The sequence below is a fragment of the Pseudomonas baetica genome, assembly GCF_002813455.1.
In the GTDB taxonomy this organism is placed as follows: Bacteria; Pseudomonadota; Gammaproteobacteria; order Pseudomonadales; family Pseudomonadaceae; genus Aquipseudomonas; species Aquipseudomonas baetica.
On sequence record NZ_PHHE01000001.1, the window covers coordinates 6,760,002 to 6,875,344 of the forward strand.

The 115,343-nt window shown below is 58.0% G+C and carries 91 protein-coding genes and 5 pseudogenes (1 of these 96 only partly in view); 48 read left to right on the forward strand and 48 right to left on the reverse strand.

The genetic code is table 11. The features are described from left to right. Positions 1-64 precede the first annotated feature (64 nt). Positions 65-1,627: an alkyl hydroperoxide reductase subunit F gene (ahpF, locus tag ATI02_RS31375; protein WP_100848339.1), complete on the forward strand. Its 1,563-nt coding sequence runs from the start codon at positions 65-67 to the stop codon at positions 1,625-1,627. A gap of 85 nt (positions 1,628-1,712) precedes the next feature. Here ahpF and gloA read toward each other — a convergent pair whose 3' ends face one another. Next, on the reverse strand, positions 1,713-2,234 hold the full coding sequence (gloA, locus tag ATI02_RS31380; protein WP_095187242.1) for a lactoylglutathione lyase: 522 nt from the start codon (positions 2,232-2,234) through the stop codon (positions 1,713-1,715). Between the two features lie 140 nt (positions 2,235-2,374). Here gloA and ATI02_RS31385 point away from each other — a divergent pair, with 140 nt between their 5' ends. Beyond that, positions 2,375-2,893 (forward strand): DUF4946 domain-containing protein, encoded by a 519-nt coding sequence (locus ATI02_RS31385; RefSeq protein WP_100848340.1) that lies wholly within the window; start codon positions 2,375-2,377, stop codon positions 2,891-2,893. Positions 2,894-3,110: 217 nt separating this feature from the next. Here ATI02_RS31385 and ATI02_RS31390 read toward each other — a convergent pair whose 3' ends face one another. From ATI02_RS31390 to ATI02_RS31400, 3 genes are all read right to left on the reverse strand, one after another. Continuing rightward, entirely contained in the window at positions 3,111-3,476 is a 366-nt protein-coding gene (locus ATI02_RS31390) for a histone-like nucleoid-structuring protein, MvaT/MvaU family (protein WP_095187240.1), read from the reverse strand. 233 nt (positions 3,477-3,709) lie between these two features. Continuing rightward, positions 3,710-5,245: an EAL domain-containing protein gene (locus tag ATI02_RS31395; protein ID WP_100848341.1), complete on the reverse strand. Its 1,536-nt coding sequence runs from the start codon at positions 5,243-5,245 to the stop codon at positions 3,710-3,712. Between the two features lie 114 nt (positions 5,246-5,359). Then, positions 5,360-6,232, reverse strand: a complete 873-nt coding sequence (locus ATI02_RS31400; RefSeq protein WP_100848342.1) for a LysR family transcriptional regulator — start codon at positions 6,230-6,232, stop codon at positions 5,360-5,362. A 77-nt stretch (positions 6,233-6,309) separates the two neighbouring features. On the opposite strand from ATI02_RS31400, the gene ATI02_RS31405 reads away from it, so the two are divergent. Together ATI02_RS31405 and hppD are read left to right on the forward strand one after the other, a co-directional pair. Continuing rightward, positions 6,310-7,257 carry a DMT family transporter gene (locus ATI02_RS31405; protein WP_095187237.1) on the forward strand — a complete coding sequence of 316 codons (948 nt, stop codon included), beginning with the start codon at positions 6,310-6,312 and terminating at the stop codon, positions 7,255-7,257. A gap of 244 nt (positions 7,258-7,501) precedes the next feature. Further along, entirely contained in the window at positions 7,502-8,578 is a 1,077-nt protein-coding gene (gene hppD, locus ATI02_RS31410; RefSeq protein ID WP_100848343.1) for a 4-hydroxyphenylpyruvate dioxygenase, read from the forward strand. 113 nt (positions 8,579-8,691) lie between these two features. Here the strand turns inward: hppD and rarD are convergent, their stop codons facing one another. The 3 genes and pseudogenes from rarD to ATI02_RS31430 all read right to left on the reverse strand — a co-directional run bounded on the left by rarD (position 8,692) and on the right by ATI02_RS31430 (position 11,789). Next, positions 8,692-9,573, reverse strand: a complete 882-nt coding sequence (rarD, locus tag ATI02_RS31415) for an EamA family transporter RarD (protein ID WP_100848344.1) — start codon at positions 9,571-9,573, stop codon at positions 8,692-8,694. A gap of 234 nt (positions 9,574-9,807) precedes the next feature. Beyond that, positions 9,808-10,820: pseudogene (locus ATI02_RS31425) on the reverse strand (aldo/keto reductase). A 69-nt stretch (positions 10,821-10,889) separates the two neighbouring features. Then, positions 10,890-11,789: a LysR family transcriptional regulator gene (locus tag ATI02_RS31430; RefSeq protein ID WP_100848346.1), complete on the reverse strand. Its 900-nt coding sequence runs from the start codon at positions 11,787-11,789 to the stop codon at positions 10,890-10,892. Positions 11,790-11,887: 98 nt separating this feature from the next. Here ATI02_RS31430 and ATI02_RS31435 point away from each other — a divergent pair, with 98 nt between their 5' ends. Beyond that, positions 11,888-12,244, forward strand: coding sequence for a VOC family protein (locus tag ATI02_RS31435; RefSeq protein ID WP_100848347.1), 357 nt, complete (start codon positions 11,888-11,890; stop codon positions 12,242-12,244). A 77-nt stretch (positions 12,245-12,321) separates the two neighbouring features. Here ATI02_RS31435 and ATI02_RS31440 read toward each other — a convergent pair whose 3' ends face one another. After that, a complete protein-coding gene (locus ATI02_RS31440) occupies positions 12,322-13,632 on the reverse strand; it encodes an MFS transporter (RefSeq protein WP_095187232.1) in 1,311 nt (436 codons plus the stop codon). 171 nt (positions 13,633-13,803) lie between these two features. On the opposite strand from ATI02_RS31440, the gene ATI02_RS31445 reads away from it, so the two are divergent. From ATI02_RS31445 to ATI02_RS31455, 3 genes are all read left to right on the forward strand, one after another. Then, positions 13,804-14,922 (forward strand): sugar diacid recognition domain-containing protein, encoded by a 1,119-nt coding sequence (locus tag ATI02_RS31445; protein ID WP_095187231.1) that lies wholly within the window; start codon positions 13,804-13,806, stop codon positions 14,920-14,922. Positions 14,923-15,147: 225 nt separating this feature from the next. Further along, positions 15,148-16,287 carry a glycerate kinase gene (locus ATI02_RS31450; RefSeq protein ID WP_100848348.1) on the forward strand — a complete coding sequence of 380 codons (1,140 nt, stop codon included), beginning with the start codon at positions 15,148-15,150 and terminating at the stop codon, positions 16,285-16,287. A 227-nt stretch (positions 16,288-16,514) separates the two neighbouring features. Then, the gene (locus tag ATI02_RS31455) at positions 16,515-18,140 is read left to right on the forward strand and encodes a methyl-accepting chemotaxis protein (RefSeq protein WP_100848349.1); all 1,626 of its coding nucleotides are present in this window, start codon (positions 16,515-16,517) and stop codon (positions 18,138-18,140) included. Positions 18,141-18,204: 64 nt separating this feature from the next. On the opposite strand, the gene ATI02_RS31460 is transcribed toward ATI02_RS31455, so the two are convergent. Next, entirely contained in the window at positions 18,205-18,969 is a 765-nt protein-coding gene (locus ATI02_RS31460; RefSeq protein ID WP_100848350.1) for a hypothetical protein, read from the reverse strand. Positions 18,970-19,120: 151 nt separating this feature from the next. Between ATI02_RS31460 and ATI02_RS31465 the strand changes: the two genes are divergently transcribed. After that, positions 19,121-20,308, forward strand: coding sequence for a pyridoxal phosphate-dependent aminotransferase (locus ATI02_RS31465; protein WP_100848351.1), 1,188 nt, complete (start codon positions 19,121-19,123; stop codon positions 20,306-20,308). Positions 20,309-20,434: 126 nt separating this feature from the next. Here the strand turns inward: ATI02_RS31465 and ATI02_RS31470 are convergent, their stop codons facing one another. From ATI02_RS31470 to ATI02_RS31490, 5 genes are all read right to left on the reverse strand, one after another. Continuing rightward, positions 20,435-21,412, reverse strand: a complete 978-nt coding sequence (locus tag ATI02_RS31470; protein ID WP_100848352.1) for a 2-hydroxyacid dehydrogenase — start codon at positions 21,410-21,412, stop codon at positions 20,435-20,437. 13 nt (positions 21,413-21,425) lie between these two features. Next, positions 21,426-22,724, reverse strand: a complete 1,299-nt coding sequence (locus ATI02_RS31475; RefSeq protein WP_100848353.1) for an MFS transporter — start codon at positions 22,722-22,724, stop codon at positions 21,426-21,428. 55 nt (positions 22,725-22,779) lie between these two features. Next, positions 22,780-23,799 carry a sugar kinase gene (locus tag ATI02_RS31480; RefSeq protein WP_100848354.1) on the reverse strand — a complete coding sequence of 340 codons (1,020 nt, stop codon included), beginning with the start codon at positions 23,797-23,799 and terminating at the stop codon, positions 22,780-22,782. After that, positions 23,792-24,574, reverse strand: coding sequence for an IolE/MocC family protein (locus ATI02_RS31485; RefSeq protein ID WP_100848355.1), 783 nt, complete (start codon positions 24,572-24,574; stop codon positions 23,792-23,794). Before ATI02_RS31485 ends, ATI02_RS31480 begins: the two co-directional genes overlap by 8 nt. Before the next feature lie 159 nt (positions 24,575-24,733). Further along, positions 24,734-25,759: a LacI family DNA-binding transcriptional regulator gene (locus ATI02_RS31490; RefSeq protein ID WP_100848356.1), complete on the reverse strand. Its 1,026-nt coding sequence runs from the start codon at positions 25,757-25,759 to the stop codon at positions 24,734-24,736. A gap of 233 nt (positions 25,760-25,992) precedes the next feature. Between ATI02_RS31490 and ATI02_RS31495 the strand changes: the two genes are divergently transcribed. The 3 genes from ATI02_RS31495 to ATI02_RS31505 all read left to right on the forward strand — a co-directional run bounded on the left by ATI02_RS31495 (position 25,993) and on the right by ATI02_RS31505 (position 31,660). After that, positions 25,993-26,799, forward strand: a complete 807-nt coding sequence (locus ATI02_RS31495) for a hypothetical protein (protein WP_100848357.1) — start codon at positions 25,993-25,995, stop codon at positions 26,797-26,799. Positions 26,800-26,884: 85 nt separating this feature from the next. Next, complete coding sequence (locus ATI02_RS31500; protein WP_100848358.1) at positions 26,885-29,029, forward strand: hypothetical protein; 2,145 nt, start codon at positions 26,885-26,887, stop codon at positions 29,027-29,029. A 225-nt stretch (positions 29,030-29,254) separates the two neighbouring features. Next, positions 29,255-31,660 (forward strand): autotransporter outer membrane beta-barrel domain-containing protein, encoded by a 2,406-nt coding sequence (locus ATI02_RS31505; RefSeq protein WP_146166107.1) that lies wholly within the window; start codon positions 29,255-29,257, stop codon positions 31,658-31,660. Positions 31,661-31,723: 63 nt separating this feature from the next. On the opposite strand, the gene ATI02_RS31510 is transcribed toward ATI02_RS31505, so the two are convergent. From ATI02_RS31510 to ATI02_RS31525, 4 genes are all read right to left on the reverse strand, one after another. Beyond that, on the reverse strand, positions 31,724-32,191 hold the full coding sequence (locus ATI02_RS31510) for a hypothetical protein (protein WP_100848360.1): 468 nt from the start codon (positions 32,189-32,191) through the stop codon (positions 31,724-31,726). A 295-nt stretch (positions 32,192-32,486) separates the two neighbouring features. Beyond that, a complete protein-coding gene (locus ATI02_RS31515) occupies positions 32,487-33,128 on the reverse strand; it encodes a DUF1345 domain-containing protein (RefSeq protein ID WP_100848361.1) in 642 nt (213 codons plus the stop codon). Between the two features lie 174 nt (positions 33,129-33,302). Beyond that, the gene (locus tag ATI02_RS31520) at positions 33,303-36,401 is read right to left on the reverse strand and encodes a multidrug efflux RND transporter permease subunit (RefSeq protein ID WP_100848362.1); all 3,099 of its coding nucleotides are present in this window, start codon (positions 36,399-36,401) and stop codon (positions 33,303-33,305) included. Between the two features lie 15 nt (positions 36,402-36,416). Next, entirely contained in the window at positions 36,417-37,574 is a 1,158-nt protein-coding gene (locus tag ATI02_RS31525; protein ID WP_100848363.1) for an efflux RND transporter periplasmic adaptor subunit, read from the reverse strand. A 291-nt stretch (positions 37,575-37,865) separates the two neighbouring features. Between ATI02_RS31525 and ATI02_RS31530 the strand changes: the two genes are divergently transcribed. Further along, positions 37,866-38,567, forward strand: a complete 702-nt coding sequence (locus ATI02_RS31530; protein WP_095187215.1) for a response regulator — start codon at positions 37,866-37,868, stop codon at positions 38,565-38,567. Between the two features lie 4 nt (positions 38,568-38,571). Further along, a complete protein-coding gene (locus tag ATI02_RS31535; protein ID WP_100848364.1) occupies positions 38,572-39,873 on the forward strand; it encodes an ATP-binding protein in 1,302 nt (433 codons plus the stop codon). Positions 39,874-39,968: 95 nt separating this feature from the next. On the opposite strand, the gene pncA is transcribed toward ATI02_RS31535, so the two are convergent. From pncA to ATI02_RS31555, 4 genes and pseudogenes are all read right to left on the reverse strand, one after another. After that, positions 39,969-40,595 carry a bifunctional nicotinamidase/pyrazinamidase gene (gene pncA, locus ATI02_RS31540; protein WP_095187213.1) on the reverse strand — a complete coding sequence of 209 codons (627 nt, stop codon included), beginning with the start codon at positions 40,593-40,595 and terminating at the stop codon, positions 39,969-39,971. A gap of 52 nt (positions 40,596-40,647) precedes the next feature. After that, entirely contained in the window at positions 40,648-41,406 is a 759-nt protein-coding gene (locus tag ATI02_RS31545) for an anti-sigma factor family protein (protein ID WP_100848365.1), read from the reverse strand. Further along, the gene (locus ATI02_RS31550) at positions 41,403-41,879 is read right to left on the reverse strand and encodes an RNA polymerase sigma factor (RefSeq protein WP_238156241.1); all 477 of its coding nucleotides are present in this window, start codon (positions 41,877-41,879) and stop codon (positions 41,403-41,405) included. The genes ATI02_RS31545 and ATI02_RS31550 overlap by 4 nt, the downstream gene beginning before the upstream one ends. A gap of 69 nt (positions 41,880-41,948) precedes the next feature. After that, positions 41,949-42,474 (reverse strand): annotated as a pseudogene (locus tag ATI02_RS31555) (tetratricopeptide repeat protein). 278 nt (positions 42,475-42,752) lie between these two features. Between ATI02_RS31555 and ATI02_RS31560 the strand changes: the two are divergent. Both ATI02_RS31560 and nudC read left to right on the forward strand, forming a co-directional pair. Further along, the gene (locus ATI02_RS31560; protein ID WP_100848367.1) at positions 42,753-43,565 is read left to right on the forward strand and encodes a crotonase/enoyl-CoA hydratase family protein; all 813 of its coding nucleotides are present in this window, start codon (positions 42,753-42,755) and stop codon (positions 43,563-43,565) included. Between the two features lie 6 nt (positions 43,566-43,571). Then, positions 43,572-44,402: an NAD(+) diphosphatase gene (nudC, locus tag ATI02_RS31565; RefSeq protein ID WP_100848368.1), complete on the forward strand. Its 831-nt coding sequence runs from the start codon at positions 43,572-43,574 to the stop codon at positions 44,400-44,402. On the opposite strand, the gene ATI02_RS31570 is transcribed toward nudC, so the two are convergent. From ATI02_RS31570 to ATI02_RS31580, 3 genes are all read right to left on the reverse strand, one after another. Further along, positions 44,370-45,149 (reverse strand): TSUP family transporter, encoded by a 780-nt coding sequence (locus ATI02_RS31570; RefSeq protein WP_095187207.1) that lies wholly within the window; start codon positions 45,147-45,149, stop codon positions 44,370-44,372. The two genes, nudC and ATI02_RS31570, sit on opposite strands and share 33 nt — an antisense overlap. 477 nt (positions 45,150-45,626) lie before the next feature. Further along, positions 45,627-46,106, reverse strand: a complete 480-nt coding sequence (locus ATI02_RS31575; RefSeq protein WP_100848369.1) for a nuclear transport factor 2 family protein — start codon at positions 46,104-46,106, stop codon at positions 45,627-45,629. Positions 46,107-46,162: 56 nt separating this feature from the next. Continuing rightward, on the reverse strand, positions 46,163-46,726 hold the full coding sequence (locus ATI02_RS31580; RefSeq protein WP_095187205.1) for a TetR/AcrR family transcriptional regulator: 564 nt from the start codon (positions 46,724-46,726) through the stop codon (positions 46,163-46,165). 206 nt (positions 46,727-46,932) lie between these two features. Between ATI02_RS31580 and pssA the strand changes: the two genes are divergently transcribed. Then, on the forward strand, positions 46,933-48,276 hold the full coding sequence (pssA, locus tag ATI02_RS31585; RefSeq protein ID WP_095187204.1) for a CDP-diacylglycerol--serine O-phosphatidyltransferase: 1,344 nt from the start codon (positions 46,933-46,935) through the stop codon (positions 48,274-48,276). A gap of 122 nt (positions 48,277-48,398) precedes the next feature. Here pssA and efeO (ATI02_RS31590) read toward each other — a convergent pair whose 3' ends face one another. From efeO (ATI02_RS31590) to efeU, 4 genes are read right to left on the reverse strand one after another with little or no spacing between them, the layout of a single operon-like run. Further along, on the reverse strand, positions 48,399-49,223 hold the full coding sequence (gene efeO, locus ATI02_RS31590; RefSeq protein ID WP_095187203.1) for an iron uptake system protein EfeO: 825 nt from the start codon (positions 49,221-49,223) through the stop codon (positions 48,399-48,401). 27 nt (positions 49,224-49,250) lie between these two features. Beyond that, complete coding sequence (gene efeB / locus ATI02_RS31595) at positions 49,251-50,549, reverse strand: iron uptake transporter deferrochelatase/peroxidase subunit (RefSeq protein WP_100848370.1); 1,299 nt, start codon at positions 50,547-50,549, stop codon at positions 49,251-49,253. 17 nt (positions 50,550-50,566) lie between these two features. Continuing rightward, complete coding sequence (gene efeO, locus ATI02_RS31600; RefSeq protein WP_100848371.1) at positions 50,567-51,766, reverse strand: iron uptake system protein EfeO; 1,200 nt, start codon at positions 51,764-51,766, stop codon at positions 50,567-50,569. Positions 51,767-51,774: 8 nt separating this feature from the next. After that, entirely contained in the window at positions 51,775-52,620 is an 846-nt protein-coding gene (gene efeU, locus ATI02_RS31605; protein ID WP_100848372.1) for an iron uptake transporter permease EfeU, read from the reverse strand. 282 nt (positions 52,621-52,902) lie between these two features. On the opposite strand from efeU, the gene ATI02_RS31610 reads away from it, so the two are divergent. From ATI02_RS31610 to ATI02_RS31640, 6 genes are all read left to right on the forward strand, one after another. Beyond that, positions 52,903-53,919 (forward strand): AraC family transcriptional regulator, encoded by a 1,017-nt coding sequence (locus tag ATI02_RS31610; RefSeq protein WP_100848373.1) that lies wholly within the window; start codon positions 52,903-52,905, stop codon positions 53,917-53,919. A 304-nt stretch (positions 53,920-54,223) separates the two neighbouring features. Then, positions 54,224-55,888, forward strand: coding sequence for an AMP-binding protein (locus ATI02_RS31620; protein WP_100848375.1), 1,665 nt, complete (start codon positions 54,224-54,226; stop codon positions 55,886-55,888). 16 nt (positions 55,889-55,904) lie between these two features. Next, positions 55,905-56,666: an SDR family NAD(P)-dependent oxidoreductase gene (locus tag ATI02_RS31625; RefSeq protein ID WP_100848376.1), complete on the forward strand. Its 762-nt coding sequence runs from the start codon at positions 55,905-55,907 to the stop codon at positions 56,664-56,666. Between the two features lie 12 nt (positions 56,667-56,678). After that, a complete protein-coding gene (locus ATI02_RS31630; RefSeq protein WP_100848377.1) occupies positions 56,679-57,872 on the forward strand; it encodes an acetyl-CoA C-acyltransferase in 1,194 nt (397 codons plus the stop codon). A gap of 140 nt (positions 57,873-58,012) precedes the next feature. Next, the gene (locus tag ATI02_RS31635; RefSeq protein ID WP_100848378.1) at positions 58,013-59,140 is read left to right on the forward strand and encodes an acyl-CoA dehydrogenase; all 1,128 of its coding nucleotides are present in this window, start codon (positions 58,013-58,015) and stop codon (positions 59,138-59,140) included. A 15-nt stretch (positions 59,141-59,155) separates the two neighbouring features. Continuing rightward, positions 59,156-59,929: an enoyl-CoA hydratase gene (locus tag ATI02_RS31640; protein ID WP_095187194.1), complete on the forward strand. Its 774-nt coding sequence runs from the start codon at positions 59,156-59,158 to the stop codon at positions 59,927-59,929. A 154-nt stretch (positions 59,930-60,083) separates the two neighbouring features. Here the strand turns inward: ATI02_RS31640 and ATI02_RS31645 are convergent, their stop codons facing one another. From ATI02_RS31645 to ATI02_RS31665, 5 genes are all read right to left on the reverse strand, one after another. Then, complete coding sequence (locus ATI02_RS31645; RefSeq protein ID WP_100848379.1) at positions 60,084-61,235, reverse strand: acyl-CoA dehydrogenase family protein; 1,152 nt, start codon at positions 61,233-61,235, stop codon at positions 60,084-60,086. Positions 61,236-61,238: 3 nt separating this feature from the next. Next, entirely contained in the window at positions 61,239-62,345 is a 1,107-nt protein-coding gene (locus ATI02_RS31650) for an enoyl-CoA hydratase/isomerase family protein (protein WP_100848380.1), read from the reverse strand. 155 nt (positions 62,346-62,500) lie between these two features. Then, positions 62,501-63,187, reverse strand: coding sequence for an HPP family protein (locus ATI02_RS31655; protein ID WP_095187191.1), 687 nt, complete (start codon positions 63,185-63,187; stop codon positions 62,501-62,503). A 156-nt stretch (positions 63,188-63,343) separates the two neighbouring features. Beyond that, positions 63,344-64,522 (reverse strand): MFS transporter, encoded by a 1,179-nt coding sequence (locus ATI02_RS31660; RefSeq protein WP_100848381.1) that lies wholly within the window; start codon positions 64,520-64,522, stop codon positions 63,344-63,346. A 101-nt stretch (positions 64,523-64,623) separates the two neighbouring features. Beyond that, positions 64,624-65,679: a tetratricopeptide repeat protein gene (locus tag ATI02_RS31665; protein WP_095187189.1), complete on the reverse strand. Its 1,056-nt coding sequence runs from the start codon at positions 65,677-65,679 to the stop codon at positions 64,624-64,626. A 171-nt stretch (positions 65,680-65,850) separates the two neighbouring features. Here ATI02_RS31665 and ATI02_RS31670 point away from each other — a divergent pair, with 171 nt between their 5' ends. From ATI02_RS31670 to ATI02_RS31680, 3 genes are read left to right on the forward strand one after another with little or no spacing between them, the layout of a single operon-like run. Beyond that, on the forward strand, positions 65,851-67,986 hold the full coding sequence (locus ATI02_RS31670) for an FUSC family protein (RefSeq protein ID WP_100848382.1): 2,136 nt from the start codon (positions 65,851-65,853) through the stop codon (positions 67,984-67,986). Then, on the forward strand, positions 67,976-68,176 hold the full coding sequence (locus tag ATI02_RS31675; protein WP_095187187.1) for a DUF1656 domain-containing protein: 201 nt from the start codon (positions 67,976-67,978) through the stop codon (positions 68,174-68,176). The genes ATI02_RS31670 and ATI02_RS31675 overlap by 11 nt, the downstream gene beginning before the upstream one ends. A gap of 28 nt (positions 68,177-68,204) precedes the next feature. Further along, positions 68,205-69,146: an HlyD family secretion protein gene (locus ATI02_RS31680; protein ID WP_420875237.1), complete on the forward strand. Its 942-nt coding sequence runs from the start codon at positions 68,205-68,207 to the stop codon at positions 69,144-69,146. Positions 69,147-69,203: 57 nt separating this feature from the next. Here the strand turns inward: ATI02_RS31680 and ATI02_RS31685 are convergent, their stop codons facing one another. From ATI02_RS31685 to mexE, 3 genes are read right to left on the reverse strand one after another with little or no spacing between them, the layout of a single operon-like run. Beyond that, positions 69,204-70,625, reverse strand: coding sequence for an efflux transporter outer membrane subunit (locus ATI02_RS31685; protein ID WP_100848384.1), 1,422 nt, complete (start codon positions 70,623-70,625; stop codon positions 69,204-69,206). Next, positions 70,622-73,801, reverse strand: a complete 3,180-nt coding sequence (locus ATI02_RS31690) for an efflux RND transporter permease subunit (protein WP_100848385.1) — start codon at positions 73,799-73,801, stop codon at positions 70,622-70,624. Before ATI02_RS31690 ends, ATI02_RS31685 begins: the two co-directional genes overlap by 4 nt. 15 nt (positions 73,802-73,816) lie before the next feature. Further along, complete coding sequence (gene mexE, locus ATI02_RS31695; protein ID WP_100848386.1) at positions 73,817-75,070, reverse strand: multidrug efflux RND transporter periplasmic adaptor subunit MexE; 1,254 nt, start codon at positions 75,068-75,070, stop codon at positions 73,817-73,819. A 246-nt stretch (positions 75,071-75,316) separates the two neighbouring features. Here mexE and ATI02_RS31700 point away from each other — a divergent pair, with 246 nt between their 5' ends. The 5 genes from ATI02_RS31700 to ATI02_RS31720 all read left to right on the forward strand — a co-directional run bounded on the left by ATI02_RS31700 (position 75,317) and on the right by ATI02_RS31720 (position 83,618). Continuing rightward, positions 75,317-77,020 (forward strand): DUF262 domain-containing protein, encoded by a 1,704-nt coding sequence (locus ATI02_RS31700; protein WP_192886564.1) that lies wholly within the window; start codon positions 75,317-75,319, stop codon positions 77,018-77,020. Further along, positions 77,020-78,984: a DUF262 domain-containing protein gene (locus ATI02_RS31705; RefSeq protein WP_161555378.1), complete on the forward strand. Its 1,965-nt coding sequence runs from the start codon at positions 77,020-77,022 to the stop codon at positions 78,982-78,984. The genes ATI02_RS31700 and ATI02_RS31705 overlap by 1 nt, the downstream gene beginning before the upstream one ends. A 280-nt stretch (positions 78,985-79,264) precedes the next feature. Further along, positions 79,265-81,316, forward strand: a complete 2,052-nt coding sequence (locus ATI02_RS31710; protein ID WP_161555379.1) for an AAA family ATPase — start codon at positions 79,265-79,267, stop codon at positions 81,314-81,316. Next, the gene (locus tag ATI02_RS31715) at positions 81,309-82,160 is read left to right on the forward strand and encodes a hypothetical protein (protein WP_095187179.1); all 852 of its coding nucleotides are present in this window, start codon (positions 81,309-81,311) and stop codon (positions 82,158-82,160) included. The genes ATI02_RS31710 and ATI02_RS31715 overlap by 8 nt, the downstream gene beginning before the upstream one ends. 273 nt (positions 82,161-82,433) lie before the next feature. Then, positions 82,434-83,618: a sugar transporter gene (locus ATI02_RS31720; RefSeq protein ID WP_100848390.1), complete on the forward strand. Its 1,185-nt coding sequence runs from the start codon at positions 82,434-82,436 to the stop codon at positions 83,616-83,618. Positions 83,619-83,664: 46 nt separating this feature from the next. Here the strand turns inward: ATI02_RS31720 and ATI02_RS31725 are convergent, their stop codons facing one another. Next, positions 83,665-84,579: a LysR family transcriptional regulator gene (locus ATI02_RS31725; RefSeq protein ID WP_095187177.1), complete on the reverse strand. Its 915-nt coding sequence runs from the start codon at positions 84,577-84,579 to the stop codon at positions 83,665-83,667. Between the two features lie 270 nt (positions 84,580-84,849). Between ATI02_RS31725 and ATI02_RS31730 the strand changes: the two genes are divergently transcribed. From ATI02_RS31730 to pgm, 4 genes are all read left to right on the forward strand, one after another. Next, the gene (locus ATI02_RS31730) at positions 84,850-85,872 is read left to right on the forward strand and encodes a zinc-dependent alcohol dehydrogenase family protein (RefSeq protein WP_095187176.1); all 1,023 of its coding nucleotides are present in this window, start codon (positions 84,850-84,852) and stop codon (positions 85,870-85,872) included. Positions 85,873-86,420: 548 nt separating this feature from the next. Next, positions 86,421-87,881 (forward strand): hypothetical protein, encoded by a 1,461-nt coding sequence (locus tag ATI02_RS31735; protein WP_244196566.1) that lies wholly within the window; start codon positions 86,421-86,423, stop codon positions 87,879-87,881. Between the two features lie 49 nt (positions 87,882-87,930). Next, positions 87,931-89,331: an aminotransferase-like domain-containing protein gene (locus ATI02_RS31740; protein ID WP_100848391.1), complete on the forward strand. Its 1,401-nt coding sequence runs from the start codon at positions 87,931-87,933 to the stop codon at positions 89,329-89,331. Positions 89,332-89,437: 106 nt separating this feature from the next. Beyond that, the gene (gene pgm, locus ATI02_RS31745) at positions 89,438-91,084 is read left to right on the forward strand and encodes a phosphoglucomutase (alpha-D-glucose-1,6-bisphosphate-dependent) (RefSeq protein WP_100848392.1); all 1,647 of its coding nucleotides are present in this window, start codon (positions 89,438-89,440) and stop codon (positions 91,082-91,084) included. Between the two features lie 54 nt (positions 91,085-91,138). Here the strand turns inward: pgm and ATI02_RS31750 are convergent. Next, a protein-coding gene (locus ATI02_RS31750; protein WP_095190254.1) for an IS3 family transposase occupies positions 91,139-92,361 on the reverse strand; the annotation gives its coding sequence in 2 pieces (ribosomal slippage) (positions 91,139-92,010 and positions 92,010-92,361; 1,224 coding nt in all). Positions 92,362-92,528: 167 nt separating this feature from the next. Between ATI02_RS31750 and ATI02_RS31755 the strand changes: the two genes are divergently transcribed. Beyond that, a complete protein-coding gene (locus ATI02_RS31755) occupies positions 92,529-93,860 on the forward strand; it encodes an IS4 family transposase (RefSeq protein ID WP_100845361.1) in 1,332 nt (443 codons plus the stop codon). Positions 93,861-93,942: 82 nt separating this feature from the next. On the opposite strand, the gene ATI02_RS31760 is transcribed toward ATI02_RS31755, so the two are convergent. Next, complete coding sequence (locus ATI02_RS31760) at positions 93,943-95,229, reverse strand: carbohydrate porin (RefSeq protein ID WP_100848393.1); 1,287 nt, start codon at positions 95,227-95,229, stop codon at positions 93,943-93,945. A 104-nt stretch (positions 95,230-95,333) separates the two neighbouring features. Beyond that, on the reverse strand, positions 95,334-97,739 hold the full coding sequence (locus ATI02_RS31765) for a glucose/quinate/shikimate family membrane-bound PQQ-dependent dehydrogenase (RefSeq protein ID WP_100848394.1): 2,406 nt from the start codon (positions 97,737-97,739) through the stop codon (positions 95,334-95,336). Positions 97,740-98,093: 354 nt separating this feature from the next. On the opposite strand from ATI02_RS31765, the gene solA reads away from it, so the two are divergent. Continuing rightward, positions 98,094-99,272, forward strand: coding sequence for an N-methyl-L-tryptophan oxidase (gene solA / locus ATI02_RS31770; protein ID WP_100848395.1), 1,179 nt, complete (start codon positions 98,094-98,096; stop codon positions 99,270-99,272). A 63-nt stretch (positions 99,273-99,335) separates the two neighbouring features. Here solA and ATI02_RS31775 read toward each other — a convergent pair whose 3' ends face one another. The 4 genes from ATI02_RS31775 to ATI02_RS31790 all read right to left on the reverse strand — a co-directional run bounded on the left by ATI02_RS31775 (position 99,336) and on the right by ATI02_RS31790 (position 102,893). Then, a complete protein-coding gene (locus ATI02_RS31775) occupies positions 99,336-100,238 on the reverse strand; it encodes a bestrophin family protein (RefSeq protein WP_100848396.1) in 903 nt (300 codons plus the stop codon). Between the two features lie 159 nt (positions 100,239-100,397). Then, positions 100,398-101,039: a 3-oxoacid CoA-transferase subunit B gene (locus ATI02_RS31780; protein ID WP_100848397.1), complete on the reverse strand. Its 642-nt coding sequence runs from the start codon at positions 101,037-101,039 to the stop codon at positions 100,398-100,400. An 8-nt stretch (positions 101,040-101,047) separates the two neighbouring features. Then, positions 101,048-101,740 carry a 3-oxoacid CoA-transferase subunit A gene (locus ATI02_RS31785; RefSeq protein ID WP_100848398.1) on the reverse strand — a complete coding sequence of 231 codons (693 nt, stop codon included), beginning with the start codon at positions 101,738-101,740 and terminating at the stop codon, positions 101,048-101,050. Between the two features lie 256 nt (positions 101,741-101,996). Then, the gene (locus ATI02_RS31790) at positions 101,997-102,893 is read right to left on the reverse strand and encodes a LysR family transcriptional regulator (RefSeq protein ID WP_202864012.1); all 897 of its coding nucleotides are present in this window, start codon (positions 102,891-102,893) and stop codon (positions 101,997-101,999) included. Positions 102,894-102,992: 99 nt separating this feature from the next. Between ATI02_RS31790 and ATI02_RS31795 the strand changes: the two genes are divergently transcribed. From ATI02_RS31795 to ATI02_RS31810, 4 genes are read left to right on the forward strand one after another with little or no spacing between them, the layout of a single operon-like run. After that, positions 102,993-103,445 (forward strand): tautomerase family protein, encoded by a 453-nt coding sequence (locus tag ATI02_RS31795; RefSeq protein WP_202864013.1) that lies wholly within the window; start codon positions 102,993-102,995, stop codon positions 103,443-103,445. A gap of 59 nt (positions 103,446-103,504) precedes the next feature. Then, positions 103,505-104,491: an ABC transporter substrate-binding protein gene (locus tag ATI02_RS31800; RefSeq protein WP_095190794.1), complete on the forward strand. Its 987-nt coding sequence runs from the start codon at positions 103,505-103,507 to the stop codon at positions 104,489-104,491. After that, positions 104,491-105,303: an ABC transporter permease gene (locus ATI02_RS31805; RefSeq protein ID WP_202864014.1), complete on the forward strand. Its 813-nt coding sequence runs from the start codon at positions 104,491-104,493 to the stop codon at positions 105,301-105,303. Before ATI02_RS31800 ends, ATI02_RS31805 begins: the two co-directional genes overlap by 1 nt. A gap of 1 nt (position 105,304) precedes the next feature. Beyond that, positions 105,305-106,096, forward strand: a complete 792-nt coding sequence (locus ATI02_RS31810; protein WP_095190792.1) for an ABC transporter ATP-binding protein — start codon at positions 105,305-105,307, stop codon at positions 106,094-106,096. Positions 106,097-106,287: 191 nt separating this feature from the next. Here the strand turns inward: ATI02_RS31810 and ATI02_RS31815 are convergent, their stop codons facing one another. Then, positions 106,288-107,208, reverse strand: coding sequence for a LysR family transcriptional regulator (locus tag ATI02_RS31815; protein ID WP_095190791.1), 921 nt, complete (start codon positions 107,206-107,208; stop codon positions 106,288-106,290). A 225-nt stretch (positions 107,209-107,433) separates the two neighbouring features. Between ATI02_RS31815 and ATI02_RS31820 the strand changes: the two genes are divergently transcribed. The 3 genes from ATI02_RS31820 to ATI02_RS31830 all read left to right on the forward strand — a co-directional run bounded on the left by ATI02_RS31820 (position 107,434) and on the right by ATI02_RS31830 (position 110,889). Beyond that, complete coding sequence (locus ATI02_RS31820) at positions 107,434-108,474, forward strand: polysaccharide deacetylase family protein (RefSeq protein ID WP_100848400.1); 1,041 nt, start codon at positions 107,434-107,436, stop codon at positions 108,472-108,474. A gap of 276 nt (positions 108,475-108,750) precedes the next feature. Continuing rightward, entirely contained in the window at positions 108,751-109,569 is an 819-nt protein-coding gene (locus ATI02_RS31825; protein ID WP_170947303.1) for a DoxX family protein, read from the forward strand. Between the two features lie 222 nt (positions 109,570-109,791). Then, on the forward strand, positions 109,792-110,889 hold the full coding sequence (locus ATI02_RS31830) for an alkene reductase (RefSeq protein ID WP_371857643.1): 1,098 nt from the start codon (positions 109,792-109,794) through the stop codon (positions 110,887-110,889). A gap of 46 nt (positions 110,890-110,935) precedes the next feature. On the opposite strand, the gene ATI02_RS31835 is transcribed toward ATI02_RS31830, so the two are convergent. Beyond that, positions 110,936-111,820, reverse strand: coding sequence for a LysR family transcriptional regulator (locus ATI02_RS31835; protein ID WP_095190787.1), 885 nt, complete (start codon positions 111,818-111,820; stop codon positions 110,936-110,938). A gap of 98 nt (positions 111,821-111,918) precedes the next feature. Between ATI02_RS31835 and ATI02_RS31840 the strand changes: the two genes are divergently transcribed. The 3 genes and pseudogenes from ATI02_RS31840 to ATI02_RS31850 form a co-directional block, all read left to right on the forward strand. Next, a complete protein-coding gene (locus tag ATI02_RS31840) occupies positions 111,919-112,305 on the forward strand; it encodes a VOC family protein (RefSeq protein ID WP_095190786.1) in 387 nt (128 codons plus the stop codon). A gap of 30 nt (positions 112,306-112,335) precedes the next feature. After that, positions 112,336-113,517 carry an MFS transporter gene (locus ATI02_RS31845; RefSeq protein WP_095190785.1) on the forward strand — a complete coding sequence of 394 codons (1,182 nt, stop codon included), beginning with the start codon at positions 112,336-112,338 and terminating at the stop codon, positions 113,515-113,517. Positions 113,518-113,544: 27 nt separating this feature from the next. After that, positions 113,545-113,859: pseudogene (locus tag ATI02_RS31850) on the forward strand (IS21 family transposase); the annotation flags it as partial. Positions 113,860-113,949: 90 nt separating this feature from the next. On the opposite strand, the pseudogene ATI02_RS31855 reads toward ATI02_RS31850, so the two are convergent. Further along, positions 113,950-114,321, reverse strand: a pseudogene (locus ATI02_RS31855) (LysR substrate-binding domain-containing protein); the annotation flags it as partial. 578 nt (positions 114,322-114,899) lie between these two features. Between ATI02_RS31855 and ATI02_RS33170 the strand changes: the two are divergent. After that, positions 114,900-115,343 (forward strand): annotated as a pseudogene (locus ATI02_RS33170) (ATP-binding cassette domain-containing protein) (it continues 1,292 nt past the right edge of the window).

The window sequence follows — 115,343 nt, forward strand, 5'->3', positions numbered from 1 at the left end:
ATAGAAAAGCCCGGGCGAGATTCGCTCGGGCTTTTTTTCGCCTCAAATAAAGGAAATCGCCCGTATGTTGGACGCCAATCTTAAAGCCCAGTTGAAATCGTACCTGGAACGGGTCACCCAGCCGATCGAGATCGTTGCTTCTCTCGACGACGGTGCGAAATCCCGTGAAATGCTAGAACTGCTGAAAGACGTTGCCAGTCTTTCGAGCCAGATTACTCTGATCGACAGCGGTGACGATGCACGCAAACCATCGTTCTCGATCAATCGTCCGGGTGCGGAGATCAGTCTGCGCTTCGCCGGCATCCCGATGGGCCACGAATTCACTTCGCTGGTGCTGGCCCTGCTGCAAGTCGGCGGCCACCCTTCGAAGGCCAGTGTTGAAGTCATTGAGCAGATCCGTTCGCTCAAAGGCCAGTTCAGCTTCGAGACGTACTTCTCGCTGTCCTGCCAGAACTGCCCGGACGTGGTCCAGGCGCTGAACCTGATGGCCGTGCTCAATCCGAACATCCGCCACGTCGCTATCGACGGTGCGTTGTTCCAGGACGAAGTCAACGATCGCAAGATCATGGCTGTGCCGAGCATCTACTTGAATGGTGAGAACTTCGGTCAGGGCCGCATGGGCCTGGAAGAAATTCTCGCCAAACTCGACACTGGCGCCATCGAGCGTCAGGCCGAAAAAATCAGCGCTAAAGAAGCCTTCGACGTGCTGGTCGTCGGTGGTGGCCCGGCCGGTGCTTCGGCGGCTATCTATGCGGCGCGCAAAGGCATTCGCACCGGTGTCGCGGCTGAGCGTTTCGGCGGTCAGGTGCTGGATACCATGGCCATCGAGAACTTCATTTCCGTGCAGGAAACCGAAGGCCCGAAACTGGCCACGGCGCTGGAAGAACACGTCAAGCAATACGACGTCGACATCATGAACCTGCAACGCGCCGACAAGCTGATCCCGGGCAAGAACGGCGAGTTGCACGAAGTTCACTTCGCCAGCGGCGCCACCCTCAAAGCCAAGAGCGTGATTCTGGCGACCGGTGCGCGGTGGCGTGAAATGAATGTGCCGGGCGAGCAGGAATATCGCAACAAAGGCGTGGCGTACTGCCCGCACTGCGATGGCCCGCTGTTCAAAGGCAAACGCGTTGCGGTGATCGGCGGCGGCAACTCCGGCGTTGAAGCAGCCATCGATTTGGCCGGTATCGTGTCTCACGTCACGCTGCTGGAATTCGATGTGCAACTGCGTGCCGACGCTGTGTTGCAGCGCAAACTGCACAGCCTGCCGAACGTGACTGTGATCACCAGTGCGCAAACCACTGAAGTCACTGGCAATGGTGAGAAGGTCAACGGCTTGCGCTACAAGGATCGCAACACCGACGAGCTGCGTAGCGTCGAGCTGGAAGGGATTTTTGTGCAGATCGGCTTGCTGCCTAACACCGACTGGCTCAAAGGCACCATCGAGCTGTCGCCGCGGGGCGAGATCATCGTCGATAACCGTGGAGAGACGTCGATCCCGGGCATCTTCGCTGCCGGTGACGTGACCACTGTGCCGTACAAGCAGATCGTGATTGCGGTGGGCGAGGGCGCCAAGGCTTCGCTGAGTGCTTTCGATCACCTGATCCGGACTTCGGCGCCGGCGTAAGCCCCAAGCCTGAAATGAAAAAACCCATGAGCAATCATGGGTTTTTTTATGCCTGACACAGATCCAATTGTAGGAGTGCTATCAGTTACATCGGCGCCGGCTGGATGATCTCGACCCAGTAGCCATCCGGGTCCTTGATGAACGCCAGGCTCTTCATGCGGCCATCGGTCAGGCGCTTCTGGAAGTCGCAGCCCAGTTCTTCAAAACGCGCACACGCGGCAACGATGTCCGGCACCGAGATGCAGATGTGGCCGAAGCCGCGTGGGTCGGTGTTGCCATTGTGATAGGCAAAGTCAGCATCGTTTTCGGTGCCGTGGTTGTGAGTCAGCTCCAGAATGCCCGGGATCGACTTCATCCACTCGGTGCGGGCAGCAGCGTCGGCCGGGATCTGCGCTTTGTCGACCAGAGCGAGGAAATACAGGCTGAATTCGGCTTCCGGGAAGTCGCGCTTCTCAACCAGCGAGAAACCCAGCACGCGGGTGTAGAAATCCAGCGACTTGGTAATGTCCTTCACACGCAACATGGTGTGGTTGAACACGAAATTGCGGGTTGCGCTGTCTGGCGTGGCGGTAACGCCGGGGAAGGTGTTCAGTTCTTGCAGGCTCATGAGCCCTCCGTAACAAATGGGGCGAGTGAATGGACGTAATGATACGCATGCCTGCCGGCATCGCCAAATGAAAGGGCAGGCTTGCCCTGAACGCGGGCGGGGCTCAGACTTTACGGCTCAATTCGTGAGTGCGCCCGGCAATGATCCGACTGTTCAAATCCCTGTTGGTTTTCTTTGGTTTGCTTGTGCTCGGCGCATTCGCGTCTGCGGCTGAGCCGAGCATCACCTGGCCGGCAGGCTGGGAGGTCGAGGCATTAACCGATTCTGCACCGCAGGTTTCCCGGCAGCGAGCGGTGAAAAACGATGCCGAGGGTAATCAGGTCATGGTCATGGAGTTGACCATGACTCAAGTTGAAAGTGGTCATCAGGTCAATTTGCAAGGCGTGCTGTTGGAGATGCGCAAGTCGATCCAGAAGGACTTCTTCCGGGGTGGCTATCAAAGCGTCTGCAACAAGGTGCACCCGGCGTCGCTCGGTTCGTTGTCGGCGCTGGAGACCACTTGCACCATTACAGAGAACGGACGGCATGTGTTGTCACAAACGTTGGTCGCTGCGGTCGAGGCCGACAGGGCTTATGTACTTTCCTATGCTGGGCAGGCCGAGGCTTATAAGGCGAGCGCAGACGAAATAGTCGCGGTTAAAAACAGCCTGAAACTTTAGTCATCTGTTCGCTGCGTGGCGGGGTTAGATACTCCAAGGAATTAAGCATAAAGTTGAGTAATCGTTGCCGCTGCAACATCCGGGCGCAAAATGTTTAGCCAGGTGTCAACTGCGCGTTACAGGGAGATCCAAACTTGCTCTGCGAAATTCGATGCTTTTGTTAGATATTGTCAAAAAAAAGCCCCGCATAAAGCGGGGCTTGTTTGTTGCCGTGAAATTAACCACGCAACCAGGAGTCAACGGTGGCTGCACCGTATTGCTCCTTCCAGGCCTTCAGGCCGCGATGGTTGCCGCCCTTGGTTTCGATCAGTTCGCCAGTATGTGGGTTGTGATAAACCTTGACCACGCGAGCGCGGCGGGTTTTCGGGGCTGCAGAGATTTGCAGGCCGGATTTTGCCGGATTCGGATCGAGAATGGCGATGATGTCCTTCAAGCCTTTGCCGTAGCTTTTCATCAGCCCCTGGAGCTTTTCTTCGAATTCGATTTCTTTCTTGAGCCCGGCATCGTTCTTCAGCGATTCCAACTGCTTGAGCTGTTCCTGAAGGGCCTTTTCAGCTGCGCGAAATTCAGCGAGTCTGGACAATATCTTTACTCCAATAGTGTGTTTGGCTGATACCAACCGCAAACAAAAGCTATAAGCCAAGAGCCTTGAGGCGACTCGATGATAATGGCTCACCTGCAGGTTCTACGCAGGTAGAAAAATTGTAGTAGTTAATGCGCCAAGAGTAAATCCTGACTTTTTCTTCATGTAACTACGGTGGTCTTTTGTATCAATTTGGTGCGCCTTTGTGATGCGCAAGGCTCAATTGTATTTAGTTAATGGTGACTTAATGCATTGATGAAGTCGGCGCCAGGCATCGGTTTGCCGAACAGATAGCCTTGCAGGAAGTTGACGTGATGGGCAGTCAGATAATCGGCCTGCGCCTGAGTTTCTACACCTTCGGCAACAATACCCAGATCAAGCTTGGCCGACAGTTCGATAATCGTATCGAGAATGTGCCGTGACAGCGCGTCGATACCGATCATGGCGACGAAGCTTTGGTCGATCTTGAGAAAGTCGACATTGAATGTACGCAGGTATCCGAGACTCGAGTGGCCGGTGCCGAAGTCATCAACGGCAATCATCACGCCCAGCGCATGTAATTGTTCGAACAGCTGGAGCGTGATCTCGGTCGGCTCGATCAGCTCGCGCTCGGTCAACTCCAGCACCAGATTCACGCTGTCTGGCGCGAACGCGGCGAGAAACACGCGGCAGTCGTTGACCAGTTGCAGATCCTTGCAATGGCTTGCGGTGATGTTGATACCGATGTGAAACGGTTTGTCGAAGTTCGATGACAGCGGGCCAAGCAGGGTAGCGGTCTGCTGCATCAAGGCGCGGGTCATCGGCACGATCAAACCCGAATGCTCGGCGAACGGAATAAACAGATCCGGACGCACCAGGCCTTCCTTTGGGTGGTTCCAGCGCATCAACACTTCGGCCCCCGACCACTGTTTGCTGTCGCCATGCACCACTGGCTGGAAGTACGGAATGAATTCCCCGGCTTCCAGGGCGCGAAGCATTTCATGGCTCGGCGAAGTGGAGCGCATCTGCACGACATGACCGATTGCACCCGAGACCACACCAAAAAAGATCAGCAAGCTGAACAGGGGAGGATAAACCTCGGCCATGTAGCGCCAGATTTCCCCCTTCGGAAAACCGGCTGAAATACTGAACGCGTAGCGCGAAGAGTCGAGCATGCTTTGCGCTACCGGCAGCGCAGGCAGGTCGCCGTTGTGTACTTTTCCGTCAGCGGAGAGCCAGTTATCGCCCACTTGCAGCATCAGCAATGTTTGCCGGCCGATCAGGCGCAACATGTTGCTCAGGTGATAGCCGTCCAGTGTCGTCAGCGCGCTGCCGTGACCTTCGCTGAGCCGGTAAACCAGCAGCGCAGTATTCGGCGTGACCGGATTACCGTTCATCAACCACAACTTGCCCTGGTTGTAGTCACCGGGGTTAACGGCTTCCTTATAGTCACCAAACAATGAGCTGCAATAGAGATTGTCGTCCCACACCAGATTGGTCGAGCGCACGAAAGGGCGGCGAGTGACCTGTTCGCGCAACGCCAGTTTGACGCTTTCGCACGGTTGTCCGGCCAGCGGCAGCAGCTCGTGGGCGGCCTGAGCGGTGTTGTCGAGCATCAACTCGAATTGATGCAATGCCTCTTCGGCGGTCTGCTGTGAACTGTGCTCCAGCGTACGCTCGGCCTGCATGTAAAGAATCGCGACGCCCAGCAACACCGGGAGCAGGCCACTGAGCAGCGTTACCACGAGGCGGGCGCTGCGTTTGCGGCGGGGGCTGACGGTCAACGGCATGGGCGCATCCTGTCGCGAAAAGGTGGGGCTATCGAATGCGGGCCGGTCATCGGTTCGCCGCTGGAAACATTTCAACCAGAAGGGATGATAGATGGCAGATGACGCTCGCGCCGCTCATCGGTGATTCATGCGGGCGGCCAGTTCGATAAAGGCCAGCGCTGCCGGTGAGGCCTGGCGCCGGTCGAGCACAGCGAGACCGACCTGGCGATTCACGGTGGGTACCAACGGTATTGTTACGTAATTGCGCTGTTGTGTGTCCGGCAGTGAAGCTTCGGCTACCAGGGTGATCGCGTCGCCCCGACTGACCGTGTCGAGCGTGCTGAGCAATTGCGAGCACCGATAACGGATGTTCGGTTGCAGCTTCGCCGCGTTAAACAATCTTAAAACCAACTCTGAGGATCCGGCCTCGGTGAGAACGAATGGGTCAGCACAAAGTTCTTTCAGGCTCAGCGCGGGCCGCGCCGCCAAGGGGTGCGCGGTGGGGAGCAGGGCAACCATCTGGTCCTCGATCAAGGCAAAAGTATCGAATCGTTCTTCGGGCAACACCACGAAACCGATGTCGATCCGCCGTTCTTCCAGCCACTGAATGACTTGCCGATCGGGGCCCTCATTGATGTGCACTTCAATCCCGGGGTGGGCCTCGCGATAGCGTCGCAAAATGCTCGGCAGCAACCTGATTGACGAAGTCGGCCCGAATGAGCCAATACGCAAAGTGCCACGTTTCATGCCACGTGCGTCCGCCGCTTCCTGGCGCAGCGTGTTGGCCAGACCGAGCATCGCTCGGGCGCGCAGCAATAACTGCTCGCCGATATCACTGAGTTCCACCTGCGATTGATGCCGGCGCAGCAATTCAACGCCCAGTTCTTGCTCCAGCGACTTCATCGCGTGGGACACCGCCGATTGCGAAATGCCCAGGCGATGCGCGGCGAGGGTGAATCCACGCAGCTCGGCGACCAGCGAGAAGATCTCGAGTTGAGTGAGGGTCATGAGTTTTTGCTCATTTTACGATGACTGGACATGAGGCCAATGATACGTCATCTGTCAGCCACTCAGTTTGGAGCGTCATGCCTAATGCCGAGCAAGCCCACACACCCCCATCAGACATGCCGGTGTATCTGAGCCTCGCGGCCGTCACCATGGTGTGGGGGGGAACATTTGTCGCTGGCCGGTTTCTGGCCGGTAGTCTCAGTCCGATGTTTGCTGCAAGCCTTCGATTCCTGTTGGCCAGTGCCGCGCTGCTCGGTTTCTTGTGGCTCGCGCGGATCCCCTTGGCGCGGCCGACGCCACGGCAATGGTCGCAACTGACGCTGCTCGGGTTCTTCGGCATCTTCTTCTACAACGTGTGCTTCTTTTATGGCCTTCAGTACATCAACGCGTCGCGGGCCTCGTTGATTGTTGCGTTGAATCCTGCGGTGATTGGCCTCGCTTCATGGCTGCTGTTCAAAGAGCACCTTGGACGTATGAAGGTCGCGGGTATCACGATCTGCATTGCCGGCGCCGGTCTGGTCATTGTCAGCCGTCATCCGCAACTGATGACAGCGGCACCGGATGCGTGGATGGGGGACCTGTTGATTTTCGGTTGCGTATTGGGCTGGGGTGTTTATTCGCTGTTTTCCCGCCGCCTCAACCAGACACTTGGGCCGGTGCAGACCGTGACGTACTCGATCCTGATCGGCACGCTGATGCTGTGGACATTGGCAGCGGTTCGCGGTGAATTGAGCTGGACGGCGCTGGTCCAGCTGGGCGCGGCGCAATGGCTCAGTCTGGGCTATCTCGGTGTGCTCGGCTCGGCGCTGGCCTACATCGGCTATTACGATGGCATCCGCAAAATCGGCGCCACCCGATCCGGCGTTTTTATCGCCTTGAACCCATTGACCGCCGTGATCCTCGGCGCACTATTGCTCGGTGAGCAACTGACACTGGCCATGTGTCTGGGTGGCGCACTGATCCTCGCAGGCATTTACCTGTGTAACAAACCCCTTGCACCGGCGTTGAAAAAGCGGATTTTATAGAGAGGGCAGACAACCCTGTTTACGCTGTGTAGAATCGGGTTACGCATACAATAATAATCGTCTTCTGGCAGCAGAAGCCTCGCCCGCAAGAGCCTTGGGTCGACAATGAAGATATTCGGGTTTCAACTGATCTACGGTGACTTCCTCGCCCGCAGTGTGCGTGGCATCTCCTGTGCGCCACCCACGTCTCGGCATGACTGACAAATAACCCTGGTTAATTGATAAGAAATGATGAGGCGTCACCATGGCAGATTTATACGAAAACCCAATGGGCCTGATGGGCTTTGAGTTCATCGAGCTGGCATCGCCGGTCCCTGGCACCCTGGAGCCGATCTTCGAGATCATGGGCTTCACTAAAGTCGCGACCCACCGTTCCAAGAACGTGCACCTGTATCGTCAGGGCGCGATCAACCTGATTCTCAATAACGAACCGAACAGTGTGGCGTCGTACTTCGCGGCCGAGCACGGTCCGTCGGTATGCGGCATGGCGTTCCGCGTCAAGGATTCGCAAAAGGCCTACAAGCGCGCGCTGGAAATCGGCGCCCAGCCGATCCACATCGAAACCGGGCCGATGGAGCTTAACCTGCCGGCGATCAAAGGCATTGGTGGCGCGCCGCTGTACCTGATCGACCGTTTTGGCGAAGGCAGCTCGATCTATGACATCGACTTCGTGTTTATCGAAGGTGTTGATCGCAATCCGGTCGGTGCCGGCCTGAAAATCATCGACCACCTGACGCACAACGTGTACCGCGGTCGCATGGCTTACTGGGCGAACTTCTACGAGAAGCTGTTCAACTTCCGCGAAATCCGTTACTTCGACATCAAGGGTGAATACACCGGTCTGACCTCGAAAGCGATGACCGCTCCGGACGGCATGATCCGCATCCCGCTGAACGAAGAGTCGTCTAAAGGCGCCGGGCAGATCGAAGAGTTCCTGATGCAGTTCAATGGCGAGGGCATCCAGCACGTCGCGTTCCTCTCCGACGACCTGATCAAGACCTGGGATCACCTGAAAAAAATCGGCATGCGCTTCATGACCGCACCGCCGGAAACCTACTACGAAATGCTTGAAGGCCGCCTGCCGAATCACGGCGAGCCGGTTGACCAACTGCAATCGCGCGGCATTCTGCTCGACGGTTCGTCGGAGCAGGGCGACAAGCGCCTGCTGCTGCAGATCTTCTCGCAAACCCTGATGGGCCCAGTGTTCTTCGAATTCATCCAGCGTAAAGGCGACGATGGTTTCGGTGAAGGCAACTTCAAGGCACTGTTCGAGTCGATCGAGCGTGACCAGGTGCGTCGTGGTGTACTTGCCACCGAGTAATCCGCAATTGAAATAAAAAAATCCCGACCTGCTGCGATGCAGGGTCGGGATTTTTTTTGTTTCACTCAAACCCTGTGGGAGCGAGCTTGGTCCCACATTTGTTTGCGTTGGGCTTAAGGACGGCGCTGCCGCATCAGGTGTTTAAAGCCTTCAAACACCAGCACCACAACCGCCAGCCAGATCGGTATATACGTCAGCCATTCACCCGACTTGATACTCTCGCCGAGCAACAACGCCACACCGAGCAACAGCACCGGTTCAACGTAACTCAACAAACCAAACAGACTGAACGGCAGCAATCGGCTGGCAATGATGTACACCACCAGCGCCGATGCGCTGATCAGGCCGAGCAACGGAATCAGCCACAGCAAGCCCGGATACTGATCGAACACGCCAAAGCCTTGCTCGCCACCCTGCACAAACCAGTAAGCGACCGGCAGCATCAAGGTCATGTCGACCCACAAGCCACCAAGGTTGTCGGTTTTCAGGTATTTGCGCAGAACGAAATACAGCGGGTAGCCGACCACGACCACCACCGTTGCCCAGGAAAACCCGCCAACCTGATACAACTCGTTCAACACACCTAAACTTGCGAAGAACACGGCAATCTTTTGCAGGTACGACAGGCTGTCACCGTAGGCAATCCGTCCGGTCAGCACCATGGCCAGCGGCAGCAGGAAGTAGCCCAGCGAAACATCGAGGCTGTAGCCGTTGAGCGGAGCCCACATGAATAGCCACAGTTGCACGCCGAGCAGGGCCGCAGAGACGAGCAAGGCGCCGATCAGTTTCGGCTTCGCCGCCATCAGGCGGACCAGCTCCAGCACTCGCCGCCATTCCCCGGATACCAGCATGAACACGGTCATGCACGGCACGGTCAGCAGCATCCGCCAGCCAAAGATCTCCACGCCGCTCAACGGGGTGAGCAACGAGGTGTAGTAATACATGACGGCAAACAGCACCGAGGCCGAAACCGATAAAGCGATACCTTTAGACAAACTGTCCTCGCGGGTGGGTGATCAAACGGGGCGCGCAGGATACGTGGTTTTTGTGCTGAATATTGGCCGAGTGATCAATATTCCCCACATCCTGAAGATAAGCGCAAAACCTGTGGGAGCGAGCCTGCTCGCGAAAGCGGTGTGTCAGACAACGCAGATGTTGAATGTGCCGGCCTCTTCGCGAGCAGGCACGCTCCCACAATGGATTTGTATTGCTCCCGCAATCTGCTTACTTCAAGCCTGACGCGGTTTACGGCCGACACAAAATGGCTCACATCATTGAACCCCGGCGTCGACGCATGTCCCGGTGTTACCAGCGAATCGATAAACGCCTCATCCTCGGCCGTGATCTTCACCGCCTGCGCCTTGGTGTACGCATCCCATTGGGCTTCAGTGCGCGGCCCGACAATCGCCGAGGTCACCGCGCTGTTGTTCAACACCCAGGCAATCGCAAACTCGATAATGCCAACACCACGCCCTTCGGTGTATTGCTGAATCTGCTGGGCAATACGCAGCGACTCAACACGCCATTCGGTCTCCAGAATGCGTTTGTCCTGACGTCCGGCGCGGCTGTTGGCGTCCGGCGTCACGTCTGGCGCGTATTTGCCGCTGAGCACGCCACGGGCCAATGGGCTGTAAGGCACAACGCCCAGACCATAAGTCTGTGCAGCGCTGAGCTGTTCGGTCTCGGCCTGGCGGTTGACGATGTTGTACAGCGGCTGGCTGATCACCGGCCGATCAACGCCGAGTTTATCGGCGATGCGAATCACCTCGGCAATCCGCCAGCCGCGATAATTCGACAAGCCCCAATAACGAATCTTGCCCTGACGGATCAGGTCGCCAATCGCCGAAACCGAGACTTCCAGCGGCGTGTTGTGGTCTTCGCGGTGCAGGTAATAAATGTCGAGGTAATCAGTGCCGAGCCGGGTCAGGCTGGCATCGAGTCCGTTGAAGATGTGTTTACGGCTTAAACCGCTACGGTTCGGCACACCGTCCACCGGGCCGAAACCGACCTTGGTCGCCAGCACCCATTCATGGCGGTTGCCGGCAATCGCTTCGCCGACGATCTCTTCGGAGCGGCCATTGGTGTAGACGTCAGCGGTGTCGATGAAGTTGATGCCCTGATCCCAGGCCTTGTCGATGATGCGCAGCGATTCCTCGGTGCTGGTCTGCTCGCCAAACATCATCGTGCCAAGGGTGAGGGTGGAGACCTGCAACCCCGAATGGCCCAGTGTTCGATAGCTCATGCCGAAATCCTTTTTGTCGGTGGGAGAACGCTAATCAAATACCAGATGCTTGCAATGCGGCAAAGTGAATTATCGGTTCAACCCACGGCAGCGTTCCTGCAAAAACAGCTGCAAGACTTTAACCCGTTCTGACACCTGCATTCGATGCGGGCAAAGCAGATTGAACGGCGCGCTCTCGCCTTGCCAGTCATCGAGCAGTGTCACCAGCCGTCCGGCGCGCACGTCTTCGGCGACATCCAGCCAGGCCTTGTAGGCGATGCCATGCCCGGCCAGCGCCCAGCGGCGGGCGACTTCGCCGTCGTCGCTGAGGTAGTCGCCGCGCACTTCGACTTCCAGCGTTTCGTCGTCGCGACTGAAGCGCCAAGTGTTGTAAGGCCGGCCGTTACGCAGATAGAGCAGGGCGCTGTGCTGGCTCAATTGGCGGGGATCTTGCGGCGTACCGTGGTGCGCAAGATAGTCGGGACTGGCGCAGGCAACGCGACGATGCGCAGGCAGAATCGGCAATGCCACCAGCGTCGAATCGCTCGGCACCCCGAAGCGCAGCGCGATGTCCACGGTTTCGCGAAACAGATCGGCATGCCGGTCGTTGAGCAGCAGCTGCAACTGAATACGCGGATGCTCGCGCTTGAAATCGTCCAGCCACGGCAGCAGCACATTGCGTCCGAAGTCCGAGGGCGCCGCCAGTTGTAAAGCACCGTTGAGGCCTTCGGTCTGTTGCTGCAAGGCCTGTTCACCCTCGGCCAGGGTGCCGAGCGCCAGACGCACGCTTGCAAGATAACGCCGGCCTTCTTCGGTCAGGCGCATGCTGCGGGTGGAGCGGGCGAGCAAGCGGATACCGAGGCGGGTTTCCAGGCGTTTCAAGGCGATGCTGCAAGCCGCAGGGGTCAGATCCAGATCCCGGGCGGCGGCGGAAATGCTCCCGGAATCGGCCACGCGGACGAAGATTTCCAGATCGAGAATCGAGCTCATTAGTAAAAATCCTTTAAAGATCTTTGCGTTTTAGCCGGATTTTTCCGTGATTGGCAAGCGTGGATACTGCAATCAATGAATAAGCGCAGGAGAGGAACATGACCTGGTCATTCGATCATCTGGCCTTCAACACCGCTGACGGCCAGACCTTGCAGGATAATTTCACGGCATTGCTCGGCCTTGCACCGGGGCGTCGTCCGCCATTCCCGTTTCCGGGTCGCTGGCTGTATCAGGATGCGCACGCCGTGGTGCATGTGATCGAGCAGTCGACGTTCGCCGACACCGCACTGAGCCACATCGCGTTTCGCACCGATGAGCCGGCAGAAAGGGTGTTGCAGCGGGTGCGAGAAAGTGGCTTGCCGTACCAGTTGGCGCAAGTGCCTGAGGATGGGATCTGGCAGATTTTTGTACAGATGCCGGGCGGGTTGGTGATTGAGCTGGATGCTCGCGCTTGACAGCAAAAAGATCCACGCCCGCGCCAGCCCCCGATCCCTTGGAGCTGCCGCAGGCTGCGATCTTTTGATCTTTTAAATCAAGCCCGCAACGTCCGCGTCATGCGCAACGCCAGCAAGCTGCCGGCAACAATCACACCCGCCAGCAGATACAACGCGGCATCGGTCGAGCCGGTGCTGTCCTTGACCCAACCCACCAGATAAGGGCTAAGGAACCCGGCCATTTGCCCCATCGAGTTGATCAGCGCCAAACCACCGGCAGCGGCGCCGGCGCTCAACATGGCCGTTGGCACCGGCCAGAACATCGGCAGCCCGGTCAGCGCGCCCATGGTGGCAATGGTCAAACCGAGAATCGCAATTGCCGGATTGGCTGCGAAATTCACCGCGATCACCAGTCCGATCGCGCCCATCAGCATTGGCACCACCAGATGCCAGCGGCGCTCTTTGCGCAGATCCGCCGAACGCCCGACCACCAGCATGAATACCGCTGCCAGCAGATACGGAATCGCACTCAACCAGCCGATCACCAGGTTGTCACTGAAACCGAGGTTCTTGATGATCGACGGCAGCCAGAAATTGATCGCGTACACGCCGCTCTGGATACAGAAGTAGATCAAGCCAAACGCCCAGATCGCCGGGTTCTTGAACACCGCGAGCAATGAGTCGGAGGTGGTCTTTGGCTTGTTCGCCAGGTCCTCGGCCTGATCCGCTTCGAGCACGGCACGCTCATGCGCAGTCAGCCATTTGGCATTGGCGAAGCTGTCGCTCAACAGGAAGTAGGCGAGCACCCCGAGGATCACGGTCGGAATGCCTTGCAGCAGAAACATCCACTGCCAACCGGCCAAACCGCCCTGGCCTGCGGCGAAGTGATTGAGAATCCAGCCCGAGAACGGGCTGCCGAGCAAGCCGGAGACCGGGATCGCCGACATGAACAGCGCCATGATCCGGCCACGGCGGAAGGTCGGGAACCACTGCGAAAGGTACAGCACGACGCCGGGGAAGAACCCGGCTTCCGCCGCACCGGTAAACAGACGCAGGGTATAAAACTCGGTCGGCGTGGTGACGAACAGCAGGCAGGTCGACAGCGTGCCCCAGGTGATCATCATCACGGCAATCCAGCGCCGTGGACCAAATTTGGTCAGTGCCAGGTTGCTCGGCACGCCGCACAGCACGTAGCCGATGAAGAAGATACCGGCGCCAAGGCCATAAACGGTTTCGCTGAATTTCAGTGCGTCGAGCATCTGCAGTTTGGCGAATCCAACGTTGACCCGGTCGAGGTAGTTGAACAGGTAGCAGATGAAGATGAAGGGGATTAAACGCAGGGTGATGCGTTTATAAACGGCGTTTTTATCGTCGTCGATGGTCTGGGTAGCTGCGGCGCTCTGCGACATAGCGGCTCTCTCTTTATTATGATTTTTTGCGATGCAAAGGGTAACGTTGATCGCCCTGAGAGTCTCGACCACCCTTGGCCGGATTGTCTTTGTGCCTGAGCACAGGGTTTGTCGCCAAGCCCTGTGCGCGTGAACAACCGCCCGTGCCTGTTTATAAGGATTTGCTCCGTTATGTTCGAACTCGACCACGACCTCGCTCAGGACATCGTCGACCGGGCCATGGCCATTTTGCCGTACAACGTCAACGTCATGGACAGCCAGGGCCTGATCCTCGGCAGCGGTGAAGCGGAGCGGATCAATACCCGGCATGAAGGCGCGCAACTGGTGCTGGCCAACGGTCGGGTGGTGGAGATTGACGCGCCGACTGCCATGCATCTGAAGGGTGTGCAGCCAGGAATCAACCTGCCGCTGATGCTCGACCAACGCTTGATCGGCGTGCTTGGCATCACCGGCGAGCCCGAGCAACTGCGCACTTACGCCGAGCTGGTGCGCATGACGGCAGAGATGTTGGTCGGCCAGCGCAATCAGCAGGCCGAGCAGCAATGGCGGCGGCAACGCTGCGATGACTTGCTGGCATTGCTGCTGAGTGAGGCCGGGGATTCGCCACGGTTGCTCGATGAGGCACAGCAACTGGGGCTCAAACCACAATTGACGCGGGTGCCGTATCTGTTTGAACTGGGTCTGGAACACGGGCCGGGGCAAACCGTCGATGCGCTGAGTGCCTGGCTGATGTCGCGCTATCCAGACAGCTGGTGCGTGAGTTCGGCGAAGTCGTCACTGTTGTGGTGCCGCCCGGCGAGCCAGCACATTGAACATGATCGTTTGCTGGAGAAACTCGACGGTCTGGGCTGGAACATTCTGCGCATCGCCGTGGGCGGGCAAGCGGAGGGGTTGAGCGGTTTGCGCCGGTGTTATCGACGGGTCGCGGATCTGCTCGCCTATGGCCGCGAAGTCTTGCCGCATTCCAGGTTGCTCAACCTCAATCGCTACCGATTACCCGTCATGCTCTGGCGCCATCGCAACGATGACGCGCTCGATGAACTCCTCAAGCCACTGCGCAAAGTAATCGCCAAGGACGGCAACGGTCAGTTGCTCGCGACGCTGCGCAGCTGGTGTGAACACGATGGACAGAGCCAGGCGTGTGCCGACGCGCTGGGGATTCATCGCAACAGCCTGCGCTATCGGATGGAACGGATTGCCGAGATCAGTGGGGTCGATCCGTTAAGGCTGGAAGGGATGTTGGCGCTGTACCTTGGCGTGCAACTGCTGCCGCAGACTGATCCGAGTTAATCGGCTGATGCCACTGACGCCTTCGCGAGCAAGCCCGCTCCCACAGGTGGAGTGCATTCCCATTGTGGGAGTGGGCTTGCTCGCGAAGAGGCCGGTGTATCCAACACACATTTCCGGGGGTTTTGTAGAAATGAACAATAACCCCCCGCGCCAATTGTGCAGCGGACAGGCGTCAAGGCGCATGCCGACTGGCAGCATGAGGGGCATTGGAACTGGAGAATTCGCATGAAGATCGTCATTGCCCCCGATTCGTTCAAGGACAGCCTGAGTGCCCAAGGCGTCGCCGAGGCCATTGCCCTGGGCCTTTCGCAAGTGTGGCCGCACGCCACGCTGATCAAATGCCCGATGGCTGACGGCGGCGAAGGCACGGTCGAATCGATTCTCGCCGCGTGCGAAGGCGAGTTGCGCCGTAACCGTGTGCGTGGCCCGTTGGGCACGCCGGTTGACGCCGCATGGGGCTGGTTGCCGCACAACCACACCGCAATCATCGAAATGGCCGAGGCCAGTGGTTTGCAGCTGGTGCCGCCGGGGCAGCGCGATGCCTGCATCAGCAGCACGTTCGGCACGGGCGAACTGATTCGTGCGGCGCTGGACGCCGGCGCACAACGGGTAATTCTGGCGATTGGCGGCAGCGCGACCAATGATGGTGGTGCCGGAGCCATGCAGGCACTGGGTGTGAAATTGCTGGATGGGCAAAACCAGTCGTTGGTGCCCGGTGGTCTGGCATTGGCACAACTGGCGCACCTGGACTTGAGCGACCTGGACCCGCGTCTGGCGCACGTGCGTTTCGATATCGCCGCCGACGTGAACAATCCGCTGTGCGGCCCGCACGGTGCTTCGGCAATTTTCGGCCCGCAGAAAGGGGCATCGCCGGCGCAAGTGCAACAACTCGATCAGGCTCTGGGGCATTTCGCCCAGTTGAGTGCGCAAGCGTTGGGCAAAGACGTTCGCGACGAACCCGGCAGCGGTGCTGCAGGTGGTTTGGGGTTTGCCGCCAAGGCATTTCTCGGTGCGCAATTTCAAGCTGGGGTCGAGGTAGTCGCCGAGTTAGTCGGGCTGGCCGAAGCGGTCAAAGGCGCGGATCTGGTGATCACCGGGGAAGGGCGCTTCGACGCGCAGACGTTGCGTGGCAAAACTCCGTTCGGCGTGGCGCGGATTGCCAGACAACACGACGTGCCGGTGATCGTCATTGCCGGGACGCTGGGAGAGGGCTATCAGGAACTCTACAACCACGGTATCGATGCGGCGTTTGCCGTCACCAGTGGCCCCATGACGCTGGAGCAGGCCTGCGCTGAAGCACCACGATTGCTGCGTGAACGCGCTACCGATATCGCCCGCGTGTGGCAACTCGCCGCAAAACCCTGAGACGTCCGCACTGTAGGAGCTGTCGACATCGGCGGTCAGCTGTTTCATTGCTGTAACGCCCTGAAAAATATTTCATCTTTACCCTCATCCTTTCTAAAGCCGGGCCGATACAGCCAATAGGCGCGCACAAAAATCCTCAAAAACAGTGACGCCGCACTGTAGCCCGCCCTCCGGGCCAGTGATCAGGGCATGGACGCTCGTAGCTTCTATCTTTCGAGAGCCCAACCATGTCCTTACGTAACCTGAATATCGCGCCCCGTGCCTTCCTTGGTTTTGCGTTTATTGCCTTGTTGGTGATCGTGCTCGGTGTGTTTGCCGTCAACCGCATGTCGATCATCCGCCAGGCTTCCATCGACATGGAGTCGAACCAGATTCCCGGCGTGGCTCAACTCAGCGCGGTGACGGAAAACGTTCTGCGTCTGCGAATCTTGTCCTACCGCACACTGGTCAATCGCGAACCCTCCGACTTGCAGGATACTGCGGGGCTCATTGGCGCGGTGCTCGACAAGTTGCGCGCAGCTCAAGCCAGCTATGCTGCGCTGCCGACCGGTGGTGAGGAACGAGCGCTCTACCAGACCTTCGTATCGACGCTGGATAACTACTTGCAAGCGCAAAAACAGATGATGGACCTGTCGCGTCACGACAAACTCGAAGACATGCGCACTCTGATGAACACGCGGATCAAGGACGGTACCGACCAGATGGGCGAGCAGTTGAATAGACTGATCGCCATCAACGCTGCCGATGCGAAAACTGCATCGCTTCAGGCGGGCGATAATTACGACAGCGCCATCACCGGCATCGTCATCGTCGCGGTGGTTGCCGCGCTCGCCACCGTGTTGCTGGCGCTGTTGTTGACGCGCAGCATCGTCACCCCGCTGAACCGTGCCGTTGAGGCGGCGCAAACCATCGCCGATGGCAACCTGACCAAGCTTATCGAAGTCGACGGCAAGGACGAACCGGCGCGCCTGCTCACCGCCCTTGCCGCGATGCAGACCAACCTGCGCAAAACCATCGAACAGATCGCCGGTTCCGCCACGCAACTGGGCGCCGCCGCCGAGGAGCTCAGCGCCGTCACCGAAGAAGCCTCCCGTGGCCTGCAACAGCAGAACAATGAAATCGAACAGGCGGCCACCGCCGTCAACGAGATGACCGCCGCAGTGGAGGAGGTGGCGCGTAACGCCGTGTCGACTTCCGAAGCCTCGAACCAGTCGACCCACGCCGCCCGTGAAGGTCGCGATCAAGTGGTGAAAACCGTCGACGCGATCCAGACCATGACCCACGACGTGCAGAACACCGCGCAAATGATCGAAGGCCTCGCCGCGCAAGGTCGCGACATCGGCAAAGTGCTCGACGTGATCCGGGCGATTGCCGAACAGACCAACCTGCTGGCACTCAACGCCGCCATTGAAGCCGCTCGCGCAGGTGAAGCCGGACGTGGTTTCGCCGTGGTCGCGGACGAAGTACGCGCACTGGCCCATCGCACTGCGCAGTCGACGCAAGAGATCGAGAAAATGGTTGCCGGCATTCAGAACGGCACCGGCGAAGCGGTTTCCTCGATGCAGCAAAGCAACCAGCGCACTCAGTCCACCCTGGAAATGGCCCGCGCTGCGGGCGTTGCACTGGAGCAGATCACCCAGTCGATCCACCAGATCAACGAACGCAACCTGGTGATCGCCAGTGCTTCGGAAGAGCAGGCGCAGGTCTCGCGTGAAGTCGACCGCAACCTGGTCAACATCCGTGACCTGGCCACGCAATCGGCTGACGGCGCCAACCAGACCAGCGCCGCGACCCACGAACTGTCGCGTCTGGCGGTGAATTTGAATACCATGGTGGCGCGTTTTGTGATTTGAGCACTGCGCGCTATTGGAGGGCCGGCGTTATCCGGCCCTCCAATGGCATTGCGACGCTCATGGGTTATGGCGTTTCGGTATCCAGATCGATGCGTATGAATTTCCCTACCGACATATCGGAGGCTCCGCCCGCACGGCTGAAGATTCTGTAGTGCATTAAATAAACGCCATTTTCCACGCCACGGAACAGCGCTCCAGGCACAGCGAGCATGCTGATATGGGCGTTGATATCAATCAGCGTCCCAGCTGTAAATCCAGCTCCAGCCACGGGGTAAGGATTTGGCGGTCCGAAGTATACGACCACGTAATCCCCTGCCTGGCTTTGCGGGTAACGGGGAATTCCCAACTGTACAACGTCACAGTGCCTTTTCAGGTAATCAGTGGTCACGCCGTTTTCCAGCAGTTTGTCATCGATAACCGGAATGGGCAGCTTCAATCCTTTTGCCGGAATTCGCCTATCGACCGTAAACGTCACAGCCTCGGATTCATGAACCTTGCCGTTGTAGGTTTGTACCCTGAATAAAACATGGTACTGGTCATCAGCGAAACCCGGATTGCTCACTTCCAGCGTGAGCGGGAATGTGATCGGCCCTTCGAGCGTTTGTTTACTGACCTGTTCGAACTCGCCGTCTGCTTTGGCCAGCATGAGGGAAATACTGTCGTACTGACCAACTGTCGCTGAGTCGAGCCAGGGATCAGTCACTCGAACGCGCACATGACGCTCAGCCATCATGTACGACAGCAGATTTTTCTCTGGGTAAACCGGATCTTCTTTCACTCCGTAATTGGGCATCGCATCAACGATTTTCAGCGGCGAGAGTTTTTCCATTTGTCAAGCCTCCTTTGGGTTCAGAGTCAACATTAGGCCGAAGCATTTTTTTTCCCGCTACTGTCAAACTTGACAGTTCGCTTTTCGCGCTGGCGTGTTATGTGATTTGAGATAGGGTGAAGGCTGGAGACCGCGCAACCAGGAGGCGTACATGCGCTATTCAGCCTTGACCCAACGAATCGCCGGCGAGGGAGCTGCGGCCTGGCAGATTCATGACCGAGCGCTGGAACTGCGCGCCGAGGGTGTCGATATTTTGCTGCTGAGCGTCGGCGATCCGGATTTCGATACACCGTTGCCGATCGTCCACGGTGCCATCGACAGCCTGCTGGCCGGCGATACGCATTATTCCGAGGTGCGCGGCCGGTTGGCGCTGCGCAAGTTGATCGCCCAGCGTCATCACCGACGCAGCGGGCAAACGGTCGATGCCGATCAGGTGATCGTCATGCCCGGTGCGCAATGCGCGGTGTATTCGGTGGCGCAATGCTTGCTCGATCCGGGCGACGAGGTGATCGTCGCTGAGCCGATGTACGTGACCTATGAAGGCGTGTTCGGTGCTTGCGGCGCGACCGTAGTGCCGGTGCCGGTGCGTCCGGAAAACGGTTTTCGCGTCGATCCTGCGGATGTTGCCGGGCGAATCACGCCGAAAACCCGTGCCATGCTGCTCAACAGTCCGAACAATCCCAGCGGTGCGAGCCTGTCACTGCTCATCTGGCAGGAACTGGCGGCGCTGTGCATTCGCCACGACTTGTGGCTGATCAGCGACGAGGTTTACAGCGAACTTCTTTATGAAGGGCAACACATCAGCCCGGCGAGCCTGCCGGGCATGGCCGACCGCACGGCGACGATCAACAGCCTGTCGAAATCCCACGCGATGACCGGGTGGCGTGTCGGCTGGATGATCGGGCCGAAATCGTTGGCCGAACATCTGGTCAATCTGTCATTGAGCATGCTGTTCGGTTTGCCGGATTTCGTGCAGAAAGCCGCGCAAGTGGCGCTGGAAACCGATCTGCCGGAAGTGACGCAGATGCGCGAGGAATATCGTCTGCGTCGGGATCTGGTGTGCGAACGCTTGCGCGGCTGCCCGGGGTTGCAGCCGATTTGCCCGGATGGCGGGATGTTCGTGATGGTCGATGTGCGCCAGACCGGGCTCGGCGCGCAGGCGTTTGCCGAGCGTTTGCTTGAGGGGTATGGCGTGTCAGTGCTGGCCGGTGAAGCCTTCGGGCCGAGTGCGGCAGGGCATATCCGCATCGGGCTGGTGGTGGATCGGGTGAAACTGGCAGATGCCTGTGCGCGGATTGCGCTGTGTGCGGTGCAGCTGTTACAGGCGCGCAGTGCCTGACATTTAGGGTTGCCAGTACCGGCCTCTTCGCGAGCAGGCTCGCTCCCACATTGGTTTTGTGAACACTGAAGATCCAGTGTGGGAGCGAGCCTGCTCGCGAAGGCGGCATTACGGTCACTGATTAATTCAGCCCTGCCAAGTCGATGGATTCACCAGATTCACAGGCCTCTCCCCACCCAAAGCCCCCAACAGATTCTCCACCGCACACCGCGCCATCGCTTCGCGCGTCTCATGCGTCGCCGAACCCATGTGCGGCGTCGCCACCACATTGTTGAGCTGCAACAACGGTGAATCATGCTGCAACGGCTCACGTTCGAACACATCCAGCCCCGCCGCGCGAATCCGGTTGTGCCGCAGCGCCTCGATCATCGCCGCTTCATCGACAACCTTGCCACGCGAGATATTGATAAAGATGCTCTCCGGGCGCATCAACGCAAACTGTTCGGCGCCGATCAGTTTTTCGGTCTGCGCGGTCAGCGGCAAAGTCAGGCAGATGAAATCGGCCTGCTGCAACAGCACTTCCAGGCTGCGGTACTGCGCGTTGAAGCGCTCTTCAACAGCCGGCTTACGCGACTGACTGTGGTAAATCACCGGCATGCCAAAGCCGAAGTGCCCACGCTGAGCCAGCGCCTCACCGATGCGCCCCATGCCGATAATCCCCAATGTCTTGCCATGCACATCGGTGCCGAAATGCGCCGGGCCGATGTTGCGATGCCACTGACCGCTGCGCACCATATTGGCCAGTTCCACCACCCGCCGGGCAGCGGCGAGGATCAAGGCAAAACCAGTGTCGGCCGTGGTTTCGGTGAGTACATCCGGTGTGTTGGTCAGCAGGATCTTGCGCCGGGTCAGGTAGTCGATGTCGTAGTTGTCGACGCCCACCGAGACGCTGGCAATCGCCTCCAGTTGCGGCGCCAGATCCAGCAGCGCGGCGTCGAGTTTCAGGCTGGCACCGAGCAAACCGTGGGCGCGGGGCAAGGCGTCGCGCAGTTGCATCAGACCGTCAGCGTCGAGGCGTTCAATCAGCGTCACGTCAAACTGTTGTTGCAGGCGCGCCATCAGCGCGGGCGAGAGTTTCTTGTACAGAACGACCTGTTTTTTCATGGCAAAAATCTCTTCAGGAGTGAGCCGGCACGGGACGCGTGGCCACGGCTTTGGCGACGACGCGATCGCTGGCGCCGGGCTTGAGGAAAATCGTCAGCACCACCGACAGCATCAGCGCGCCGCTCATCAGCAGGTATGAAGCACCGGGCGAACCGGTGGAACTGTTCAGGTAACCGACCAGATATGAGCCACCGAACGAACCAAGTGCGCCCATGCTGTTGATCAGCGCCATCGCACCACCGGCGACATTGGCCGGGAGAATCTCCGGCACGATCGCGAAGAACGGCCCGTAAGGCGCGTACATGCAGGCGCCGGCAATCACCAGCAGCGTGTACGACCACCAGAAATGTTCCGCGCCAAGCGCGTAGGAGCCGTAAAACGCAATCGAGGCGATCAGCAGCGGCGGCCAGACGAAGCGTTTGCGTTTTTGCAGTTTGTCCGAGCCCCATGAGACGGCGAGCATGCCGATCACCGCTGCCAGATACGGCAACGCCGACAGCCAGCCGGCCTCGATCATGTCCATTTGCGCGCCGGCCTTGAGGATCGACGGCAGCCACAGCACAAAGCCGTAGACGCCGATGCTCCAGCAGAAAAACTGCAACGCCAGGATGATCACCTTCGGCGAACGGAACGCCTCGGCGTAGTTCTTCACCGCTTTGATGCCGACCTGTTCGGCGGCCAGGGCGCTTTCCAGATCCTGCTTTTCATGGTCGGTCAGCCATTTGGCCTGGGCCGGACGATCATCGGCCAGACGCCACCAGATAAACGCCCACAGCACCGCCGGCAAACCTTCGATGATGAACATCCAGCGCCAGCTGAAATGCTGCACCAGGTACCCGGAAACCACCGACATCCACAGCATCGTGACCGGATTGCCGAGGATCAGAAAGGTGTTGGCTCGTGAGCGTTCGGCACGGGTGAACCAATGGCACAGGTACACCAGCATTGCCGGCATGACGGCGGCTTCGACCACGCCGAGCATGAACCGGATGACGATCAGCCAATAGGCGTTGGAGACCACGCCAGTCAACGTGGCGAGGCCGCCCCAGAGGATCAGACTGACGAAAATCAGTTTCTTCACGCTGTGCTTTTGCGCGTAGATCGCACCGGGTACCTGGAAGAAAAAGTAGCCGAGGAAGAACAGCGCGCCGAGCAATGAAGACAGGCCCGGGGTGATCATCAGGTCTTCGGCCATGCCGGACGCGGCGGCGAAACCGTAATTGGCGCGATCGAGATACGCCAGGCTGTAGGTGATGAACACGATCGGCATGATGTACCACCAGCGGCGGGCGGCGAGGGTTGCGGTTTTCATGGTGTTGCTCCTGAGCTTGTTGTTTTTGTCGCAGCAGGTTCAAATTTTTCGCTGACTAGGCTGGCCTCTTCGCGAGCAGGCTCGCTCCCACAAGGGAACGCATTTCAAACGTGGGAGCGAGCCTGCTCGCGAAGGCAGACTCAAATTCAACCGATAACTCCAGGCGGGTCGGCAACCCCTCCATATCTCCACGACTCTGCACCGCACGACTGCCAATCCAGTTCGCCCGCTGCACCGCCCCGGCAAAACTCTGGTGTTCCAGCAGGGCACTGATCATCCCCACCGCAAAGCCGTCCCCGGCACCCACCGTGTCGACAACATTGGCCACTGGCACCCCGGCGACAAAGCCCTGATCCAGATGCGTGCGGTAATAAGCCCCCTCTGGGCCAAGTTTGATCGCCACCGCTTCGGCACCTTGGTCCAGATAAAACGCGGCAATGTCCGCCGGATCGTCAAAACCGGTGAGCAAACGACCTTCGCTCAAACCCGGCAGCACCCAATGGGCGAGCGCGGCGAGGCGGTTGATCTCGCTGATCATCTCGCGCTCGCTGGCCCACAGGCTCGGGCGCAGGTTGGGGTCGAACGACACGCTGCGCCCGGCGTTGCGCATGCGTGTCATCAGTTCGAAAGACATCTCCCGGGCCGATGCAGACAGAGCCGGCGGGATGCCGGTGGCGTGCAGATGCCGGGCGCTCAGCACACTGGCGCTGATCGACTGCGGCGACAGATGACTGGCCGCCGAACCGCGCCGGAAATACTCGACTTGCGGGTCGCTGCCATCCTCAGTGCGGGACTTGAACTGAAAACCGGTCGGATGATTGTCATCGACGGCGACATGGCTGCAATCCAGCCCTTCCCTGGCCAGGCTCCGTATCACAAAACGTCCCAGCGAATCGTCGCCAACGCGGCTCAGCCACGCGACATTGAAACCCAGGCGTGACAGGCCGATCGCCACATTGCTGTCCGCTCCGGCAATGCGCTTGTGAAATTGCTCGACCGTCGCCAGATCACCGGTTTGCTCGGCCACCAGCATCGCCATGGTTTCGCCGAACGACAGAATATCGATCTCAGACATGAGCAGGCTCCAGACGGGATTGGCCGAGGCGGGCGAGGGCGGCGACGTGCTCGGTGGTCAATTGCACGAGGTCATCGCCCTGCAACGGATATTCGGCGGCGCGCATGACGCCTTGGGCCATGTGCCGCAGCAGTTGTTCCCACAGATGCAGGTCACCCACCGCAGGCGGTACCGCGACCAGTTTGCCGTCGCCGCGACGGGCCACGGCTTTGCAATGCACGTAACCGACATGCCGACCGAGCAGGCGCGCGGCGTTGGTCGCGCACTGGTCCTGCCACTGCCAGTTGCCGATGTCGAAGGTCATCTTGATGGGCAGGTTGTGTTGTTCAACGGCGGTGAAGAAGCGCTGAAATGGTTCGATGCGGCCACCGTGCAGGGTCTGGTCGTTTTCCACCAGCAACTGCACCGGGCTGTTATTGAGTCGTTGCTGCAAAACCGACAAATCGCAGTTGTCGGTGAAGTAGCCAAGCGAGACTTTCAGCCACTTCGAACCAAACGCCTCGGCGTGTTGCAGTGCGGTAATCAACTCCGGGTTCGGATGAGACTGCCCGGCGAGCCACAGCTCGGTGGGCGACGAATAGATACTCTGCAGCCCCTGCGCGAGAGTGGCGGCGCACAATTGCGCGGGCACTTCGCGGGTCAGCAACTCTTCGCGCCACTCGATGCGATCGGCACCGGCAGCGGCCAGTACATCGATGAAAAAGTCTTGCCCGCGCTGACGCACAAGCTCGGCGCCGTAGCTGGACAGGCTGATGGAAACGGCAGGTTTATTCATTGTTGTACACCTCTGAAACCGGTTTCATTTTTGTTCAAATTTTTTAGATGTTTCCAGGTTGTCTTTCCGGGCCCCATCGCTGGCAAGCCAGCTTCCACAGGTTTTGTGTGTGCCGCGGACAATGTGGGAGCTGGCTTGCCAGCGATGGGGCCAGACAAGTCACCGCAAAATCCCGAGGGTCGAACCCCGCTCAACCAGCACCGGGGCAAAATCCAGCTGGCGCGGCGCCTCGACATCCCCGCGCAACCGCTTGAGCAAGCACTCAAACGCCCGCGCACCGATCTCGGCGGTCGGCTGGGCGAGGGCGGTGATCCCGCTGCCCACCAACGGATACCAGTCCAGGTCATCCAGGGCGATCAGCCCGATATCCTCGAACAGTCGACAGCCAATCTGGCGCAACGCAGTTGTCGCCGCCAGTGCCGCCACACCATTGGCGCAAAACAGCGCTTTCGGGCCATTACCAGGTGTGTTTAAAAAGGTTTGCAGTTGCGCGCTCAGGTCATCGCCAGTTTCCATCACCGCCCCGGTCAGCTCCGAGCGCTGCGCAATCTGCGCCTGAAAACTGCTGACCCGTTCGATCCGCGAACTGGTGCCGTCATAGGGTTCAGTCACCAGCACCAGATCCAGGTACCCACGCTGCCCCAGGTGTGTGAGCGCCATTTCGACAGCCTGCGGGTTGTTCAGCCCGACCATGTCGCTGTCGAGCCCGTCGACCTTGCGATCTACCAGCACCATCGGCATCTCGCGGCGTAACTCGTGCAACTCGTCACGGTGATGGCCGAGGGTGTTCACGATCAGCCCTTCGATGTGGTACGAGCGCAACAGGGCCAAGTGCTGGCGTTCCTGCTCGTCATCACGGTCGGTGTTGCATACCACCAGGCTGTAGCCGTGCGCACGGCAGGCGGTTTCCACCCCGTACATCACGGCAATCGAATATGGGTTGCGGATATCGGCCACCAGCATGCCGATCAGGCGCGTGCGCCCGCGTTTAAGACCACGGGCCATCTGGTTCGGGCGGTAGCCAAGTTCGCTGATGGCCTGCTCGATGCGCAGGGCAATGGCATCGGAGAGCAGGGCGCGGTCATCGCCGATAAAACGCGACACGCTGGCCTTGGACACGCCGGCGCGTTCGGCGACGTCGAGCATGGTGATGCGGCTGCGCTGGGCGGTGGAGAAGTCGTTCATCAAAGTAGCTTTCTTGTTTTTGGATAAGATTTCGGAATGGAGTGAAACCGGTTTCAGATAACACTAAACCCTCCATCTCCGTCAAGGCGCGATGAGCGCCGACAGACGTACCCAACGCGTGAATTTCCGACCAGCGGTCGTTTCCCCTGTCAGATCTGACAGTAGGCGGATCTCATTTTGAAGCGCCTAATAAAGTCATTCTGTTGCAAACCAAATCAAGTCAGGTACGTCGAATGGCCGATCAAAAAACAACAAATGTAGCGGGGCGTAGAGGCACCGACTCCATTGGTGTATTTGATTACGACTCGCCGATAGTTATTGAGGTCGATGCGAATGGAGTCATTCTTCCAGTTGCCCATCAAAATGGCTTGACTGTAATCGTACCGAGATGGCCTTTCCCGGCTCCCGTCGGGTCAGCGAATCTTCTTAATATCTATTTGAATGAGGACGAGGTTTTTCAGCAAAACTATCCAAGCCCACTAACCGAGCCAGATTATCGGCCGATCATTGCGCCCGAGTTCTTTGCAGTTGATGGAACGTACCGTTTGCATTACGAGACCATCACAGACGGGAATATCGCTTACTCAGGCGACAGAGTTCTTAGCGTTAGACGCACACCACCTGTTGTATTGATTAAGCCGGTTTTCCCGAGTGCGAATCTATGGGGTTATTTGAACTGCAAGTCGACTCCCAAGTTATGGGAGGTAGTGATCGTGCGCATTCCAGTACCCAAGCTAGTTGATTGGATCGAGAACGACGAGTTGCGTTTGGAGTGGGCCGGGTATGCAAGTTTGAATGGTTCTGGTCCGGCGTTATTTATCCACGAACTGAAGAAGGTATTGACCCCTCAGGAGGTGGTAGCCGGGTATGATTTTTGGATAGACGATTATGTGCAATATGTAAAGCCGTTGGAAAAAAATGCTTCGGCGTTGGCGATTTATTCGATATACCGCAACGGTGTGCTAATTGCGAAGTCATCTCCAGGGTTGGTAAAGGTCGACAGGTTAGAGCCTGGAGAAGAATATAGCTGTGGCCCTTGAAAGGTTTTGCTGTTGTTTTTGAAATTTGCTGGATTGCGTTGTTTTTTTTTGCTGGCATCGTTAATAAACGGAAGGAACTGTTAACATGACAATTGATATGAAGCTAAACGCTGTACAAAAGGTCGCGGAGGACTCCCGGACAGAAATCAGACAAAAACAATTAAATATCGGCGTTATGGCCGATTCGCCAAAACCTGTCATTGTGGGTGTGGCAGATGGTGAATTAGTACCCGTTGGGATATTGAAAAGCGCCGCGGCACAGGCGGGTACTACAACAGTTGCACGCCAGCCTGATCTTCCCATTAGGGTTACTGTTTTCGCTTGGGAAAACCCGAATGACAGGGATCGGGTAATGCTCATGGGTTGTCCCGTAAGCCCTGGAGACGACCCGAATGTTCCTGAATCATGGCCGTGGGAATTGTTGGTGGATGAAGCCGCGCCCCCCGTCAACAACCGACCAAAGCAATGGGATGTCACAGTACCCCCAGGTAGATTGAGGGACATTCCCACGGCAGGTTCTGCCTCACCCACCGTATGGAAGATCGAGTGCAGGGGGTCCTTTGACGGTAACGTACAGTATTCTGAAATGGCCACTTATTCGTTGGATACTTACGCTCCTTTCCACAACAAGGGCGATGTCCGAGTCATGGCGCCCACTCGACTGGACTTTCCACTGCCAGCGACCGCTAGAATTGATTCGGAGTATCTGGAAACCATTCGAACTACCGGGATGGAATTCACATTGCCGGTCACAGACACCAGATGGGATCTTAAGAATACAGATAAGGTTTACCTTTATTTGAGCTCCACGTTAAGGCCTACACGCCAGCTTACCCCGACATTGATTGTTAATCCTGTGCCGACGGATGGCAAAGTGTCTATCCCGATGTCGGAGATCGCTAAACTGGCAAACGGTACCGTGTGGCTGATCATGGCCTATGAAGATGCGGCGGGTAACCGCAGCGCTGATATGCTCGCCCACAGTCGAGTCGTCGAATTTGTCCCGCTTCCTATTCTCGCTGCTCCGATCATTGACGCTGCCAACACTGCCGGCGATAACACCATTGACCTTGCCGATGTAAGGTTCTACGAACCTTTAGGGGTGCCGATTAGAGTTCAGCGTCCTCCAAATACGCAAGACACCGACAAGGCTAGTGTGTTTTTCGAGAGTTTTGAAACGATACCCCTTGATCCTCCGGTGCAAGAATTTGGAACTAAATCCGAGTTGATCTTCAGGATTAAATGGATTGATTTGAAAACGATTTACGCCTCTCTTGCTGGAGGAGATCCTGATGTTCGTGAAGTTGGCACGCGCGTCTTTTGGACCTGGATGCGTGGTATCACTCCGAGAGACTCCACGGCGGCAACCCCCGATCTGGATTTCTCCTACCCAGGTGAGGAAAACCCGGATGAGCCTGATGAAATCAATAAATCGCTGGCGAGAGTGCAACTCCGTGGGGTCGACAATATTCTAAATACATTGAACCCTGCTGATCTGCTAACAGATCCGAAGGTCATTATTCCATTACCGAAGACCAAGCCATTGGGAGACGACGTTGTTTGTAGTTGGTATTACGACGGGCGTCTTGTCGAAGAATTTTCAGCGGAAGGATTGACGCAATACGAATCTACTATGCCCGCCCAGAGAGTGGTTGATGGCGGCCCGGGGAACAAGCTCACCTATTGGAGATTTTCATATATCGGCGGGCTCAACTCGCAACGGAGTCTGGATGAAACGGTGACGGTGACCACTGTTTCGAAAGAAGTGCCTGAGCCGGTCATTGACAGGTTGTTCGACAACAACAGTATTATCAACTGTCCAACCCTTGGATTCGTTCGAGGCGTCAGGCCACCTCTGCCGTTTCTGACTTTCAGGGTCGCGGCGAATCCTGTTCTGGCGGGTTTGCAAAGCATCACCGCCCATTGGGTCGGGACTACTGATGCAGCCGGAGCACTGCCAATCGCTGGTACCGATCAAGATGTGTCTATTCCTGTAACCGGAACCGAGGCCACGACGGGCATTACGGGTCAGATCGCGGAATATCTGACCAAGATTTTGCCTATCCAGACGCGTCCGGACCCTTTCCCTGTCCCCGCGCCGCCGATTACTTATGCATCACTTAAGTACACGGCGGTATGGACCGATGGCACTCGAGCAACATCGAATGCAACGGTGAAGATTATTTCTCTGGTCAATGGGAACCGTGAGTTCTGTCATGAAGTGAGATGACTAGAGGGAGAGTCAAGAAAATCGGGTCTGATTAAACGGGGGGCATGAGAAATGCCTTCCCGTTTAGTTTTTCAACGTCGCAGATTTTCCTTTCAGCAGTTAAGGATTAGTCCTACAGAAAAGCGAGAATTTGGTCTGTAGTCTTCCGGCCATTCTGGGGGAGGAAACTTTAATGGGAACCCCCCCAAGTTATCCTTGTTGATTTATTTTTGGGTGGTAATTCTTATGCCTTTGCATTGTTTTGACAAAAAGCTGATGGCGGGTCGTGCAGGAAAATTTTGGTTTCTCGCTTTTTCCGTATTGTCCACATCGATGGCTCATGCTCGCGCCATCGTCACCGATGAAACGATCAATAATGGTGCGCCAGTGGAGGACTTTATTATTGGTCGCGGTGCTACGTTGACTTTGAATAATGCTGAGACATTGAATGTTTCTTCGAGTGCATCAAAGCTGGTTGTTAATACGGGTGTTTTGCAAGACATTCGAGCAACTAACGGCTCGACAGTGACACTTGATCGTGCCACTGTCACGGCGCGTGCAAATCAGCCGGCTGTCACCATTACCAACTCAACCGCTGTCATCACAAACAGCACAATTACCAGTGATACCACCGGGTTGCAGGTTGGACGTATCGTTAACGCACCTCGTGAGACAGTGGTGTCCCTGACTGGAACTACGGTTACCGGCGGCACAGAAGCAGCGGTCGTCAGTGCGCAAACTACACTCAACCTGGCCCGCTCTGATCTGGTTTCCAATAGCGCCAATGGTTACGGTTTACGCTTGGCCAGCGGAGATGTCTTCGCACAAGGCGGCAGCATCGTCGGTGGGATGAATGGCATCTTGTTGAGCGGTGATAATTTTATCGATCGTGCCAATACCCTGGTGCTGGATGGCACACGCGTGTCGGGTGGCAGCGGAGCCGCTATTGCGGTCGACAGTGCAGGGCGTTCGATTGCCACTAACGTACACGTTCGCAATGGTGCCAGTCTGGTTAGCGGCAATGGCAATTTAATAGAGGTTGGCAACGGGGGGCGCGTCAACCTCACTGTTGATAACAGCGAGCTGACTGGCAACGTCGAAGTTGCAAGCGGCGCATCTGCCAATATTACGTTGCAGAATGATAGTTCATTGGCCGGTAATCTTCACAATGCGGCAGCAGTTAATGTGAATAACCGAAGTTTTCTCAAGGGGGACATTGTTAATGATCTGCCTGGCGGTGCTTCTGTAGTTATCGATACTGCGTCTGTAGTCCAGGGGAATATTTACAACTCCACGAGTGTCGATGTGAATAACGGAGCTCAGTGGAAAATGACCGGAAATAACCTGGTCAGTAAACTGCACCTTAATGGCGGTACTGTTGATTTGACTAGCGGCGATGCGTTTAATCGTGTTGATATCGTCAATCTGTCGGGCGCTGGTGTTTTTGCGATGAGAGCAGATCTTGCCGCTGATAAAAGTGATTTTTTGAATGTTTCCGGTACGGCTACCGGGCGCCATCAGTTATTGATAGCCGCCAGTGCCAACGATCCAGCCTCAGGTAACCCTTTGAAAATCGGCAACATTGCGACTGGCGATGCCGCTTTCTCTTTGCTAAATGGTTCTGTGGATGCGGGTGCATTCACTTATAAACTGTTAAAGGAAGGGGAGGAGTTGTACCTTGCTCCGAACAAAGAGACGGTCAGCACAGGTACCAATGCGGCCCTGGCAATTGCTGCAACCACGCCGACGATTCTCCATGCAGAAATGACTACCTTGAATAGTCGACACGGTGATCGACGTTTGAATGGCGCTGAGCCGAGTGTCAGCGCCCAGTCTACAGGGCAATCACAAGCCGGGATCTGGATCAGAACCTATGGCAATCAATACAATGTTGCCAATGCCTATGGTGACGGTTATTCGCAAAGCCAGACAGGTGTATCGGTGGGAGCAGACGCACCTTTACCGATAGGAGATGGCCAATGGCAGGCGGGTGGCTTTGTCGGCTATAGCGAAACCAAGATGGATCTGAAACGAGGTAGCAATGCGACTATCAACAGCAGATATCTTGGGGGCTATTTGACTTGGTACGATGCGGCGAGGGGTTTTTACGTTGATACGGTCACCAAAATCAACCAGTTCGACAACAGTGCCAAAGTCACAATGAGTGATGGAACGCGAACCAAAGGTGACTATGAAAATCTGGCACTCAGTGGTTCGGTCGAGGTTGGCAAACATATCGCTTTTGAAAATGGCGTGTTCCTCGAACCCTTTACCCAAGTCGCGGCTGCCATCGCTCAGGGCAAAGACTACACGCTTGATAATGGCTTGCGCGTCAGTAATGATCACACCCGCTCACTGGTCGGTAAGGTCGGCACTACCATCGGCAGTGAAATGGCTTTTGCCAATGGTGGGAAACTGCAACCCCGATTAAAAGTCGCACTTTCACAAGAGTTTATAAGAAATAACAAGATCACTGTGAATGACACTCAATTTAATGACGATCTGTCGGCTACTGCTGTGGAATTGGGCGCAGGAATAAACTGGACGCCGACGAAAAAAGCCTGGCAGATATACAGTGAGTTCAATACAAGTACGAGTAAAACCGTGAGCCAGGATTACAGCATTAGCGCTGGACTTAGTTATAACTTTTAATGCTTGTATAAGAGCTATAAAATAAAAAGGAAGCCGGGCTTCCTTTTTATCGTTCGCTACTTCTCAAATGATTGCGGTGTCGTAACTTAATTGACCGGAAATTTTGAATGAGCCGCCGTCGGTGTCTTCAACGGTTATATCAAAATTTCCATCAATCTGGTTTATTTCATCACCTTTGCGTATAAAGGCCAAAAATACTGTGCCTTGGAAGGCAGAATGTATACAAGGCTCGGCATCAGCCGTGTCGATGTAGTCAATTTTGAGTCCCTTGGTTGCTGCGGGAATGAAAAAAGTTCCACCTTCAGTCTCTTCAGGGAAAATCAGGGTAATCGTCTTCGTGTCGATTCGGGTTTCATCTATTCTAACAATGTGCTCGGCTGTGAATACCCATTGTTTGCCACCCAATTCCGGGTAGTCTTCCCGTTTCAGATTGAAGTAATTGGCGTTAAAGCTTTCTACGGTGTTATTGCGCAAGATTTTTGCAGTGAATGAGTTTGTGGCTTGGATGGTTGCATTTAGCGGCGCATTCATGAATGTTCTCCGAATTTAGTTAGGTACCTATCCATAAGCCAGATCCAGCTTAATGCATGGATGTCACATATAAACGTGTGTGCACAACTTTGTATACTGTCAGAGTTGACAGGTGTACAGACGGGTAAATTTATGCTTCTGCAGAGCATGTAGATGTTTTATATGCAATGCGGTTTTTATACTTTAAAGAGTGGTGCCCTGATTTTCCATCCATGAAAACCTATCAAATCGTCATTCGCTGGTTTGTTTGGCGATCTAATGGCAGGCGGTAATCCTGAAAAGTTTCGCGCCGCCGTCAGCCAAACAGCCCCGCCGCGATATTGATCGAAAATCCTAGAATCGCCGTGTTGAAAACAAACCCGATCAGCGACTGTGCCAATACGATTTTGCGGATGCCCCTCGTCGCCACGCCAACATCAGCCGTTTGCACCGCCACGCCGATGGTGAACGAGAAGTACAAGAAGTCCCAATAGTTGGGCGTGGTCAGCCCTTCGGCAAAGCGCAACGCCGGTTCCTTGCCATCCCACGTGTAATACAGCCTTGCGTAATGCACGCAGAAAATCACCCCGATCAACAACCATGAGCCGATGACGGTCAGCGCGGTGAAGCCGTAGTGCATGAGTTTGCGTGTGGTATCCAGATCCTTACTGCCGGCCAGTTCGAAAGTGATGGTCGCTAGACTGGTCAGCGCGGCAATGCACACTACAAACAGCACCAGGCCGGCGTTTTCGTCCTCGACTTCGGCAATGCGTTTGACGTCCGGCGCCTTGGATCGCGCAGTGAGCCAGAGCATCAGGATCAGGTAGGTCCAGACGCCGGCGTTCCAGCCGATGAGGATTTTGCTGACGATGGACTCGGCCGGGACCAACAAGCCAGTGGCCAGGCCAAACAGGGCAGCGGCAGAGAGGCGAGGGTGGGTGCGGGCGAGGAGGCGCATGGGGACTCACATCAGTGATCGATCCCTGCACCATAGCGCACGCCACCGGGCTTTTGTAGGAGCTGCCGCAGGCTCGGGTCGCGATCGGACGATCTTTTGATCTTGTTTTTTAAAAGCAAAGTCAAAAGATCGTCCGATCGCGGCCCGAGCCTGCGGCAGCTCCTACAGTTTGGATCAGTGGGGTTTGGTGAATTTCTTTACGAGCTTCATGACGACGACGAAGAACACGGGGACGAAGATAACTGCCAACGTCGCGGTGATCATTCCGCCGATCACTCCGGTGCCGATCGCTTGCTGGCTCGCCGAGCTGGCGCCGGTGGCGATGGCCAGTGGCACCACGCCAAGGATAAACGCCAGCGACGTCATCACGATCGGGCGCAGACGCAGGCGTGCGGCTTGCAGGGTGGCGTCGATCAAATCGTGGCCTTCGTCGTACAGGCTCTTGGCGAACTCGATGATCAGGATCGCGTTCTTCGCCGACAGGCCGATGATGGTGATGAGCCCGACCTTGAAGAACACGTCGTTGGGCATGCCGCGCAGAGTCACCGCCAATACCGCACCGAGAACGCCCAACGGCACCACCAGCAACACCGAAGTTGGAATCGACCAACTCTCGTACAACGCCGCCAGACACAGGAACACGATCAGCAGCGACAGGCCGAGCAGAATCGGCGCCTGACTGCCGGACAAACGCTCCTGCAGCGACAGGCCGGTCCATTCCTGGCCCAGACCTTTGGGCCCTTGAGCCACTAGCCGTTCGATCTCCGCCATCGCTTCACCGGTGCTGTGGCCGGGCTTCGGCTCGCCGGAAATCGAAACCGCCGGATAGCCGTTGTATCGCGTCAACTGCGCCGGGCCCTGGATCCATCTGGCTTGTACGAACGCTGACAGTGGGACCATTTTTCCGGCATTGTTGCGCACATGCATTTTCAGCAAGTCATCGACCTGGCTGCGCTGATCACCTTCGGCTTGCACCACCACGCGCTGCATCCGGCCCTGATTGGGGAAGTCGTTGATGTAGGCGGAGCCCACCGCCGTGGACAGCACGTTACCGATGTCGGCAAACGATACACCCAGGGCATTGGCTTGCTTGCGGTCCACTTCCAGCTGTACCTGCGGTGCTTCGGCCAGTGCGCTTTCACGCACGTTCATCAGCACCGGACTTTTCTCGGCGGCCGCCAGCAACTCGGTACGCGCCTGCATCAATGTCGCGTGACCCAGGCCACCACGGTCCTGCAAACGGAATTCGAAACCGCTGGAAGTACCAAGCCCATCCACGGGTGGTGGCAGAACCGAGAACGCCATGGCGTCCTTGATCTGGCTCAGGGCGATATTCGCGCGGTCGGCAATCGAACTGGCCGAGTCATCGCTGCCGCGTTGCGACCAATCCTTCAGCGTCGAAAACGCCAACGCTGCGTTCTGGCCGCTACCGGAGAAGCTGAAGCCGAGAATCACCACGCTGTCGCTGATACCCGGCTCACCGGCGTTATGCGCTTCAAGCTGCTCGGCCACTTGCACCGTACGGTTCTTGGTGGCGCCAGGCGGCAGTTGAATATCGGTGATGGTGTAACCCTGATCTTCGACCGGCAGGAACGAAGAGGGCAGGCGCATGAAACAAACGCCCAGGCCGACCAGCAGCACGACGTAGATCAGCAGGTAGCGTCCGGTGCGCTTCAATGCAAAACCGACCCAACGCTGATAGCGATCGGTCAGTCGCTCGAAGCGGCGGTTGAACCAGCCGAAGAACCCGCTTTTTTCGTGATGTTCGCCTTTGGCAATCGGTTTGAGCAGTGTCGCGCACAAGGCCGGGGTCAAGGTCAGGGCGAGGAATGCCGAGAACAGGATCGACGTCGCCATCGACAGCGAGAACTGCTGATAGATCACTCCGACCGAACCCTGCATGAACGCCATCGGGATGAACACCGCCACCAGCACCAGCGTGATACCGATGATCGCGCCGGTGATCTGCGTCATCGCCTTGCGTGTGGCGTCCTTGGGCGAAAGCCCTTCGGTGGCCATGATCCTTTCGACGTTCTCCACCACGACGATGGCGTCGTCGACCAGAATGCCGATAGCCAGCACCATGCCGAACATGGTCAGCACGTTGATCGAGAACCCCAGCGCGAGCATGGTGGCAAGGGTGCCCATCAACGCGACCGGGACCACCAGCGTCGGGATCAGCGTGTAGCGAATGTTTTGCAGGAACAGGAACATCACCGCAAACACCAGCAGCATCGCTTCGCCGAGGGTGTAAATCACTTTGGTGATCGAGACCTTGACGAACGGCGAAGTGTCGTACGGAATCTTGTATTCCACGCCCGCCGGGAAGTAGCGCGACAGTTCGTCCATCTTCGCCCGGATCAGGGTGGCGGTCGCGAGGGCGTTGGCCCCCGGTGCCAGTTGCACGCCGACGGCGGTGGACGGTTTGCCGTTGAGGCGCGTGCCGAACTGGTACTCCTGGCTGCCGATCTCGACCCGCGCTACATCGCCGATACGCACGGTGGAGCCGTCCGGGTTGGCCTTGAGCACGATGTCGGCGAATTCCTGCGGCGTCGATAACTGGCCCTTGACCAGAATGGTCGCGGTGATTTCCTGGGTCGAAGGGTTTGGCAGGTCGCCGATGCTGCCGGCGGGGACCTGGGCGTTCTGGGCGATGATGGCCGCGTTGACATCGGCCGGGCTCAGGTTGAAACCGATCAGCTTCTGCGGGTCGATCCAGATGCGCATGGCTCGTTCGGCGCCATACAACTGAGCCTTGCCGACACCGTCCAGGCGCTTGATCTCGTTCATCACGTTGCGCGCCAGGTAATCGCTGAGCGCCACGTCGTCGAGGTTGCCGTCGCTGGATGTCAGGGTGATCAGTAACAGAAAACCGGCGGAGACTTTCTCCACCTGCAAACCCTGCTGGTTGACAGCTTGCGGCAAGCGCGACTCGACCACTTTCAGGCGGTTTTGCACATCGACCTGCGCCAGTTCCGGGTTGGTGCCCGGCTGGAACGTGGCTTTGATCGTGGCATTGCCCAGGCTGCTCTGCGATTCGAAATACAGCAGGTGATCGGCGCCGTTGAGCTCTTCCTCGATCAGGCTGACCACGCTTTCATCGACGGTCTGCGCCGAAGCGCCCGGATACACGGCATAGATTTCGATCTGCGGCGGTGCAACGTCGGGGTACTGCGCCACCGGCAACTGCGGGATGGCCAGCGCGCCGGCCAACAGGATGAACAGGGCGACGACCCAGGCGAACACCGGGCGGTCGATAAAAAACTGCGGCATATAAAAGCGTCCTGCTTACTGACCAGAGGTCTGGGCAAGTGGAAGAGGGGTGTCGTCGATTTGCACTTTCTCGCCGGGGCGCGCGTGTTGCAGGCCTTCGATGACAATGCGGTCGCCGGGTTTAAGGCCGCCGGTGACGATCCAGCGATTGTTCTGTACCGCGCCCAGTTGCACGGGTTGCTCGGCCACGCGCATTTGTTCGTCGACGGTCAGCACCTGGGCGATACCGGCACTGTCACGCTGCACAGCGCGCTGCGGCACGGTGATGCCGTTCTGGATCGTGGCCTGTTCGAGGCGCACGCGGATAAAGCTGCCCGGCAGCAGGTCGAGGTCTGGATTGGGGAATTCGCTGCGCAGAATGATCTGGCCAGTGCCCGGATCGACGGTGATGTCGCTGAACAGCAGCTTGCCGGGCAGCGGATAAAGGCTGCCGTCATCCTGAATCAATGTGGCTTTGGCCTGATCCTGACCGACTTGCTGCAACTGCCCCGAGCGAAACGCGCGGCGCAGCTCATTGAGTTCACGGGTCGACTGGGTCAGGTCGGCGTAAATCGGGTTGAGCTGCTGAATCAGCGCCAGTGGCGTGGTTTCGTTCTGCCCCACCAGTGCACCTTCGGTGACCAGCGCCCGGCCGATGCGCCCGGAGATCGGCGCGGTGACGGTGGCATAACCGAGGTTGAGTTTCGCGCGTTCCACCGCGGCCTTGTTGGCGGCGACATCGGCGGCGGTCTGCCGGGCGTTGGCGCGGGCGTTGTCGTAGTCCTGAGCGCTGATGGCCTTGTCATCGATCAATTGCGCGTAGCGCTGTTCCTGCAGTCTGGCCTGGAAGGCGTTGGCCTCGGCTTTGCGCAGGGCGGCTTCGGCACTGTCGAGGTCAGCCTTGAACGGTGCCGGGTCGATACGGAACAACACATCGCCCTTTTTCACGTCACTGCCTTCGCGGTACGTGCGTTGCAACACTACGCCGGCGACCCGGGCGCGTACCTCGGCAATGCGCGGCGCGGCGATGCGCCCGCTGAGTTCGCTGCTGATCGACAGGGGGCGGGCTTCCAGGGTTTCGATGCGCACGGTAGCCGGTGGTGCCTGTTCCTCGGCGTTCGAGGACGAATCACAGGCGCTCAGCGTCAGCGCTGCGGCGATGAGGCCGAGCCCGGCCAGCAGATTTTTGAACATGTACCACCCCCAATATTGATGCCCGCATCCTACGGGCAGTCGCCGAGAGTAGCGGTGAAGCTTTGTAGGCGCTGTGTGAAATTGTGTAAGGGTTTTACTCAGAGACGGGTGAGGGCGTATATCCTTCAGCCCTTGAAATTTATTGCGACAGATAAACCGCTATCGCGGGCAAGCCCGCTCCCACAGTGGTTGGTGGTGTTCACAAAATCCGTGTTCACATCCAATCCCGGTGGGAGCGGGCTTGCCCGCGATGAGGCCCGACCCGTCGCCACAGCACTTTCTGGATCACCCATGCCCAACATCCTTCTGGTCGAAGACGACACCGCCCTCGCCGAACTGATTTCCAGCTACCTTGAGCGCAATGGTTATTCCGTCAACGTGATTGGCCGTGGCGACCACGTGCGCGAGCGGGCGCGAGTCAGCCCGCCGGATCTGGTGATTCTCGATCTGATGCTGCCGGGCCTCGACGGTCTGCAAGTCTGTCGCCTGCTGCGCGCCGACTCGGCGACGCTGCCGATCCTGATGCTCACTGCCCGCGATGACAGCCACGATCAAGTGCTGGGCCTGGAGATGGGCGCCGACGATTACGTCACCAAACCCTGCGAGCCGCGGGTGTTGCTGGCCCGGGTGCGGACCCTCTTACGGCGCAGCAGCCTGGGTGAACCACTGACCGTCAATGACCGCATCGTCATGGGCAATCTGTGCATCGATCTGTCCGAGCGCACCGTGACCTGGCGTGAGCAACCGGTTGAGCTATCCAGTGGCGAATACAATTTGCTGGTGGTGCTGGCCCGGCATGCCGGTGAAGTGCTGAGCCGCGATCAGATTCTGCAGCGCCTGCGCGGTATCGAGTTCAATGGCACCGACCGCTCGGTGGACGTGGCGATCTCCAAGTTGCGGCGCAAGTTCGACGACCACGCCGGCGAAGCACGCAAGATCAAAACCGTGTGGGGCAAGGGTTATCTGTTCAGCCGTTCCGAGTGGGAATGCTGAGTCGATGTTCAGAATCCTTTTTCGCCTGTACCTGGTCACGATTGTTTCCTACAGCGCGGCCATTTACCTGGTGCCGGACCTGGTGGTCATGGCGTTCAGGGATCGCTTCATTACCTATAACCTCGATTACTCGCGCGGCCTGCAATCGCTGATCACCCGGCAGTTTCATGCCGCGCCGCGAGAGCAATGGCCAGCATTGGCGGAGTCGATGGACAAGGACTTCCAGCCGCTGCACATCGTCCTGGCGCGGATTGACGATGCCGAGTTCACCCCGGCCGAACAACAGCGGCTGCGGCGCGGCGAAAATGTCGTGCGTATCGGCGACTGGGGTTGGCGAACGCTGGCGGTGGCACCGCTGAACGATGACATGGCCGTGCAAATGGTCGTGCCACCGGACCCGATGGACGTCAATTTGTTGTACTGGAGCATCAACGTGCTGATCGGCGCGACCATGCTCGCCTGCCTGCTGCTATGGATCCGTCCGCACTGGCGCGATCTGGAACGCCTCAAAGGGACTGCCGAACGCTTTGGCAAAGGCCATTTGAGCGAACGCACGAAAATCGCCCCGAGCTCGAACATCGGCAGTCTGGCCAATGTCTTCGACACCATGGCGGGTGACATCGAGAGCCTGTTGAATCAACAGCGCGACCTGCTCAATGCGGTTTCGCACGAACTGCGCACGCCGCTGACACGTCTGGATTTTGGCCTGGCTCTGGCCTTGTCCGACGACCTGCCGGCGGCCAGTCGCGAGCGTTTGCAGGGCCTGGTCGCGCACATTCGCGAGCTCGATGAACTGGTGCTGGAGCTGCTGTCGTACAGCCGCTTGCAGAACCCGGCGCAACTGCCGGAGCAAGTCGACGTCTCGCTGGACGAGTTCATCGACAGCATTCTGGGTAGCGTTGATGAAGAGCTGGAGTCGCCGGATATCGTCATCGACGTGTTGCTGCACGGCCAACTCGAACGCTTTGCACTGGACCCACGCCTGACCGCCCGCGCGATTCAGAACCTGCTGCGCAATGCCATGCGCTATTGCGAAAAACGCATTCAGATTGGTGTGCAGGTCAATGCCGACGGCTGTGAAATCTGGGTCGACGATGATGGCATCGGCATTCCTGATGATGAACGCGAGCGGATCTTCGAACCGTTTTATCGGCTGGATCGCAGCCGTGACCGGGCTACGGGTGGTTTTGGCTTGGGGTTGGCGATCAGTCGACGGGCGCTGGAGGCACAGGGTGGGACGTTGACGGTTGAAGCGTCGCCGCTGGGGGGCGCACGTTTCAGGCTGTGGTTGCCGACCGCCGCCTGAGAATCCAACCCTTGCAGGCGCTGCGGCACGTTGTGATCTTAAAATCAGGATCAAAAATTCGCAGCGTGCCGCAGCTCCTGCGCAAGGAGGCTGCTTCAGATCAGTTCGGAAGATTGAATCAAACCGACGCCGGCCCCTTGCATTCGATCAATTGCTGCGGCCCACGAGCCGTCGAGATCAATCGCCCGGCACGCATCCAGCACGACGAATGCATTGAATCCCGCCGCCCGCGCGTCCAGCGCCGAGTACATCACGCAGAAATCCAGCGCCAGGCCCACCATGTAAACCGTGTCGATGCCACGCTCGCTCAGATAACCGGCCAGCCCGGTGGTGGTCTGGCGGTCGGCTTCGAGGAAGGCCGAATAGCTGTCGATGTCCGGGTTGCAACCCTTGCGGATGACCAGTTGCGCGTGGGGCAGGTCCAGTTCGGGGTGAAATTCGGCGCCGGCGGTGGCTTGCACGCAGTGGTCGGGCCAGAGTATCTGCTCGCCGTAGGGCAGTTGAATGAAGTCGTAGGGTTGCCGGCCGGGATGGCTGGAGGCGAACGAGGCATGACCTTTCGGGTGCCAGTCCTGGGCAATGACGACCTGTTTGAACTGGCGGGCGAGGCGGTTGATCAATGGCACAATCAAGTCGCCCTCAGGCACCGGCAATTGGCCGCCGGGGATGAAGTCGTTTTGAACATCGATGACCAGTAATGCAGCGCGGGACGAAATAGGCATCGCAGGCAAACCTCCTTGGAAAAGTCACATGGCCAGAATAGAGGCGTTTTTTTCATGCGGTTAAACGACTTCTCAACAATTTCGCTTTGGCTTCCAGCTCCACGGCGGCGTCATGCCCGATCAGCATCCATGCATGTTCGCGTTCGGTCCAATACACCACGTTCATCTCATGGCGCTGCTCATGGGTCAACGGCCGACTGCCACTGTTGGAACGGGTCACGCACAGCGCCAATGGCCCATGTCTGGCATCCAGGTAAACAATCTGCGCGATCGGCACGCCGTCGTACTCGAGCATCTGTGCGCGTTTGAGTTCGGCACCGGGCAGTTTCAGACCGGCAGGTGACAGGTTTAACCCCAGGCGTGCATCGATGGTGCGCAGTTGGGCCCGATGGGCAGCCTCGTCGGTGGGCAAATGCTCAAGCGTCTGCGGTACATAGAGCGCCATGTAATCGCCGACCAGAGCGCGCCAGTTATGTGCTTGCTGCGCCTGCCAGCGGAGGAACAAACGGTCGGCCAGCACGCCGCCGGCCACCAGCGCTGCCGCTGCGCCGCCGATGAACCAGCGTCGGCTCAGGCCCGGACGCTCGGGTGAAGGCACCGCATCGAGGCGCGCTTGCAGGCGATCAAGCGGTGCTTGTTGTGCCAGTTCGTCATAGGCCTTGCGGAACGGCAGGCTGCTGCGGCGCAGCCACTGCACGCGCAGGCTGAGTAGCGGATCGTCGGCGATGGCGCTGTCGATCTGCTGGCGTTGCTCCACGGCCAGTTCGTCGTCCAGATACGCAACCAGTTGTTCGTCCGAAGGCGTGTTCATGGACGGTCACCTCCGGTGGTTTTCGGGACGGCTTGCAAGGGGGGATATTCGGCAAGTTTCAGGCGCGCCGTGGCCAGACGACTCATCACCGTGCCGATCGGCACTTGCAGGATTTCGGCGACTTCGCGGTAGGACAGGCCTTCGACATAAGCCAGGTACACGGTTTCGCGCTGGGTTTCAGGCAGCGCGTCGACCCTGCGAATCACCTGCGCAGCCATGACATGCGTCTGCGCAGCATATTCACCGTCGAACATCAGTGGGCCGTCGGCATCGACCTGGCCCGAGCCGTGACGCACCCGACGCGCACGTACCTCGTTGAGCCAGATCGAATGCAAAATACTCAACAGCCAGCGGTCAATGCGCGTGCCGGCGATGTATTGAGCTGAACGTTCCAGCGCACGCACGCACGTCGCCTGCACCAGATCCTCGGCCACGTGCCGATTGCGCGATAGCAGCAGACCGTAGCGCCACAAACGCGCCAGGTGCTGTGCCAGTTCTGCTCTGAATGCCTGCTCGCTAACGATGATGGCCTCCGTTGATGGTCAGGTTTTCGATGAATCGTTGATGGCTTCGGCCAGGTCCTGGTATTCCTCGCAGGCGGTGCCGCAAATCGATTTGATTTTCAGCAACTGTTCCTGCGCCAGGTCGACGCGGCCTTTGATCACATAGGCCTCGCCGAGGTATTTACGCACTTGCGCGTACTGCGGATCGAGTTTCACCGATTGCAGGTAATAGCCGATGCCCTCGTCGGCACGCCCCAGTTTGCGCGTGGCATAACCGCGATAATTGAGGGCCTTGGCGGTGTTCGGCTGGTGCAGCGTGTCGAGCAGGGCCAGCGCTTCTTCGTAGCGACCGGCCTTGGCCAAGCGGTAGGCGTAGTCGGTGCGGTCGGCATCGGGCAACTGACTGCTGGTTTGCAGCACGCATTTTTGCGATTTGCTGTCCCAGACCTGGCCCTTCGGGTTTCTGCACCGGCGCGTCTTCATCGCCATTGGCGAAGGCCAGGTGACTGGACATGGCGACCACCAGCAACAACGGGGCGGCGAACATAACGGAACGGGTAGTCATGGGCAAGGCTCCAGAGTGAATGTCGCGTATCAGTCCCAATCACGCCACGGCAACATGCAGCGCTTTGTATTGCTAACACCACAGACTGAACATTTATTCATTGCTCTTTTCAGAGACTGCTCAAGGTAAGCGTAAATTCCACGGCGATGCCGGTGATCGTCCGCCGCCTCTCTCCCCAATCACGCAACTTTAAGTCAGTCCTGCTTTTGGCCGAACCACCGCCGTGCTGCCTTGTTATAGTTCGGGCCTCATTTCAAGCCCGGTAAAGGATCACTGCCATGTCCCAATACACTGCCTTCAGCGTCGAACTGGTCGACAACATCGCTCATGTGCAGATCAATCGCCCGGAAAAGATCAACTCGATGAACGCCGCGTTCTGGAGCGAGATCGTCGAGATTTTCCAGTGGATCGACGACACCGATGCGGTGCGGGTGGTGGTACTGAGCGGCAACGGTAAACACTTTTCCTCCGGCATCGACCTGATGATGCTCGCCGGCGTGGCCAATGAGCTGGGCAAGGATGTCGGCCGCAACGCGTGCCTGCTGCGCAAAAAGATCCTGACCCTGCAAGCCTCGTTCAACGCCGTCGACCATTGCCGCAAACCGGTCATCGCCGCCATTCAGGGTTACTGCCTGGGCGGCGCTATCGACCTGATCGCGGCCTGTGACATGCGCTATGCCGCCGAAGACGCGCAGTTCTCGATCAAGGAAATCGATATCGGCATGGCCGCCGATGTTGGCACTTTGCAACGGTTGCCACGGATCATCGGTGACGGCATGCTGCGTGAACTGGCTTACACCGGTCGCACCTTCGGCGCTGAAGAAGCGCGCAGCATCGGCCTGGTCAATCGTGTCTACAGCGACAAGGACGCACTGCTCGAAGGCGTGCTGGACATTGCTCGCGACATCGCCTCGAAGTCGCCGATTGCGGTCACCGGTACCAAGGAAATGATCAGCTACATGCGCGACCATCGCATCGACGACGGCCTCGAATATGTTGCCACCTGGAACGCCGCCATGTTGCAATCCACCGACTTGCGCGTGGCCATGGCCGCCCATATGAGCAAACAGAAACCCGAATTTCTGGATTGAGAAACCATGACATCTCGCTGGACCACTGCAGTACTGGACACCGATCAACCCGGCCGCTGGGCCGTGGCGCGCAGCCCCGAAGGCTTTCTGTTCGATGACAACGGCGCGCTGTTCCCGCGCGAATGGCTCAAGCGCCAGGACTTGTCAGTCCTGGCCGAGCACGGCATCGGCCATCTTGATGGTGAACCGGTGTACCTGCTGGAGTTGCGCAGTTCCAGCGACGTGCCGGGCTGCAACTGGAAAGGCTTGCGGGCGTTCATGCTCGATGGCGATCAGACGATCTACAAAGTGCTGGGTTACGCCGCGCAGATTGGCACCTGGGCTCGCGAGCACCGCTTCTGCGGTAATTGCGGCCAGGCCATGACGCAGGTGCCGCGCGAGCGGGCGATGTATTGCCAGCCGTGCGACATGCGCAGTTATCCGCGCATTTCGCCGAGCATGATCGTGCTGATTACCCGTGGCGACGAAATCTTGCTGGCGCGCTCACCGCGCTTCGTCACTGGCGTCTATAGCACGCTGGCCGGGTTCGCCGAGCCGGGCGAGTCGGCGGAGGATTGCCTGATTCGTGAAGTGCGCGAGGAAGTGCAGATCGAGGTGAAGAACATTCAGTACCTGGGCAGCCAGTGCTGGCCGTTCCCGCATTCGATGATGCTGGGCTTCCATGCCGAATACGCCGGCGGCGAGATTGTCTGTCAGGAAGACGAGATCGAAGACGCCCAGTGGTTCAACGTGCACGATCTGCCGCCGTTGCCGGCGGCAAAATCGATTGCCCGTTACCTGATCGACGTCTACGTGGCGCGGCGCTTAGGCCACGCTGAACCAGTGTTGCCAGGCTAGGCGCACGGTCAGCCCCAGCACCACAGTGATGAACACCGGGCGTATGAACTTGGCGCCGCCGCTGATTGCGGTGCGCGCCCCGAAGAATGCGCCGACCATTACCGACAGGCCCATGCTCAGGCCGATGATCCAGTCCACTTGCCCGGAAAACACGAACACCGACAGCGCCGCAATGTTGCTGACGAAGTTCATGCTGCGCGCCACGCCGCTGGCCTTGACCAGATCGATCGGGTAGAGCAGCAGGCTGCTGACGGTCCAGAACGCGCCCGTGCCGGGGCCGGCCACGCCGTCGTAGAAACCGAGGCTGAAGCCTTGGGTCGATTGCCATTTCTTTTTGATCGGAGCGTCGCTGTCCAACGGCGCTTTTGGCGTGCCACCGAACAGCAGGTACAGGCCACAGGCGAAGACGATCACCGGGAGCATTTTGTTCAGCCATTCTGCTGGTAGATAGTGCGCGACGATGGCACCGGTGAGTGCGCCGACCAGCGTGCCGACGATCGCGTGAACCCACTGCCGGGGATGGAACAGCTTGCGCCGGTAGAAGGTGAAACTGGCGGTCGCCGAGCCGAAGGTCGAACTGAGTTTGTTGGTGCCCAGCACCAGATGCGGCGGCAGGCCGGCCGTCAGCAGGGCCGGGGTGGTCAACAGACCGCCACCGCCAGCGATGGCGTCGATGAAACCGGCAACGAACGCTACAAGGGCCAGAATGGCCAGGGTGGTGAGGTCAACGCTGAGTTCGAAAGGCATGGAATCGGCTTATTCGGCAGGGCGCAGAACATGAGCTGCGGGGAGGGCGGTCATGTTACTCATTTCCAAGTGTTGCGGCGACCCGTCTGATGCCATCGCTGGCAAGCCCGCTCCCACAAGGCGTTGCAGTGAACGCAGATGTTGCGATCAGTACGAAAACCTGTGGGCGCTGGCTTGCCAGCGATGGGGCCCGCTCAGGCACCAACAATCAACTGTTGCCCCCCCCCCAACACCCAGCCGACAAAACACCCTCCAGCAAAGCACCCTGATTACCCTGAAAATCAATAAAACCGGGCCTTGCCCGTGATACCGAAGAAGAGGCAAGCGCGTGTTGCCGCTCGTTTGCGAACTTGAGGCTGAAACACTATCCACTGTGGGAGCGGGCTTGCTCGCGAAAGTGGTGTGACAGTGACATAAAGGTTAGCTGACACGACGCCTTCGCGAGCAAGCCCGCTCCCACAATAGGATCTGTGTTGGCTACAAGCCCAGGTCAGACAGGCTTGGGTGATCATCCGGACGCCGGCCCAGCGGCCAGTGGAACTTGCGTTCGCTTTCCTTGATTGGCATATCGTTGATGCACGCATAGCGCTGGAACATCAGGCCGTTTTCGTCGAACTCCCAGTTTTCGTTGCCGTAGGAACGGAACCAGTTGCCTGAATCGTCATGCCATTCATAGGCGTAACGCACGGCAATGCGTGTGTCGGAATACGCCCAGAGTTCCTTGATCAAACGGTAATCCAGCTCCTTGGCCCATTTACGGGTCAGAAAGGCTTTGGCTTCTTCGCGGTTACTGGCGAATTCGGCGCGGTTGCGCCACTGGGTGTCGAGGGTGTAAGCCAGCGACACCCTTTCCGGGTCGCGAGAGTTCCAGCCGTCTTCGGCCAAGCGAACTTTCTCGATCGCCGATTCACGGTTGAAGGGTGGTAATGGCGGACGTGCCTGGGCTGCAGCAGACATGTTCAGTCTCCCGATAAAATTCAACATTTAAACAACGGGTCAGGCTTATTAGGGCGTTACAGGTCCAATAACTTACGCGCCATGCATTGCGCATTATCAGCGGCACTGTGGTCACCCATCACAAGCGCTACGGTAATGGCACCATCAATCAGAATCAGCAACTGTTTGGCCAGCAGTTGCGGGTCCTCGGCGCCATGTTCGGTACTCAGCTCGCACACGTAGTCGAGCAGTTTCTGTTTGTGGTCTTTGGCGACCTGGCGCACCGGGTCCTGTGGATCGCCGGTTTCGCCGCTGGTGTTGATGAAGGCACAGCCACGGAAACCCTCCGAAGCGAACCAGCCCTTGAGTACGGTAAACAGGTTGAGCAGGCGATCGGCCGGGGTTTCGGCCTGATCGACGGCGTTGCGGTACCAGTGCATCCAGCGGATGTCGCGGCGTTGCAGGGCGGCGGCGACCAGTTGGTCTTTATCCGCAAAATAACGGTAAATGCTTTTTCTCGAGACGCCGGCGGTTTTCACCAGGAGATCCATACTGGTGGCAGCGATGCCACTTTTGTAGATCAGTTTTTCGGTGACATCGAGGATGATGTCGCGTGTGTCGTTGCTAGTGATTTCGTTCATGGGTGAAAAAGTAGAACGATTGTTCTCCTTGGTCAAGCATTGATTTCGAAATGGCTTTCGCGAGCAGGCTCGCTCCCACAGGAAAACGCATTTCAAATGTGGGAGCGGGCTTGCTCGCGAAGGGGGCTTTACAGACACTAACAAGACCCGAAGGATGCGATGGTGTAAGCTCTCGGGTTCTTCGGATTCGACCCATTGCGAGCCCTATGCCGTTGCTTTTCAAACGTTCTCTGCTGCCCAAACTGCGCAGCTTTCCGCTGACCGCCGAGGCCGTGACCATTCTGTCCGGCGCCGCCGAGTTCCGTCGTAGCCTGCTGGAGAAAATCGCCACGGCGACCCAGCGCATCTACATCGTTGCGCTCTATTTGCAGCAAGACGAAGCCGGTCAGGAAATTCTCGATGCCTTGCACGCCGCCAAACTCAAGCGTCCCGAGCTTGAAATCGCTGTGGTGGTCGACTGGTTGCGTGCCCAGCGCGGTCTGATCGGCGCCGGCAAGCAGCCGGGCAACTCGGCGTGGTATCAGGAAATGACCCGCACTCACGAGAGCGAAGTGCCGGTGTACGGCGTACCGGTGCAGACCCGTGAATTGTTCGGCGTTCTGCATTTGAAGGGATTCGTGATCGACAATTGCGTGGTCTACAGCGGCGCGAGCCTGAACAACGTCTATCTGCACAAGTTCGACAAATACCGGTTCGACCGCTATCACGTGCTGCACAGCCCTGAGCTGGCGGACTCGATGCATCACCTGGTCAAGCATGGTCTGATCGAATCGAAAGCGGTGCACCGCCTCGATCTGCCTAATCTGCCGACCACGCGCAGCCTGCGTAACGACATCGGCGATCTGCGCAGCCGTCTCAAATACGCGACCTATGACACCAGCGCCGGCACCACCGCCCGAGAAGGTTTGTCGGTCAGCCCATTATTGGGTGTGGGCAAGAACAACCCGTTGAACCGGGCAATTCTTGAATTGATCGCCAGTGCGCAAACGCAGCTGACCATCTGCACGCCGTACTTCAACCTGCCGCTGGGGGTGATCCGCGAGATCAACCGCGCCCTGGCCCGTGGGGTGAAGATCGACATCGTGGTCGGCGACAAGACCGCCAACGACTTCTACATCCCGCCGAGTGAGCCGTTCAAGGTGATCGCCGCGCTGCCGTACTTGTACGAGATCAGTCTGCGCCGTTTCGCCAAGCGGCATCAGCGCAACATCGACAGCGGTCAGTTGAACCTGCATCTGTGGCGTGATGGCGACAACACCTATCACCTCAAGGGCATGTGGGTCGATCAGCGCTATACCTTGCTGACCGGCAACAACCTCAATCCACGGGCGTTCCGTCTCGATCTGGAAAACGCACTGTTGATTGATGACCCGAAGGGAGAATGGCTGGAACCTCGGGCCAAGGAGCTGGAGGAGATCTTCCGCCATACCCTGCGGATCGACAGTTTCAACAGCCTGGAGACGCTGCCGGAATACCCGAGCGGGGTGGCGAAGTTTCTCAAGCGCGTGAGTCGGGTGCGGATCGAGCGGTTGCTGTACCGAATTCTCTAAATCAGAATTATGTATTGCGGCTGATAAGGCCTTCGCGAGCAAGCCCGCTCCCACAGTTGGAATGCATTTCCATGTGGGAGCGGGCTTGCTCGCGAAGGGGCCCGCCTGGATGCTACACAGTCTTAGTTCAGCCCCAACTTGCCACGCAACGTGGACAAGTCTTCCGCCAACGTATTCACCGGCCCAACCAGCGCCTTGCGGTCGTTATCCTTGACCTTGTCATACGTTTCAAAGCCACCGTCCTTGGTCTTGTACTTGGCCAAAACCTTGTTCACCGTGGCGAAGTTTTTGTCGACCTTCGCTACAAACGCCTTGTCCTGCTGCTCGATCTGCGGGCGGAACAAATCAACGATTTTCTTCGCGCCGTCGATGTTGCCCTGGAAGTCGTAGAGGTCGGTGTGGCTGTAGCGATCTTCCTCGCCGGAGATCTTGGTCGCGGCGACTTCTTCCAGCAGCGCAGCAGCGCCGCCCACCACTTTCTCCGGCGGGAAGGTCAGGCCGGAGACGCGGGTTTGCAGGTCTTTGACGTCTTTGTTCAAGCCATCTGCCAGTGCGTCCAGGCCTTGGGTACTCTTTTCCGAGAACAGCGAATATTCGATGCGGTGAAAACCGGTGAAGTCTTCAGCTTTCACGCCTTTTTCGTGGTCGTCGACACGGGAGTCGATGGACGCATCGAGATCACTGAACAGCTCGGCAATCGGCTCGATCGACTCGTAAAAGACGCGGGTCGGCGCGTAGAGCTTTTGCGCGGTGGCCAGATCGCCTTTCTTCACCGCGTCGGTGAACTGCTGGGTGTGGCTGGCCAGTTCATCGAGCTGTTCGGTGACATAGATCTTGTAGTCCGACACCGGCCCGACCAGATCCAGCGGCGCGGTCGCAGCGAATGCCGACAGCGGGGTATTGAGCAAGCCAAGGGTCAGCAGTAACGCGAGTGGCGTCTTTTTCATAGGGGTGGCTCCAGAGTCGGGATTGTTTTATGCCGTTGTTTTCGGTGGTGTGGCGTTGAGCAGCGAGCGACCGATGAAGTCCTTGTCGCCCGTGACCCCCGGAAGGGTGAAGAAGTAACCACCGCCGACCGGTTTGAGGTATTCCTCAAGCGGTTCGCCGTTGAGGCGGTTCTGCACGGTGATGAAGCCTTTTTCCAGGTCGGCCTGGTAACAGATGAACAGCAGGCCCATGTCGAGCTGGCCGTTCTTGTTGACGCCGTTGGAGTAGTTGAACGGCCGACGCAGGATCAGGTTGGCCTGGCTCGCGGCAGTACGCGGATTGGCCAGGCGGATGTGTGCATCGAGTTTGGTCAGCTTGCCTTCAGGGTCTTTGCTGTAATCCGGCACTTCGCTTTCGTGACTGCCACCCATCGGTGCGCCGGTAGTTTTGACCCGGCCGAGGATGCTTTCCTGCTCTTGCAGTGGCGTGCGATCCCAGCGCTCGACGAAGTTGCGGATGATCCGCACCGCTTGATAACTGCCGTGCGCGGCCCAGGCCGGTTCGTCGCTGCCCGGTTGTACCCAGACCAGACGATCCATGGCCTTGGCGTCGTTGGAATCCGGGTTTGCCGAACCATCACGGAAACCGAGGAAGTTGCGCGCCGACTGCGCCGGCACACCGGGTTTTGTCGGGGCCTGCGGCGGTACGCTGCCTTCCTGTTTCCAACGCACCAACAGCAAGTCCGGCAGGTTTTTCACGATGTCGCGCAGGGCATGAATGTTGGTGTCGGCGGTGTTGGAGCAGAACTGCAAACTCAGGTCGCCGTGGCAGCAATCGGCATCCAGCGCATCGTTGGGGAAACCGACCATACGGATCAGGCGCTTGGGTTTGGCATCGGCCAGACCGAAACGCTCATCGAACAACGACTCGCCCACCGATACGGTGATGGTCAGGTTGTCCGGGGTGACCAGCGGGCCGAGGATGCCGGAGTCCGGCGGCGGCAGCTTCGGATCGATCTGTGCGACCGGACCACCCTTCATCAGGAACGCGATGCGCTCGTTGAGCGTGCGGAACAGCCGCTCCAGGTCTTCGCGATCACTGGCCAGTACGTCGAACGACACCAGCATGCCCGACGCCGGGCGCGGGGTGACGATGCCGGTTTGATGCACGCCGTGGAAGTCGTGGCGGTCTTCGGTTTTGTCGCTGCTTGGCGCTTCGGTGACTTGCGCCTTTGCGGCGGCCATGGCCGGGCAGCTCAGGGCTGATCCGGCCAGTGCCATACCGGCAGCACCCATGCCCATCAGCACGCGGCGACGTTGCAAGTTGAGTTGTTCTGAATCGTTCATCGGTACTCGTCTTCTGCTTACAGGCCGGAGAGGCCGAGGGCTGGGTCGATTCCATCAAGCGCATTCGCCAGGGCCTGGGCCTTGTCGGCGATCTGCTTGCGTTGTTCGCCGCTGACGCTGTCGTAGCTGGCGTAGCCGTCCTTGACCTTGAAGCTGTTCAGTCGGGTGTCGAAGTCTGCCAACGCCTGATCGATTGACGGCAACAGCTCGGCGGCGGATTTGCTCAGCATCGGTCTGAGCAGATCGACAACTTTGTGCGCGGTTTGCAGGTTGGCGGCGAAACCGTTGAGGTCGCTGTGGCTGTAGCGTTCTTCTTCACCGCTGGCAGCGCGGACGTCGGCGAGGGTGTTGAGGTTGCGCACGACGATGTTGACCAGTTGCTCCGGAGGCAGCGATTGGGCGAGCAATTGCTGTTTAAGTGTGGTGACGTCGGTCAGCAGGCGCTGAGACGCGGGCGCGAGATCGTCGAGTTTGCGTTGCTGGAACAGCGCGTATTCGATCCGGTGGAAGCCGACAAAGGCTGGATCCTGCTCGCGTTTTTCGAAGTAATCGGCGCGGGCATTGATGCTGTTATCCAGTTCAGCCAGACGCTGCGCCGCCGGGGCCAGACGCTGATAGGCCGCACGCGCCGGCAGGTACGCCGCCTGCGCCTGGCTCAAGTCGCCGCTGGCGATCGCCAGATCAAGCGCGGTCACGGCTTTGATCAGCACGCTGCCCTGGCTGGCCAGGTACACACGGAACTCCGACAACGGCCCGACGAAGGCGACCATCGACGGTTTGGCCTTGGCTGCAGCGTCGGAGGCCGCCGTCGGTGTCACGTGCAAAGTGCCGCGCGGATTACTCAGCAGGCCGCACGTGATCGCATAGTCGCCGGGTTGCAGGTTGGCGTTGATCACCTGGCTCAGGCCCGGCGCAATATTCTCGCGCTCTTCGACCACCAGCACACCATCGAGGATTTCCCATTCCACCGCGCGCTCGGAACGGTTGACGATGCGGAAACTGGCGCGGCCAGCGGGTACGGTCAGTGCATTGGGCTCGCAACTGCCCGGATGAATGTTGACCACCACTTCGTCGCGGTTGTGCTGACGTTTGGCCGCGGCCAGTTGCGAGGCGTAGTAGAACAGGCCACCGGCGGCGATCATCACGACCACCGAGCCGGCCACCGCCCAGCGCAAGGCGCGGGGAGGCGAGGCCTGAGGGGTATTAGGCTTTGACATGGGTGCCCTTATTGGCTGGAAACGGAATTCGATTGCGCGGCGGGTTTGGCCACTGGCGCCGGGAGGAAAAACATCACCAGTGCCACCACCAGGTAGATCAGATACGCGCCGAGGGTGCTGACGGTTGGCGCATCCTGGTAACCGAACATGCCGGCCAGCACCGAGCCTAGCGGGCCATCCATCGGCAGCGTCGCGCTGACGTCGAACAGCACGGTTTGCAGGTGATTCCACAGCCCGGCTTCATGCAGTGCCTGCACCGAGTTGGCGAGAATCCCGGCAGCCACGACCAGAATGAACAGCCCGGTCCACTTGAAAAAGGCCGAAAGGTTCAGGCGCATGCTGCCGGTGTAGATCAGGAAGCCGACGACGATGGCCAGAATCAGGCCGAGCAGGGCACCGATCGGCGCACCCGGGCCTTCGCTTTGCTGAAACACTGCGAGCAGGAAGAACACCGTTTCCAGGCCTTCGCGAGCAACGGCGAAGAACACCATGGCGATCAGCGCGATAACCTGGTGTCTGGAAGAGGTCAGGGCTTCGTCCAGCGAGGCGTGTAGCGAATGCTTGATCGAGCGTGCGACCTTGCGCATCCAGAACACCATCGAGCTGAGAATCCCCACGGCCACCAGCCCGACGATACCTTCGAACAGTTCCTGCTGTTTTTGCGGGAACTCGGCACTGACCAGTTCCAGACCGCCACCGACCAGCAGCGCCAGTGCTGCGGCGAGAAATACACCGATCCACACGGCTGGCATCCATTGGCCTCGGCCGGTCTGTTGCAGGTAGCTGGCGATAATGCCAACGATCAGCGCGGCTTCAATGCCTTCGCGCAGCATGATCAGAAAGGGAACGAGCATTCGGCATCCAGTAGGTCATTTGCAGAGTTACAAGTTGTAACATAATGAAAGTCATTCTCACATGACAATCATTGACATAAACCTGAACGCAAGCTGAACAACCTGTTTTTTGCCCCGCACAGATACCTGTGGGAGCGAGCCTGCTCGCGAAGGCGGCGTATCAGGTGACATCTCTTTGCCTGTGCCACTGTTTTCGCGAGCAGGCTCGCTCCCACAAGGGAACTGTGTCGGGTTTGGGGTAAGATGCCTGCCACTCAAAAACAACAGGAATCACCGAGTTCCATGTCGGAAAAAGACACCATCGCCGTGCAACTGGTGCGTGAAGCGCTGCTGCAAAGTTGTGCCCCGGGCGTGGCAATGGAAGAAGTCTTGGGTAAGGTCGGGATTGATCCGGCGTTGTTGCAAACCGAGGACGCCCGCGTACCGGCGTCGCAGTACGCCAAACTCTGGCGTTTGCTGGCCCGACGCAGCGATGACGAGTTTTTCGGCATGGACCCGCGCAAGCTCAAGTCGGGCAGCCTTGAGTTCCTCTGCCGCAGTGCCATGGCGCAACCGACGCTGGCGACGGGTTTGAGCACTGGCCTGAGCTTCCTGTCATTGATGCTCGAACGCCTGCCGGCGCAACTGGTGCGCCAGCAAAGTCTGGCGGAAATCGTCCTGCTGGAGGACGACTCCGAACCTCGACGCGCCTTTACCTATTTTACGTACTGGATGATCGTCCACGGCGTCGCCTGTTGGCTGGCGGGGCGGCGGATTCCGATTCTGGCCATTGAGTTGCGCTGTCCGGAACCGGACTTCACCGATGATTACCGGGTGATGTTCTCGGAAAACCTGCGGTTCGACCGACCGCGCACGCGGATGATCTTCGCCGCCGATGTGCTGGATCTGCCGATCAAGCGCACTGCCGAGGAATTGAAACGCTTTCTGGCCCATGCGCCGGCCAACATTCTGGTCAAGTACCGCGACCCGCAAAGCCTTGCCAGCCGGATCAAACAGGATTTGCGTCAGTTACCCGCGGAGCAGTGGCCGGAAACGGAGGCGCTGGCGCAGCAACTGTGCATGTCGGCCTCGACGTTGCGCCGACGTTTGGCGGAGGAAGGGCAGACGTATCAAGGGCTCAAGGACAGTGTGCGCAAGGAATTGGCAATTATCTGGCTGGCGGAGCCTTCGATCAGTTTCGTCGAGATTGCCAGTCGGCTGGGATTTGCCGATGCCAGTTCGTTCTATAAGGCGTTCCGCAAATGGTCAGGGTCCAATCCCGGCCACTATCGGACGCTGATTTTGAATGAGGTTGTCTGAACTGACGCCTTCGCGAGCAAGCCCGCTCCCACATTTTGGAATGCATTCCCCCTGTGATGATCGTTCCCACGCTCCGCGTGGGAATGCCTCTAGGGACGCTCCGCGTTCCGGTTCTGAAGTGGACGCAGAGCGTCCGCGGCTGCATTCCCACGCAGAGCGTGGGAACGATCGGTGTGGCAGAGCTTGGCCAAACCAGTCAGCCACTTTGATGGCTTTGACCATTGCCCCAAACCCCGCTCAGCGCGACTATCCCTCTGTTGTTTACGGTTCCCCAACCTAATAAAAACACAGAGGGATTCTGGCAATGCGCGATTACTTGTCTGCCACCGCACAGTTCAACTATCAGCACACCGTGGATGCCGCACTCAGCGGTACGCTTGAAGCGCTCAACGCCTGCGTCGAATGTTGCGACCGCCATGCATTGCCGGGGCGCATCGCGCTGTTCTGGGAAGGGCGCGATGGCGCCAGTGCCTCGTACACCTTCAATGAATTGCAGGACAAAACCGCGCGTTTCGCCAATTTCCTCCTCGCTCAGGGCGTGCAGAAGGGCGACAAGGTCGCCGGCCTGCTGCCGCGCAACATCGAATTGCTCATCACCGTGTTCGCCACCTGGCGCATCGGCGCGGTGTATCAACCGCTGTTCACCGCGTTCGGCCCCAAGGCACTCGAACATCGCCTGAACAGTTCCGGCGCCAAAGTGGTGGTGACCGACGCGGTCAACCGGCCCAAACTTGCTGAGGTCGCCAACTGCCCGACACTGGTCACCGTCGGCGGCGCCAAGGGCCAGGGCATTGTCCGGGGCGATTTCAGTTTCTGGGCCGAACTGGCCAATTATTCCAATGCCTGCGAACCGGTGCTGCTGACCGGCGAAGACCCGTTCCTGCTGATGTTCACCTCGGGCACCACCGGTCCGTCGAAAGCGCTGTCGGTGCCGCTCAAAGCCATCGTCGCGTTCCAGAGCTACACCCGCGATGCCGTTGATCTACGCCCGCAAGATGCTTTCTGGAATGTCGCCGATCCGGGCTGGGCCTACGGCATCTATTTCGGCGTGACCGGCCCGTTGTCGATGGGCCACCCGATCACCTTCTACGATGGCCCGTTTACCCTCGAAAGCACCTGCCGGGTGATCAACAAATATGGCATCACCAACCTCACCGGTTCGCCGACTGCTTACCGTCTGCTGATTGCCGGCGGTGACGAGTTCGCCAAATCGATCAAGGGCAAGCTGCGCATCGTCAGCAGCGCCGGCGAGCCGCTGAACCCGGAAGTGATCCGCTGGTTCGCCGACAACCTCGATGTGGTCATTCACGACCATTACGGCCAGACCGAACTGGGCATGGTTCTGTGCAACCACCACGGCATCGACCACCCGGTTCACATCGGCGCCGCCGGTTTCGCTTCGCCGGGCCATCGCATCGTCGTACTCGATGACCAATACAACGAACTCGGTGTCGGCCAGCCCGGCATCCTCGCCATCGACCGGCCGAAGTCGCCGATGTGCTGGTTCGGTGGTTACGAAGGCGCGCCGACCAAAGCCTTCGTCGGCGACTATTACCTGAGCGGCGACACTGTGGAATGGAACCCGGACGGCAGCATCAGCTTCGTCGGCCGCAGCGACGATGTGATCACCACATCCGGCTATCGCGTCGGCCCGTTCGACGTCGAAAGCGCGCTGATTGAGCACCCGGCCGTGGTCGAGGCGGCAGTGGTCGGCAAACCGGACCCGGAACGCACCGAACTGGTCAAAGCCTTCGTCGTGCTCAGCGCGCAGTACCGCGCTTCGCCGGAACTGGCCGAAGAACTGCGCCAGCACGTGCGCAAGCGTCTCGCCGCGCATTCTTACCCGCGTGAAATCGAATTTGTCAGCGAATTGCCCAAAACCCCAAGTGGCAAATTGCAGCGCTTTATCTTGCGCAACCAGGAAATCGCCAAGGCTCAAGAGGCCGCGGCGCATAACGTTTCAGCGTGAACCCAAGGAAACCGTCATGCAGATCGAGAACAAGGTTTTTATCGTCACCGGCGGCGCCTCCGGCCTCGGTGCGGCCACCGCTGAATTGCTGGCGAATGCCGGCGCCAAAGTGATGCTGGTGGACATGAACGCCGAAGCGGTGGCCGCTCAGGCCCAGCGTCTGGGCGCGCAAAGCGTCGTCGCCGACATCAGCAACGAAGCCGCCGCCGAAGCCGCTGTGCAAGCGACTGTCCAGGCGTTCGGTAGCCTCAACGGTCTGGTCAACTGCGCCGGCATCGTCCGTGGCGAAAAAATCCTCGGCAAAAACGGCCCGCACGCACTGGCCAGTTTTGCTCAGGTGATCAACGTCAACCTCATTGGCAGCTTCAACATGCTGCGTCTGGCCGCTGCGGCCATCGCCGAAAGCGAAGCCAATGCCGACGGCGAGCGCGGCGTGATCATCAACACCGCCTCGGTGGCGGCGTTCGACGGTCAGATTGGCCAGGCAGCCTACTCGGCGTCGAAAGGTGCCATCGCCAGCCTGACCCTGCCGGCCGCCCGTGAGCTGGCACGTTTCGGCATCCGCGTAATGACCATCGCCCCGGGCATTTTCGAAACCCCGATGATGGCCGGCATGACCCCGGAAGTGCGCGACTCGCTGGCGGCCGGCGTACCGTTCCCGCCGCGCCTGGGCAAGCCTGCCGAATACGCTGCGCTGGTTCGGCATATCATCGAAAACAGCATGCTCAACGGTGAGGTGATCCGTCTCGACGGTGCCTTGCGCATGGCCGCCAAGTAAGGAGGATTTGTCATGACTATTTCCAACGATCCGATTGTCATCGTCAGCGCCGTTCGCACGCCGATGGGCGGCTTTCAGGGCGAACTGAAAAGCCTCACCGCGCCTCAGCTTGGCGCTGCCGCCATCAAAGCGGCGGTTGAACGCGCCGGTGTTGCCAGCGATTCGGTTGATGAAGTGCTGTTCGGTTGTGTACTACCCGCTGGCCTTGGTCAGGCGCCGGCACGGCAAGCGGCCCTGGGCGCCGGTCTGGATAAATCGACGCGCTGCACCACGGTCAACAAGATGTGCGGCTCGGGCATGGAAACCACCATTCTGGCCCACGACATGCTGATCGCCGGCAGCGCCGACGTGGTGATCGCCGGTGGTATGGAAAGCATGTCCAACTCACCGTATCTGCTGGATCGTGCCCGCGCCGGCTATCGCATGGGCCACGGCCGTGTGCTCGATTCGATGTTCCTCGACGGCCTCGAAGACGCCTACGACAAGGGTCGGCTGATGGGCACTTTCGCCGAAGATTGCGCCGAAACCAACCATTTCAGCCGCGAAGCGCAGGACGCGTTTGCCATCGCCTCGACCACCCGCGCTCAGCAGGCGATCAAGGACGGTAGCTTCAAGGACGAAATCGTCCCGCTGACCGTGACCGTCGGTAAAGAGCAGGTACTGATCAGCCATGATGAACAGCCGCCGAAAGCCAAACTGGACAAGATTGCCTCGCTGAAACCGGCGTTCCGCGAAGGTGGCACGGTGACGGCGGCGAACTCCAGTTCGATCTCCGACGGCGCAGCGGCGCTGGTGCTGATGCGTCAGTCGCAGGCGCAAAAACTCGGTCTGAAACCACTGGCGGTGATCCATGGCCACGCCGCGTTTGCAGATACCCCGGGCCTGTTCCCGGTGGCGCCAATTGGTGCGATCAAGAAGCTGATCAAGAAAACCGGTTGGTCGCTGGGCGACGTTGATCTGTTCGAGGTTAACGAAGCGTTTGCTGTGGTCGGTATGGCGGCGATGACTCACCTGGAAATTCCTCACGACAAGCTCAATGTGCACGGCGGCGCTTGTGCCTTGGGCCATCCGATCGGCGCCTCGGGCGCAAGGATTGTGGTGACACTGCTCTCGGCCCTGCGCCAAAGAAAGATGAAACGCGGGATTGCGGCGATCTGCATTGGCGGCGGTGAGGCAACGGCCATGGCCGTGGAATGCCTCTACTGAACACGCTCTGATCCCTGTGGGAGGGGGCTTGCTCCCGAAGAGGCCGTGTCAGTCACATTACTTCTGAATGACACACCGCTTTCGGGAGCAAGCCCCCTCCCATAGAGGATTGTGTTGTAACCCGGATTTAAGGATTCACCATGATTCCCAACGAAGACCAAACCCAGATCCGCGACATGGCCCGGCAGTTTGCCGAGGAACGCCTGAAGCCGTTCGCCGCCGAGTGGGATCGCGAGCACCGCTTCCCGAAAGAGGCCATCGGCGAGATGGCCGAGCTGGGCTTCTTCGGCATGCTCGTGCCGGAGCAGTGGGGCGGGTGTGACACCGGCTACCTGGCCTACGCCATGGCCCTGGAAGAAATTGCCGCTGGCGACGGCGCTTGCTCGACGATCATGAGCGTGCATAACTCGGTAGGTTGCGTGCCGATCCTCAAGTTCGGCAATGACGACCAACGTGAGCGCTTTCTCAAGCCGCTGGCCAGCGGCGCGATGCTCGGCGCGTTTGCCCTCACCGAACCACAAGCCGGTTCCGATGCCAGCAGCCTGAAAACCCGCGCACGTCTTGAAGGCGATCACTACGTGCTCAATGGCTGCAAACAGTTCATCACCTCCGGGCAAAACGCCGGGATCGTGATCGTATTTGCCGTGACCGACCCGAGTGCCGGCAAACGCGGGATCAGCGCGTTTATCGTGCCGACCGATTCGCCGGGTTACAAAGTCGCTCGCGTCGAAGACAAACTCGGCCAGCACGCCTCGGACACCTGCCAGATCCTCTTCGAAGACGTCAAAGTCCCGGTGGCCAACCGATTGGGCGAGGAGGGCGAAGGTTACAAGATTGCACTGGCCAACCTCGAAGGCGGGCGCGTCGGCATCGCCTCGCAAGCGGTGGGCATGGCCCGCGCCGCGTTTGAAGCGGCGCGTGACTACGCCCGCGAGCGCGACACCTTTGGCAAGCCGATCATTGAGCACCAGGCTGTGGCTTTTCGTTTGGCCGACATGGCCACGCAAATCGCCGTCGCCCGGCAGATGGTGCATTACGCAGCGGCCCTGCGTGACAGCGGCCAACCGGCGTTGGTCGAGGCTTCCATGGCCAAGCTGTTTGCCTCGGAAATGGCCGAGAAGGTCTGCTCGATGGCGTTGCAGACCCTTGGCGGTTACGGTTACCTCAACGACTTCCCGCTGGAGCGCATCTACCGCGACGTGCGTGTCTGCCAGATCTATGAAGGCACCAGTGATATTCAGCGCATGGTTATTTCGCGCAATCTTTGAGAAGGAATTTTGTTCATGACTTACGAAACGATTCTGCTGGAAACCCACGGCCGTGTTGGCCTGATCACCCTCAACCGGCCGCAGGCGCTGAACGCCCTGAATGCGCAACTGGTCAGCGAAGTGAACGCCGCGCTTGATGGTCTGGAGGCCGATGCGAATATCGGTTGCATCGTCATCACCGGTTCAAAAAAAGCCTTCGCTGCCGGTGCCGACATCAAGGAAATGGCCGACCTGACTTACCCGCAGATCTACATGGATGATCTGTTCAGCGACAGCGATCGTGTGGCCAACCGCCGTAAGCCGATCATCGCTGCAGTCAACGGCTTCGCCCTGGGGGGCGGCTGTGAGCTGGCGTTGATGTGCGACTTCATTCTGGCCGGCGACAACGCCAAATTCGGCCAGCCGGAAATCAACCTCGGCGTCTTGCCGGGCATGGGCGGCACCCAGCGCCTGACCCGTGCGGTGGGCAAGGCCAAGGCCATGGAAATGTGCCTGAGCGGGCGCTTGATTGATGCGGTGGAAGCCGAACGTTGTGGCATCGTCGCGCGGATCGTGCCGAGTGATGAATTGCTCGATGAAGCGCTGAAGGTGGCCGCAGTAATCGCCAGCAAGTCGCTGCCGATTGCGATGATGGTCAAGGAAAGTGTGAACCGTGCGTTTGAGGTCAATTTGACGGAAGGCGTGCGCTTCGAGCGCCGGGTGTTCCATGCGGCGTTTGCCACGCAGGATCAGAAGGAAGGCATGGCGGCGTTTGTGGCCAAGCGTGCGCCGGAGTTTACCGGTAAGTGATGCGTCGCCCCGGCTGACGCCTTCGCGAGCAGGCTCGCTCCCACATTGGTTCTGCGTTGTACGCAAATCTCCTGTGGGAGCGAGCCTGCTCGCGAAGCTTTTGAGGCCAGATCAAAAGATCATAGCCTCGTTCCACTCGACAGCTCCTTCAGGGTTAGAGTTGGTAGTTTTTCAGTTCGCGGGCAATCACCATCCGCTGAATCTCGCTCGACCCTTCATAGATCTGGGTAATCCGCGCATCGCGGTAGTATTTCTCGACCGGATAGTCCTCCAGATACCCATACCCGCCATGAATCTGAATCGCTGACGAACAGACCTTTTCGGCCATTTCCGAGGCGAACAATTTGGCCTGCGAAGCCTCCGACAAACACGGCTTGCCCGCCGTGCGCAGCCGCGCCGCATGCAGAATCATCAGCCGCGCCGCGTTCAATTGCATGTGCATGTCGGCCAGCAGATTGGCGATGCTCTGATGTTCGTTGATCGGCTTGCAGAACTGCACCCGATCACGGGAATACGCCAGCGCCGCTTCAAACGCCGCACGGGCGATGCCCAACGCTTGCGCGGCAATGCCGATGCGTCCGCCTTCAAGGTTGGACAGGGCAATGGCCAAGCCTTTGCCGCGTTCACCCAGCAGGTTGGCCTCGGGAATGCTGCAGTTGTTCAGCGTCACCGCGCAGGTGTCGGAGGCGCGGATGCCCATCTTGTGTTCGGTGCGATCAACGATGAAACCTGGGGTGTTGGTCGGCACCAGAAACGCGGAAATGCCTTTCTTGCCCAGATCCGGATCGGTCACCGCAAACACGATCGCCAGTTTCGCTCGTTTGCCGTTGCTGACAAATTGCTTGGCGCCGTTGATCACCCATTGGCCGTCACGCAGTTCGGCGCGGGTGCGCAGGTTGTGTGCTTCGGAGCCGGCCTGGGGTTCGGTCAGGCAAAAGCAACCGATGGTTTGGCCGCTGGCCAGATCCGCCAGCCAGGTTTGTTTCTGTGCTTCACTGCCGTAGTTGAGCACCGGGCCGCAGCCAACGGAGTTGTGGATGCTCATGAACGCACCGGTCGCACCATCACCGGCGGAAATCTCTTCCACCGCCAGCGCATAGGCTACGTAGTCGACGTAAGTGCCGCCCCATTCTTCAGGGACGACCATGCCCAGCAGACCCAGTTCACCCATCTTTGACACCAGGGCGTCATCGATCCACCCGGCCTTTTCCCAGGCTTGCGCATGGGGCGCGATTTCGCCACGGGCAAAGTCCCGGGCCATGTCGCGGATCATCACTTGCTCTTCAGTCAGTTCGAGATCGTGCATGGCTCAGCTCCCGCTCTCATCAAACCCGTGGAAGAAACTCGCGACGTGGCTTGCGTCCAGTGCAGCAAGGGTGGGCGGGTTCCAGCGAGGTGTCTTGTCTTTGTCGATCAGCAGGGCGCGCACGCCTTCGATCAAATCGCCACGGGCGAACCATTGGAGATCCAGGTGCAGCTCCAGAGCGAAGCAATGTTCCAGGCTCAGATGCCGGCCACGACGGAGCATTTCCAGGGTCACGGCCATGGCTAATGGCGAACGGGTTTGCAGCAGGTCAGCGGTGCTGGTCGCCCATAGGTGGCTGTCGGCAACGGTCACCTCGCGCAGTTGTTCGACCATGCTCGGCACGTCCGGCAGCGCGAAGAAATGGTCGATGGCCGGGCGCAAGGCTTGGAGCGGCGCATCGGGCAGCGTTTGTACCGCGTGTTTGGCCAGCAGGTTTTGCAAGGTCTTGAGCGGCGTGTCCTGCCATTCCATCTGGTCGAGTTTTTCATCGAGCAGTGCCAACTTACTGCTGTCCAGATACCAGTCAGCCAGTCCGCAATACAGCGCATCGGCGGCGCGAATCTGCACACCGCTGACGCCCAGATAAATCCCCAGCTCACCGGGAATGCGCGGCAGGAAATAGCTGCCGCCGACGTCCGGGAAATAACCGATGGCCACTTCCGGCATCGCCAGACGGCTTTTCTCGGTGACCACGCGCAGATCGGCGCCTTGCACCAGCCCCATGCCGCCGCCGAGGACAAAGCCGTCCATCAAGGCCAGCACCGGTTTGCGGTAGTGGTGAATCGTCAGGTCGAGGGCGTATTCCTCGACGAAAAAATCTTCGTGCAGCGTGTCGCCGCTCTTGTAACTGTCGTAGAGCGAACGAATGTCGCCGCCAGCGCAAAAGGCTTTTTCACCGGCACCGCGCAGCACCACTGCGTGGACATGGGTGTCGGTAGCCCAGGCGTCGAGCTGCTGTTGCAGCAGGCGAACCATGTCGAGGGTAATGGCGTTGAGGCCGGTGGGGCGGTTGAGGGTCAGGTGACCGATGTGGTTGCGAACCTCGGCCAGCACTTCGTGTTGCGTGGCATCCATGGACTGAGTCCCCGGGGATGAAGCCTGAGCAGTCATCACTAACTCCCTGCTTTTATTGTCTTTATTCGAGAAGCTCGCGCGCGAGCGTTAGCCGATCGTAGCAGTGCAAATTTGCCGTGTACAACCGGGATATTCGCAGGGGGAGTTTGCGTTTTTACCTTGGTCGAAAATGTGTGCGCTCCTACACGGGTTCAGGTGAAGGTTTGGGTAATGCTGCGCCGTTTTGCGTGCCGTTCGCTGGCGTGGATCAGTTGTTCGAGGTCTTCGGGAGTGACGTCGATGAAGGCTTCCATGTCGGCCAGGGCCCGTTTCAGGTCTTCGGCGGTGATAGCCTGAGTGTCGACCGGGGCAACCGCCGGCGCAGGTTCGGCGGGACGTTTTGGATAGCGAATGCGCGTCAGGTTGTTGTAGGCCAGCGCGCTGGCAAGCATGCACGCGGCGCCGAGCATCACCGGCGCCATGGCTTGCCAGTCCAGGGCGATGGTTGCGGGGTCGGCGAGAACCAACGTCAATGCCAAAGCTCCCGCCGGCGGGTGCAGACAACGCAGCCAGCACATCAGGATCAAGGCCATGCCCGCCGCCAGACAGGCGCTGCCGAGGGTTCGGCCGAGCACATGGGCGACCAGCAACGCCATGACGCCGGCACACAGATAACCACCGAGAATCGACCATGGCTGGGCGAGGGCGCCGGAGGACACGGCAAACAGCAACACTGCCGATGCACCCAGCGGCCCGATCAGGTGATAAGCCACCTCGTGACCAAACACCTGAGCGCACAGCCACACACTGAACAACGTGCCCAATGCCATGCCGATTGCGGCGCGGCTCCATTCGGTGGGGCGAGTGTTGATGGCGGCGGGCAACCAGCGAGCGAGCATGTAAAAACGATCCTGTAAAAAATGGCGGGCAAAAAAAAGGACTTGTCCGGCAATCCGGAAAGCCCTCGAAACGTTCCAACTATTGGGGGAGGAACGCGCACAGTGTGCCGATCTATCTCGATGCTGACAAATTCATATTAATGCAGTTTGAGTGCATTATTTTTGAATTGAAGCAACCCTTCGTCCGCTGACGAAACACAAGTACCCGCCTAATGCGGCGAGCGCACTCAGGGCATAAAACATGCTCGGCGCCGGTGTGTGCATCAGTAGAAACCCACACATCACCGGGCTCGCTGCACCGCCCAGCGCCGCCAGGTTCTGCGCGCCGTAATAACTGCCACGCAGTTCCTCCGGGGCGAGGGTGTCAACGAAAAGGAAATCCGCCGGGTAAATGATCATCTCGCCGAGGGTGAAGATAAACATCGCCACACACCAGCCAATCAGGCTGTCGGCGAAGCTGAAGCCGATCAGCCCGACGATGAACAGCGCCGTGCCCCCGGCAATCCAGTGTCGCAGGTGCTCGCGCTTGAGCAAGCGGCCGATCTGGTACTGCAGCAAAATCACCGTGATCGCGTTGCAGGCAAGCAGCGCGGCCATGGTGTCCAGTGTTTGTTGCTGGGTGTGCGTCACTAGCAGGTATTGCGACAGGTACAAAGTGAAGCGTCCGTGCACCAGTGTGCTGAGCAGGCAACCGAGGACGAACAGGATCATCGTGCGGTCGTTTTTCAGGATGATCAGCGTCTTCAGAAAGCTTTGCGGTTGGCCGACCGTGCTTATCGGGCGCACCTCTCTGGTAGCGCCGAGCAGCAGGAAAATGCTGCCGATGGCAATCGCCCCGGCGACGATAAAAGGGGCTGACGGTTGCACCCCGGCAATCACCACGCCAATCATCGGGCCGACGGCGTAACCGATGTTGGTCAGCGTGTAATTCAGGGAAAACGCCTTGACCCGTTGGCCCAATGGCAGATTTTCGCTGAGGATCGCCTTGGAGCAGATCAGGAACAGCGCCGACGCGGTTTCGCTGATGATCAGCACCAGCGTGACCAGGTACAGGTCCTGCGCGAAGGTCAGGAGGATCAGACCGATGCCGCTCGACAGCATGGTCAGAATCAGCAACCGGCGTTTATCCAGCTTATCGATGATGTAGCCACCATACAGCGACAGCAGCGTCGCGTTGAACACCGCAACGCCCAACAACAGGCCGACATCCTGTGGGTCAAGTCCGAGTTTGTTGCTGAGGAACAAGGTCAGCAGCGGGCTGATCAGGGCGCGGCTGATGACGACGGTCAGCGAGCTGATCATCAACCGGCGAATGAGGCGCGAATAGGTGGCCACGAAGAGGTCAATGTCCTTATTTCAAAATGCGCGAGCGGGCGTGGTCAGTGTCACGGCGCGCAACAGTCTGCTACGCGCGAATTCAACGGCCACTGATACAGTCAGAGCCCTTGTTGCAAAGCCGGATCATCAGGATTCATCTGCTCCAGCTGGGCCAACAGAATCTGCACGTTCTGCAATTGCCCGCTTTCCTTCCAATAGTTGATCAGCAACACCCGCGCCTTGCGATCGGCGGGATGGCGCTGAACGATCTCCTGCAATTGCTTCTGCGCCGCTTCCAGCTCTTCGGCGCCGTGCAGGGTGGTGGCAAGGTCGTAGCGGTAATCCTTGTTGTCCGGCTCCAGCTCCACGGCTTTGGACAAACCGAGCAGGGCATATTCGCGTTGCCCGTGATGCAGCAGCCACAAACCCAGAGCATGTTGCAGATAAGCAGAGTCTGGCTGCGCTTTAAGCTGTTGCGCGAGCAACTGTCGGGCGGCATCGCTCTGACCCTGGCGATCAAGCACATCGATCTGCATCACCAGCGCCGGCAAGTTGCCGGGTTCCAGACGCAGGGTATTGTCCAGCGCAGTCTGCGCCTCTTTGAGTTCGGCGTTATGCAGATGCAGACGGGCCAATTGCGCGTAGGTGGCGGCGCTTTCGGGTTCGCCTTTAAGCGCCTGTTCCCAGCCATCGATCGCTTGCTGCAACGGTGCGAAATACAGGCCCAGCTCATCTGGCGTCAGGCCGAGTAATGCGTTGATCGCGGCGAAGCGCACGGTTTGCTCTTCGTCGTCGAGCAACGGCCCGAGCAACAGGCTGCGTTGCCCGCCCGGTACCAATCCGACAATGCTTTTGATGGCTGCCAGGCGCACTTCGGGGGCTTCGTTGAGCAGGTCGGCGTCGGCCAGTTTCAGGGCTTGCGGGCTCGGATAATTAAGCAGTTCGGCATGCAGCCAGATCCGCCGTTTGACCGACAGGTCGGGACGGCCCAATTGCTGATACAACTGACGCGCCGCGCCCGGTTGTCCGGCACGAGCGGCGGCCAGCGCTTCGCTGTAGCCGTGTTTGATCGCCTCGGGCACCACGGGCGCGGTGCTGCGCAGGGACAACCAGCCGATGAGTATGACGAGTACGAGGCCAAGGCTGATAAACAGATAGCGGCGCGATTGAGGCATGCAGATTTCCGGAAGCTTTCGTACTGGAGCAGAGCAGCAAGCTTCGGTCAGCTCGGGCCGTGAGTCAAACCCTGTGCATGCGAAACGCCCTACAAACTGCGTCGACTCTGTGAACCTCCATGCGTCGATGCAGTGTCTACGCTTGGTGAAGTTGTTTCGACGAGTGCGCCCATGCAAGCCCTGTTGATTTATTTCAAGGCAGTGACTCATCCCGGTCAGGCCATCCTGCTGTTTGCCCTGCGTACCATTGTGGCGGGGTTGCTGACCCTGTACCTGGCGTTTGTGTTCGATCTTGATCAGCCCAAGTGGTCGATCATGGCCGTCGTCATTGTCAGTCAGCCGCTCGCAGGGATGGCACTGGCGCGCAGTTTTGGTCAGGTGATCGGCACTACCCTGGGCGCGGCGGTAGCGGTATTGATCATGTCGATATTTCCCCAGGCACCTTTGCCGTTCATTACCACGCTGGCACTGTGGCTGGCGCTGTGCACGGCCGGCGGTACGTTGCTGCGCTACACCAGCTCTCAAGCGTTTGTGCTCAGCGGGTATACGGCGGTGGTAGTGGCATTACTGGCAGTTCCCGATCAGGACGGCACGTTTCTGCTGGCCGTCACCCGTGTTACCGAAACCTTGCTGGCCGTGGCGTGTGTCTGCGTGGTCAGCCTGCTTACGGCGCGCCCGCAAGCCGTTGCCACGGGTTACTTCGCCAAAGTCGATCAGGTGATCAAACTGGCAGCCAGCCATGCCGCTGCGGTGCTGCGCACGGAGGAAAGTGAAGACGATTTCCAGCGTCGACAAATGCGCTTGCTCGCTGAAATCAGTGCTCTGGAGGGTTTACGTCGGCATTTGTACTTCGATGCGCCACGTTTGCGCAGCGCCAATAACCTGGTGCTGTTGTTGGGTAATCAACTGATGCTGCTGACCTCGCGCCTGACCGCCTTACGGCATCAGCGTGAACTGCTGACTGAGCGCTGGGAGGGCGATCTGCCGCTGGACATCCAGCGTCTGCGGGCCGAGGAACTGGCACTGTTCGACCAGTTGGCGGAGCAGGGCAGGTCGCTGCCTGCGGCGTCGCGCCATCAATTTTTCACGCTGCAGCAGCAGTTCGAGGCGCTGGCTTACGAGGCCGAGCAACTGACCGAAGACATGAGCGCCACCCTGCGTTCACTGGCCTGGGCGTTGCGCTGGGAACAGGCGCGGCTGTTACAGCAATTCGAACAGATTCTGGAATTGAGCGAGGCCATACAGGAAGGGCGCGAGGCCAGTTGCCTTTACCGAGGGCAGTCCAATCCTTTGCATCTGGATTTCACGCTGGCCTCGATGAACGCAATCCGCGCCTTTACCGCGTTGCTGGTTGCCGGCTTGATCTGGATCGAAACCGCTTGGGACGGTGCACGGGGCGGCATGATTTTGGTGGGGATTCTCTGTTCGCTCATGGCGACCTTCCCGCGACCGTTGATGGCCGCGCAGAGTTACGCTCGCGGGTTGGGGCTGGCCCTCGTGGTATCGGCGTTCTATCAGTTCATGCTGGTGCCGGCGATCAGTGATTTCGAGCTATTGGCCTTGCTTCTTGCACCGTTGCTCTATGTGATCGCGGTCGGCATCGCGAGCCCGGCTACAGCGGGAATCGGCATGGGGCTGGGGTTGTCGAGTTTTCTCCTGCTCGGCCCGCAGAATGTCGGCACTGGACAGAACACCGCGATTCAATGGTTCGAGTTCGCCGGTGCGTATGTCAGCGCGGCGATGCTGGCGCTGATGGTCTATGCGTGGATTTTTCCGTTCCGGCCGGCATGGCGCATTCGTCGTCTCTATAACGAAGCGCGGGAGCAGGTCTACCAACTGACCAAGGCGCCGGCCACCGATGAACAACAATTTGCCTTCGAAAGCCGCATGGTCGATCGCCTGACCAGCATGCTGGGCTTGCTGCCTGCCGTGGATGACCGCCCCACGCAGCAACTGTATGAAGTCAGTCTGGCCTGCGTGGCACTGGGTGTGGCAATGCACCAGCTCAGGCAACAGGCGCAGAACAATGCGCTGTTGACGGACGCTTACAGTCAACGCTTGTCCTCGGCGTTACGCAGGACCGGACGCCTTGTGGCAGGGCGTCAGGGCGCGCAACTGGCGCCGGTGCTCGCGGCCCTTAATACACTGGGCGATGAGCTGGATGATCTGCACGTCGCCAGCCATGAACATCTATGGGCGGTGTTTCGCATGCGTGTGGCCCTGCTGATTGTCGTGTCATTCCTCGAACGCCACGGCGAACACCTGCAACACAATACCCCCGTAGGAGAACCGGCCCTTGCCCATTGATTTCGAGATTGGTGGCGTTTATCTGCCGCCCATTGCCCAGGCCTTGCTGCTGGCCATACCGATTTTCATGCTGTTGGACGGGTGCTTGCGGCGCTTGGGTGTATTGCGTCTGGTCTGGCACGAAGCGCTGTTCGAAGGCGCGCTGTATGCCTGCGTCTGTGCCGCGCTGATTTTGTTGATGGGAGCCTGATGCCTTGAAAGTGTTAATCGCTCGATCGATGACCCTGGCAGTGGTGCTGCTGGCCCTCGTGCTCGGCTGGTTTGCCTGGGAGCATTACACCCGTGCACCGTGGACTCGAGACGCTCGGATCAGGGCGGATGTGGTGACGCTGTCGGCGGATGTTTCGGGGCGCATCGTCAGCCTCGCGGTGCAGGACAACCAGCATGTCGACAAGGGCCAGTTGCTGATGGAGATCGACCCGGCGCGCTACCAATTGGCGGTAGAGCATTCGCGGCGCTCGGTTGAGGTGGCGAAGGCGACGCTGGGGCAGTCGCAAGCCGCGATCGTTGCCAGTGAAGCTCTGCTTAAGCAGCGCCAGAGCGAAGAGCGGCGCCGGCGTACGCTCAAGCAGGGGTTTGCGATCTCCGGCGAAGAATGGGAGAAATCCAGTACCGACGTGGCTGTGGCTCAGGCGGATCTGTTGCGCAATCAAGCCAACCTCGGACTGGCCGAGGCCAATGTGCAATTGGCGATTGCCGCACTGACCCAGGCTGAACTGGATCTGCAGCGTACCCGCGTCGAATCCCCGGTCAGTGGCTACGTGACCAATCTGCTGACACGCCAGGGCGATTACGCCGTGGCCGGTGGCGCCTTGTTGGCACTGGTGGACAGCGATTCGTTCTACGTCAGTGGCTATTTTGAAGAAACCAAGTTGCCGCGCATCGAGGAGGGCGATCGAGTGCGCATTCAATTGATGAGCGGGGAAACCTTCGGCGGCACGGTACAGAGCATCGCCTTCGCTATTGCTGACCGGGAGAACGCACAGGGCAGTCGACTGCTGGCGAACATCAACCCGAGCTACACCTGGGTGAAACTGGCGCAGCGGGTGCCGGTGCGGATCGAGATTGACAAGGACTACGCCGGCAAAAACCGCCTGCGCGCCGGTACAACCGCCACCGTCAGTGTTCTGGAGGCACAAAAAAGCCCCGCGACCGAATGATACGCGGGGCAAAAAATTGGTTGGTTGCGGCCAACCAAAGGAGCTCTTTAACAACCTTTACTGACTGGCGACCTGCTCCGGTTGCCAGCCACCACCCAGGGCCTTGTAGATTGCGACAACGCCGCGATACAGATCGACTTCGGCCTGGGCCTGACTGTCTTCGGCGTTCAACCGTTCACGCTGCGCGTCGAGCAATACGAGGAAGTCCGTGGTGCCTTCGCGATAGCGAATCTCGGCCAGATCGGCAGCCTTGCGGCTCGATTCACTCTGACGGATCAGCGAGATCAACCGTTGCTGCCGTTTGCCGTAGTCGCTGAAGGCGTTTTCCGACTCTTCCAGTGCCAGCAGCACTTGTTGCTCGTAGGTCGCCAGCGCGCCCTCGGCGTCCGCATCGGCACCGCGCAAACGCGCCCGCACGCTGCCAAGGTCGAACGCCGCCCAGGTGATGCTCGGGCCCAGTGCCCAGGCATTGGCTGCCGATGAACCGATCTGCGAACCACGTCCGGCGGTCCAGCCCAGAAAACCACTGAGACTGACCCGAGGGAACAGGTCCGCTTTGGCCACACCAATACGTGCCGTGGCAGAGGCCAGTTGGCGTTCGGCACTGAGGATGTCCGGCCGACGTTGCAACAGTTCGCCCGGATTACCGATAGGCAGAGCCTTGGCAATCGCCGGCAAGTCTTTAGGACTCAGGTCCACCGTCAGCTTGTCCGGGCGTTCACCCAGCAGGGTGGCGATGCGGTTTTTCTGCCGAACCTGCTCTGCCTGCAATTGCGGCACGCTGGCTTCAACCGACGCCAGGCGCGCGTCGGCACGTTCGACATCGAGCTGATCGCCAACGCCGGCATCACGCAGGCTGATGGTGATCTTGCGCGACTCCTGCTGGTTGTTCAGGTTGGCCACGGCGATCTTCTCGCGCAGTTGCGCACCACGCAGTTGACCGTAAGCGTCCACCAGTTCGGCAATCATGGTGACTTGCAGTTGGTAAAGATCAGCTTCGGCGGCCTGCTGGTCGGCGTCGCTGGCTTCCAGATTGCGCTGGATACGGCCAAACAAGTCCAGTTCCCAGGCCATGTCCAGACCCAGGTCATAGCGTTCGCTATTGACCCGGTTGGTGGTCTGGCCGGGGATCTGGCCCTTGGCCAGATCACTGCTGGCGCGGCTGGTGATGGTCGGCATCGCATCGTTGCTGGCGTCGTCGCGGATGGCGCGGGCGGCTTTCCAGCGGGCGAACGCAACACGCAGTTCACGGTTGCCTTGCAGCGATTGCGTCACCAACTGGCTGAGGGTCGGATCATCAAATTGCTGCCACCAGATGCCTTCGAACTTCGACCGGTCAAAGTTCTTCTGTCCGTTGGCACCGTCGGTGGCGGTCGTGATGTTGGCCGCCTCCGTCGCTGGGGTCTTGTAGTCGGGGCCGACGGCGCAGGCACTCAGGGCCAGCACCAGCAGACTCGGCAGGAAGACTTTCAGACTCATTGTTGCGCCTCCAGTTTCAGGGCTTTTGCCGCTTTGCGGGCTTCACCGCGTTCGACAAAGTTACGGATCAGTACGTAGAACACTGGCGTCAACAGCAGACCGAAGAAGGTCACCCCGAGCATCCCGGAGAACACCGCCACACCCATGGCGTGACGCATCTCGGCACCGGCACCGCTGGAGAACACCAGTGGCACCACACCCATGATGAACGCGAAGGAGGTCATCAGGATCGGCCGCAGACGCAGACGGCAGGCTTCCAGCACCGCAGCGAGCGGGTCGAGGCCTTCTTCCTGTTTATCCTTGGCGAATTCGACGATCAGAATCGCGTTCTTACACGCAAGCCCCACCAGTACGATCAAACCGATCTGGGTGAAGATGTTGTTGTCACCGCCCGAGATGATCACTCCGGTGATGGCCGACAGCAGGGTCATCGGTACGATCAGGATTACCGCCAGTGGCAGGCTCCAGCTTTCGTATTGAGCAGCGAGTACCAGGAACGCCAGCAGTACGCACAGAGGGAACACGAACAGCGCGGTGTTGCCGGACAGAATCTGCTGGTACGTCAGGTCGGTCCACTCGTAGGTCATGCCGTTCGGAAGTTCTTCCTTGAGCAGTTTCTCGATGGCTTTTTCCGCCTGGCCGGAGCTGTAGCCGGGGGCTGCTGCACCGTTGATTTCTGCGGTGATAAAACCGTTGTAGTGCATGACGCGATCGGGGCCCGAGGTGTCGCTGACCTTGATGAAGGTCGCCAGCGGGATCATTTCGCCTTTGTTGTTGCGCACTTTCAGCTGGCCGATCTGGTCGGATTCGAGGCGGAACTGTTGCTCGGCCTGAACGTTGACCTGATAGGTACGGCCGAAACGGTTGAAGTCGTTGGCATACAGCGAACCCAGATAGATCTGCAGGGTGTCGAAGATGTCACTGACGGCCACGCCATGGGTCTTGGCTTTTTCCCGGTCGATAGCGGCATCGACCTGCGGCACGTTCACGGTGTAGCTGGTGAACAGGCCGGCCAGTTCCGGTACGTTGTGGCTTTTGTTGATGATGTTCATGGTTTCTTTGTACAGCTCGTCGTAGCCCAGGTTGCCCCGGTCTTCGATTTGCAGACGGAAACCACCAATGGTGCCCAGCCCTTGTACCGGCGGGGGCGGGAAGATCGCCATGTACGCTTCTTGAATGTTCGCGTACTGGCCGTTCAGGGCGCCGGCAATCGCACCGGCGGACATGCTCGGATCTTTACGTTCGTCGAACGGTTTCAGGGTCACGAACACGATGCCGGCGTTCGGGCTGTTGGTGAAGCCGTTAATCGACAGGCCCGGGAACGCGACGGCACTTTCCACGCCTGGTTGTTTCAGGGCGAGGTCGGACATGCGCTTGATCACATCTTCGGTGCGATCCAGGCTCGAAGCGTCCGGCAATTGCGCGAAGGCCACCAGGTATTGCTTGTCCTGGCCGGGGACGAAACCGGTCGGGGTGCTGGAGAAACCGAAGAAGGTCAGTACCATCAGCCCTGCATACAGCAGCAGAGCAATGCCGCTGCTGCGGATAACCCGGCGCACGGTGCCGACGTAGCCATGGCTGGCCCGATCAAAGAAGCGGTTGAACGGACGGAACAACCAGCCACCGAAGAGCTTGTCGAGCACCTTGGAGAAGCGGTCTTTTGGCGCGTCATGGCTTCTCAGCAACACAGCGGCCAGTGCTGGCGACAGAGTCAGCGAGTTGAACGCCGAGATCACCGTCGAGATGGCAATCGTCAGTGCGAACTGCTTGTAGAACTGGCCGGTGAGACCGGAAATGAATGCCGCCGGAATAAATACCGCACACAGCACCAGTGCCGTGGCAACGATCGGGCCGGTCACTTCACGCATGGCGCGCTTGGTGGCTTCGACCGGTGTCAAACCGAGTTCGATGTTCCGTTCGACGTTCTCCACCACCACGATGGCGTCGTCCACCACAATACCGATGGCCAACACCAGGCCGAACAGTGACAAGGCGTTGAGCGAGAAGCCGAACAGGTGCATGACTGCAAACGTACCGATCAACGATACCGGCACCGCCACCAATGGAATGATCGAGGCACGCCAGGTCTGCAGGAACAGGATCACCACCAGCACCACGAGGATCAAGGCTTCGAAGAGGGTGTGAACCACTGCCTCGATCGAGCCGCGTACAAAGATCGTCGGGTCATAGACGATGCTGTAGTCCATGCCTTGCGGGAAGCCTTTCTTCAACTCGTCCATCTTCGCCCGGACTTCGTTCGAGATGTCGATGGCGTTGGAGCCTGGACGCTGGAAGATCGGGATCGCTACAGCGGGCTGGTTGTTCAGTAACGAGCGCAGGGCGTATTGACTGGAGCCCAGTTCAACGCGAGCAATGTCTTTGAGGCGAGTGATTTCACCGTTGTCGCCTGCGCGAATGATGATGTTCTCGAACTCTTCCTCGGTAACCAGACGCCCCTGAGTGTTGACCGACAGCTGGAAGCTCTGGGCATTCGGGGCAGGGGGCGCACCGAGTTGGCCGGCAGCGACTTGACGGTTCTGTTCACGAATCGCGGTGACCACATCAGTGGCGGTCAGGTTGCGCGAAGCGGTCTTGTTCGGGTCGAGCCAGACACGCAGCGAGTAGTCGCCCATGCCGAACAGCTGCACGTCACCGACACCGCCCAGACGAGCGAGCTCATCCTTGATGTTGAGGATCGCGTAGTTGGACAAGTACAGCATGTCGTAGCGCTTGTCCGGCGAGGTCAAGTGCACAACCATGGTCAGGTCGGGAGAAGCCTTGTCGACAGTGATACCGATGCGCGTCACTTCTTCTGGAAGCTTCGGCTCGGTACGGGTCACCCGGTTTTGCACCTGCACCTGCGCGTTGTCCAGGTCAGTGCCCAGCGCGAAGGTGATGGTCAGGGTGATCTTGCCGTCAGCGGTGGATTGCGAGGACATGTACAGCATGTTCTCGACGCCGGTGATGGCTTGCTCCAGCGGAGCGGCCACGGTTTCACCGATGACTTTAGGGTTGGCACCCGGGAAGTTGGCTCGTACCACCACGGTCGGTGGCACGACTTCCGGGTATTCACTGATCGGCAGCTGGAACAGCGAGATTGCACCGGCGATCAGGATCAGCAGCGACAGCACCGCTGCGAAGATCGGCCGTGAAATGAAGAATTGGGAAAAATTCATCGGAGTTGTCGTCCCTTAACCGCGTGGGGGCGTAGCAGCCAGCTTCACAACCGCACCGGACGCACCTTTGGCGGGGGCGACTTTGGGCAGGTTGCTGGCTTCCAGCGCTTGACGTTGTTGAGCGAGAGCCGCGATGGTTTGTTCGCTGGCCATCGGCACCACTTCAGGGGTGACCGGTGAGCCAGGACGAACCCGTTGCAGACCCTTGACGATGATCGTGTCGTCCTTGTTCAGGCCGGTGCGCACGATGCGCAGGCCTTCGATCTTCGGACCGAGTTCGACGGGGCGATAAGCGGTTTTGTTGTCTGCGTCCATCACCAGCACGAACTTCTTGCCCAAGTCGGTACCGACGGCTTCGTCATTGATCAGCATGGCGTTGTAGGTGCCGCTGCCGACCAGTTTCAGCCGTGCGTACAGACCCGGTGTGTAGGTGCCATCGCTGTTGTCGAACACCGCGCGACCACGGATGGTGCCGGTTTTCGGGTTGACCTGGTTGTCGACGAAGTTCATCTGGCCCAGGTGCGTGTTACCGTCTTCATTGGACAGCCCCATGTACACCGGGGTTGTAGCGCCGCGCTGACCCTGACGAGCGAGCTGGGTATATTTGAGGAATACACGTTCGTCAGCGTCGAAGTAGGCGTAGACCTTGTCAGTGGAGACCACGCTGGTGAGCGCGGTGGTGTCGGCGGTCACCAGGTTGCCGGCGGTGATTTCCGCGCGGCTGACACGGCCGCTGATCGGCGAAGTGACGCGGGTGAAGCTCAGATTCAGTTTGGCCAGATCCAGTTGCGCTTGCAGGGCGCCCACGGCGGCGCGGGCTTCCTGTGCGGCGCTAGTGCGCGAGTCGGCCAGTTCGGCGGAAATGGCGTTGCTGGCACGCAGACGTTCGCCACGACCGGCTTCGTTTTCACTGCGAGTGGCGTTGGCGCGCGATTGTGCGACCAGGGCTTCGAGGCGGCGCACCTCAGCCTGGAACGGACGCGGATCGATCTGGAACAGCAGGTCACCTTTCTTCACCAGCGCGCCTTCAGTGAAGGCCACCTGGTCGATCTGACCGGAGACCCGAGGACGGATTTCAACGGTTTCCGGCGCTTCGAGGCGCCCGGTAAATTCGTCCCACTCGTTGACCGGTTGTTCGAGCACTTTGGCCACGCTGACTTTCGCAGCGGGCAGGGTGGCGGCAGTCTCCGGAGTCTTGCCGCAGGCGCTCATCACCAGTACGGCCAACAGGGCCAACGGGAAGCGCAAATGTTTGAGTGACTGTTCCATGGATGCATCCGCCAATGTATTGAAGATGGGCGGATGATGCTCGGCAGGGGTGGTATGGCACGAATCGAATGAAGCAAAGGTAACTATCATTCGGAATGATATAAGACCGATGCCAGCCCTCTAGAATGCGCCTTTCGTTAGGGTGCTATCAATATCCTTAATGAAAGTTTCATGCGTGAGGGCCTGTCGTCACGTGGCGCACCCATAAGAGCGCGCGCCACTTCCAGAACGAATCAGAAGTTGTACTTGACGCTCGTCATGATATTGCGCGGTGCGCCGAAAACGCCGTACAGACCGGACTGGCTGAATGACTCGCGATCAAACACATCGTTCAGGATTGCGGCTATTGCGAGAGAAAACAGGGTTGATTTGTGGCAACATGCCATTATTGTTGGCTGCTATTTCTCCTCAATGTCTTCGAGGTCGTCAAGCGTCTCGCTGCGGTTATCCAATACTCTGATTCATTACAAGGACCGTTATATGAACCAAGCCGTGAACGAACGGCAGTTTGCCCATCTGTCGCTGGACGTGGAGGGCATAACCGTTGCTTCCACGAACCTGGAAAACGTATTCAACGCCAGGAAGATTCTGTCCAGCGACGGCAGCTGTATATTCGGCAACCTGCGTTTGCCTGAATATCAACGACCCTATCGCTGGAGCGAAGAACAGCTCGGACGGTTGCTGGATGATTTACGGGATTTCTTCGGCACCGATGCACCGGGCCACGATTTCTACCTCGGCAGCCTCATCCTGCACCAGCAGGGTGGCGACGGCCGTGAGCGGGGCACTCTGAATATCATCGACGGCCAACAGCGCATCACCAGTCTGGCGTTGCTGCATTGCCTGCAGAAAGGTGACAAGGGTGCACCAGCGTTGGAATTCAACTCGCCAGAAAGCTACCGGCGTATCCAGCACAATCTTCGTTGGCTAAAGCAGCAGACGTTGCCGCGGATTGACTTTTCACGCATCAACGTAACGCTGGTCGTCACGCGTCGAGAAGACGATGCCTATCGCTTTTTCGAGACTCAGAACACTTCCGGTGTTCGTCTGGGCGGCGCGGACATCATCAAGGCTTATCATTTGCGCAGCGTGACGGCGGCCACGCAGAATGATTTCGCGCGGACCTGGGAGCGCCTCGGCGATCTCAAGCCACTGGTAGCAACGTTGATGAAATCCCGGCATTGGCAAAGCTTGCGCTGGCGAGATGTTGCCAGTGATCGTGACCCGCTGCTCGAACGCAAGCAGATCGTCACGGAGCTCGCCGAGCGAACGCTGGCCAATACCCCCGACATTGCCTATCGGCCCTTGCAGGTGCACCGCGACGCCTGGGGCAAGGACATGCATAGCGTTCAGCCGGGGTACGCCATGCGACAACCCTTGGGTTGCGGGGTTAACACGATGCATTACGTCGCCTATTTCCATGGTCTGCGCCAAGCCTTGCTCGATGTCGGTGATGCGCCGCTCAAGGGCTCGTTCGCCTACTACTACAAACGTTTGTCCAGGGACGCGTGCGGCAGCATATTCCTGAGCAGGGCATACGAATGCGCTGTGCTGATGTACGCCAGCCAGTTCGGTACCGCCCGGTTGCTCGAAGTCAGCCTGTGGATGTTCCGGGTGATCTTTTCGCTGCGCCTGATCAACGACGTGAGCGTGCGGGAAAGCGGGGTTCAGGCGCACATCAGGGACAATCCATTGATGGACTGGATCGCCAGCAGCCATAGCGAAGATGAGCTATTGGATTATTTGCGCCGCTATAAATACAAGCCAACCGGCAAGGGACTCGATAAACACAGTATCAAGAAGCGCTTCGTAGAATCGGTTTCCGTCACGCTTCACTTGAATCTGCCGTGGCCCGATCCGACCCATGTTGCCGCTGAATACGATGCCGAGCTGTGTGCCGCCATCAAACGCGTCAGCCTTGCTGACATTGCCCGTCAAGGAGGCAAATGATGAGTGCTCAAGTCCAGTCCTGTGTACAGACGGCCGCGACGCTGTGCGAGCAAGGTATATCGCTGACTATTCCCTGCTATCAACGTCCGTATGTCTGGCCCAGCAGCGACGTCAATGACCTGCTGGAGCAGATCATCCTGGCGAGCGAGCGTGATGGCGACGATCAACCCGCGCAAGCGCATTACTTTTTCGGCACGGTGCTGACCAGCGAAGTGCTCCCAGGCTCCAATTCTGATGCTGCCATCGTCTATGAAATCATCGATGGCCAACAACGAATGACGACATTGATGGTGCTGGCGCTTGCTCTCTGTTCGTTGCTGCCATCGTCACCGCTGCGCGCACTGGTGGTCCTGGGCAAGGCGCCGAGACTTACCTTCAATATTCGTGAAGAAGTCCAGGCCCGGTTGAGTGCATGGGCGGATTTGACGGCGGAGCCTGAGCCGGATGAAAAGGAGGCTGCCAATCCCTACCTCATACACCTGAGCGCTGCCCGAAAAGTAGCCTGCGACCGATTCAAGCGGTTGCAGGCCGAGGGGGGCGAGCAAGCCCTTGAGCGCGTCGGGGAGTACTTGTTCAACCGCGTGACCTGGGTCAACAATGTCATGCCCGCGGGCATGGACCTGAACAAGCTGTTCGCGACGCTGAACACCAGCGGCCTCCAGCTTGAACAGACAGATATCCTCAAAGCTCGGTTGATGAAGAGCATCAAGCAGAACCGTGCCACGTACGAAGGCATCTGGCAGGCCTGCGAAGACATGGGAAATTACTTCGAGAAAAACCTGCGCGACGTCTTCGCGGGCACCCGTTGGGGGGCCTTGAGGTTCACCGATCTTGCGGATCACTCCATCGAGCATTTTTCGCTGGAGCGCCCTGCAGACGGCTACCCGAAAGGCCGCACGATCAGCGAAATACTTTCGATGAAGGTGCAGGACGAGGCGGTTGAAGAGCCCCGCGAGAAGGATGAGGCACGTTATCAGTCAGTGATCAGCTTTGGTTTGTTGTTGATGCATGCCTATCGAATCTATCGGCACTCTCAGAACAGGTCTGATATCGGCTCCAGGCTCAACGACAGCAACCTCAATGAGTGTTTCGCAAGCTTTGTCGAAACCGCCACTGCGGGGCACGCCAAGGCGTTCATGGAATGCCTCTGGAATGTGCGCTTTCAGTTCGACCGCTGGGTCGTCAAGTGGGTGCGTCTGGGTGAAGAAGATGAACGCACCTTGCGCCTGAGCACCATCAACAATCGAAGCAAAGGCAATGGTCCCGATTGGCGCACACCCACTCAGGATGCCTGCGACTTGAGCCAACTGCAGAGCATGCGTTACCTCACCGGTGAGCGCAGTGCCCAGTATTGGCTGACACCGTTTCTGGGCAGGCTGGTCGACTCGCCTGATATGAAGGAACATCAAGTACTGGCAATGCTCGAACAGATCGATAACCAGCTCTCGCTCACCGAAATGACCCAGAAGGAAGCGAGCTATCGGCTGTTGTCCAGCGACACCGCCGAGCCTGTGTCCATCGCAACGACCGTGGCTTATCTCAAGGAAGCCAATGGCACCAGTTTCGAGCACTACTGGTTCCAGAAACTGGAATACATTCTGTGGCGCGAACGCCGCGCGTTCAAATGGCTTGACCTTGAAAAGTTGCTCCAGTACAGGATTACCTCGAAGAACTCGGTCGAGCATGTGCATCCGCAAAACGAAGAGTTCCGCAAGACATTGCCTGACGAGCTGCTACACGGATTCGGCAATCTGGTTCTGCTCAGCCCGGGTGAAAACTCCTCGTATAGCAACCTGGCGGTCATCAAGAAACAAGCGGCTTTCCGCGCCAAACCGAAGTACGACTCGTTGAAGCTTGCGCACATGTTTCATGTGCTGGGCAAGGGCGACAAATGGGGCCATGAGCAGATCGACAAGCATGCGAAAGCGATGCTGTTGCTCATCGAGGCACACTACGACAGATAATCGTCAGACCATGACGAGTTGCATTCATTTCGCGTCAGTTTCGACGCGAAATGAATGCTGCGGACACGACGACCGATTGTTAATCGGGGGCATTGGTATGACACCTGCGCCCGGTTTCTCCGGAAATAAATCTGTCCCGTTTACCTGTCCCGTTTACCCTTGGATTGATGCAGTGATTGCCCAGGTAATTGGTGGATGAACCTGTGCTATAACGCGATTTGTGCTTCAAAGACGAGACTTTCAGCTTCCTGTCCTCCCTCCTTTTATGATCGGGTTTTCGATGATTATTGTTGATCGACATAGCGTGCCGCCGCCCCCGGATTTGCTTGATTACCATCGCCGTGAAATAGAGCGGTTGAGGCCGATTTTTGAGGCGGCGGATGGCGAGTATTCACAAAAAGCCATTGATTTCCGGATGCCACGAGCCCTGCAGGAGCAGGTGCGTAAAACGCTCATCAAACTGTTTAGAGGCAAATGCGCATTTTGCGAACGTGACGCTAAGGAAATGGAGCGTTTTCGCCCCCGTTGGCGTGCCGCTCGAGCTGATGGCAGCATCGACCTGCAACACTATTGGTGGTTGGCAAATGACTGGGAAAACCTATACCTGTGCTGTCCTAGATGTAATGCCAGGAAGATGAACCTGTTTCCTGTGTTGGGGCCGGTTGCTTCTCCCCTAGGCGATAGGCAGTCCCTGATAGACGAACAACCACTGTTGTTAGACCCGTGTCAGGACAATCCACAAGAACATCTGAAGTTTCTCAGCGACGGCCAGGTAATCGCCCTCACCGAACGGGGGGCGGCAACGATCAAGGTATTTCAGCTAAATGAAGAGGGCCTGGTAAAGGCCCGTCTCACGCGCGCTTCGCGGATCATCGAAAGATGTGAGACGTTGTTGTCACTGGAATATCTGCCGCGAATCGACGAGACGGCGATTGCTCGTTTCTTTTCTCCCAATATGCCGCTCTCCGCCATCACACCCGCCGTACTCGAGGCGTTTTTCTCATCAGGATCTGCGGTGCCTGTGATGCCTCCAGAACCACCGGTAGCACCGCCAGAGGCGATGAAAGCAATACCCGATGCCATCTGGCTTGAGGCCATTGAAATCCACAACTTCAAGGTGATCAGTGACCTCAAGATAGAATTTCCTCCATTGCAGAGTAACGGTGAACACACTATCCAGCCCTGGCTTATGGTGCTTGGTGAGAATGGCGTCGGAAAGAGCAGCCTGCTCCAGGCCATCGCTTTGACCATGAGGCCTGCAAAGGAGCTTGAGGAAGAGGACGCAAGCACTTGGCTGCGCAAGGGTAGGGGGATTAAAGATGGCTTTGTTCGCCTGACGTTTTCGGACGGCAGTCAGCGAGAGTTGACCTTCAAAAAAAACAGCAAGAAGTTTGGCATCACAGGTGACGTGCCAGATTTGCCGGTTCTGGCCTATGGTTCCACTCGGCTGCTGCCCGATGCCGATGCTGCCGCACCTGTCGCGCCGCGCCGTGTTAGTGTCCTGAACTTGTTCAACCATATCCACCCGCTTGTTCAGGTTGAACGGTATCTCTGCAGCAAGAAGATCAGCGAGGCGCAATTCACGCTGTTGGCCACCAGTCTGAAGGATCTATTGCCGGTCAGTTCGGATGCCTCGCTCATTCGCAAGCGGCGACACATAGAAAGCAAAATCGACGGCAGTGCGGTGTCGCTGAGTGAGTTGAGTGACGGGTACAAGTCCGTCCTGGCTTTGGCGATGGACATTATGTTCCATTTGACCAGCAGCTCATTTGACATGGAGTCTGCACAAGGCGTGGTCATGATTGATGAACTTGAACTTCATCTTCATCCGCGCTGGAAAATTCAGCTCGTCGACCGCTTGCGTCAGTTGTTCCCTCGCGTGCGCTTTATTGTCAGCACCCACGATCCGTTGTGTGTTCAGGGTTTGAAAAATGGCGAGTTGTGGGTCATGGCCAAGCACCCCGAAGACAAGCGCTTCATTTTCGAGCCGATCGATGTCCCGCCCGGTACCCGGGCAGATGAGATCCTCACCGGCCCGTGGTTCGGCCTTCAATCGACGATTGATACAGAAACGTTGATGCTCATGTCTGAGCACAGCGTGCTCTTGCAGAAGAATGAGCCAGAGTCGAAACGCCTCGCTGAACTGGAAGCCACGCTTCGTCAGCGCATGGTTTCGTTCGGGAGTACGCGTGCCCAGCGTGCGGCACTGGCGGCTGCTGCAGTGCTCGATGTCGGTATGTCGGAATCTCAGGCGAATCAGTTGATCAGGCATCGTCTGAAAAACATCCAGAAAGGCGATTCGGATCAGCGACAGGGGCGCGAAGATGCTTAAGCTCGTACGTCCACCGATAGCCGCGAATTTCGGAACGAAGACCCAATCAACAAAAAAGGCCGTCGCCAAGGCAGTGGCGAATGGGGCGGCTGTCACTTTCTCGAACCTGTGGTCGAGTTACAAAAGAGATTTCAGCCAGGCGCAGTACGGCAGATGCGGATACTGCGAAGGCCAGGTATTAGGCCTTCAATATGGTGACGTCGAGCATATCCAGCCGAAAGCAGAGGTTCATACACTGGTAGACGAGCCAGAGGACTGGGGCAAAGAGGTTCCCTGGAGCTCGTCGGTGGAGGGACGCAAGAGAAAAAGTAACGTCATCAAGCCAGGGTATTGGTGGCTAGCTTATAGTTGGGACAATTATTTACTCAGCTGTCAGATCTGCAATCAGCAGTGGAAGGCTAATTTCTATCCGGTTAAAGGCGTGCACAAGGTATCCCCCACGCAAACCTGCACACCGTTACTGCTGTCACCGTTTGATAAGCATTTTCAGGCGCAGATGCACTTCACCTATGGCCGGCTGGGTGAAATCCGCGCGCTCACTGATGAAGGCAAGGCGACGATTGCCACCTGTGGGTTGGACCGCCCCAGCCTTCGACTGGCGCGCTATAAAATCGCGCGGGCTACCCATGAGCATCTTGATGAGATTGCACGCGATGTCACTGAACGAGATGTCCTGCGAGTGCTGGAGTACATTGCCCACGACGGTGCTGAGTACAGCCCCTACTGCGGAATGGTGAGGGTGATTTTCTTTCAGCGTACAGAGATGCAATGGGATGATTTGTACGATTTGATCGCCCGTCTGAAGGTGAGTGGCCATGCTGATCGTTCATTGTGCGACTGCTGATATTGGGTCGCAGGTCACTGCTTTTAGTCGGCATTCTCTTCAAGGTTTTTCGGTCAGACTTTGACTGAACCAGAACAACAGCCAAGGGACGCGGCAAATACATCGAGCGCTTCGCCCCTACTGGGCAAGTCACCATTTTTTTATAGTAGAGTCGCCATCGAACCACCTGTCGTCTGGAGCTTTTCGGCAATTGGTGTACAAAAAACGACAGATGGGCACAGATTGCGTGCGGACAAGTACGCGCAATCGTTGACAGAGTAATACGACTTTTAAATGAGCAATCCTACCGCTACAACCAATGGCAGTTGGTACCCGGTCATTGCGCTGGCACTGGCCGCGTTTGTGTTCAACACCACCGAGTTTGTGCCTGTCGGCCTGTTGAGTTCGATCGGCAACAGCTTCGACATGTCGTCGGCTCAGGTCGGATTGATGCTGACCATCTATGCGTGGGTGGTGTCGCTGACGTCGCTGCCGATCATGTTGCTGACGCGTAACGTCGAGCGGCGCAAGCTGTTGATCGTGCTGTTCGGGATGTTCATCGTCAGTCACATCATGTCGAGTCTGGCGACAAGCTTCGCCATCTTGCTGGTGAGCCGGATCGGTGTGGCGCTATCCCATGCGCTGTTCTGGTCGATCACGGCCTCGCTGGCAGTGCGCCTGGCGCCACCGGGCAAACAGGTTCAGGCCTTGGGCTTGCTGGCAACCGGTACTTCTCTGGCGATGGTACTGGGCATTCCCCTCGGTCGGTTATTGGGCGAGGCCATGGGCTGGCGTACAACGTTCATCGTGATCGCAGGCTTGGCGGCGACGCTGGTGTTGTGTCTGGCGAAGGTTCTGCCGTTGCTGCCCAGCCAGAACTCCGGCTCGCTCAAAAGTCTACCTGTGTTGTTGAAACGGCCTGCGCTGGTGGCGATCTATATCCTGACAGCTCTGGTCGTGACGTCACAGTTCACGGCCTACAGCTACATCGAGCCCTTCGTCCTGACCGTGGCGGGCATGAGCGGCGATGTGGTGACGCTGCTTCTGTTGTTATTCGGCGGCGCCGGCATTTTCGGCTCGCTGCTGTTCAGCTACCTGCACAGTCATAACCCGCAGCGCTTTCTGATTGTCTGCGTGTCGTTGCTCATCCTGTGTCTGGCTTTGCTGTTGCCTTTGAGCGGTCAGGTGTCGTACCTGGGCGTGGTGAGTGTGTTCTGGGGGATGGCAATCATGGGGTTCGGGCTGGCGCTGCAATCGAAAGTGCTGGTGCTGGCGCCGGACGCCACCGACGTGGCGATGGCGCTATTTTCCGGGATCTACAACATCGGCATCGGCGGCGGAGCACTGGTGGGTAGCTGGGTAGGCATTCAGTTCGGCTTCGCTTACATCGGAGTCGTTGGCGGGATGCTGGCGGCGGCGGCACTGTCGTTTTACTGCCTGTCGATTTATCGCAGCACTCGGCCCGGGGCTTCGGTTTGAGCCTACGGGCTATTCGATGAGTGGAAGGGCTGACACGTCAGCCCGATCAAAGACTGTCCGGATCCCCAAAAAACATCTGAATTCGCGACCGTAACCAACGCTCACCCGGATCATTATCCTGCGAGCCACGCCACGCCATGTGCAGCTCAAACGTGCGCGTGGGCAGCGGCGGATCTTCCGCCCGGACCCCGCCAGCCGCCGTTAACGCTTCCGCCGTGTAATCCGGCACGGTTGCAACGATGTCGGTGCCGGCGAGCAACGTGCTCAAGCCGTTAAACTGCGGCACAGCCAACACCACGTGCCGTTTGCGCCCGAGTTTTTCCAGTTCCTCATCGATAAAGCCACTGAGGTCGCCGGCGAACGACACCAGCGCATGCGGGCGGGCGCAGTAGTCGTCGAGGCTGAGCGGGCCTGGCACGGTGTCGGCGCGCAGCAGCTTTGGCGCACTGCGGCGCAAGACCTTGCGCTTGGCGTTGGCCGGCAGATCGGTGGTGTAGCTGACGCCAATCGAGATTTCGCCGGAGGCCAGAAGGCCTGGCATCAGGATGTAATTGACCCGACGTACGACCAGCACAATGCCTGGCGACTCAGCGCGCAGGCGTTTGAGCAGCATCGGCAGCAGGGCGAATTCGACATCGTCGGACAAACCGATGCGGAACACCGAGGTGCTGGTGGCTGGGTCGAATTCCGCCGCACGGCTGACGGCGGTGGAAATCGAGTCGAGGGCAGGCGAGAGCAGGGCGAAGATTTCCACCGCGCGGGCGGACGGTTCCATGCTGCGCCCGGTGCGTACGAACAGAGGATCATCGAACAGGCTGCGCAGACGCGAGAGCGCCGCACTGATCGCCGGCTGGCCGAGGAACAATTTCTCGGCGGCACGGGTCACACTGCGTTCGTGCATCAATGTTTCGAATACGATCAACAGGTTCAGGTCGACACGACGCAGGTCATTACGATTCATCTGGAGTCCTGGCAGAGTCATCAAGCTTGACGAGGGCGACCATATGATAACAATGGCCGGCATGAATCTTACGGGGAAAGGCTGGTACTCTGCACCGGAAAATTCAGCTTTACTGCGACGGTGGCAGCAGTTTTTTCAAGGATTGTCCCGATACCGCCCATACCGCGGAATCAATGACAGGCATGTCGACTATTAATAGCCACTGATAGTCTTGGGTCAAAAGCCCAGATAGAGTTCAGGGCATTAGAGGTTACTTTGACGAGGTTTGCGATGTCCCGCACGATCCGTTTTCACAAGTTTGGTCCGGCCGAGGTGCTCAAATGCGAAGAGCATGCGGCCGCTCAGCCAGGTCCTGGCGAAGTGCAGGTGCGTGTCGAAGCCATCGGCATCAGCTGGTATGACATTCTCTGGCGTCAGAACCTGGCCTCGTCCCAGGCACGTCTGCCATCGGGCCTTGGCCATGAAATGGCGGGTGTGGTCACAGCGGTCGGCGACGGCGTCGATGATCTGTCGGTTGGCGACAAGGTTGCCAGTTTTCCTGCCGAGAGCCCGAACGACTATCCGGTTTATGGCGAGCAGATCGTTCTGCCACGTACCGCGTTGACCCGTTATCCGGACGTCCTGAGCCCGATCGAAGCCAGCGTGCATTACACGCCGTTGCTGATTGCCTATTTTGCCTATGCCGATCTGGCGCGGGTCAAACCCGGGCAATTTGCCTTGGTGACAGACGCCAGCCATTGCGCCGGCCCATCGTTTGTTCAGTTGGGCAAGGCATTGGGTGTCCGGGTGATTGCCGCGACCAAAACCGCCGACGAGCGCGAGTATCTTCTGTCTCTGGGGGCTGAGAAGGTCATCGTCACGGAGGAGGAGGATCTGCTGATGCGGATCAACAAGATCACCGATAACCGTGGCGTCGATGTCGTCTTCGACGGCCTTGGCGGTCCACAGATGTCGCTGCTCGGTGACGTCCTCGCCCCACGCGGAAGTCTGGTGTTGTACGGTCTGCAAGGTGGTAATCAGACGCCGTTCCCGGCCTGCGCAGCGTTTCAGAAGAACATTCAGTTCTTTGTGCACTGCATCGGCAATTTCACCGGCAAGCCGGAACTGGGCATTACTCAGGATCACGTCGCGCTGCAACGAGCCCTGCGTGATATCAACCAGTTGACCGCCGATCGTGTGTTGCTACCGCTCAAGACCCGGGTCTTCCCGTTCAACGAGTTTGTCGAGGCGCACCGCTACATGGATGAATGTCCGTGTCGCGAACGGGTTGCGCTGCAAGTCGAACTGGCCTGATCCTGAATTTACAGAGTCCGTGGTCTCACGGACTCTCCTGTCTGCCTTTCCAAAAACGAGTGCTCTCTGGGTAAATTGCCCGGGGCCGGTCAGCAACTGAACCGGTTTTTGCCCTCGTTCTGTATCTTCCAATCGCCCACCAAGCCCTGATAATTGAATGATTACTTTCATCTCAAGGAATGAGCTATGGCTGTGCATTCTATTTGTTGTGTTCGATATAAATCGGTCGTTAATTCGGGTGGCGATAACTTCTGTTTAAGTGTTGTAGGCATGTTCCGAAACTGCGTCTCTTTTTTTTGTACTCACTTGGCGTCGGACTGTGTCGGAAGTTTCCTAGGAGCATTTATTTGCTCGAAAAAACTCAGTAAAGACAAGGCCTTGCGTGGCAGTCTGTGGGTGTCTGAGAGCGCGTGACAGCTTAAGTGTTTCAAATAACTACGCATTTGTAAGTGTTAGCATTCGAGCGTCTATCTATTACTAATGAATTTTTGCGTAACTGCTGTCTCGGGTTACGTAATATGAACATTTCGATACCGGGTGAAGTACCGATGAGCACAATCCATGACCAGGCAATGAACTATGTCTACCAGCAAGTACTACAAAGGCTGATGAGTTTTTTCTCTCGCGCCGAGCGCACGGCATTGCAGTTATTGATTCATCGACTGGTGGTGGCGGCTGGCGGAATGGAGCGCATCGGTGATTTCAAAGTGATGGTGGTCCAGTCCGGCTCACGAGACTGCTGTTACACCCTTGCGCTGCTGCGCGCCGCACAGTTGACCATTGCCGGACGGGCGCCGGCGACATTCCAGCTGCGGGTGGCGACATTGCGCTGGAATGGCACCGAGGTTTCGGCTCTGCAAAATCTGCATCGCAGTTACAGCGCATTGTTTTTGTATGACGATCCGCGGGTCGAATTGCTGATGGTCGATCATCGCGAAGTCTTGCCGTTCGATCACGAGGTGCCGGTCAGCGAGGCGGCTCGCGAGGCGAACCGACTCAACCTGATGATGATCGGGCACCGTCGTAATCGCACGGAGAAGCTGGAGTTGTGGGACGACCTCTACCTGGCGACCGCCGAATTCTATGGTCAGGTTGCTCGCTGGAATAACGGCGTCGACGCGATGATCAGCAGCGAGCCTGCGCGGCGGCAGAAGCAGTTCCTTGACGGCCTGGATCGTGCGCTGCAAAAAGCCGGCATCGGCGGGTTGCCACCCAACTCAGGCTCATTCGAAGAGTTGTTCCCTTTGCTTGACGGACTGGGAGGCGACCTCTATCGAGAGCTCTACAGCGAGACCGAACTGACACCCTGGCGCCCCGAAGGTACGTTCGAAGCCTGTCGACGTACCTGTTTTGTCGATATTCATGACATGGTGGTCGGCAACCTGGTGGAGCATTGGCCGCTACTCAGTGACTTCCTCGGGTTTCAGGCCAGTGAGCTGATCTGCCAACAGAGCGCAAGCCATTCTGCCGACCCGTTGGTAATCGCCCATCTGGAAGGGATGCAGGCGAATTTCATCGAGGGTCGCACCTATGAGGCAGGCGTTGGCGATTACCTTCAGCGCAACCTGGTGTTGATGCAAGACAAACAGATACCCGCGCCGATTTGTGAGCAGTGGCTGGCGACCTTCGACAATCCTGCCGACCTCGAACAGCGGCGTAATCAAGCAGCAGCGGCGTTGCAGAACACCTTCGAACTGAATGAAACCCAGTTGATCTGTCTGTTGTTCGGCCCCTTTATCGACAGCGGTGCCGGGCTTGAACATTTCCTGCGCAGTTGCCATCCGGGCATGCTGGTGGCGCTGCCAGAACTGCACCGGGCGATGCAGGGGCTGCACGCTCCGGAACAAGTGCTGAAGTGGATGACCGATGTCAGTGGCCTGCCGGTACGGTTGATTGTTCAGCTTTATTCGATGGGGCCCTTCAAGTTGCGGGTAACGGCCAATGCTGCCGAGCAGGGCAACACGCCCCGTAAAAGCACGGTCCCGGGCGACCGCTCGGCGGAAGGTTGATCGTGAGCTTGCACTCGGCAAACGCCGCAATCATTGCAGGTGTGGCCGGATGAAAATCTTGCGCGACACCGATTTCGCCTATCAGGCGGTTTATCGCTATCTGACCCAACTGATCAGCGAGCCGGGAAGCCGTGGAACAGTGCGATTGCCGTCTCTGCGGCAACTGGCCGATCGACTTGGCGTTTCGATATCGACCATTCAATACGCTTACTCATTGCTGGAGAAGGAAGGGCGGGTGTATTCGGTTGCAAAGTCGGGGTATTACGCCCAGGCAACGGCGCTACCGATGACACCCGGCAGCGGCAAGGATCTGCTCGAAACGCTGTGTGTGCATGCCAGGCATCCGGACATGCGAGTGTTGAGCGCAGATGATCCGGCATCAGTACAGCCATTGGACAGCCCACTGCTGATGCTTGAGCGAGAATTGCTACGTCAGTATCCGCGACAACCGCATGCACCGGTGCAACCTTGCGGTGAGCTCGAATTGCGTACGGCACTTGCCGCCCGTTACACAACCTCGGCCACACGCTGCTGGCATGCGGACGATGTTTATATCGGTGCGGATTTACGCGGTGTGCTGGAAATACTGATTGGCGTGCTCGACCTGCGTCGCGCAACCGTGATAGTCGAGTCGCCTTGTGACTGGATGATCCTGCGGCTGCTGGAAGCGAATGAAGTGAGGGTTATTGAATGGCCCTTGCAGGAGGATGGGACGCTCGATCCGCACCAGTTGGAGACCTTGTTAAAAAACGAGGACGTACGTCTGATCCTGTTGTCCTCAGTGCTGAACATGCCTCACGGCAGCCGGATTTGCGAGGATAACCGCGGTGTTATCGCAAATCTGCTCGGGCAGCAGGGCACGTGGGTGCTGGAAAATGACTGCTACAGCGAGCTGGACGAGCAGACTGACGGTCAGCGTTTGCGAAACCTGCTCGATCCCGATCGGCTGCTGGTGTTTTCCAGTCTGGAAAAGGTCATCGGCGCCGAAGCGCCTTATGGCTTTGTACTCTCGCGCATGTGGCGTAACGAGTTGCATCGACACTTCCTGTTGCGCGCGTTCCGCTTGTCGACGATCCGCCAGAAAGCCATTGCCCGGCTCTACAGCGGCGGGCGCATCGACCACCATCTGCAGGTCTTGCGTCATTTGCTCAGGGACCGTCGCACGCAGTTGATCCGCCTGTTACGCGAGCGACTGGGCGAAACATTGCAGATCGTCGAACCACAAGGCGGAGCGACGGTGTGGCTGCGCTCATCGCGAGCCGTGGACATGAGTGAAGTTTTTCAGCGTCTGCTCAAGCAGCAAGTGGTGATTGCCCCGGGTGAACTGTTCAGTCTGCAGCGATTGCATGCACACCATTTACGCCTGAGCCCAGTGGGCCATGGCGATCATGAGCTTGCCTGTGTGGTCGGGCTGCTGGGTGATGCCCTGCGCCTGGCGCCCGAGGCCTGATGTTAAAAAACATCTGCAGACTGCCGGATACATCCCATCGCACTGCGGTCAAACTGCCAGTAAACTGCGCGGTATTTCCTGAACCACTCTATATCAGAGGTTTTGCATGACACTCAGTCCTTTTGCGGGTAAACCGGCACCGGCAGAATTGTTGGTCGACATCCCGCGACTGGTAACGGCCTATTACACCGGCCAACCTGATGCATCGGTTTCCACCCAGCGAGTCGCCTTCGGCACATCCGGGCACCGTGGCAGCTCCTTCGATTTGAGTTTCAATGAGTGGCATGTTCTGGCCATCAGTCAGGCTATCTGCCTCTACCGTGAAGCCCAGGGCATCACCGGCCCTTTGTTCGTCGGCATCGACACCCACGCACTCTCGACCCCGGCGGGTGCCAGCGCGCTGGAAGTGCTGGCCGCCAACGGCGTGACCGTGATGATCGCCGAGGGTGACGAATACACGCCGACGCCGGCCATTTCGCATGCAATTCTTTGCTACAACCGTGGCCGCACCTCCGGTCTGGCCGATGGTGTAGTCATTACGCCGTCGCACAACCCGCCCCAAAGCGGTGGCTACAAATACAACCCCACCAACGGCGGCCCGGCCGACACCCACATCACCAAGTGGATCGAAGCCAAGGCCAACGAACTGCTGGCCAACAAACTCGCTGGTGTGAAACGCATCAGCTACGAGCAGGCGCTCAAAGCCAGCACCACTCATCGTCACGACTACCTCAACACCTACGTGGCCGACCTGATCAACGTGATCGACTTCGATGCCATTCGTGACGCCAAACTGCGTCTGGGTGTCGATCCGCTGGGCGGAGCAGGGGTGCGCTACTGGTCAGCGATCGCAGAGCACTACCGTCTGGACCTGGACGTCGTGAACAAACAGGTCGATTCGACGTTCCGCTTCATGACTGTCGACTGGGATGGCCAGATTCGTATGGACCCATCGTCCAGCCACGCGATGCAGGGTTTGATCGGGCTCAAAGAGCGTTTCGACGTCGCGTTTGCCTGCGACCCGGATCACGATCGCCACGGTATCGTCACGCCTTCCGGCGGGTTGCTCGCGCCGAACAACTATCTGGCAGTCTCCATCGATTACCTGTTTCAGAATCGTGCGCAATGGCGTGCCGACGCGGCCGTGGGCAAGACCGTGGTCAGCAGTGGCTTGATCGACCGCGTTGCCAAGCGTCTGGGTCGTCGTCTGTACGAAGTGCCAGTCGGTTTCAAATGGTTTGCGGACGGGCTCTTCGACGGCTCGCTGGGTTTTGGCGGCGAGGAGAGCGCCGGCGCTTCCTTCCTGCGCAAGGACGGCGGCGTATGGAGCACCGACAAGGACGGTCTGATCCCGGCGTTGCTGGCCGCCGAAATGACTGCCCGTACCGGTCGTGACCCGAGCCAGGCTTATAAAGCCCTGACCGATGAACTGGGTGAACCGTTCTCGGTGCGCGTAGACGCCAAGGCCAATCCGGACCAGAAAGCGTTGCTGAGCAAGCTGTCGCCAGCGCAGGTCACGTCTACTGAACTGGCGGGAGAGAAGATCCAGAGCATTCTCAGTCATGCACCGGGTAACGATCAGGCCATTGGTGGCTTGAAAGTAATGACCGAAAACGGTTGGTTCGCGGCTCGCCCGTCGGGCACCGAAGACATCTACAAGATCTACGCTGAAAGCTTCATCAGCGATGACCACCTCAAGCAGTTGGTGGATGAGGCGCAGACCTTGGTGGATGGTGCAATTTCCAGCAAGTGATGTTCCTGGAATACGCGTGTCTAGTCCTGAAATAGGTTTACACCTGTTTCAACCTCAAAACGCCCGATGCACCGCATCGGGCGTTTTGTATTTCAGCGACAGATGAGGCCGCTCGTTGTTATAGATCTGCACCGACTCGTCCACCATCCGGATGGCATCTGCAAAATCTTTGGGCCGATGCAGCATTAACTCGTTTTTCAAAATTCCATTCACACGCTCAGCCAATGCATTTTGGTAGCAGTCGTAGCCATCGGTCATTGAGCAGGTGATGCCGTACTTGGCATGCAGCCGCTGATAAAGCTCGGAGCAGTATTGAACGCCTCTGTCCGAGTGGTGCACCAAGTGTTGTTCCGTTGTCCGCTGCTTCAGGGCTTTGTTGAACGCCTGGATCACCGATTCGGTGTGCAAGCTTTCATGGACATGGTGACCCACGATTTTTCGAGAGTACGCATCGGTGATCAAACTCAGATAAGCCACACCCGTTTGCGTTGGTAAGTAGGTGATGTCCGCAACCCATACTTGCTCTGGTGCCTTGGCGACTACCTGAATCGGCCCATCTTTGAGCAGGTTTGGATGCCGGCGAAAGCGATGATGACTGTCTGTTGTTTTGTGATAGGCCCGCCTGCGAGGAACCAGTTCGCGCCGATCTCGCAAGATATTGAATAAACGGTCTCGACCAACCTTTACGGACATTTCTGGCTCAGTGCGCATTAGATTGTGAAGTTTTCGGGTGCCAAGGCGCGGTTGCCTGAGTCGCTTTTCCCTCACGAATCCCATCACTTCCTGAGCATGACGGGCCCGGGCATCACACGCCCGGTTGCGCTTGTAATAAGCCTGACGGGAAATCCCCATGAATTGGCAAGCCCGACTAATGCTCAGGCCTTGGATCTGCTCTTGGGAGAGGACTTGCCGGATCGCTTTTTTACGACAGAAACACCGAAGTCGTTCTTCAAAACATCAACGACGGCTTCGAAAAACTGAGCTTTCTGGTTGGCTTGGGCAAGCTTTTCTTCAAGCTCTTTGATTCGCTGTTCGGGTGTCAGCGGTTTATCGGGCTTATCCATGGAACGGGGTCTCTTGGAGCGAATGGACGCGCCTTGACTCCAGTCCTGCCGACCATGCCTGCGTAACCAGTTCAGTACGGTCGTTTTACCCTGAATGCCATAACGCTCTTGAGCCTCTTTATAACTCAGCTCACCTTTTTCGACTTGATCGACGACCGACAATTTAAAGGTCAGCGTGTAATCACGCTGACTGCGCCTTTCTCCCGTATTCATTACTCCCTCCTGAGAATGGGTCAGAAGGTGTAAACCTTATTCAGGACGGGACAGCGGCATAAAAAAGGGCAACCCTGACGGTTAATGCCGATCAGTTAAGCCCTTTTGCTTGACCTTTGGCCGCAAGAAATCAAAATCCGATGCCTGAATAGGCATCGGATTTTTTTATGCGTCTGGCTCGGGCACTGGAACTCACCCACAACTTCGTCTCGACTCCCAACTCCCTCGAAGGGTTGGACTCGTTGCTTGATCCATCTCTGGTCGAACAGGCATTGGAGCAGGCCGGTGTAGCCACTTTGCGCAGGCGACGCTTACCTTTGGAAATGATGCTTTGGTGCGTCATCTCCATGGCGTTTTTTCGACGCATGTCGGCGTGGGATGTGGTCAGTCGCATGAACATCATGCTGCCTGGGCAACGTCCGCTGGTCGCGCCCAGCGCCGTAGTCCAAGCCCGTCAGCGGCTGGGCAGCGAGGCCGTACGACAAGTCTTCGATCTGACTCAGAAAAGCTGGCATGAAGCGGCCAGTCATCCGACCTGGGCCGGGTTGCGCTTGCTGGGTGTCGACGGCGTCGTCTGGCGTACGCCCGATACACCGGAAAACCGTGCGCGTTACGACTCCGCCAGCAACCAGCATGGCGATACTGGTTTTCCTCAGGTGCGCATGGTTTGCCAAATGGAATTGACCAGTCACTTACTGATTGGCAGCGCGTTTGACGGCTATCGCAGCAACGAGATGAAACTGGCGGAGCAACTGATCGAAACCACCCCCGATCACTCGCTGACGCTGTTCGATCGCGGCTTTTATTCCTTGGGGTTGCTGCATCAATGGCAGCAAGCAGGCATCGAGCGACATTGGTTGATGCCGCTGAAAAAAGGCTCGCAGTACGAAGTGCTTCAGCGTTTGGGGCGCCACGATGCTGTGGTCTCGTTGAGTACTTCGCCGCAGGCCCGCAAGCAATGGCCTGGATTGCCGGAGCGCCTGACTGCGCGGCTTCTGAGCAAAACCGTCAAGGGCAAGGTTTGTCAGATACTGACGTCGATGGCCGACTCATTACGCTTCCCGTCCGACGAAATCGTCGATCTCTACAGCCAGCGATGGGAGATCGAGTTAGGGTTTAGAGAAATGAAGCAGACCCTGCTGAACAGCAGCTATACGCTGCGCAGCAAGACGCCCGAAATGATTGAGCAGGAACTGTGGGGCGTGTTGTTGGGCTACAACCTGTTGCGTTATCAGATGGTGGAGATGAGCCGCCATTGTCCAGGCATCCATCCATGCGAACTGAGCTTCACCGCGTGCACTTGGGCGATCTTGGGGTTTATCAACGGCGTTTCTGCGGATCGTTCGGGGAACATCCCCAAATATCTCGCAGAGTTGCATGCCTCAGCCCCGCATTATGTCCTGCCACATCGACGCGAGGAGCGCATTTATCCTCGGGCAATCAGGCTCAAATCGCCGAAGTATCCGATCAAAAACAAAAATGCCAGTCAGCTTAACTGACTGGCATTAGGCATTCACGCCGGTTTTTTGTTGCCCGCTGTAACCCTCTACCGTAGGAAGAGGGAACTGATTGGGTGAAGGCTCAGAGCGACGCTTTTACCTGCAGCCCAAACACCAGCGCATTGTCGATGTCTTGCCCGGAGAACGCGCCCGGCTCGATGATGTATTGCATGTTCGGCCGCAGTGTCAGCCAAGGCGTGGCCTGATACCCGTAGCCGAGTTCGATCAACTGCTCGGCGCTGTCCAGATTCGGCAACGCCGTGCCGTTGTTCAACGCGGTGTCTTGCAGTACATCACGACTGCGCGGGTTGGGCACCGCTCGGCCATAACCCAGCGCGAGCGTGTCACGCGGGCGGCCTTCGAACGGTTTGTACAACACCACGCCGGTGCCATACCACTTGCTGAACGGCGAAGCCGCTTCGCTCGCCGCCGAGTATTGACCGAAGGCGTGCAGGCTGCGGCCTTCGGACGATTGCGAGCTCCACACCGCCTGATCGATCAGCAGGTAATGGCCGCCGCGACCGTACACTTCCTTGTCGCTGCCAATGCGTTTCACGTCAGAGCTGTCGTAGTAGTAGCCGACCTTGTATTCGCCGGGAAGCTCGCCTGCGTGCTTGTACACCAGTTCGACCGGCACCACGGTGCCGGTGGTGTGTTTCGGGCCCAGGTGCCAGGCACGGCTGGCGTTGCCGTTGCTCTCGGGATCGACATTGAACGCGGCCACACGCAGTTGCCACTCAGGCGACAGGTCGTACTTCACCCGCACACCAAGATGCGCGTTGGGATAGTTGGTCCAGCCGCTGCCACCGGACATATTCAGCGGATGCCCGCAGAAACCGGCGTTCATGAAGTTGCAGAGGATGCCGCTGTCGAGGCCGCCGAGGTCATTACCCATGGCCATGTAACCGAGTTTGACGTTCAGTGCCGGGGTGAACAGCGTGCGCTCGTAGCTGAGTTCGGTCAGGCGAGTGTAGAGGCCCCCGTATTTTTCCTGGATCGGCAAACGGTTGCCGACCAGATCCTCGGAAGCGCTGTTGCCGCGACGATCGTTGATGCTCAGTTGCACCTTGCCGGCGTTGTCGACGCCATACAGCTTGCTCAGGTCGAACTGCACACCGAGCTTGATGTTCTGCGAATAACGCGCCGAACGGTGCAGGCCACCGTCAGCGTTGTAGGCCATTTCACCGCTGTAGTCGCCGGTGAATTTGATGCCGTCTTCGGCCATCTGGTGGCGCAGGCCGCCCCAGTCACCGGTCAGGGTGTTGCGGGTCAACAGGTTGGAATCGGTAGCGGCGAAAGCGGGCAGGGCGGCGCTGCAGGTCAGCCCCAACAGCAAGCCGGCATGAGAAAAGCGAACAGGCAAAAACATGTGCATCGTCCTGCTGAAAATTTTAGCGATAGCGAAAAGCAGCGCGGCACCCTAAGGTGCCGCGCTCTGAAGGGTGTGCCCATGTTCACCATGGGCACAGTGGTTTACGGCAAGGCGTAAGCCATCACGTAGTCGCCACGATCGGTGGACTGACGAGCGCCACCGGCGGTGATGACGATGTATTGCTTGCCGGTTTTTGGCGAAACATACGTCATCGGGCCGCCCTGGCTGCCGACTGGCAGACGGGATTTCCAGACTTCCTCACCATTGCCGCTGTTGAAGGCGCGCAGGTAGAAGTCTTGAGTGCCGGCGATAAATATCAAGCCACCTTGGGTCGACAGGGTGCCGCCGAGGGTTGGCAGACCGATCTTGATCGGCAGGTGCATGCGGATACCCAGCGGGCCTGTGTCTTCAACAGTGCCGACCGGAACCTGCCAGGCGACTTTCTGGGTCTTCATGTCGATGGCGGTCAGTGTGCCGAATGGCGGCGCCTGGCAAGGAATGCCGGCGACCGACAGGAAGCGGTTCTTGTTCACCGCGTAAGGCGTACCTTTGAGCGGCACAGCGCCCATGCCCGTGTTCAGTGCTTCGCCACCGCCAGCGGCCTGACCCTTGTTCTGCGACGGGATCATCTGAATCCACAGACCCAGACGCATGTCGTTAACGAAGATGAAGCCATGCACCGGGTCAGTCGAGATGCTGCCCCAGTTCATGCCGCCCAGCGAGCCAGGGAAGCTCAGGGATTTGTCGGTGCCTGGCGCGGTGTACAAGCCGTCGTAGCGCATGCCCTTGAAGTCGATGCGGCAAAGCAATTGGTCATATGGGGTAGCGCCCCACATGTCCGATTCGCTCAGGTGCTGGGCACCGATCTGCGGCATGCCCACCGATTTTGGCTGGGTTGGCGAGTAAGGCTCGTTAGGGATGTTCGCCGCTTTGACCGGTACCTCTTTAACTTCGGTCAGCGGTTTGCCAGTGGCGCGATCCAGCACGTAGATCTGCCCGGCCTTGGTGCCGATGACCAGCGCCGGCACGGATTTGCCGTCCTTGGTGAAGTCGATCAGGCTCGGCTGCATCGGCAGGTCGAAGTCCCAGAGATCGTTGTGAACGGTCTGGAACACCCACTTTTCTTCGCCGCTGTTGGCGTCCAGCGCGAGGATCGAAGCGCCGTAGGTGTGATCGAGTTTGCTGCGCTCGACACCATAGATGTCGGTGGAGGAACTGCCCATCGGCAGGAATACGGTGTTGGTCGCCGCGTCGTAAGACATTGGCGCCCAGCTGTTCGGCGTGCTGCGCACATAAGTGCTGCCGTCTGCCGGTGCCTTCTTATCCTGCGGATTACCCGGGTCGAACGCCCAACGCATGACGCCGGTCATCACGTCAAAACCACGAATCACGCCACCTGGCATGTCGGCTTGCACGTTGTCGGCAACCCGGCCACCCACCACGACGGTGGTGCCTGCCATCAACGGCGCGGAGGACAACTGATAGTAGCTGTCCGGAACATCGCCCAGACCGGCCTTCAGATCCACCTGACCGTTGTTGCCAAAGCCTTGGCAGAACTCGCCGGTGTCGGCATCGACGGCGATCAGGCGCGCATCAATCGTGTTGGTCAGCAAGCGGCGCTGGCAGTTGGCAACTGGCGCTGGCTGGGCGTCTGCAACGGGGGAGCTGCTCGGCTTGGCGACTGCGGCAGTGGCGTCGAAGTAGGCCATGCCACGGCAGCGCTGCCAGACTTTCGACTGCGCGTTGATCGCGTTTTTCCAGAGTTCCTTGCCGGTATCGGCATCCAGCGCAATCAGGTTGTTGTGCGGGGTGCAGATGAAAACCTTGTTGCCGACCTGCAGCGGGGTGAGCTGGTCTTCGGCACCGTTGCCATCACTCACGGCGACGTCACCGGTGTGGTAGGTCCACGCGACCTTCAGTTTGTCGACGTTGTTACGGTTGATCTGATCCAGCGCGGCGAAGCGGCTGCCACCTTCGGTGTTGCCGTAGTGCGCCCAGTCTTTCTGGGCTTTTTCCGGCTCGACCGGCGTCAGGCCCGGGCCCGTGCCAGTAGCAGCGACGGTGGGGTGCGCGACAAACATGTTGCCGGCAGCCACGGCCAGGCCGACCGCGAGTACAGCGGCCAGCGCATAAGCGCCGCGACCTGGAACGCTACCGTTGGCACGCTTGAGCAATGGGTAAACCAGCGCCACGACCAGCCCGATCACACTGAACATGAACAGGCGTGAGAACACCGGCCAGAACACCAGGCCGGCATCGATCACCGCCCAGATCGCCGTTCCTACCAGGAACGCCGCGAACAACCAGGCCCCGGCCAGTTTGAAACGAGCAATCAGCAAACCGGCGACAGCCATCACCAGGCCACCCAACAGGAAGTACCACGAGCCTCCCAGGCTGACCAATTTCACGCCACCAGCAGCGAGTGCCAGACCGAGCAGAGCGATAACCACGCCCAGCCCGACCAGAATGAATTTTGATATGCCCGAGAGGCGTTGACTCTGCTTCACGTTGAATGTCCCGTTGAAATGAGGCACGCATTATATAGTTAGGTAACTACCTAGTTAAATCACTATTTCTGAGGGAAGCGTAGTTCGCTGCTCAAGCACATGCCTACAAGAGGAGCCGGGCGGTCTCCAAGGCGGCGACGCAATTATCCAAAGGTAGAGGAAAGCGTTGTTTATGGCAGAAGGATCGTCAGTTTTGACAGCTAAAAAATTCTTTCAAAAACCGGTGTTTAACCGACGTACGGCAAATTACAGCGCCGTGTGGGCAAACGATCAGGCATATGCATATGCTCTTTTAATCTTTGATTCCTGTTCGGTTTACCGCTCAACTGGCGCCTTTTTGATAGGCGGCTAACGATGTCTGAGCGGCGTGACGTAGTGGTTCTGGGCTTGGGCGCCATGGGCGCCGCCACCGTGTATCAACTGGCGAAGGCCGGTGTGGATGTCGTCGGGATTGACCGCCATCACCCGCCGCACAACCTCGGCTCCAGCCACGGCGATACGCGCATCACCCGCCTTTCAGTCGGAGAAGGCGCGCAATATGTGCCGATCGTGCGCAATTCCCACCGCATCTGGCGTGAGCTTGAGGCGCAAACAGGGGAGTCGCTGTTCGAACAATCGGGCCTGTTGGTGCTGACCTCCAGTCCCGATTTCGACCCCAATGACAAAACCGACTTCACCTTGCGCACCATCGGCCTGGCACAGACCTACGGCATCGAGCACGAAGTCTTGTCGGCCGAACAGATCCGCCAGCGCTTTCCACAATTCGCCCACGTGCACGACTCGGCCATCGGCTATTTCGAACCCGGTGGAGGCTTTGTGCGACCCGAGCGCTGCATCGACGTACAGCTCAGGCTGGCCGAACAACAGGGTGCGACCCTGCACAAGGCTGAGACCGTCACCGGAATCAGCTCGAGCGAAGAGGGTGTAACGGTCACGACGGACCGGCGCACGCTGCTGGCCAAAAAACTGGTGATCAGTGCGGGCAACTGGAGCGGCGAATTGCTCGGCAAACCATTTGAAAGTCTGCTGAGTGTCTACCGGCAAAAGCTGTTCTGGTTCGAGCTGGAGGAGGGGACTGACCTGGTTGGCCACTCGCCGACGTTCATCCTCACTCACGGTCGTGGTGACGACAACATCAACTACGGCTTCCCCGCATTATCCGGTGAAGGCTGCATGAAGATCGCCACCGCGCAGTACAAAACTGCGACGTTGCCGCAAGACATTATCCGTACGGTCTCGGCGGCCGAAGAACAGGACATGTATGCGCACCAGGTGCAAGGCCGCATCGCCGGCGTAACGTCCAGGGTGGTCAAGTCTGCGGTGTGCGCTTACACGGTCACACCGGATCGGCATTTCATCATCGACGAGCATCCGTCACTGCAACATACCTTGGTGGTCTCGGCCTGCTCCGGCCACGGTTTCAAACACTCCGCCGCACTGGGCGAGGCGTTTGCGCAGTGGTGCATGCGCGGCTCGACCGACCTGGACCTCTCGTCTTTTTCCCTGACACGCTTCGAAGGAACACCATCGTGAAACGCGTCGCTCTCTATGTTGCACTGCTGGTCGCCGGAGTGCGGCTGTGTCGCAGCGCGACAGTTAAGCGTTCTCTTCGATCCGGCGCACGTCACCCAAGGAATCACGCTGCATCGATTGCAGATTTTTCTCGATGGTTTCACACAGGGCTTCCATCTGGATCTGATGTTCGCTGTGGCGAAACGGGCTTTGCAGGTCGGTGCCGATGCGCTCGATGGCCAGCAGCATAAAGCCCACGACGGTTGAAGCCAGCGGGGTGAACCAACCCAGAGATTCCACCAGCCCGACCGGTACAATCAGGCAGAACAGCGAAATGAACAGCCGTGGGAAATAGACATAAGGGTAGGGCAGCGGCGTATTGGCGATGCGCTCCATGCCGCCCTGGCTGTTGGACAGATCCACCAGCGTGGACTCCAGCCGCGCCAGGCGAATGCTGTCCAGGCGCCCGGCCTTGTATTCCCGGGCGAGCAGGGCGGCGGAGCCGGTGAGGATGTCGTTGGCAAAGTTGTTGGTGGTGCCACTGCGGGCGAATTCATCGGCGGGAATGAACGCCCGAACTTCTTCAGGGCAAGGATGGCCTTGCAGATGTGCCGCGAGGCAATTGACATAGGCGACGTGGCGACGCAACAGGGTCGACTTGACCGGGTTCACCTCGCGGCCGGAATCATCCAGCAGCGTCAGCACCTGCCGGGCAAAGCTGCGCGAGTTGTTGATCATCGCGCCCCACAGCGTGCGCGCTTCCCACCAACGGTTGTATGCGCTGCTGTTGCGGAAACTGATCAACACAATCAACGCCGAACCGAGCAAGGTCAGCGGCATCAGCGGCAGGTTCAGTTTGGCGTTGAGAAACAGCATGAAGTCCACGGTGACGGCAATGTCCCAGAGCAACAGCCAGAACAAGGCCCAACCCACGTAGCCCAAGGTCTTGATGATCAGACGGTATTTTTTGACGATGGCAGCTTTCAAACGGAAACCTCGTGGCGAGCGGTCAGCATTAATGCCTTAGCTCGGACGCTGTTTTCGGGGTAAAGGTTCGGTGAAGGAAATTCCCGGGCATAAATAAAACTGCCGGACAAGCCCAGGGCTGTCCGGCAGTTTTTTGCGTGGCCGGGCATCCCCGATCAATCACCGAATCAACGGCACGCCACTGAGGGTTTGCAAATCCTCAAAACTGATATCGGCGTAAATCTCCTTGACCTTCAAGCCGTCGGGCCTGACGTCCAGAATGGCCAGGTCGGTGTAAATCCGGGTAACGCAACCAATGCCGGTCAGCGGGTAGGTGCATTGCGGCACCAGTTTGCTTTCGCCGGTCTTGGTCAGGTGATCCATCATGACGAACACCTGACGCGCGCCGGTCGCCAGGTCCATCGCGCCACCGACGGCTGGAATAGAGCCTTCAGCGCCGGTGTGCCAGTTGGCCAGGTCGCCGTTGACCGACACCTGAAAAGCGCCGAGCACGGCAATGTCGATGTGCCCGCCGCGCATCATCGAAAACGAATCGGCGTGATGAAAGTAGGCACCACCGGCCAGCAGCGTGACGTGCTGCTTGCCCGCGTTGATCAGGTCATCGTCTTCCTCACCCGGCGCAGGACTCGGGCCCATGCCCAACACACCGTTCTCACTGTGGAGGAACACTTCCTTGTCACCCAGGTAGTTGGCCACCAGCGTCGGCACGCCAATGCCGAGGTTCACGTAAGCGCCTTCGAGAATGTCGTCGGCCACACGCTGGGCCATTTCGCTACGCGAGAGTTTGTTCATAACAGTCATGGCGGGCCTCAGTTGACGTTGGCTTTCGGGACACGGGCGAGCGGCACGGCGACCACGCGCTGGACGAAGATCCCAGGGGTGACAATGTGCTCGGGATCCAGCTCGCCCAGCTCGACGATCTGGTTGACCTGGGCGATGGCTGTCGTTGCCGCCATGGCCATGATCGGGCCGAAATTACGCGCTGCTTTGCGGTAGGTGAGATTGCCCCAACGGTCGCCTTTTTCGGCCTTGATCAGCGCCAAATCGGCGCGCAACGGCATTTCCAGCACATAGTTGCGCCCGTCGATCACGCGGGTTTCCTTGCCTTCGGCCAGTAACGTGCCAAAGCCAGTGGGCGAATAAAATGCACCGATGCCAGAACCCGCCGCACGGATACGTTCAGCGAGGTTGCCCTGTGGGACGACCTCAAGCTGCACTTTGCCGGCCAGATAGAGCTCGTCGAACACATAGGAATCGGATTGGCGCGGAAACGAGCAGATGACCTTGGCCACACGCCCGGCCTTGAGCAACGCCGCCAGACCGATTTCACCATTGCCGGCATTGTTGCTGATGATGGTCAGCTCGCGAGCGCCGCAAGCAATGACGCCATCCACCAACTCGGACGGCATGCCCGCCGTACCGAAACCACCCACCATGATGGTTGAGCCATCGGCAATGCCATCGAGTGCGGCAGCGACGGATTCAAACGTTTTGTTGATCAAGGCGTTCTCCTGTTATTCATCTTTGTGTGAACAGATCAATCAGCATGCAAACCGCAGGAATTTCGGTGCCTGCAGCGTTATGCATAGCCTGCCAAACAATGGGGTGAAGAGGGTGGCCCGAGAGGCGATGTCGTGCGATTAGCGAACGCTACCATCTGGCGACGAAGGTGGTGTTGATCAACCTGGAGAGGGGGCGCCTGGCGCCCAGAAAGACTCCGAACGTCCGTTAATGAGGTTAGAGTGGTCATTAACCGCCTCACACGTCGCGAAGAACAAATGCCGCCGGCAATGGTGGAACTCCTTCGCGCAATGCTTCCCACAAATGCAAGGAGGCGCTGGTGTGATAACGCTTTCGGGAACGAATCAGGTATGCAGAGCGATGCAAATCGGGTGCAGAAATCGGTCGAGCCCCGTCAAGCATGTTCAAGCTGAGCGCCGCCATGGTGTTCATGACAGCCGTCACATTGTTGTAGCGCGTAGCCTCTGCCAAATCAGACAAAATATCTGACTCAAGATAAATGCACGGCTTAAGACGGGCCTTGGCAAAGGCTGCGTCTAATTGCCGTCGCATCATGTACTCGCTGGGCAGCAAAGCCAATTTACCTTGGGCAAGCGTTACCAAATCAATGCTTTCTCCGTTGTGCGGCGCGTTGCTGATCGCCACAAACTGCTCCTGGAAGCACTTCGTAATCTCCAGGTCCGCAGAAGGTTCAGGATCAAATGTCACCGCCAGTTCAAAATCTCCGCGCAGGACACCATCGGTCAATGCCTGCGCGCTACGCCGGCGTAGAGATACCGACAAAGCCGGCCATTGCTCCTGAGCCCGGCGGACAACCGGTAAAACCCAACATTCGCCATAGGATTGTACGAGCCCTACGCGCACCAACCCGCCAACCTCTTGCGAGCGATCGCTGATGCTGCGCAATGCCGCTTGGAGATCGCCAAGGCAAGCTGAAATCTGCAGATGAAGTTGATTGGCCGGTTGTGTCGGTCTGGCGCGCCCCCCACTGCGATCAAATAGCCTAAGTCCGAGCGTCATCTCCAGAGCTGCAATTTGTTCAGACAAGGCAGGTTGCGAAATCGAACATGATTTCGCGGCTTCGTTAAAGCTGCTGCATTCCATCGCTGCGCTGAAATAGCGCAATTGGCGCAACGAAATGGCTTCTAGAGGGTCGCGATTTTTAATAGGTTTTTCCGATGGCTTTTAAAGAAAAAAGTGAATTTACCTTGGCAAATCCTATTGGAGATACTGGTGACCGTCAAATGCGGTGGTAGCCAGCCTTTACACCGCAACCTTTTTTCTCTCTCCTGGCCAAACGGGTTTGCCATGCCACATATCAAAATTGAAGCAAGCGCTGGGATTATCGATGTCATCGACTGGGCAAATGTCTTGAACAAGTTGCACACCGGGCTGGCCAATGAGGGCTGGGCCAGACTGTCAGATCTTAAATCCCGCATCCACCCCTGTACCGCGGCTGTTTCAGCTGATGATCCGAGCGCCCAACAAGTCATCGCGACGTTGGTTCTGACTAATCCAAGGCCTGCTGAAATGCAGCGAGCGATGATCCAGATGGTTCTGGAGTACCTTGGACAAGCCATTGATGCCACCCACCCGGATCAGTGGGTTCAATGCTGCGTCTTTCTGCAGCCGGTTCCCAAACACGATTACATCAAGCAGCAGTGGAACCCTCCGAGTTCAGCGTAACCGAGCAATACCACAACGATTTGTGAGTCACATTTTCCTAACAACAAGAAGCAGACAAAATGAAAAACTCTATTTTCCGCATTGCACTTTTGCTCGCAGGCAGCCCTCTTTTATTGGCGGCTTCACCCACTCAAGCCCAGGATGTCGTCCGTCTCGGCAATCTCAAACTGGCACATTTCGGGGCCGTCTCGTACATGAAGGACCATTGCAGCAAATACGGTTTGAAGGTTGAAGAGCGGGTTTTTTCTAAAGGTACTGACATGCTTCCGGCAATCATCTCGGGTGACCTCGACATCGCCGCTTTTGGCTCGGAGGCAGCCATTTCGGGGCGCTCTAACGGTGTGCCAATCTTTGCTCTGGCTGGTTTCTCGACCGGGGGCGCGCGCATCATCGCCGGAGCCGACAGTGGCATCAAAAGTATGAAAGACCTTAAAGGCAAGCGTGTCGCCGTCACTCGCGGTACTGCGCTGGAGCTAATGCTCTATGGAGAGCTTGAGCTTGCGGGCCTGACCTGGTCTGACAAACCGGGCAAGGATGTGCAGGTAGTTTTCCTCGCTTTTGCCGATCTCAACAATGCCTTGGTCACCAAGCAAATAGACGCGATGAATCAAGCCGAGCCGCAGGCAACACAAGCACTCAGCAAGAACATCGGAATCGAAATCACCAAGCCCTATAACACAGCCATGGGTAGCCCTTCTCGTCTGCTCGTCATGACCGAAAAAATGTACAAGGAAACCCCCGACGTCGCGCAGCGTGTTGTTACCTGTTTTGTAGAGTCGACCGTACTATTCAACAAAGATATGGCTTTGGCCGACAAATACGTGCGCGAGCAGATGTTCAAGGGACAACTCACTCCACAGGACTTCAAGGACGCCATGGAAAATGCGCAATACACGTACGACGTTACCCTTGAGCATATCGACATCACCACCAGTTACATGGCCAAGTATGGTGCGGGCAAGATGAGCAAGCCACCGAAGGCGGCCGAGTGGGTCAAGCTTGACTTGCTGCAAAAGGCTAAGGCCGATCTGAAGGTGACGCAATGATGCACAAACTCAAGAGCTTAGCCGAGGGGCTGCTGGTCCCGGTCGTGATATTGATTCTCTGGGAAGCTGGTTCGCGTTTCGGGTTGTTCTCGGCGATTCTTCTGCCTTCTCCCACTGCAGTCGCAATCAAGTGGTGGGCCTATCTGCTGCCGCTGCAATCGCAGGAACCCCACCAGAGCTATCTCGCCTGGCTATTCTCCGGCGAACTACTGCATGACGCTTACTCCAGCCTCTACCGCGTGATCGTCGGTTTCATCATCGGTGCCGCGCTGGCGTTGCCCGTCGGCCTTCTAATGGGGGCCAGCAACCGTATCTACCAGCTGCTCAACCCGTTGATGCAGATACTGCGGCCGATTCCACCGATTGCTTATATTCCGCTGGCTATCCTCTGGTTCGGGCTGGGCAATCCACCGTCCTTCTTCCTGATTGCCATTGGTGCTTTCTTCCCTGTATTGATGAATACCATTGCCGGTGTCCGTCAGGTCGATGGAATCTACCTGCGCGCTGCACGTAATCTCGGGGTTAATCAGTGGACGATGTTTAGCCGCATCATCCTGCCAGCCGCGACGCCCTACATCCTGGCGGGTGTGCGCATCGGTATCGGCAGCGCGTTTATCGTCGTGATCGTTTCCGAAATGATTGCGGTCAACGACGGCCTGGGCTTCAGGATTCTTGAGGCTCGGGAATTCATGTGGTCGGACAAAATCATCGCAGGCATGATCACCATCGGCATGCTCGGACTCCTTATCGATACCGCTGTCAGTCGACTAAATAACCATTTGCTGCGCTGGCATCGCGGCCTGGAGCAATAGCATGGCCCAAATCATCATCAACAACGTACAGAAGGTCTTTAAGACGCCGGGCAAGGATGTCATTGCGTTGAAGAATATCAATCTGGAGATCAAGCAGGGGGAGTTCGTTTGTTTGCTCGGCCCTTCGGGCTGTGGCAAGTCAACGCTACTCAACGCCGTGGCTGGCTTTGCGCTGCCTTCGGGTGGGGAGATTACCGTTGAGGGCAAGAACATCATCGGGCCTGGCCCGGATCGTGGCATGGTGTTTCAGGAATACGCACTGTTCCCGTGGATGAACATTTCTCAGAATATTGCGTTTGGCCTTGAAGTACAGAAGAAGTCGAAGTCGGAGATCGATTCGACGGTCAATCAGTTGCTGGCGTTGTTGCACCTCACTGATTTCCGCGACCGTTTTCCGAAAGATTTGTCCGGTGGCATGCGCCAGCGTGTAGCCATTGCCCGTGTGTTGGCGCTTGATTCGCCAATCATGCTGATGGATGAACCCTTCGGTGCTCTCGATGCGCTGACCCGGCGCAATTTGCAGGATGAATTGCTGCGCATCTGGGAGAAGCTAGGCAAGACGATTCTCTTCGTCACCCACTCGATAGAGGAGTCGATCTATCTCGCTGACCGTATTGTTGTAATGACTTATCGCCCAGGTACGGTCAAGCGCGATCACATTGTCGAGATACCCCGGCCGCGTGATCCGGCTTCGCCAGAGTTCAACAAACTGAAACGCGAACTTGGCCTGTTGGTCATGGAGGAGCAGCAGCGCCATTCCAATGATGAAATGAAACTTGCCACGGGCGACTGATAAAAGACCGAGAATATTGTTCAGAAGCAACATCTGAACCCCATTCAATCAGTTTTTAAACACCCAATCGTCACACCGCGCTATGACAAGGTGTGACGATTATCTTTTAGAGTATTGGCCTCTCGTGTCTTGTTGCTGTCTATCTGGCGATCGAAGGAAAAATTCTGGTCCAACATTTCGATAACGCTGAACTACCAGTCCTCTAGTGTCTGGCTATCCAATTGCGCAACGCGAGAAATAATGTAATCGCGCAAAGTGCGTATCAACGGGGTGATCTGGCGTCGGCTCGGCAACACCATGAAGAGTGGCGCCGGCTCGGTCGTCCAATGGGGACACAAGGCCTGGAGATGCCCTTGCGCAAGATCCTTGGCCACGTCTAAACGCGCCTTGTAGGCGATACCTTTACCCAGCAGCGCCCAAAGCCGCACGGCGTCGCCGTCGTTGGACACATTGATGCTCCTGACGCGCACGGTAATCTGCGGCTCATCCCCCAAAGAGAAGCGCCATCTGTCACGCACGTTGTCGCCTAGCATAAAGCACAGGCAGGCGTGGTCGGTCAGTTCGTGGGGGCTTGAGGGCGTGCCATGCCTGGACAGATAAGCGGGTGAGGCGCAAAGCACTCGACGGTGCGTCGGTGCCAGCGGGAGAGCCACAAGGCTGGAGTCTGGGGGTTGACCATAGCGGAAGGCCGCATCGACAGGCTCGCTGTACACATTGGCCATGCGATCTGACAGTTGCAGGCGGATTTCAACCTGTGGGTGCACATTCTGGAAGTCGTTGAGCCAGGGCAGCAGCAGGTTACGGCCGAAGTCGGACGATGCCGCGAGCTTGAGAACGCCCTGCAGAACCGGATCGCCCACGGTGATTTGCTGCGCGGCTTTCTGCAGTGTCTGTAAGGCCGGACGGCAATCTTCCAGGAAACGTTCGCCGTGTTCTGTCAGACGCAGGCTGCGAGTCGACCGCACAAATAGTTGCACGCCCAGTTCCGCTTCCAGACGTTTAAGCGCAGCGCTTGCCGCGGCCGGCGTCAGGTCGAGCTTGCGAGCGGTCGCAGATAGGCTTCCGGTGTCAACGGTACGTACAAAAATCTCAAGATCCTGTAGGGCTTTCATCGGTACGCGGGGCTCTCTGCTGGGCATATTTTCAAATATTATTTGAATATACCTTCTCGAAATAGGCTGTTCTTCAAATTATTTTGTTCGTGGATGATCAACACTCATCCACGGGATGTCAGGCGCTCAACAACCTGATCCGATTGCTCTTTGCCCTGCATGCCGCTTGACGTATGGCCGTTGTGATCAACGACTCAAAGTGAAAGCCAAATCTGAGAGAGACTTATGAAAGCCGATGATCGAGACCAACCGTCTATCCAGACGCCCGATAATCCACAGCGACGCACTTTTCTCCAGCACGCGGGGGTAGGTGTCGCCGCCCTCGCAGCCACGACTTTAGTCAATCAGGCATCAGCAGCGTCGGTTCCCGCTCTCGAGGACGGCAACAAAGGCAAGGTCGCTGGCAAGCAGGGGAAGTTTTGGCCCGGTGATACGCGCCTGGTAGTTTCAGTGTCGATGCAGTTCGAGGCCGGTGGTCAGCCTGCGAAAGGCACGGACAGCCCGTTCCCTCGTGTAGATTTTCCAGACAGTGTGCCTTCGGATGCTGCCGCGAATACCTGGTTTGCCTACGGCTACCGGGAAGGTATACCGCGAATGCTTGATCTGTGGGATCGCTACGGAGTGAAAGTCACTTGTCACATGATCGGCGAAGCCGCTCAGCGTCACCCGGAGTTGGCCAGGGAAATAGTGAGGCGCGGCCATGAGGCGTCTGGTCACGGGCCGCGCTGGAGCTCTCAATATGCGATGGGGCGAGATGAAGAGCGAAAGTTTTTACAACAAGCACGGGACATGGTCGCAGAAGTAACGGGCCAGAGTCCTGCGGGGTACAACTGCAATTGGTTACGGCGTGGCCCAAATACGCTATCACTGCTGCAAGAGTTGGGTTATCTCTATCATATTGACGATCTTAGTCGTGACGAGCCTTTTATTGAGAAGGTGAATAATAAAGACTTTGTGGTAGTTCCGTATACATTGCGCAATAACGACATTCTGTTGGTTGAGGGTCGTAATTATTCACCAAGTCAGTTTTTGGAACAGATAAAATTAGACTTTGATCAGTTGTATGAAGAGAGCAGTACTCGCCGTCGAATGATGTCTGTCAGCGCCCATGATCGCATCAGTGGCTCCCCTCAAATGGTTCGTGTATGGGGAGAGTTTCTGAAATATGCTAATAGTCATGCGGGCGTGAAGTTTATGCGTAAGGATGAAATCGCTCGCTACACCCTGGAAAGTCCACTCTCGTATAGAGAGTCAGAAACGATATAGGTTAGATCAGGTTTGCCCACCCTATAGGTTTTGAAGAGATTTAAGTTTCATCCCGATCAAGGATCATGAGAACCCGCGATATTCGACCATAACGCGAATGTTCTGGATGGTTTCGGTGAACATAAGTTTTACGAGCAGGCTCGCTCCTGCAGAAGCCAGAACTGATGAGCGCCGGGTAATTTTCAAGGACCTTGAAAGAGATGGTTTTAAATGGCTTTCGGTAGGCTGTGATTTTATCATCACCCCGATAAATTGCGTATGAGGCGCTGTATGTCCATGAATATAAAAGTTGTTAATTGGCTGTCATTGTTGATCACCACCATGCTGGTTGTATTGTCGGTTAGTTCGTTTTTTATCTACTCCATTTCGAGCTGGACGCTAATGTCGCTAGTGGGGTTGATCGTGTTGCTGGTGTTGTCTTTTTTTTCGCTATGGCAACGTCCATACTCGTTTTTTGCATGGCTTGCTACGATGTTTTCATTGCTTGTAGTCGGTCGTTTATTTTCCACTATGCGCCTCAGCGCCTTGAGTGAAACCGGATCAGCGCTCGATCCGCTACTTCTGGCAGAAACGGGTCCTGGATTACCTTGGGTAACCTGGACGTGTGTAGGGTTATTTGTCTTGTTGATGCTAAAGCTCTGGAGCATTATTCAGCACGATCGCAGTGTGGCTGGTACAAGTTCAGAGCAATGGGGCATGACCGCAATCAGGGTTTATGTCGGTTTGATGTTCATTGCTCATTTCGCCGGGCATTTGTTCGCCGGCCCCCAGGCGTTTGAAGTGTTTCGTAATTACTTCGGGAGTATAGGCCTGCCGTATCCAGCCTATTTTGTGGTGCTGGCCGGGCTAATAGAGTTGGCTGTAGCGTTTGGGCTGGCGTTTGGCTTTCTAACGCGTTTGGCGGCCTTCGGCGGCGCCGTGTACCTGCTGGTGTCCGTTGGAATGGGCGGACACTACGGCGTGGGTTACATATGGGTGTTGCCTACGGGGGGCTGGGAGTTTCCTGCTCTTTGGGCCTTTGTTGTAGGGGTTTTTGCATTTACGGGAGCCGGTCCTGTTTCTGTTGATAATTACCTGCGAACTCCGCGCCGCTGATATATGACGGTTAGGGCTCTACAACACCCACTTTGATCTCTGCTGGCTTTGTTAAGGGGTTGCGATTGCCTGCGCCAATTGCGTCTGCCTACCGAGCAGGCCAATAGCCGTGCGCATTATCCGGATTAACTGGAATATGTTTCCCGAACTGAGTCGATTATCAAGAAATCCCCTCGTGGATATTCTGTAGTCATTGCCCCCCCGACGATTTACCAGGAGACACTGATGTCCACACTTTTCACACTAGGCGTTGTTGGTCAACTTAACACGCCCAACCGTGTTGTCATGGCACCCATGACTCGATCGCGCAGCACCCAGCCTGGCGATGTGCCGAACGCCATGAACGCGTTGTATTACGCGCAGCGTGCGTCGGCTGCGTTCATTGTTACTGAAGCCACGCAGATTTCGCCCCAGGGCAAGGGCTATTCCTTCACCCCAGGGATTTACAGTGAAGAACAGGTCGCAGGCTGGCGCTTGGTGACCGATGCGGTGCATGCCGCTGGCGGACGTATTTTCCTGCAGTTGTGGCATGTAGGGCGCATGTCGCACCCTGACTTCCACAATGGCGAATTACCGGTCGCGCCTTCCGCGATTGCGTTTGATGGCAGCATCTGGAAAGTGGATGCCGAATCGGGTGTCGGCAGTATGGCCCAGTGCCCGATACCACGGGCACTGGAGCGCGACGAAATCCACGCTATCGTCGACGATTATCGTAAGGCCGCGCGTAATGCCATGACGGCAGGTTTCGACGGTGTCGAAGTGCATGGGGCCAATGGCTACCTGATCGACCAGTTCCTGCGTACCACGTCGAACACGCGTACGGATGAATACGGCGGATCTCGCGAGAACCGCCTGCGCTTTCTCAAGGAAGTCATGGATGCGGTAGTTGATGAAGTCGGGAGCGATCGCACGGCGATACGGATTGCGCCGTTTCTTACAGCGCGCGGCATGGCCTGCCCGGACATTCTGCCGACTTTGCTGGAGGCAACCAGCTATTTGCAGGACAAGGGCATTGCGTACCTGCACCTGGTCGAAGCGGACTGGGATGATGCCCCCAAGTTTCCCGAGGACTTCCGCCAAGCCGTGCGCGAGCGCTTTCGCAATGCGATTGTGGTGGCCGGCAAGTACGACCTGGAACTTGCTGAGTGGGTACTGGAAAAAGGCTACGCAGACTTTATCGCCTTCGGACGCAAGTTTGTCGCCAACCCGGATCTGCCGTTGCGGTTGGAGAAGGGTTACCCGTTAGCCGGCCTGGAGGGGGCTGAGTTGTTTGGCGGTACCGAACGTGGTTACTCGGACTTTGCTGCCTGGGCTCAGTAGGGCTGAAAGCTGCACGTCTGATCCAAAAAATCTCCTTGGAGCGCGCTCAGGTCGCCAGCTTCAAGGAGATTTCGTCCATCAGCAGTTTGACCCGGCGCGGTACTGCGTGGCCGGAAGGGTAGACAATCTGCAAGTCCACGCCCGGCAGGGAGTAGGTCTCCAGCACCTCGACCAGTCGGCGTGCGTCCAAGTCATCACGCACATCGATGTAGGACTTGATACAGATGCCGTGACCCGCCTGGCACCATTGGCGCACCTGATCGCCATCATTGGCAATACGCCTGCCCGACACCAGCACCTTGAACGTACGGCCATCGGCGTAGAACTGCCATTCACGGTGGATGCTGCTGCCAAAGCGCATCAGGATGCACTGCTGCTGCACCAAGTCCGATGGGTGTTGGGGAGTGCCGTGGGCCATGAGATAGGCGGGGGATGCACACACGACCCTACGGCCCTCGCTGAGTTTTCTGACGCGCAGGGTGCTGTCGGGCAGGGCGCCATATCGAATGGCAAAATCGATGCCTTGCCCCGCCAGATCCAGGTAGCCATCGGTCAGGTTCAGGTCGAGGCTGACGTCGGGATGTTCCTGCAGAAAATCATCGAGGATTGGCACGATGCGGTTGCGCCCCAGGTCGACGGGGGCGCTCAGGCGTATCAGGCCCGAGATCCGCTCGGTGCCCAGTTTGATATTGCTCTCGATGTCTTCAGCCTCTGCGAGCAGGCGCCGGGCGCCCTCCATCAGCATCCGTCCTTCGTCCGTCAGGCTGATCGAGCGCGTGGTACGGGTCAGCAGGGTTGCGCCGTAGTGCCTTTCCAAAGCCCCAAGCCGTTCTGATACAGACGTGGGCGACAGCCCTACCTCGCGGCCTGCCGCCGACAATCCGCCTTTCTCCACAATCACTAAAAACAGCGCGAGGTTCTCGAAGAGCATTATCCGGATTTCCCTGAATATGATTGTGCTTTTGGCTGGATTCTACGCCTTGTGCTTCAACGATATCGTTTCTCCATTCACTCTTGAGGAGCGACATCGTGCATATCGATCACGTCACCCTACGTACCCGCGACCTTCGCGCTACCTGCGACTTTATGATTCAGGTCTTTGATCTGGAGGAGGGCACTCGCCCCCAAGAAATCCGTGGCATGCGCGGTCACTGGCTGTACAGCGAGGGCCAACCGCTAGTGCACATCATTGAAGCCCACGGCCAAGGCCTGCTGCGTGCCGCCGAATTTATCGACCATGTGGGGTTTCGGATGGGTGACTACGACGCCTTCAAGGCAAAACTCGAACGCCTTGGCATCGAGTACAGAACCATTGATATCCCGACGCTGAATGAGCGGCGGATTTTTTTGCGCACCCCGGGCGGGCAGTTGTTAGAGACCGTTTTCCCAGGCGGCTCTTCTGAAAACAGCTGGTAGTCACCCAACCGTACGCCTGGAGAAACACTGATGAATGATTCAACCAAAATGCCTTTTCAAGTATGGATCCTCACGCTGGCGGCATTCGCCATTGGTACGGCGGAGTTTGTGATCGCCGGTATTCTTCCGCAAGTGGCCGAAAGTCTGGCGATCAGCGAGGGACAGACAGGATCGTTGATCACCGCCTATGCCTTGGCCATTGTCGTGGGCGGCCCTTTGCTGACCCTGTGGCTGTCACGTTTCGAAAAGCGCAATGTACTTTTGGGGTTGATGGCGCTGTTTATCGTCGCCAACCTGATCACTGCACTGAGCCAGGATTACACCGTGTTGCTGATCAGCCGTGTCCTGGCCGGTTTGACCCAAGGCCCGTTTTATGGGATCGGCGCTGTGGTCGCCACGCGTTTGGTTGCACCACAGATGGCTGGCCGTGCCGTTGGGCAAATGTTCGCTGGCTTGACCCTGGCCAATGTGCTTGGCGTGCCCGCGGGGGCGTGGATTGGAAATGTGCTGGGATGGCACGCTTCGTTTTTCGTGGTCGCTGCATTGGGAGCCTTGGCGGCGGTGGCGATTGCCAGCTACATCGAGCGACAAGGGCAGGAAAAGGCAATGTCCGTCATCGGGCAACTGGCGGTACTGCGTGACCGCCATTTATTGGCGAGCCTGATGATCACCGTGCTCAGTTGGGTCGGCTTCATGACGTTCTATGGTTATGTGGCGCCCTTTGCCGAGCAAGTGGCCGGCATTGATCGCAGTAACATCACCTGGGTGCTGGTCATTGTTGGCGCTGGCTTGGTCATCGGTAACAGCCTGGGCGGCAGGACCGCCGACGCCAACCTGCGTCTGTCGCTGATTGGCTGGCCTTTGGCAATGATTGTCTCGTTGTTTGTCGCGTACCTGGTGGCGAGCAATCCCTACGCGTTTCTGGTGGCCGCTTTTGCCTTTGGCGTGACCTCGTTTGCCAATGTTCCGGCGCTGCAGATGCGCGTGATGAACTACGGTGGTAAAGCGCCTGAGCTGGCGGCTACGGCGAATATCTCCGCGTTCAATGTTGCCAACGCCCTGGGTGGCATCATTGGTGGCATGGTCATCGACAGCCATTTCGGTGCACAAGCGATCCCTTTTGCGGCGGCGATTATTCCTATCGTCGGTGTGTTGTTTATCCTGACCCAGGAGCGTAAGGGCCCAATTGCAGCGGTTTCGTTGTTTAAATGATAAACAAGGGCGTCCCGTTCAGTTCACCCGCGGTGTGCAACGTTCAGCAAACTCAGCCCGTTCCACGACACTCTAGAACAGGCGCTTGAGCTGATTCGTTTCGGGCGACGCACAACCGCAGGAGTGCCAAGCGCTTTTCGAGCAGATTAACGCCGAGCGCTATGATGGCGGCTACAAAAGCTCACGGCGTTTGTTCGCACCCGGCGAGGTGAGCAAAACAAGTCTTCACGCGCTTTTGTACCGCTAACTCTTGCTCTGGGGGAGGCCTTTCAATTCGACTGGAGCGAAGACAGCCTGATGATCGGTGGTCTGTTTCGACGTCTCCAAGTCTTCCCCATGAAACCGGATAATCCGTGATGACGGTGTGTGGCGACATAGGGTAGGGCGCCGCAGGCTCGGTTCAGATGTGTTCAAACTGGCTGAATTGGTTACTTAGAGTTGAGACACGGCTGGTGATATCTGCTTGCGGTGCGGGCATACCAAGCTTAATGGTGAAGACTCACCAGGGTAGTCTGGGAGCAGGAGGACGAGTCGTCCTGCCGCCACATCCGCACTCACATCCAGCCATGACTTGTAGGCGATGCCTTCGCCGGCCAATGCCCAGCGCCGCACCACGTCGTCATCGTCATCGTCACTGAATAACGGACCTGAAACTTGGACGGTGTGTGAGCTCAGGCACCATTTGTCGTAGACACGACCGTTTTGCAGGTATAGCAAGCAGGAGTGCTGGCTGAGGTCATTGGGGGTTTGCGGGTAGCCATGACGCGCAACATAGTCTTTTGAAGCCACCAGCACTTTGCGATTCACACTTGTGCAAACCCTTCGAAAAACTAAAGCGTTGAACGACTCCGAAAAAGTCTGTTTGCAGACTAAGAGTTACTGTCGAGAAGCGAAAGTCAAAAGTTCAAACGCATGTCTTTTCCCGACCTACGCGCCTTTTGCAGCCTAAGCAACAAATCAAGTCATCCTGCTCGGTCAAGCCGCAGTTGTTTGGGATTGAGTAACGCTCAGTCTGGGATCAGGTGCCGTCCATGACAGGCAGCTATCGACTGTGCGGCATTGTAAGAAGTACTCGCCCGCAAGATGCTGAAGACCCGGTCAAAAGGTTCAAGCTCAGTCCGAAGGCCCTCAATGACAAGCGCACTGTCGCGGTAGAAGGCGCGCAATCGAGCTTTTGTCTGTCTACGTGGCGCTTACCCTTTTTGTCGTCATCCATTTTTTCTTAACAGCTTTCAACTGTATCGCTAATTATCATTTTGCATTCGCTGCCACATGATCGGTTTATGCCATCCCGATCAAAGGAAATCGCATTTTATGCGAACGGCTCGTCACACCTCCCCGTACTGCGCTCTGTCGAGCGTCCTGCCACGACGAAAGTTCGTATGACAGAAATTCCCGTTATCGAGCTTCCAGTCGCCCCCCAAGCCGCAACGATCGAGATGGACTCGGCGCTGGGATGTTGCCGATTGTTGTTGCAGTTGAGTCAGGGCCATGAGTCGAATATACAGGCGCGGACGGGGCAGGCTGACCTGAGCTCTGCTGTCAGAACCTACGGTGCTGCCAACGGCATTGACTTGCGGCTTGAGCGTCTGTCTCTGCACAAGTTGACGTCCAAGATGCTACCCCTGGCTTGGCGTAACCGGGCCGGCGACTTCTTCCTGCTGGCCCGGCTCTCCGAAACCCAGGCCTTGATCCAGTCTCCATTGGCTGGCACCCCGGATGTGATTGAGCGCGACCAACTGGCCGAGCAATGGAGCGGTCAAGTGATTCGTGTGCGCGAAGGAAGGCTGCGTTTCGACCTGTCCTGGTTTATCCCCGAATTGCGG

Bases quoted from the DNA above. Each gene is read 5' to 3' on its own strand.
- ATI02_RS31645 (WP_100848379.1), bottom strand. From the start codon at position 61,235: ATGCACGATCTCGAACTGACTGAAGAGCAAGTGATGATCCGCGACATG.
- efeB (WP_100848370.1), bottom strand. From the start codon at position 50,549: ATGAACGATTCAGAACAACTCAACTTGCAACGTCGCCGCGTGCTGATG.
- pssA (WP_095187204.1), top strand. From the start codon at position 46,933: ATGCCGTTGCTTTTCAAACGTTCTCTGCTGCCCAAACTGCGCAGCTTT.
- pncA (WP_095187213.1), bottom strand. From the start codon at position 40,595: ATGCCTATTTCGTCCCGCGCTGCATTACTGGTCATCGATGTTCAAAAC.
- ATI02_RS31475 (WP_100848353.1), bottom strand. From the start codon at position 22,724: ATGAAAACCGCAACCCTCGCCGCCCGCCGCTGGTGGTACATCATGCCG.
- nudC (WP_100848368.1), top strand. From the start codon at position 43,572: ATGACATCTCGCTGGACCACTGCAGTACTGGACACCGATCAACCCGGC.
- ATI02_RS31445 (WP_095187231.1), top strand. From the start codon at position 13,804: ATGTTCGAACTCGACCACGACCTCGCTCAGGACATCGTCGACCGGGCC.
- ATI02_RS31735 (WP_244196566.1), top strand. From the start codon at position 86,421: ATGAGCACAATCCATGACCAGGCAATGAACTATGTCTACCAGCAAGTA.
- ATI02_RS31450 (WP_100848348.1), top strand. From the start codon at position 15,148: ATGAAGATCGTCATTGCCCCCGATTCGTTCAAGGACAGCCTGAGTGCC.
- ATI02_RS31395 (WP_100848341.1), bottom strand. From the start codon at position 5,245: ATGCCGTTGACCGTCAGCCCCCGCCGCAAACGCAGCGCCCGCCTCGTG.
- ATI02_RS31580 (WP_095187205.1), bottom strand. From the start codon at position 46,726: ATGAACGAAATCACTAGCAACGACACACGCGACATCATCCTCGATGTC.
- ATI02_RS31630 (WP_100848377.1), top strand. From the start codon at position 56,679: ATGACTATTTCCAACGATCCGATTGTCATCGTCAGCGCCGTTCGCACG.
- ATI02_RS31815 (WP_095190791.1), bottom strand. From the start codon at position 107,208: ATGAAAGCCCTACAGGATCTTGAGATTTTTGTACGTACCGTTGACACC.
- efeO (WP_095187203.1), bottom strand. From the start codon at position 49,223: ATGAAAAAGACGCCACTCGCGTTACTGCTGACCCTTGGCTTGCTCAAT.
- ATI02_RS31525 (WP_100848363.1), bottom strand. From the start codon at position 37,574: ATGTTCAAAAATCTGCTGGCCGGGCTCGGCCTCATCGCCGCAGCGCTG.
- ahpF (WP_100848339.1), top strand. From the start codon at position 65: ATGTTGGACGCCAATCTTAAAGCCCAGTTGAAATCGTACCTGGAACGG.
- gloA (WP_095187242.1), bottom strand. From the start codon at position 2,234: ATGAGCCTGCAAGAACTGAACACCTTCCCCGGCGTTACCGCCACGCCA.
- ATI02_RS31845 (WP_095190785.1), top strand. From the start codon at position 112,336: ATGAATGATTCAACCAAAATGCCTTTTCAAGTATGGATCCTCACGCTG.
- ATI02_RS31520 (WP_100848362.1), bottom strand. From the start codon at position 36,401: ATGCCGCAGTTTTTTATCGACCGCCCGGTGTTCGCCTGGGTCGTCGCC.
- ATI02_RS31715 (WP_095187179.1), top strand. From the start codon at position 81,309: ATGCTTAAGCTCGTACGTCCACCGATAGCCGCGAATTTCGGAACGAAG.
- ATI02_RS31560 (WP_100848367.1), top strand. From the start codon at position 42,753: ATGTCCCAATACACTGCCTTCAGCGTCGAACTGGTCGACAACATCGCT.
- ATI02_RS31755 (WP_100845361.1), top strand. From the start codon at position 92,529: ATGCGTCTGGCTCGGGCACTGGAACTCACCCACAACTTCGTCTCGACT.
- efeU (WP_100848372.1), bottom strand. From the start codon at position 52,620: ATGCTCGTTCCCTTTCTGATCATGCTGCGCGAAGGCATTGAAGCCGCG.
- ATI02_RS31810 (WP_095190792.1), top strand. From the start codon at position 105,305: ATGGCCCAAATCATCATCAACAACGTACAGAAGGTCTTTAAGACGCCG.
- mexE (WP_100848386.1), bottom strand. From the start codon at position 75,070: ATGGAACAGTCACTCAAACATTTGCGCTTCCCGTTGGCCCTGTTGGCC.
- ATI02_RS31650 (WP_100848380.1), bottom strand. From the start codon at position 62,345: ATGACTGCTCAGGCTTCATCCCCGGGGACTCAGTCCATGGATGCCACG.
- ATI02_RS31480 (WP_100848354.1), bottom strand. From the start codon at position 23,799: ATGTCTGAGATCGATATTCTGTCGTTCGGCGAAACCATGGCGATGCTG.
- ATI02_RS31495 (WP_100848357.1), top strand. From the start codon at position 25,993: ATGGCCGATCAAAAAACAACAAATGTAGCGGGGCGTAGAGGCACCGAC.
- ATI02_RS31655 (WP_095187191.1), bottom strand. From the start codon at position 63,187: ATGCTCGCTCGCTGGTTGCCCGCCGCCATCAACACTCGCCCCACCGAA.
- ATI02_RS31385 (WP_100848340.1), top strand. From the start codon at position 2,375: ATGATCCGACTGTTCAAATCCCTGTTGGTTTTCTTTGGTTTGCTTGTG.
- ATI02_RS31500 (WP_100848358.1), top strand. From the start codon at position 26,885: ATGACAATTGATATGAAGCTAAACGCTGTACAAAAGGTCGCGGAGGAC.
- ATI02_RS31470 (WP_100848352.1), bottom strand. From the start codon at position 21,412: ATGAAAAAACAGGTCGTTCTGTACAAGAAACTCTCGCCCGCGCTGATG.
- ATI02_RS31465 (WP_100848351.1), top strand. From the start codon at position 19,121: ATGCGCTATTCAGCCTTGACCCAACGAATCGCCGGCGAGGGAGCTGCG.
- ATI02_RS31670 (WP_100848382.1), top strand. From the start codon at position 65,851: ATGCAAGCCCTGTTGATTTATTTCAAGGCAGTGACTCATCCCGGTCAG.
- ATI02_RS31710 (WP_161555379.1), top strand. From the start codon at position 79,265: ATGATTATTGTTGATCGACATAGCGTGCCGCCGCCCCCGGATTTGCTT.
- ATI02_RS31690 (WP_100848385.1), bottom strand. From the start codon at position 73,801: ATGAATTTTTCCCAATTCTTCATTTCACGGCCGATCTTCGCAGCGGTG.
- ATI02_RS31780 (WP_100848397.1), bottom strand. From the start codon at position 101,039: ATGACTGTTATGAACAAACTCTCGCGTAGCGAAATGGCCCAGCGTGTG.
- ATI02_RS31730 (WP_095187176.1), top strand. From the start codon at position 84,850: ATGTCCCGCACGATCCGTTTTCACAAGTTTGGTCCGGCCGAGGTGCTC.
- efeO (WP_100848371.1), bottom strand. From the start codon at position 51,766: ATGTCAAAGCCTAATACCCCTCAGGCCTCGCCTCCCCGCGCCTTGCGC.
- ATI02_RS31805 (WP_202864014.1), top strand. From the start codon at position 104,491: ATGCACAAACTCAAGAGCTTAGCCGAGGGGCTGCTGGTCCCGGTCGTG.
- ATI02_RS31685 (WP_100848384.1), bottom strand. From the start codon at position 70,625: ATGAGTCTGAAAGTCTTCCTGCCGAGTCTGCTGGTGCTGGCCCTGAGT.
- ATI02_RS31635 (WP_100848378.1), top strand. From the start codon at position 58,013: ATGATTCCCAACGAAGACCAAACCCAGATCCGCGACATGGCCCGGCAG.
- ATI02_RS31455 (WP_100848349.1), top strand. From the start codon at position 16,515: ATGTCCTTACGTAACCTGAATATCGCGCCCCGTGCCTTCCTTGGTTTT.
- ATI02_RS31680 (WP_420875237.1), top strand. From the start codon at position 68,205: ATGACCCTGGCAGTGGTGCTGCTGGCCCTCGTGCTCGGCTGGTTTGCC.
- ATI02_RS31720 (WP_100848390.1), top strand. From the start codon at position 82,434: ATGAGCAATCCTACCGCTACAACCAATGGCAGTTGGTACCCGGTCATT.
- ATI02_RS31640 (WP_095187194.1), top strand. From the start codon at position 59,156: ATGACTTACGAAACGATTCTGCTGGAAACCCACGGCCGTGTTGGCCTG.
- ATI02_RS31800 (WP_095190794.1), top strand. From the start codon at position 103,505: ATGAAAAACTCTATTTTCCGCATTGCACTTTTGCTCGCAGGCAGCCCT.
- ATI02_RS31505 (WP_146166107.1), top strand. From the start codon at position 29,255: ATGCCTTTGCATTGTTTTGACAAAAAGCTGATGGCGGGTCGTGCAGGA.
- ATI02_RS31740 (WP_100848391.1), top strand. From the start codon at position 87,931: ATGAAAATCTTGCGCGACACCGATTTCGCCTATCAGGCGGTTTATCGC.
- ATI02_RS31665 (WP_095187189.1), bottom strand. From the start codon at position 65,679: ATGCCTCAATCGCGCCGCTATCTGTTTATCAGCCTTGGCCTCGTACTC.
- ATI02_RS31400 (WP_100848342.1), bottom strand. From the start codon at position 6,232: ATGACCCTCACTCAACTCGAGATCTTCTCGCTGGTCGCCGAGCTGCGT.
- ATI02_RS31575 (WP_100848369.1), bottom strand. From the start codon at position 46,106: ATGTCTGCTGCAGCCCAGGCACGTCCGCCATTACCACCCTTCAACCGT.
- ATI02_RS31825 (WP_170947303.1), top strand. From the start codon at position 108,751: ATGAATATAAAAGTTGTTAATTGGCTGTCATTGTTGATCACCACCATG.
- ATI02_RS31570 (WP_095187207.1), bottom strand. From the start codon at position 45,149: ATGCCTTTCGAACTCAGCGTTGACCTCACCACCCTGGCCATTCTGGCC.
- solA (WP_100848395.1), top strand. From the start codon at position 98,094: ATGTCTGAGCGGCGTGACGTAGTGGTTCTGGGCTTGGGCGCCATGGGC.
- ATI02_RS31485 (WP_100848355.1), bottom strand. From the start codon at position 24,574: ATGAATAAACCTGCCGTTTCCATCAGCCTGTCCAGCTACGGCGCCGAG.
- ATI02_RS31440 (WP_095187232.1), bottom strand. From the start codon at position 13,632: ATGTCGCAGAGCGCCGCAGCTACCCAGACCATCGACGACGATAAAAAC.
- ATI02_RS31435 (WP_100848347.1), top strand. From the start codon at position 11,888: ATGACCTGGTCATTCGATCATCTGGCCTTCAACACCGCTGACGGCCAG.
- ATI02_RS31515 (WP_100848361.1), bottom strand. From the start codon at position 33,128: ATGCGCCTCCTCGCCCGCACCCACCCTCGCCTCTCTGCCGCTGCCCTG.
- ATI02_RS31835 (WP_095190787.1), bottom strand. From the start codon at position 111,820: ATGCTCTTCGAGAACCTCGCGCTGTTTTTAGTGATTGTGGAGAAAGGC.
- ATI02_RS31725 (WP_095187177.1), bottom strand. From the start codon at position 84,579: ATGAATCGTAATGACCTGCGTCGTGTCGACCTGAACCTGTTGATCGTA.
- ATI02_RS31760 (WP_100848393.1), bottom strand. From the start codon at position 95,229: ATGTTTTTGCCTGTTCGCTTTTCTCATGCCGGCTTGCTGTTGGGGCTG.
- ATI02_RS31620 (WP_100848375.1), top strand. From the start codon at position 54,224: ATGCGCGATTACTTGTCTGCCACCGCACAGTTCAACTATCAGCACACC.
- hppD (WP_100848343.1), top strand. From the start codon at position 7,502: ATGGCAGATTTATACGAAAACCCAATGGGCCTGATGGGCTTTGAGTTC.
- ATI02_RS31490 (WP_100848356.1), bottom strand. From the start codon at position 25,759: ATGAACGACTTCTCCACCGCCCAGCGCAGCCGCATCACCATGCTCGAC.
- ATI02_RS31530 (WP_095187215.1), top strand. From the start codon at position 37,866: ATGCCCAACATCCTTCTGGTCGAAGACGACACCGCCCTCGCCGAACTG.
- ATI02_RS31705 (WP_161555378.1), top strand. From the start codon at position 77,020: ATGAGTGCTCAAGTCCAGTCCTGTGTACAGACGGCCGCGACGCTGTGC.
- ATI02_RS31625 (WP_100848376.1), top strand. From the start codon at position 55,905: ATGCAGATCGAGAACAAGGTTTTTATCGTCACCGGCGGCGCCTCCGGC.
- ATI02_RS31535 (WP_100848364.1), top strand. From the start codon at position 38,572: ATGTTCAGAATCCTTTTTCGCCTGTACCTGGTCACGATTGTTTCCTAC.
- ATI02_RS31405 (WP_095187237.1), top strand. From the start codon at position 6,310: ATGCCTAATGCCGAGCAAGCCCACACACCCCCATCAGACATGCCGGTG.
- ATI02_RS31460 (WP_100848350.1), bottom strand. From the start codon at position 18,969: ATGGAAAAACTCTCGCCGCTGAAAATCGTTGATGCGATGCCCAATTAC.
- ATI02_RS31545 (WP_100848365.1), bottom strand. From the start codon at position 41,406: ATGAACACGCCTTCGGACGAACAACTGGTTGCGTATCTGGACGACGAA.
- ATI02_RS31820 (WP_100848400.1), top strand. From the start codon at position 107,434: ATGAAAGCCGATGATCGAGACCAACCGTCTATCCAGACGCCCGATAAT.
- ATI02_RS31610 (WP_100848373.1), top strand. From the start codon at position 52,903: ATGTCGGAAAAAGACACCATCGCCGTGCAACTGGTGCGTGAAGCGCTG.
- ATI02_RS31430 (WP_100848346.1), bottom strand. From the start codon at position 11,789: ATGAGCTCGATTCTCGATCTGGAAATCTTCGTCCGCGTGGCCGATTCC.
- ATI02_RS31510 (WP_100848360.1), bottom strand. From the start codon at position 32,191: ATGAATGCGCCGCTAAATGCAACCATCCAAGCCACAAACTCATTCACT.
- pgm (WP_100848392.1), top strand. From the start codon at position 89,438: ATGACACTCAGTCCTTTTGCGGGTAAACCGGCACCGGCAGAATTGTTG.